Source organism: Peteryoungia wuzhouensis, from assembly GCF_003205195.1.
In the GTDB taxonomy this organism is placed as follows: domain Bacteria; phylum Pseudomonadota; class Alphaproteobacteria; order Rhizobiales; family Rhizobiaceae; genus Allorhizobium; species Allorhizobium wuzhouense.
This window is the reverse complement of record NZ_QJRY01000008.1, coordinates 1-112,278: the sequence shown is the minus strand read 5'-3', so window position 1 is coordinate 112,278 and position 112,278 is coordinate 1. Positions and strand designations below refer to the sequence as shown.

Below are 112,278 nucleotides of genomic sequence, written 5' to 3'. Positions count from 1 at the left end.
GCCGTGCAGCGCGAATGGGGCGATGACGACAAGGGCCTCGTCAAGCTCCTGTCCTACAATCCGAAGTCCAAGGAATGGGGCGCTGTCCACTATCCGCTGGAAAAGGCTGGTGAAGGCTGGGTCGGTCTCTCCGAAATCACCGCCCATGACGGCAAGCTCTACATCGTCGAGCGCGACAATCAGGTTGGCGACAATGCCAAGCTGAAGAAGCTCTATTCGGTCGATATCGCTGATCTGAAGCCCGCCAAGATTGGCGAAGCGCTGCCTGTCGTCACCAAGCAGGAAGTCCACGACTTCCTGCCCGACCTGAAGGCTGCGACCAATGGCTATGTCGTCGACAAGCTCGAAGGTTTTGCCTTCGACGCTAGCGGCAAGGCTTTCGCCGTCACCGACAACGACGGCGTCGATGACTCCTCGGGCGAAACCTTGTTCTGGGAAGTAAACCTGCAGGGCACCAACTGATCGTCAGTTCATAGCTTTCAACGAAAGAGGCCGGGTGATCGCTCACCCGGCCTCTTTTCGTTTGAGACTGTTTCTCCGTGCCGCTTACCAGCGGTGATGCACATGCGGCGCGATCAGCCGGTCATAGGTGTCCTTGGCAGCTGCCATCACATCGGCCGAGATCGCGGGAAGATCGGAGGCGGCGGCATTCGCCTTGGCCTGCTCGCCATTGCGGGCGCCGGGGATCACCACGGTGACTGCCTCATGCATCAGGATCCAGCGCAGCGCAAACTGCGCCATGGAAGCGCCCGCCGGCACCAGCTTGCGGATCTCCTCGACGGCAGCAAGCCCCGTCTCGAACGGCACGCCCGCGAATGTCTCACCGACGTCGAAAGCCTCGCCATTGCGGTTGAAGTTGCGGTGGTCTTCGGCGGCAAACTGCGTGGCAGCCGTGATCTTGCCGGAGAGCAGGCCGCTTGCCAGCGGCACGCGCGCGATGACGGCGACGTTACGGCGCTTGGCTTCCTGGAAGAACAGGCCGGCCGCGCGCTGGCGGAACATGTTGAAGATGATCTGGACCGAGACGACACCCGGATATTCGATCGCCTTCAGCGCTTCCTCGACCTTTTCCACCGACACACCGTAATGCTTGATCTTGCCGGCCTTGCGGATCTCTTCCAGCCCTTCGAACATCTCCGGACGGTAGTAGACCTCCGTCGGCGGGCAGTGCAGCTGGACGAGGTCGAGCGTCTCGACGCCTAGGTTCTGCTGCGACCGGTCGATGAAGGCCTCGATATTCGCCTTGGTATAACCATCCGCCACATGCGGATTGAGCCGGCGGCCGGCCTTCGAAGCGACCATCGGACGTTTGCCACCGCGTGCCTTCAAGACCTCCGCGATGATCTTCTCCGAGCGTCCATCGCCGTAAACGTCCGCCGTGTCGATGAACGTCATGCCCGCGTCCAGCGCGGCATTCAGCGCCGCCCGGCCGTCGGCTTCGGACACCTCGCCCCAGGAACCGCCGATCTGCCAGGCACCAAAGCCGATATCGCTGACGGTGAAGTCCGTGCGGCCGAAGGAATGCTGTCTCATGTAATGGTCTCTCCCATGTTGTCGCTGTGAGCTAGCAAGTGGGGCAGGGGGTGGCAAGCTTCAGCAGCGGCTTTGTGATCCGATCGGCGGTGCCGCGCGAAGTGGAGAGGAGAAACCGGACGAAGCCTCGATGCCGAAGATGATCCGCAAGGGTGACCTGCCCACCAAGACCTGCCCCGTCTGCAATCGGCCCTTTGCCTGGCGCCGGAAGTGGGAACGGGATTGGGATCGGGTGGTCTATTGCTCCGACCGCTGCCGTCGGAGTGGAAAACCTTCGACGAATGCCGCCTCCTGACCACGGTGCTTGCCCTTGAGGCCGGCGCCGAACCGCAGAGACGAACGGAACCATGCATGACAAATCATGACGAACCGGCCAATGGCCGCCTCGCGCTCTACGCCCTGCCAGCTTTGCCACTGGCGGCCATCGCGCTGCCTTTCTATATCGTCGTGCCAACCTTCTACGCGGACAACTTTGGCATTTCGCTTGCCGCAATCGGCGCGCTGCTGCTGGCGATCCGGATGATTGATGCTGTGACCGACCCGATCTTCGGCTGGCTCTCCGACCGGGTGCGCTCGCGCTTCGGAAGGCGCCGGTTCTTCTTCGCGATCTCGACGCCACTGACCGCACTCTCCGCCTTCATGCTGTTCTGGCCGCCCGCCGACGCTGGCATCGTCTATCTCGGCCTCTGGGGCGTGGCTCTCTCGATCGGCGCCACCTGGTCGCTGCTTCCTTACACGGCCTGGGGGGCGGAACTCGCGACCGGTTACCAGGCGCGGGTGCGGCTTTCCGGCTGGCGTGAAAGCGCGACGTTGGTCGGCTCTCTGCTCGCAATCACGCTGCCCTTCCTTGGCGGCCTCGACAGCGCCACCGGATTCCATGGCCTCGCCTGGCTGGCGGTTTTCATCGCGATTGCGCTGCCGCTGGCGGCCGCCATCTCCGTCACCACGGTGCCGGAACCCACTGACCTGTCGACGCGCCGGCTGTCGCTGAAGGAAGGTGCCATGCACCTGCGTCGCAACGGCCCTTTTTTACGCCTCGCTTCGGCCTTCCTGCTGAACAGCTTTGCCAATGCGGTGCCGGCCTCGCTCTTCATCTATTTCGTTGGCCAGCGATTGGGTGCGCCAGAACTGCAAGGCCCTTTGCTATTTACCTATTTTCTGTGCGCCATCGCCGGGGTGCCTCTGTCTGTTGCCATTGCCAGGCGGCTCGGCAAACATCGCGCCTGGTGCCTGGCCATGCTCGCCGCCTGTGCCATTTTCTCGGTCGCCGGTTTCCTGGGGGAGGGGGACGTGATCCCCTTTGCGGTGGTCTGTGTCACCACCGGCCTGCTGCTCGGCTTCGATCTCACTCTGCCGCCGGCGATCCAGGCGGATGTCATCGACAACGATACCTTCGCGTCGGGTGAGCAGCGCTCCGGTCTCTATTTTGCCGCCTGGAGCTTCATCACCAAATTTTCCGTGGCGCTTTCGGCCGGCGTGGTCTTCCCGCTGCTGGGTCTTGCCGGCTTTATCGGAGATCAAGCGGCAACGCAGACGCCGACAGCGCTCTCGACCCTCGGCGCCCTCTACGCGTTCCTGCCCATCCTGCCCAAACTCGCGGCCATTGCGATCATGTGGAACTTCTCTCTCGATGAAGCCGCACACACACAGTTGCGCAAGAGCATGAGAGCGTCAGCGGACAAGCCTTAATTCATCACCAGATTTCCTTCCAACGCGGTCCGGGTGGCTGTTTGTCATCGGGACGTCGCGTATTTCGGCAAATGTGACGGCGTTGGGTCGTAGGTCGATTCTCTGCTGGAAGGGTCACGGATGCGCATTGTGATGATCGGTTCGGGATATGTTGGACTTGTATCCGGTGCCTGTTTGGCGGCACTGGGTCACGACGTCGTCTGTGTCGACAAGAGCCGCGACAAGATTGAAGCCCTGCAGGCCGGCAATGTTCCGATCTATGAACCAGGCCTGGAAATGATCATCGCTGACAACTGCGCCGCCGGTCGCCTGCGCTTTTCGGGCGATCTGGTGAGGCCCGTGGCCGCAGCCGATGCCGTCTTCATCGCCGTGGGGACACCGTCCCGACTGGTCGACGGTCACGCCGACCTCAGCCATGTCTATGCCGCCGCGCGCGAGATTGCGGCCGCTGCCACCGGTTTCACCGTTGTCGTGACCAAGTCGACCGTTCCTGTCGGCACGGGAGACGAGCTGGAGCGCATTTTCAGGGAAGAATTCCCGCAAAAGGACATTGCCGTCGTCTCCAATCCGGAATTCCTCCGGGAAGGGGCGGCCATTTCCGATTTCAGACGTCCGGATCGCATTGTGGTGGGATCGGACGACGAGCGGTCCACCGACGTCATGCGCAACGTCTACGAGGCGTTGAACCTCAAGGAGACGCCGCTTTATTTCTGCGAGCGCCGGACCGCTGAGCTGATCAAATATGCCTCCAACGCCTTTCTTGCGATGAAGATCACCTTCATCAACGAGATGGCCGACCTCTGCGAAGAGCTCGGCGCCGACGTGCAGAAGGTTGCCAAGGGCATGGGAATGGACCGCCGCATTGGCGACAAGTTCCTGCAGGCCGGTCCCGGATTCGGGGGATCCTGTTTCCCCAAGGATACGCTCGCCCTGGTCAAGACCGCGCAGGATTACGATCGGCCGCTGAAGCTGATCGAAACCACGGTCGCGATCAACGAAAACCGCAAACGCGCCATGGGGCGACGGGTCATTGCTGCCTGTGACGGCAGCGTGCGCGGCAAGCGCATCGGCGTTCTCGGCCTGACCTTCAAGCCCAACACGGACGACATGCGGGAGGCTCCCTCGATCGCCATTGTCCGCACCCTGCTTGACGGCGGTGCGGACGTGCATGTCTACGATCCCGCCGGCATGGAGGCTGCAAGAGCGGTCCTGGGCGCTGTCAAGTATCGGCGCAATGCCTACGAAGTCGCAGAAGGGGCCGAGGCGATTGTGCTTGTGACTGAATGGGACCAGTTCAAGTCGCTTGATCTCGCCCGCCTGAAGCAGGTGATGAAGTCTCCTATCGTCATAGATCTGCGCAATGTCTTTGACGAAGATGAGATGACCCGCCACGGCTTCTCGCTCGTGCCGATGGGGAAGCGTCCGCGCTCTGCCGATCCGGCCCGCACGCTGTTTCATGCGGTCCCGCCGGAACTTGCGTGGAATCCTCTCCTGTGGAGCGACGATGCGCCGACGGGCCACCTGGCCTGAGGCTTTCGGCTGAACGCGGACAGTCTTCCATCGTGACGCTTGACTTTCGCTGCCGTTCATCGCTGTGCTTTCTCCCTATTGAGACGGTGCATGGATTGACGGATGGGAATGAACGAGGCGGACTTAGCAGACACCGAGAACGCCAGGGGCGATGGGCCGCGCACACGCGGTTCCGGCACGGAAAGCGTCTATCAGGCGCTGCGCCACGAGATCCTGTCGATGGAACGTGCGCCCGGCAGCCCGCTCGATGAAACCCGGCTCTCCGAACGATTCGGCATGTCGCGCACGCCGATCCGTGAGGCCCTGCTGCGCCTGACCGCGGACGGCCTCGTGACCACGCTGCCCAATCGCAACACCATCGTCGCCACCATCGATTTTTCCAGCCTGCCGACCTATTTCGAAGCGCTCTGCCTGATGTACCGCGTCACCACGCGCGGCGCTGCCTTAAGGCAGGGCGACGCCTGGATGCAGGTGATCAGCGAGCGTCAGCGGGAATTCGCCGCCGCCGTCGAGGTCCAGGACGCCTTTGCCATGATCGAGGCGAACCGCGAATTCCACGTCGCCATCGCCGAGCGGGCAGGCAACTCCTACTACACGACCTTCTTCGCCCGCCTGCTGGACGAAGGGCGGCGTATCCTCAGGCTTTACTACTCGACCTTCGATGACCGTCTTCCCAAACGGTATGTCGAGGAGCACGAGGCGATGATCGCGGCCATCCGTGCCGGCGACGCCGAGGAGGCCGATCGGCTGGCAATCGCCCATGGCGAACAGATTGTCCGGCAGATCCAGGACTATGTTGCCCGCGATTTCGCCAAGGCAACCGCCATCACCGGTCTCTGACCGGTCCGCCATCCATAACCATCTGCCGGCCCCATGGTCGGAGTATCGAATGCATTTCTAAGGACACATCATGACGACCCAAACCCGCCCGCCGCTGATCTCCGATGCCGAACGTCTGCAGCGCCTTTCCGCGCTCCGCCAGGCGATGGCCGAGGCCCGTGTCGAGGCCGTGCTTCTCGGCTCCACCGAGAGCCTGCGGTATTTCACCGGTCTTGTCTGGCACCAGAGCGAGCGCTTGGTCGGCGCCGTCGTCTTGCCGGAAAGGCTTGTCTATATCGTCCCGGGCTTCGAGCAGAGCCGCGTCGAGACGCTGCCGCGCCTGGAAGGCGAGATTGCCGTCTGGCAGGAGGACGAGGATAGTGCAGCCCTGGTCGCATCGCTTCTCCCGCATGGCGGAAAGCTTGCCCTCGACGATGCGCTGCCGCTCTTCGTCTATCACGCGCTGGCCCGCGCGCTTGGATCGGAGCGGTTGGTGGACGGCACGCGCATGCTGCGCGACATCAGGCTGTGCAAGTCACCTTCCGAAATTGCCCTGATTCAGTATGCCATGGGTCTGACGCTTGAGGTCCACCGGCGCGCCCATGCCTTCATCCGTCCGGGCGTTGCCGCATCGGAGGTCGTGCGTTTCATCGATGCCGAGCACAAGGCGCTGGGTGCTGCCGGCGGGTCGAGCTTCTGCATCGTCTCCTTCGGTATCGCGACGTCGCTCCCGCATGGCGCGGACGGCGAGCAGCACTATACGCCCGGTGACGTGATCCTCGTCGACACCGGCTGCCGCATCGACGGCTACCATTCCGACCTCACCCGCACCTATGTGCTCGATGACCCGACCCCCGACTTCGCCCGCCACTGGGCGATCGAGCGGCAGGCCCAGCAGGCTGTCTTCGATGCAGCGGCCCTCGGCGCCACCTGCGGCAGTCTCGACGATGCCGCCCGTGCCGAAATCGCCCGCCACGGACTTGGGCCGGATTATCATTTGCCGGGCCTGCCGCACCGCGCCGGTCATGGCCTTGGCCTCGAGATCCACGAGGAGCCCTACATCGTGCGCGCCAACCAGACCCGGCTCAAGCCCGGCATGTGCTTCTCCAACGAGCCGATGATCGTTTTCCCCGATCGCTACGGCATCCGCCTGGAGGATCACATCCACATGACGCAGGAGGGGCCTCAGTGGTTTACCCAGCCGGCGAGCGGACCGGCGGAACCGTTTGCCTGATCCAGTCTTGCCTGTCGAAGCGGCGGGCGTTCTCGTCCGGCAGACGATACTGAAACGCGCCCCTTGCGCCTTGTCGACAATTTGTATATTGAGAATGCACCCACTCAAGAGGAGCTTCCCATGACCACCGGCTGGCACGGCGTTTTCCCCGCCGCAACGACTCAATTCCATGAAGACCTGTCCGTCGATATCGACGCGACGCAGCGCGTGCTCGATGCCCTCGTCAACGACGGCGTCAACGGCCTGATCGTCATGGGTACCTGCGGCGAGAACAACTCGCTCGACCCGGAAGAAAAGCGCACCATCCTGAAGGCAGCCGTCGAAGTCGTGAACGGCCGCGTGCCGGTCGTGACAGGCGTTTCGGAATTCGACACCCGCCGCGCCGCAGCTTACGCCCGTGATGCGGAAAAGATCGGCGCCGATGGCCTGATGGTCCTGCCGGCGATGGTCTATGTGCCCAAGCCCCAGGAACTCGTCGCCCACTTCAAGACGGTGGCCGAAGCAACCGGTCTGCCGATCATGCTCTACAACAACCCGCCGGCCTACCGCGTCAACATCGGTTCGGAAGTGCTCGAAGCCCTTGATGGCGTGAAGAACATCAAGGCCGTCAAGGAAAGTGCGCCGGATCCGCGCCGTTTCACCGATCTTCTCAACGCCTTTGGTGATCGCTACGACATCTTCGCCGGCTTGGACGACGTCGCCCTCGAAGGCCTGATGCTCGGCGCAAAGGGCTGGGTCTCTGGTCTCACCAGCGCCTTCCCGGCCGAATCCGTGGCGCTCGTCGCCGCTGCCGACCGTGGCGACTGGATGGAAGCCCGCCGCATCTACCGCTGGTTCATGCCGCTTCTGCATCTCGATGCCGAACACGACCTCGTGCAGTCGATCAAGCTGTCCGAGCAGATCATGGGCCGCGGTTCCGAGCGCGTGCGCATGCCGCGTTTGCCGCTTGAAGGCGCCCGCCGTGCCGAAGTCACGGCCATGGTCGAAAAGGCCGCAGCGACCCGTCCGATCGGCGGCAAGTAAGCTCTGCGACAAAGTCTGAAATTTGGCCCGCGTCCTCTCGGTCGCGGGCTTTTTTCGTCTTCCGAACCAAGGGGAGGGGGCGGGCAAGGGGCGCGCATTGAGCCGCAGCCTGCGTCTCTGCGACTTTTATAGGGGCAACCCGAATCGGCCGCTTGCATTTCCGTTGAATGTTAACGGAAGCCTTGCCATTGCAGGACCAATGTTCCCCATTCTTCTATCGTTCCTTCGAAGGCACATTCATGACGACTAAAAACACCTGGCGGGCGCGGCTGCGCTACGAGTTCGACAAGAGCATGGCGGGCGGTGCGATCGCCCTGATCGGCTGGCTGGCCCTGATTTCCCTGGTGGTGATCAGCCTGGCCGGCGCTTTCCTCGCGGTGACCGGCATTGCGCCTGAAGGCGGCGAGCCGGTGAGCTTCATCGAAGGCACCTGGGAATCGCTGATGCGGACCTTCGATGCCGGCACGATGGGCGGCGACCAGGGCTGGGGCTTCCGCCTCGTTGCCCTCGTGGTCACGCTTGCCGGTATCTTCGTCTTCTCCGCCTTGATCGGTGTCATCAGCTCGGGCCTCGAAAACAAGCTCGACGAATTGCGCAAAGGCCGCTCACGCGTGCTCGAAAGCGACCACACCATCATCCTCAACTGGTCGTCGTCGATCTTCGACGTCATCTCGGAACTTGTCATCGCCAATCAGAGCCGCAGGCGTCCGCGGATCGTCATCATGGCGAACAAGGACAAGGTGGAGATGGAAGACGAGATCGCCACCAAGGTGGGGGATCTCAAGAACACCAAGATCATCTGCCGCAGCGGCGATCCGACCGATCTCTACGATCTCTCCATCGTCAACCCGCACACCTCCCGCTCGATCATCGTTCTGTCGCCCGAAGACGAGGATCCCGACTCGCAGGTGATCAAGTCGGTGCTGGCGCTGGTCAACGATCCCGGCCGCCGGCCGGAGCCCTACATGATTGCGGCGGAAATCCGCGAAGCGCAGAACACCGAAGTCGCCCGCATCGTCGGCGGCAAGGAAATGCAGCTCGTGCTCGCCGACGACCTGATCTCGCGAATCGTCGTCCACACCAGCCGTCAGTCGGGCCTTTCGGCCGTTTATACCGAACTGCTCGATTTCGACGGCTGCGAGATCTACACGCTTGCCCAGCCGCAGCTCGAGGGCAAGCCCTTCGGCACGGCCGTTATGTCCTATGAAAACAGCACGCTCATCGGTGTCTGTGACGTGGAGGGCCACATCCACCTCAATCCGTCGCCGAATCGCCTCATCGGCCCCGGCGAGCGCCTGGTGATCATTGCGGAGGATGACGCCTCGATCCAGGTATGGTCCGGCGCCCCGCAGATCGCGCAGAGCGCGGTGCGCCCGCCGATCCGCCGCGAAATCCAGCCCGAGCGCACGCTGATCCTCGGCTGGAACCGTCGTGGTCCCGTCATCGCCACCGAGCTTGGCCGATACGTCGCCCCCGGTTCCGTGCTGACGATCGCGGCCAGTACGCCGGAATTCGAAGCCGATATCGCCGGCCTGGCGCTGCCCAATGGCAATATGACGGTCCAGCATCACGTCATCGACACCAGCAGCAAGGCGGCACTCGAAGCGCTGGACATCCCCTCCTACGACCACGTGCTGGTGCTGGGCTACAGTGACCACATGGCCATGCAATCGGCCGACACGCGCACCCTGATCACCCTGCTGCACCTGCGCAAGATCGCCGAGAGCGCCGGCCTCCACATCAACGTTGTGAGCGAGATGACCGATGTGCGCAACCGCGAGCTCGCCGAGGTCACGCGGGCCGACGATTTCGTCGTCAGCAACAAGCTGGTCAGCTTGATGCTGGCCCAGGCTTCCGAAAACGAGTTCATGGCGGCGATCTTCGATGAATTGCTCGATGTCGAGGGCTCGGAGATCTACATGCGTCCGATGAGCGATTACGTCGATATCGGCCAGCCGGTGAACTTCTTCACGGTCGCCCTCGCAGCGCTCCGCCGCGGCGAAATCGCCATCGGCCACCGCCGCCAGCGGGCAGGGGATGCAGATGAGCGCAATCTCGGAGGTGTGACCGTCAACCCGAGCCGCTCGGAGCTGATCGCCTATACGCCTGAGGACATGGTGATTGTGCTGGCGCAGGATTGAGGGGAGGCAGACCTCCTCCATGCCCTTGCAAAACGCGTGTCGATTGGTTGTGATGCAACCAGTCGACGAGGCGCTGGATTGTCCGGCCCTCCTTGAGGGGAGGCGGATATGGCATCCAAAGATAAAACCGACCGGCTGGCCGTCCTGATCGATGCCGAGAATACGTCCAGCAAGATTGCGGGCAGTCTCTTTGCGGAGATTGCCCGCCTTGGTGAGGCGAGCGTGCGCCGAATCTATGGGGACTTCTCCGCCCCTGGCCTCAAGGGCTGGACCGACACGCTCACCCGATACGCGATTGTCCCACAACAGCAATTTGCCTATACGGCCGGGAAAAATGCGTCCGACATCACGCTTGTGATCGACGCCATGGACCTTCTGCAGAGCAACCGATTCGACGGTTTCTGCCTCGTTTCCTCCGATAGCGACTTCACCAGGCTTGCTTCGCGGATTCGCGAGCAAGGTGCCGATGTCTACGGATTCGGGGAACAGAAGACGCCCGAGAGTTTCCGTCAGGCCTGCAGCCGGTTCATCTATACCGAACTTCTTCCTTCCGAGCCCTCTGCCGATGTCAGCCCAAAGCCGGTTCTCCCGGGAAGTCCTCCCAGCGCGGCCATTCCCATCATAAAGCGGGTTCTGGCTGACATAGACGGCGATGACGGCTGGGTAGCACTGTCTACCCTAGGCGCGCAGCTATCCAATCTGAAATCGGACTTCGATTCCCGCACCTACGGTTCGTCCAAACTGAGCGATCTGGTGAAAAAGACCGGCGCATTCGAGGTGGAGGCGGTAGAGGGCAAAGGCATCCGCGTCAGAACACGAAAACTCAAGCCGAAAAACAAAACTGACAGCTGAGGGAGAAAAATGGTGGGCGATGAGAGACTCGAAATCTCCAATGGATCGCGCTACCTGCTGAATTTATTGATGTTTTTTGCGCCGTTGCAAAAGTTTGTGTACCAGTGGCGTGGCCGTCGGTCAAGCGGTCGAACTTGGACGCCCTCAGCTTCCGAAAACGCTTTCCTCTGAGTTGAAGTTGGTCACAATTAACTCGGATGAGTCGAGGGGCATTTGGATGGCGCGTGACAGTGAGAAGCCTGTAGTTTTTGAGTACCTGTTTAATCGTAGGTATGACTGGGATACTGGAACGTTTACGCCACAGACTGTCACAAACAGTGAAATCCAAGACGCGATCATCGATCTTCAGCAGGACCAAGGCATCACACTGTCTACCGGAAATCCTGCAAACTTTCTGAAGGATTTTCTTCGAAGCCCCAACCGAAATGCTCAATGGCCAGCGGCGATAGCTGAAGTGGGCTACACGGCACGTCAATCTTATAGTGAGGGGCGTGTTTTCGATTTTGTACCCTATCCCTCGGGCCAGGTGCTCCCATTCCCAGACGATTTCACTCTGCCAGACGAGCCGGTGGTTCACAAAGTTGAAACCGTCTCACTGCCTTCTGTCGCGCGAGTGATGGGACGGGCGGACGAAGCGTGGCTCATACAGGTCTGCGTTCAGCAGCGAGTTCTGCAAACTCATTTTGCCTTGTACTCACCGCTGGATGTGGTCGACTTCTACCACCTTCAAAACTCGCTGAAAGGGGCACCCGAGATAGACGCACTTTTTCTCATGACCTTTCGTGCAGGAGAGGTGCTTCACAAAGCGCTGGTGACATTTGAAGCCAAGCGGGACGAACCTATCTTACCCGATCAGATAAGATCTCAGGTCGCTGCCATGGCGAAGAGGAGCCAGAAAGAAGCTGGGCTGCGGGATATCGACTTCATTGTACCAGTTGCAGCGAAGACCGTTCTTATCGACGCATCGAAGGTAATTGCGATTTTCGAGATGGAGGGGATCGCTACCCTAGACGCTGTGAAGGCTGGTCGCGAGAAGCTGGAGCACGAACTACCTCTGCAGATAATAAACGCCGTTGCCTACAGGCTAGAGCCACCGGTCGCGGGGATCTCAGGACCCTTGAATGGTAGACACAAGAAGCGCTGACCAACGCCGCCGCATCATGCAGTCGGTGAAACAGAAGGATACGGGGCCAGAGATCGCGGTTCGCAAAAAGCTGCACTCGCTCGGGTATCGCTTCCGGCTGCACGGGCGCACATTGCCGGGGCGGCCAGATCTGGTCTTTCCGTCGCGTAAGAAGGTCATCTTCGTGCATGGGTGCTTCTGGCATGGCCACGAATGCAGCAAGGGCGCACTGCCAAAGTCACGACTGGAATACTGGAAACCGAAGATCGAGGCCAACAAAACTAGAGACGAACGGAACGTAAACGAGTTAAAGAAGGCGGGCTGGGAGTCGCTGGTGCTTTGGCAATGCGAAGTCGCCCGACTCGATGAGGCCATCGACAGCATAGAACGGTTCTTAGGCCCTCCGGGCCGCCAAGGGAGTGCAGATTGAAATGACGAGACCGGTCGGTATCGATTTGTTTGCAGGAGCGGGCGGGCTGAGCTTGGGCTTCGAGCAAGCTGGTTTCGACGTGCTGGCAGCCGTGGAAATCGATCCGGTCCACTGCGCGGTTCACAAATTCAATTTCCCTGATTGTGCCGTCCTTCCTCGAAGCGTTTCCGCTCTGAGCGGTGCAGACATCCGGCGGGCTGCCGGTCTTCCTGCGGATGCCCAGGTCGATGTTGTGTTCGGCGGTCCTCCTTGCCAGGGTTTCTCGATGATCGGACAACGGTCCCTCGACGACCCGCGAAACCGTCTGGTCTATGACTTCGTCCGATTGGTCACCGAACTCGACGCAAAGTACTTCGTATTTGAGAATGTGAAGGGCCTGACGGTCGGACGGCAGAAGAAGTTCCTAGAGGAGATCGTCGAGGCGTTTCACGATGCCGGTTACGAGGTTCGTCTTCCGTGGAAGGTCTTCAATGCGAGTGAATTCGGTGTGCCGCAGCTCCGCGAGCGCCTGATCCTCATGGGTTGCAAGAAGGGGCTGAAGCTTCCGAGCTTCCCAGAGCCGACGACTAGAGGTGCGAAGGCTCGGACGTCGGATCTTCCTCCCGGCCCCACTGTGTCTGACGCTATTGGCGATCTTCCCGATGCTGATCTTTTCGCGGCGCTTGCCGACACTGACAAGGTTCCCGGCGTCAAGTTTGGATCGCCGAGCCTCTACGCTGCCGAGATGCGCGGCCTGACCAACGATGCGTGGCACTATGGTTATCGCAGAGAATGGGACCCCTCAGTCCTGACCTCATCGTGGCGCACCGACCACACGGAAATCTCTAAGCGGCGTTTCGCTGAGACTCCCTCAGGACAGAATGAGCCGATCAGCAGGTTCTACAAGCTCGATGCTCAGGGCGTGTCTAACACCCTTCGTGCGGGCACTGATGGCGCTCGCGGCGCGTTCACCAGTCCACGTCCAATTCACTACAAGCATCCTCGCTGCGTGACCGTCCGCGAGATGGCACGGTTGCACGGCTTCCCGGATTGGTTCCGCTTGCACTCCACCAAGTGGCATGGTGCTAGGCAGATCGGAAACTCTGTGCCGCCGCCGCTGGCAAGAGCTGTTGCGTCGCGGATCATAGCTGCACTTGGTATTGAGCCGACCAGACCGACAGAAGTCGTGAAGCTTGGGGACGAGGCGCTTCTCTACACCACGGTCAGCGAGGCTGCGAACCTGCTAGGTGTCGCTGCTCCGAAGACCAAGCGGGACAGAAACAGCAACATCAAAAAGCGGAAGCAGCACGAGACCGAAGCTGCACGTCTTGCTGCGCTTGGAGCGTCCACGGATGCCTAGTCCCTCCCGTGGGAATGTCTATCAAGACATCATCCAGCGGATCTTTAAAGACCGCCATGCTCGCGGCGTCGATAGCTTCGAGTTTGAGCGTTCGGACCTCGAAAGCACTGCTGCGGTCCTCGGGGTCGCTCTGCCGAAGAACCTTGGCGACGTAATCTACTCGCTTCGGTATCGAACGGGGTTTCCCCAGGCAATCTTGGACACGCAGCCCAAGGGCATGGAGTGGATTATCGAGGGGGCTGGAAGGGCGAGATATCGCTTCGTCTTGGTTCCTTTGAACCGGATCGTGCCTCGAACCGATCTCGTCACCATCGGTGTCCCTGACGGTACGCCTGAAATGATCCGCGCCTACGCCCTCGATGACGAACAGGCTCTGTTGGCAATTGTGCGATACAACAGACTGATCGACATTTTCTTGGGGCTCACCACGTACTCTCTCCAGAACCATCTTCGGACCACGGTGAAGGGTGTCGGGCAGATCGAGATCGATGAACTGTACGTCGGAATGGACCGTTACGGCTGCCACTATGCAATACCTGTGCAAGCCAAGGGCGGAACCGACCAGATCTCGGTGGTGCAGACAAAACAGGATCTGGCATGGTGCGCTCAGGCCTTCCCAGACATGAGAGCACGGGCGATCTCGGCGCAGTTCGTGGGAAGCGAGAAGGTCGCCTTGTTCGAACTTACGGTGGAAGATAATGCCGTGAAGGTCGTTGAGGAGCGGCATTACAAGCTCGTTCCCGCTGCCGACTTGGACCCCGCAGCCATCCGCAATTATCGCTAAGCTGTCATCCGTGCGCGATCTCGCGAGGGCGGGGCTGGGCGACCAAAAGACATTATCTCCCCCAGAAAGACTAAGCCGCTGTCTTTCCTTCCTTCAGCGCTCTGAAGACACTGGAACGACTCACTCCCAGCTCCTCAATGATTGCTTCGACGGTCTTGCCCTGAGAGCGCATCTCGCGAACTTTGTCAGCTTTGTTGCGAGCGGTCGGGGCTCTGCCACGATATTTGCCGTCTGCCTTGGCTTTGGCGATCCCTTCTCGCTGACGTTCCAGCATCAGTTCACGTTCGAACTCCGCGATAGACCCCAGCATGTTCAGCATCAGCTTGCCAGTTGGGGTCGATGTGTCGAGGTTCAGAGCCAAGATCTTCAACTCCACGCCCTTTGATCTCAGCTTGCCCATGATCTCCATCAGGTTGGCCATGGACCGTGCCAGACGGTCGAGCTTGGTGACGACCAGCGTGTCTCCTTCGCGGACATAGTCTAAGACGCGCTCCAGTTCCGGGCGCTTTGTATCCACCGACGATACCTGTTCCTGAAAGATCTTGGTGCATCCCGCCGCAGTCAGATCGCGGACTTGGCTTTCCAGTCCTGCAATCTGTTCGAGCGTAGAGGTGCGGGCGTAGCCGACGAGTGTCGAAGTCATTTGTCTCAGCTCCATGAGTGTCAATGAAGTTATTGATGTTGTGAGACTTTTAGTGTCAAAAGTAAATGCCCACTCTTGTGAGACTGTTTCTGCCATGGGTGGCGAGGTGCCACACAACCTAGGCCTTGTGGGACTGTGGCCTTGTGCCGTGAAAGAGGGGGCACTAAGTTGGCTGTCGCAGTTAGAGGACGGCGATGCGCGAACTACACCAACTCGTACCATCTGTTGATGAGTTCCTTATTCTGGAGCCCGAAGAACTGGCGCGGCCTGTTCTGAAGGCACTTCTGCTACGCTCATCCAATCAGCCGCACTTCAACAAAGGTAACTTAGTTGGAGAGCTCTGTACCCGCGAGCCTGGGGGCTACCCGTTGACGCATCAGGATGATGTTCAGTTGGCATTCATGGAAGCTTGGGTCTTTCTTCAGTCGACCGGGCTTGTGGTGCCCGTTCCTGGCACTAACGGCCAGAATGGTTGGGAGCGGCTTTCCAGGCGTGGGCTGCGCGTGGCGCAGGATCCCGACGTGAACGAATTTCGCGCTCAGCTACAATTTCCCCGACACCTGATACATCCTCGTATCGTAGACGCCGTCTGGCCACTGTTCCTGCGCGGACAGTATTCAGCAGCAGTGTTTCAGTCCATGCGCGAGGTCGAGATTTTCACAAGAGAGGCTGGTGGCTTTCCTGCAGAAGAGCATGGCTTGAGGCTTATGCGGGCGGCATTTCACAAAGATAACGGCCCACTACGGGACCAGTCACTTCCAGATCAAGAGCGTGAGGCGTTGGCAAATCTCGTTAGCGGTGCAATGGGCGTCTATAAGAACCCACATTCACATCGACACGTTGAGATGACCGACCCTGTGGAAGCCATTGAGATGATCATTTTGGCTAGCCACATCCTACGCATTATCGACGCCCGCAAGGGCGGATAAGCAGCGTTCTGGCCATGCCTTCGCTTGGTCCTCGAACTCAGCCTAAGCGCCCTCGGCCAGTAAGGTAACGAGTGGTGCAGGACCCGGGGATATCGCTCGTCTCTGATTAGAGACATCCCCTCGAACATATAGCACCTACCAAACATTCGGGACTTCCCTTCGCTGGCCCTGAAACGACGCTTTAGGTTCCTCGCGATGCGCGCACGTGTGTCTTTGAGGGTCAGCGCGAGGTTCAGGTCGCAGCCAAGGCCACCGGCGAGGCGGGTAAGAAGGTCTGCAAGAGGCACCCCAGCCTCGACTTTCGCTACAATCGCGGTCCCATCATAGCGACGGCACAGCTTACATTTGTCAGAAAAGATATAGACCTTACTGCCCTTCAGTTCTTTGGAGACTAACGCGCCCCGATATCGCGACATGGTCGGCCCTTTGAGGCCACCGCATATGCTCTGGTTTAAGTCGAGTGGTTGCCGCCACTGCTCGATGTGGCGCAAAGCGGTGCTTAGGGGAAGGATACAGAGCCGCGTCAAAGTTTTTGCGCGATGCTGTCTCACTTGTTGCTAACCATCTACTTGCGGTGGCTGAAGCTTTGCGCAGAACGCATATTGTGAGATGTCTTGTCGCTACCAGCTATCGTCCAGCCACACTCAACAAAGCAGTCCGACCCAGTAAGGAATAAAGATGCTCACTGTAAAATCTGTTCCGCTTCCATCTGCGATCTACTCGCGGCAAGGCTTGCAGAAAATGATGGTGACGCTTGCACAAATTGTTCGCGAGCATGGAGAAATTGAACTCGCACAATTGTCTAAGGCCCCCGATCAAACGGATGAGCAGTTCGCTAACTTCAAAAACGAGATGCGCACCAGGGTCTTCAAGATCGCTGCAATTGCGACTTACGATGACGGCACTTCAATACAGGGTGACGACCCCGCTCTGTTGGACCGCGCTGACGAAACGCCGCTTCTGTCCACCTTCTATGTCTCCAATATTCAGCCCTTCAAGCAAAACTTGAATACAGAGCCTGATGAAAGGTTCGAGTTATTTCTGGACTTCCGTTTTCCGCCACTTTTCGACCCGGACAGGCTGGTCTCTAGCCCTACGGAGAATTACTCGCGTCTGACAATCAATGGGTTCAGAGGAAGCTGGGAAGCAGGAATAGAAAAAGCTGTGCGAAGCCAGATACTGCGTATCCGCCCCGTCCGTACATTCATACACGGGCCATTTATCTACGATCTATTTTTGATGCTTCTGGGCTTTCCCTTTGCCTTCTACTGCTGCTGGCTTCTGAGCAGCGAAATCAAGCGGCTCACAACGGATATGCACTTCATCGTGGCTGCTGGTGCATATACTTACGTTGCGCTAGGAGCAGTGTGGGTCTACCGGTTTTTGTTCAGCTACACAAAATGGGCCTTCCCGTTAGTTGAGTTAAAGGAACAGGGCACACGACCGGCGCTCCACCGGAAGGTATGGTGGGGACTGGTGGCTCTCATCTCGGGTAAACTTTTCTGGGATCTGGTCGATCCGCTTCTGTCTCTCCGGCCCCTTCTTGGGCTTTCATGACGTAAATCCTGCCTCCACACCCAACCCTTGTGTACGCCCTCGGGCAGCCCACTAAGCCCAGGCAGCCCCGGTTTGATAGAGGTCTCCGGTCGCAGCTCTCGGTCGATTGAGGCGGTGTGGCTTGCTCCCCCGAGAGCGCCATGGTCTGATCTATCTGAGGTCGAAGACATTGGACGACAGGATGAAGTGGCAGGACTTAACTGACGAGCAGCTCTTTGAGACTGGTGGTGAACAACCCGGATCGCAACGCTCGTATGAACGTGAATTGGAAATTCGCCGGAGAGCCTACCTGTTGGAAAAGAGAGTAGCAGAAGCTCAGATCGAGGCAGCCAATTCTCAGCAGCTTGCAGCGACTGCCACCGTTCGAACTGCAAGCTGGACGATGTACTCTGCTCTGGCTGTTGCCGTCTCAGTGGTCGTTGCGGTGATCGGCCTTCTATTGTGACCCCCACCGGGGGGACTGGCGCATCTATTCATCTGATCTTGGGGTCTCAGATTTTTGCAACAAACATTCTGACCCTCTAGACGCCGACTCCAGGGCCTCGCTAAGTTTTCTCTGCAATGCAGATTAGGGAGTACCGCATGGAGAATAACAGGAAGGTCGATTTCGATAAGGGACCGTTTGGGTTGCCGATTGCAGGACTCACTGCAATCATGACTCTGGGCTCGCTCCCGGTCTCATGGCTCTTGGAAGCGATGAATATCATTCGCCCAGGCTTCGATGGAGACACGAACTGGGGGCCAACCTACTTGATGGGGACTGCGGGGATCTTGATCGAGTGGGGCTATCTTCGCTGGAAGCAGAAGAAGAGGCTCGACAGCGAGGAGTGAACAAAGAATGCCCTCGTGGTCTCCAGCGATGATGACGAAGACCAATGGGCCGACTTTTCGGGCGATTGTCACGCCTCACTCTCTGGTCGGAATGTTCGATGGTCGTAAGACCAGAGAACCCAGAGATTGGACGTGACGATGGACTGAGGAGGGAATGAACATGGATGGTCGATCCTCATTGCCCTCCTCGAAGCCCACCTTCTGCAGCGCTATAGTTCTCGTTTGCTATCTATAACTATGGGTATGGACGAGAAAATGGGACACTCATCCCGCCCTCTGCTCGATCGCCTTCACCAGCCGTGAGACTGTCTGCTTCGGCCACCCCGTCTGCCTCACGACAGAAGCTTGGGTCTGGCCAGCAGCCAGAAGTTCACGGATGACCTGTGTCTTCGTCTCCACCTTCCTGGGCCTCGGACCCTTGGTCTTCATCTGCTCCGTCAGGGCAGCGCGGGCAGCAGCCTGTCCTTCCGGCGTGATGAGGACGCATTGGTTCTTCCTGCCTCCGTGGTCGAAGGTGATGGGGATGACAAGACCATCTTCCACCCCCTCACGGGTCACCTGAGGAACGCGCTCATACCGGGGCTTGGTCACCTCCGGTGCGCAGATCATCGGGACTTCCTTCGTCGTCAGGACACGGACCACGGCTCCGATCTTCTCCAGGGCATCGGTCACCTTCTGGGACGACAGACCGAGTTGGTCGGAGAGTTTCGAGATGGTCAGGCATCCTGTGACGATCTCCCCCGTGAGGGGGTTGATAATCTCACCGCGCTTGCGTCTGGCTGCGTAGGGGAAGCCACGACCATCATCGCTGGGGACGAAGGTCAAAGGCTTCCCTCCACGGGCAATCGCGGCTTCTCTCTGGGCAGCGATCCACGCTGCGAAGTCAGCCACGGAGCGACCTCTTGGCCGCGCCCTCGGAGCGAGTCAGGTTGGCTTTGCGAAGGTCGAGGCGATCACCGCTGCGATACTGGACGACCTGTCCTCTTCCTGCCCTCATGATATGTCGAGCAACAGGGACGGTATTTCCAAAGCGCGGGTGGCGCACGGAGACGTAGTTCCGCCCGTTGCCGTTGCCGCTCAGGAACCAGTTCAGCGACAGGCCTTCGGCCACGAGGCGGTCGAAATCATCCCGGTCGATGGTGACCGAGGAACCGCAGTTGAGGGTGACGAAGACCTTCAGGCCGTCTTTGGAGAAGCGGATGGGACGTTTGGTTTCGATTGGGTTATGCATGTGAAGGTCTCATGATTGGTTGCGTTGCAGAGCGTCCTGCGCTCTCAGAACCCGCCCCTCCCGTCCGCTGCCGGGGCCTGTGAAGGGGACACACGCGCACACGCCAGCGACCACCACGGACCTTCACGAACACGGAAGGCGCGGGCGGTGCAGCGATGGACAGGGACTGGAGGGGGACGAGAAGGGCGGGTCGTGAGAGAGCAGCTTGGGGGCGCTGCCGGTCACTGACGGGCTGTCATGGGGATGTCTCCTCAGTTTTGAGGCAACATAAAAAGCTCCCTCGGCAGCCCCCATGCGCCAGCAAACTGGAGCGATGAGGGCCGACCGAGGGCTAGGCTGTCAGGAACATGGCATGAAGAGCCCATCTCCCGGATGTCGGGGACGGATGGCCGGAGTGGCTGCGCTTCTTTCACCATAGGTGGTGGGTAACCGATGGAGACCAGGACGGCGACGAGTGACGCCCCGGCTGCGGATTATTCCTTATGGCAGGGGGAATTCCGTTCGTGCCGGTGAAGCCCATGGCGGTGAAAGCATCGCGGGTCATCTCGAAGTAGTGATCGGTTTGGCCGTTCTGTCGGTTATCGTAGGGGGGGCTGCTGAAAATCCAGCACACCCATAACATCTCAATGCGCTCAAAATTGAGTGCAATGGATGGCTCGTCCAGCTACATCCAGCGGTCCACGATGCGGGCGCGGAGGGCGACCGAGTAACCGGAGACAAGGATCATGGTCTCGCGCTTGGGGAGATTGAAGCAGGGACGCTGCTCTCCTTTGGCGTCGATGTAGACCGAACCAAATTTGGATTGGTCGGCATTCAGATCCTCAAGCATGGAGCGGATGTCTCTCATGACATGGGTGTGAAGCTTACCGGTCAGCTCTGCGATCTCGCGGCTGGACATGGTGAGGACGGAGGGGGGTGGAGAGTACGGTGAGGTTGGGGCTGCTGCCGTCAGGCCAGCGTTGCGGCACTCAACCATTTTGTTGACTCCCTCCGCCGAGCTTGGCTGTGGCCAATCACCCCTGCGCAAAAACACGCAAGCCCCGCCAGATGGACCAGCAGGGCTCCTCTATCACATCTCAGACCGCTGCCGTCTCTGCGGCCCTTCTGGTCTTCCTGACGAAATCCCAGCGCCTCAACTTGCCGTCTGGGTTTTCGAACCAGTGGCGACGGTCAAAGGCGAACTCGAAACTGTTGGTCTCCAAGGCGAAGTCGAGGAAGCCTAGGATTTCGATTTTAAGTTTGAAGCGTCTGATGCTGAATGCGATTTCCATGTCAGTCCGTAGTCATGCTGTTGCGAAGGGTCACGTTCCGGCCAGAACGTGCATGGAATAACGCAGCCAAGAGTCATGCGTCAAGTCAGAAAAGAATTCAAAATCATATGGATAGTTGACAAGGTGGATGGATCGGAGGCGGTGGAAATTGAGATGGAATGCGGTTGGCAACCCGTGTGGTTTTTGGATGCGATCCATCCGATATCGCGGCTTCATGTGATCGAAGAGGCCAAGGACTGTGAAGTGGGTCACTCGATAGGTCCCTGACCTGAGGTCAAAAAGGGAATTGCTTATGGCAAGGGTCCTTGGTGCGTGGCCTCCAAAGATGTTTGGAGCTACAGCTCAAGAAGGTGGTAGAGCAAAATGTTTTTGGGGTGACGAGGTGGATCAGAAGAGCATTGAGGCCGTTGGCTTCATGAAGGTCGGGGAATTCATGTGGCACTGGATCAGGCTAGAGGAAGCCGTGAACACTGCACTCTGCTGCACGTCCTAGGAGTGTCCGAGCAGCACAAGAGCCTATTGAAACACTTCATAAGCTTCAGCTCTGCTCTAGGCATCATCGAGACCGCGATACCAGTCGCATTCCAAGCAGAACCCCTTCGCAAGACCATGGCAGAGACGGTTCACGAGGTTCGGAAGATGTACTCTCACCGCAACACCGTGGCGCACTCACTGTTCGGCCCTATCGAGGGGAAGAAGGGCGTCGCATTTTGGGACTACAAGGCGAAGAAGGAAGTCAAACTGGTGGAGTCCTTCTGGTCGTTTGAAGACTTCGACGAAAAGATGCGAGAAATGGAGTCACTCGAGACGCGCGTAAAAAACTTGGGTCGGATGATAGGGGACCAATCGAAGTTCATCGAACAATTCCTTGCAGAGAAGGGGCATCGCCCCGGACCGCTGGCCGAGTTTTTTATTCCATGGCCTGACGGCTCGGGTCAGAAATAGCTCCCGATCATCAGATTGAATTGCTTATGGCAGGGGTAATTTTGCTATGAGCGACGGCACATCGATTGAGTTTGGTTCTTCACGCCTCCAAGTCGATCCTTGGCACCTTCGCCATCTCCTTCGCCAGCCCTTGGAGCAGCACTTGGCTGCGGCCATAGCCTTCGTCTGACGCGCCTGTGGTGCGCCCCGTCATATAGAGACGAGCTTTGTCAATAACGCCTCCAGCTACACACAGATCTTCGAAGAGGTGACGCCATCCGTGGTTAGGTGCCAGCTCGGCACGTTTGATGCCAACTTCACCCCGCAGCCATTCTGAGATATTCGGCTGGGACCGAGGCGGGAACATGCGCTTTCCGGCTGGGCAGGATTTGACGAAGTCGATCAGTCCTTCGTCGATGAGGGCAGGGTGGACGGGCACCTTCCGGATGCTGTTCCTGTTTTTCAGGGACTTTCCGCCCTTGGTCGTCAATTGGAAGAACCAGTCGTCACCGACTTGGAAGAAGTCATCGCGCCGAAGCTGAGCAACTTCATTGATACGCGCACCTGAGTAGGCGCACATCCACGGAAGCCAGCGGAGCTCCGGCTTATTTTCCTTCCTCGCTGCGAGAAGAGTGGCGCGGGCTTCGTCCAGGGTGAAGGTCCGGTCCTCACTCGCCACCGGGGCGGCTTCAGGCGCTTGTACGTGCTGTAGGGGATGAAAATCTGGAAACAGCCCGCCCAAGGTCTGCTTCCTGACCCATTCGACCATCGTCTTTAGGTTTTGAATGCGCTGTTTGACAGTATTGTTCGACAGCTTGCCATCCGCCAACATCGCCCGTTTCCATCGGTCGGCTTCTTGTGCCGTCACGGTGCTGATCAGGTCACTGCCACGAAAGGCAACGAACTCCGCAGCAGTAAGCCGGAACTTCCTGACCGTTGCTTCCCTGAGCGGCGCTGCATCCTTACCAGCGGCCTTGTTCGACACCTGAGTATTGATGACACTCTCAAACGTCAGTCCGTCGGTGGATCGCTCACTGGCGGCGCTGCTTGTCTTAGGGTTCACGATGTCCAAAGGTGGGTACTTCGCCGCCCCGGTGTCTGGTGAGTAGTCCCCCTCAGCTCGCCTGAGGGTCACCATGGCTGCATCGTCGAGACTATCCACAACGAGTTCGAGGAGACGTGATCGCTGTTCGGGATACAGTTGGACGCACTGGTGAGCGAGGAAAGCGTCGACCATCGGCCCGAAGCGCTTAGTGAGCCCTGCAGCCTTTCGCGACTCACCACCGATAGCGAGAGGGTTAACCTTCCCGACCCTCGCTGCTGCGTTCATGTCCAACACACTCATCCACTTTGCAGGGCTTCCCGGCTCGTCTTCGAAGGCAGCAACGAAGACGTTTCTGAGGGCACCGGCGAGGGCGACCAACTGCTTGTGAGTGAGTCGCTCCACGGGCTTTCGCTGCATCGCCCAATAGCGTTGGAGGAAGTCGTACGTCTCGGAGAAACGGACCTTGGCCGTGGCTGCTTTCGCGGTCTCCAGTGAGACCTTCACGAACTCGCCTATGCGGACCTCACGGGGGCGACCATCGACAGGGACGGTCACGGTCACGCCTTTGAGGCGATCCTTCAGATCGGAGGGGACGCGAACTCGGAGATAGTAGTTGGGGCCAATCCTGATCGGAGTAGGCATCGACAGACCCATGTGTACCACCCTTGTGTACCAAGACAGGGGGAGCATACGTCAATAAATTCAGATTGTTCAGGCATCTCAACGGGATGAGATGGTGGGCGATGAGAGACTCGAACTCCCGACATCCTCGGTGTAAACGAGGCGCTCTACCAACTGAGCTAATCGCCCGTGCGCTGATCGGATCATGTCCGCCGCGTCGGTGGCCGTGATCTATGCGGATCGCGGAAATTCCGCAAGAGTTTTTCTCGGAAATTTTTCTTTTTTTGTGTTCGAGCGTTGAACGAGGTGTGGAAAACGTTTGTGAATCCCGCAAATGCGCCTGCGGCCTGGTGTCGCGAGAAGAGGGGTGTCGGATGGGGCGAGCAAGGGGCTGAGGATTAATTTCGGCCGGTCATGGTTTTGTCTTGAAACCTGCTTGACACCTCCAGATGAACCCCGTAGAGAGCCGCTCAACGACAGGGCAAGCCCAGTCGCCGGGGTTCACTTGGTCCCCTTTTTGGAAATGCGCGGGTGTAGCTNTTGGTCCCCTTTTTGGAAATGCGCGGGTGTAGCTCAGTTGGTTAGAGTGCCGGCCTGTCACGCCGGAGGTCGCGGGTTCGAGCCCCGTCACTCGCGCCATTCCAGGAATATCAGGTTTGGACCGTATCTTGCGGTCTTCGTGGGTCATCCCACGGCAATGCGCGGGTGTAGCTCAGTCGGTTAGAGTGCCGGCCTGTCACGCCGGAGGTCGCGGGTTCGAGCCCCGTCACTCGCGCCATTTCTTTCTCCGAGTAAGACGATATATGTGTCTTTGTGCGCTGCGATGCGGTTTGCACAAGACAGGGTTTTTACCCGCTGGTAAGGTGCCCTTCGGTATCGAGTGAAAAGCCTTCCGTTGGACTTGCGCTGGCTGTCCGCCTGCGCTAACCACGGCTCGTTGCAACTCTCTTTCGGCTTGTCGGCTTCGCGCTAAATGCTTTCATGGCATTCGAGACAAGCAGGGTGATATGATGACTGAACTGCTCAGTTCCTACCTTCCGATCGCCATCTTTATCGGTATTTCCCTCGTCATCGGCATCGCGCTTCTCGTGGCGCCCTTTGCCGTGGCCTACAAGGCGCCCGATTCGGAAAAGCTCTCGGCCTATGAGTGCGGCTTCAACGCGTTCGACGATGCACGCATGAAGTTCGACATCCGCTTCTATCTGGTGTCGATCCTCTTCATCATCTTCGATCTCGAAGTCGCCTTCCTGTTTCCCTGGGCCGTGTCCTTCAGTGCGGTTGGCTGGTTCGGTTTCTGGTCGATGATGGTTTTCCTTGGTGTTCTCACCATCGGCTTTATCTATGAATGGAAGAAGGGGGCGCTCGAATGGGAGTGATCCAGTCCGATACGACGATGATCGCGCCGCAGGCGAAGGGCATCATCGATCCCAATACCGGCAAGCCCATCGGCGCCGACGACCGCTTCTTCGGTGAGATCAACAATGAGCTCGCCGACAAGGGCTTTCTGGTCACCTCGACCGACGAGCTGATCAACTGGGCCCGCACCGGTTCGCTGATGTGGATGACCTTTGGTCTGGCATGCTGCGCCGTCGAGATGATGCAGCTGTCGATGCCGCGTTACGACGCCGAGCGCTTCGGCTTTGCGCCGCGCGCGAGCCCGCGCCAGTCCGACGTGATGATCGTCGCCGGCACGCTGACCAACAAGATGGCACCGGCACTCCGCAAGGTCTATGACCAGATGCCGGAGCCGCGTTACGTCATCTCGATGGGCTCCTGTGCGAATGGCGGCGGCTACTACCATTATTCCTATTCCGTCGTGCGTGGCTGTGACCGCGTCGTGCCGGTCGATATCTACGTGCCGGGCTGTCCCCCCACGGCAGAAGCTCTGCTTTACGGCGTGATGCTCCTGCAGAAGAAGATCCGGCGCACGGGTACGATCGAGCGGTAAGGCGAAGGGACGAAAAACAATGAGTGAAGCCCTGAACGAGCTCGCTTCCTACCTCGCAGAGGTTCGCGGTGCGCTGATTGCGTCGAGCGAAATCCGCTTCGGCGAGCTGACGCTGACGGCGAAGTCGGAAAACCTGATTTCGCTCCTGACCTTCCTGCGCGACGACGTCCAGTGCGGCTTCGTCAATCTGATCGACATCTGCGGCGCCGACTATCCGACGCGGGAAGATCGCTTTGACGTGGTCTATCACCTGCTGTCGCCCCGCCAGAACCTGCGCATCCGCATCAAGGTCGCAACGGGCGAGTTCAAGCCGGTTCCTTCGGCCTGCTCGGTTTATCCGGGCGCGGACTGGTTCGAGCGCGAAACCTGGGACATGTACGGCATCCTGTTTACCGATCACCCGGACCTGCGCCGCATCCTCACCGACTACGGTTTCGAGGGTCATCCGCTGCGCAAGGACTTCCCCACGACCGGTTTCGTCGAAGTTCGTTATGACGATAGTGCCAAGCGCGTCGTCTACGAGCCGGTCGAGCTCAAGCAGGAATTCCGCAATTTCGACTTCCTCTCGCCTTGGGAAGGCACGGACTACGTGCTGCCCGGCGATGAAAAAGCGAAATAGGATTTAGGCAATAGGCAGTAGCCAATAGACGAGAAGGAGCACGCAGACGACGATCAACTCCTACCAAGATCTGAAGGTGTGGCAACGCGCGATGGATCTTGCGGTGGAGAGCTATGAGGTTACCACGGACTTTCCGCGAGAAGAGGTGTATGGCCTCGTCTCGCAGATTAGGCGGGCAGCTGGTTCTGTTCCCGCCAATATCGCAGAAGGTCACGGTAGGAATGCGACGGGCTCATATGTCCAGCATTTGAAGATTGCTCAGGGTTCTCTGAAAGAGTTGGAAACGCATTTTATTCTGAGTTCCCGCCTTGGACTGGTATCGAAAGACAGAATTAAAGCTGTCATGTCCATGAGCGAAGAAGTTGGAAAAATGCTGAGATCGCTGATCCGCAGCTTGCAGGAAGAACGCAATGGTCGAACCACGTAATAAAGCCCTACTGCCTACTGCCTATTGGCTACTGGCCCAAGGCGCGGAGCGCATTGATGACTGAACACAACGTCCGCAACTTCAACATCAACTTCGGCCCGCAGCATCCGGCGGCGCACGGCGTTCTGCGCCTTGTTCTGGAACTTGACGGTGAAATCGTCGAGCGCGTCGATCCGCATATCGGCCTCCTGCATCGCGGCACCGAGAAGCTGATCGAGACCAAGACCTATCTGCAGGCGCTGCCCTATTTCGATCGTCTCGACTATGTCGCGCCGATGAACCAGGAACATGCCTATTCGCTGGCCGTCGAAAAGCTCCTCGACATCCAGATCCCGATCCGTGGTCAGTTGATCCGCGTTCTCTACTCGGAAATCGGCCGTATTCTCTCGCATCTCTTGAACGTCACCACGCAGGCCATGGACGTCGGTGCGCTGACGCCGCCGCTCTGGGGCTTTGAAGAGCGCGAGAAGCTGATGGTCTTCTATGAGCGCGCCTGCGGGGCGCGCATGCATGCCGCCTATGTTCGTCCCGGTGGTGTTCATCAGGATCTGCCGCACCAGCTGGTCGAGGATATCGGCAAGTGGTGCGACCAGTTCCCGGAAAAGCTCGATGATATCGACGCACTTCTGACCGGCAACCGCATCTTCAAGCAGCGTAACGTCGATATTGGCGTCGTCAGCCTGGATGATTGCTGGGCCTGGGGTTTCTCGGGCGTGATGGTCCGCGGTTCGGGCGCTGCCTGGGACCTGCGCAAGTCGCAGCCCTACGAATGTTACGCCGATCTCGACTTCGACATCATGGTCGGCAAGAACGGCGACTGCTACGACCGTTACCTGATCCGCATGTTCGAAATGCGGGAGTCGGTGAAGATCATGAAGCAGTGCGTCAACCGCTTGCTCGGCGATGCCAAGACCGGTCCTGTTTCGTCGCTGGACGGCAAGGTCGTTCCGCCGAAGCGTGGCGAGATGAAGCGTTCTATGGAAGGCCTCATCCACCACTTCAAGCTCTACACCGAAGGCTATCACGTGCCTGCCGGTGAGGTTTATGCCGCTGTCGAAGCCCCGAAGGGCGAGTTCGGCGTCTACCTCGTCTCCGATGGCACCAACAAGCCGTATCGCTGCAAGATCCGCGCTCCGGGTTATGCCCATCTCCAGGCCATGGACTTCATCTGCCGCGGCCATCAGCTTGCAGACGTGTCGGCAATCCTCGGTTCGCTCGACATCGTGTTCGGGGAAGTTGACCGCTGATGCTGAGAGCTTTCGCCGCCATCGTCCTCTGTCTCGCCGCTGCCACATCCGTGGTGGCGCAGGAGAGCGACGCCGTGGCGACGAAGGCAACCGTATCGATGGCCAATCTCATCGAGCAGGGGTATGAGATCAAGAGTTCGTCCTGGACCGGGGCGAAACTCTTCGTATTCCTGCAGAAAGACAATTCGGCCTATGCCTGCGAATTCGCCAATGTGACGAATACGCGGTGTGGTTCCATAAACTGAGACAAGGCGTGAGGAAGTATGTCCGTTCGTCGACTAGCCGAAGAGCAATTCCAGCCCGCAGCATTCTCCTTCAATGCGGAGAATGCCACCTGGGCTGAGGCCACCATCCGCAAATATCCGGCGGGCCGCCAGCAATCGGCGGTCATTCCGCTGTTGATGCGGGCGCAGGAGCAGGAAGGCTGGGTCACCAAGGCGGCGATCGAATATGTCGGCCAGATGCTCGACATGCCTTTCATCCGCGTCCTCGAAGTCGCGACCTTCTACACCCAGTTCCAGCTGAAGCCGATCGGCACGCGCGCCCATATCCAGGTCTGCGGCACGACGCCCTGCATGCTGCGCGGTGCGGAAGACCTGATCCACGTCTGCAAGTCGAAGATCCATCCGGAGCCCTTCGAGCGCAATGCGGAAGGCACGCTCTCCTGGGAAGAGGTCGAGTGTCAGGGCGCCTGCGTCAACGCGCCGATGGTCATGATCTTCAAGGACGCCTATGAAGACCTGACGCCGACCCAGCTCGAGCACATCATCGATCGTTTTGCCGCAGGGCGTGGTTCCGACATCAAGCCGGGCCCGCAGGTCGATCGCATTTATTCGGCCCCGGTCGGTGGCCCGACGACGCTCACCGACGACATTCAGCCGATCCGTTTCAACGATGCGCCGGCACCGGCCAAGGCCGAAGAGACCTCCGTTCCGCCGGCGAATGCTGCAAAGCCCGTCACGGATGCGCCGGAAACCGACAAGTCGCTGAAGACGCCGGCGACCGCGAAGAAGGCCGCAGCCGAAAACGTCAAGCAGAAGGGCGACAACGCCGATACCGCACGTCCGGTGGAAAAGGCAGCCGCTCAGGCGCCGGCCCCGGTCATGGACGAGAAGAACCGCCCCGCCGGCATCGAGCGTCCGGAAACGCCCGACGATTTGAAGATGATCTCCGGCGTTGGTCCGAAGATCGAAGCGACGTTGAACGGTCTTGGCATCTACAAGTTCGAGCAGGTCGCCAAGTGGAAGAAGGCGGAGCGCGAGTGGGTCGACACCTACCTCAAGTTCTCCGGCCGCATCGAGCGGGACGACTGGGTCAAGCAGGCCAAGGCGCTCGCCAAGGGCGGCGAAGCGGAATACATCAAGGTCTTCGGCAAGAAGCCGCGCTGAGAGGTTAGGTTATGTTGAGAGATCAAGATCGCATCTTCACCAATATTTACGGCCTCAAGGACAAGTCCCTGAAGGGCGCGATGTCGCGCGGCCATTGGGATGGCACCAAGCAGATCCTCGAAAAGGGTCGTGACTGGATCATCAACGAGATGAAGGCCTCCGGTCTTCGTGGTCGCGGCGGTGCAGGCTTCCCGACCGGTCTCAAGTGGTCCTTCATGCCGAAGGAATCGGATGGCCGTCCGCACTACCTCGTCGTCAATGCCGATGAGTCCGAGCCCGGCACCTGCAAGGACCGCGAGATCATGCGTCATGATCCGCACACCCTGATCGAAGGCTGCGTCATCGCCTCCTTCGCCATGGGCGCGCATCATGCCTTCATCTATGTCCGCGGCGAATTCATGCGCGAGCGCGAAGCCCTGCAGGCCGCGATCGACGAGTGCTACGACTACGGTCTGCTCGGCAAGAACAACAAGCTCGGCTACGACATCGACATCGTCGTACATCACGGCGCCGGCGCGTATATCTGCGGCGAAGAAACCGCACTTCTGGAAAGCCTTGAAGGCAAGAAGGGCCAGCCGCGTCTGAAGCCGCCGTTCCCGGCCAATATGGGTCTCTACGGCTGCCCGACCACGGTCAACAACGTCGAATCGATTGCCGTTGCCCCGACCATCCTGCGTCGCGGTGCATCCTGGTATTCGAGCTTCGGTCGCCCGAACAATGCCGGCACCAAGCTGTTTTCGATCTCGGGTCACGTCAACAAGCCGTGCACGGTTGAAGACGCCATGTCGATCACCTTCCAGGAGCTGATTGAAAAGCACTGTGGCGGCATTCGTGGCGGCTGGGACAACCTGCTCGCCGTCATCCCGGGCGGTTCTTCGGTCCCGTGCGTACCGGGCGCCCAGATGAAGGACGCCATCATGGACTATGACGGTCTGCGCGAGCTGGGCTCCGGCCTCGGCACCGCAGCTGTGATCGTCATGGACAAGTCGACCGATATCGTGAAGGCGATCTGGCGCCTCTCGGCTTTCTACAAGCATGAGAGCTGCGGCCAGTGCACGCCGTGCCGCGAAGGCACGGGCTGGATGATGCGCGTGATGGAACGCATGGTGAAGGGCAATGCCCAGAAGCGTGAAATCGACATGCTCTTCCAGGTAACGAAGCAGGTCGAAGGCCACACGATCTGTGCGCTCGGTGATGCAGCCGCATGGCCGATCCAGGGCCTGATCAAGCATTTCCGTCCGGAAATGGAAAAGCGCATCGACCAGTACACCCGCAACGCGATCGCCCATGGGGTGGTCATGGAAGCGGCAGAGTAAGGGACAAAAGGCAATGACAAGCTCTTCGGACAAGGGCGGGAAAAAGGGGCCGGACGACGCGGCATCCGAATCTCGTGGGTCCGAAGGTCTGGAAGGCCTGATGACCAATCCGGCGGCCGCCATGGCCGCCGCCACCGCTTTCGGCTTCGGCATGGCGGCGCAGATGAGCAAGCTCTTCCTCGGCTCTATTCAAGGGGCCATGGATTTGACCGGCCAGATTGCGCGGCAGCTGGAGGAGGAACGCAAGGCGGCGGAGGCGAAGCCGGCAGCTGAGCCTGAGACCAAGGTCGAGGCGCCGGTTATGAAGGTTGAGCCAGCGCCAGTTCCGGCGAAGGTGAAGGCGGAAAAGCCGGTCGCGCCGAAGGTGAAGGCCAAGGCGGAAGCGCCGGTAAAACCGGTTGCCGCCAAGGTTGAAAAGCCGAAGCCGGCACCTAAGGCAAAGACGGTAGCGAAACCTGCGGCCGCACCGAAGGGCAAGGCGAAGCCAGCGCCGAAGGTCGAGGTCGAGGTCGCCGCGCCGGCACCGAAGCCGAAAAGGGCTGCCGGCAAGGCCGACGACCTGAAGAAGATCGACGGCATCGGGCCGAAGGTCGAACAGATGCTGAAGGGCAGGGGGATTACCCGCTTCCAGGCTCTGGCTGATATGGACGAGAAGGCGCTGTCCGCGCTGGACACGGAATTGGGTCTCGACGGCCGGGTGCTGCGGGACGACTGGGCAGGCCAGGCGCGCCGGTTGGCGGGCGGCAAGGCTCGGTCAGGCAGTTGAGTTTATTGTCCGGCCGCGCGGGGGCGATGCGTCGGACTTGAGGGATAAAACCGGCGGCTTTCATCCGGTGCGGACGAAGGCTGTCAGTCGGGGCAGAGATGCCACGGCAGGATGCGCGGAAGCGTGAGGCAGGAAGGCGAATATGGCTAAGCTGAAGATCGACGGCAAAGAGATCGAGGTTCCGGATCATTTCACGCTGTTGCAGGCGTGTGAGGAAGCAGGGGCCGAGGTTCCGCGCTTTTGTTTCCATGAACGGCTGTCGGTCGCCGGCAATTGCCGCATGTGCCTTGTCGAGGTGAAGGGTGGCCCGCCGAAGCCGGCAGCCTCCTGCGCCATGGGCGTGCGCGACATCCGTGGCGGCCCGAACGGCGAACTGCCGGAAGTCTACACCAACACGCCGATGGTCAAGAAGGCCCGCGAAGGCGTGATGGAATTCCTGCTGATCAACCACCCGCTGGATTGCCCGATCTGCGACCAGGGCGGCGAATGCGACCTGCAAGACCAAGCCATGGCCTTCGGGATCGATAGCTCGCGCTACACCGAAAACAAGCGCGCCGTCGAAGACAAGTATATCGGCCCGCTGGTCAAGACCGTGATGAACCGCTGCATCCACTGCACGCGCTGCGTCCGCTTCACCACCGAAGTCGCCGGCATTGCCGAACTCGGCCTGATCGGCCGCGGCGAGGATGCGGAGATCACCACCTATCTCGAGCAGGCCATGACCTCCGAGCTGCAGGGCAACGTCGTCGACCTCTGCCCGGTCGGCGCGCTGACCTCCAAGCCCTTCGCCTTCACGGCCCGTCCGTGGGAACTGAACAAGACCGAATCTGTTGACGTCATGGACGCGCTGGGTTCGGCCATCCGCGTCGACACCCGTGGCCGCGAAGTCATGCGCATCATGCCGCGCGTCAACGAGCAGATCAACGAAGAGTGGATCTCCGACAAGAGCCGCTTCGTCTGGGATGGCCTGAAGACGCAGCGCCTCGACCGCCCCTACGTCAAGAAGGATGGTCGCCTGCAGCCTGCGACCTGGGCGGAAGCCTTTGCCGCGATCAAGTCGGCTGTTGCCTCGACCTCGGCCGACAAGATCGGCGCCGTCGCCGGTGACCTCGCGTCGGTTGAAGAAATCTTCGCGCTGAAGTCGCTGATCAACGCGCTGGGATCTGGCAATACCGACTGTCGCCAGGATGGGACGGCACTTGATCCGTCGCTCGGTCGCTCGACCTACCTCTTCAACACCTCCATCGAAGGCATCGAAGCCGCCGATGCGATCCTCATCGTCGGCGCCAACCCGCGTTACGAAGCGGCCGTCCTGAATGCCCGCATCCGCAAGCGCTGGCGCCGTGGAGGCCTGCCGATCGCGGTGATCGGCGAAGGCGGCGAACTGCGCTATCCCTATGAGTATCTGGGTGCAGGCACGGAGACGCTCGCCGACCTCGTTTCCGGCAAGAACAGCTTCGCCGAAACGCTGAAGGCTGCGAAGAACCCGCTTGTTATCATCGGCCAGGGTGCCCTCGCGGGCGCCGACGGCAAGGCTGTCCTCGCGAACGCCGCAAAGCTCGCCCAGGACGTCGGTGCGCTCACCGACGAATGGAATGGCTTCTCGGTTCTGCACACGGCGGCAGGTCGCGTCGGTGCGCTCGACCTCGGCTTCGTTCCGGGCGAAGGTGCCGTAAGCGCCGTCCAGATGCTATCGTCGCTCGACGTGGTCTTCTTGCTCGGCGCGGACGAACTCGACTTTACCGCGAAGACCGCCAAGTGCGTCGTCTATATCGGCAGCCACGGTGACAACGGCGCCCATCATGCCGACGTCATCCTGCCGGGCGCGACCTACACCGAGAAGTCCGGTACCTGGGTCAACACCGAAGGCCGCGTTCAGATGGGCAACCGCGCCGGTTTCGCGCCGGGCGAGGCCCGCGAAGACTGGGCGATCCTGCGTGCACTTTCCGACGTGCTCGGCAAGAAACTGCCGTTTGATTCGCTGTCGCAACTGCGTGCCAAGCTCTATGAAGCCTACCCGCATTTTGCCGACATCGATGAGGTTGCACCGGGCTCTGTGGCCGATATTGCTGCACTGGCGAAAAAACCCGGTAAGATGGGTAAGTCTCTGTTTGCGTCGCCGGTCAAAGACTTCTATTTGACGAACCCGATCGCGCGCGCTTCGGCCGTCATGGCCGAGTGCTCCGCATTGGCCCGCAACAATTTCAAGGCAGCGGCAGAGTAAGGGCAGGGGACCATGGACAATTTCGTTTCCACCTATGTGTGGCCGGCGGCCATCATGATCGGGCAGTCGCTGCTTCTGCTCGTCTGCCTGCTCGTCTTCATCGCTTACATCCTGCTGGCCGACCGCAAGATCTGGGCAGCCGTCCAGCTGCGCCGCGGTCCGAACGTCGTCGGCCCTTGGGGGCTGTTCCAGTCCTTCGCCGATCTTTTGAAGTTCGTCTTTAAGGAGCCGGTGATCCCGGCCGGCGCCAACAAGGGCGTCTTCCTGCTCGCCCCTCTGGTCGCGGTGACGCTGGCGCTCGCCACCTGGGCCGTCATTCCGGTCAGCTCCGGATGGGTGATTGCTAACATCAATGTCGGCATCCTCTTCGTCTTTGCGGTGTCCTCGCTCGAAGTCTACGGCATCATCATGGGTGGCTGGGCTTCGAACTCGAAATACCCCTTCCTGGGTGCCCTTCGTTCTGCAGCGCAGATGGTGTCCTACGAAGTCTCGATGGGCTTCATCATCGTCACCGTGCTGCTCTGCGTCGGTTCGCTGAACCTGTCCGACATCGTCATGGCGCAGACCGATGGTCTCGGCACGCGTCTCGGGCTGCCGGCCTCCTTCCTCGACTGGCACTGGCTGGCGCTCTTCCCGATGTTCGTGATCTTCTTCATCTCGGCATTGGCTGAAACCAACCGCCCGCCCTTCGATCTTCCGGAAGCGGAATCCGAACTCGTCGCCGGCTTCATGGTCGAATACGGCTCCACGCCCTACATGATGTTCATGCTCGGCGAGTATGCGGCAATCGTTCTGATGTGCTCGCTGACCACCATCCTCTTCCTTGGAGGCTGGCTGCCGCCGGTCGATATCGCGATCCTCAACTGGGTCCCAGGTATCATCTGGTTCATCCTCAAGGCGTGCTTGGTCTTCTTCATGTTCGCCATGGTGAAGGCCTTCGTTCCGCGCTACCGCTACGACCAATTGATGCGCCTTGGCTGGAAGGTCTTCCTTCCGCTGTCGCTCGCCATGGTCGTCATTACCGCATTCGTGCTGAAGCTGATGGGTTGGGCATGATCATGCCCGCCCGGATGTTTCGCTGATTAGGAGAACAAGATGGCTGCTCTCACCCAGGCTATCAATTCGCTCTTCCTGAAGGAATTCGTCGGCGCGTTTTTCCTGTCGATGCGCTATTTCTTCAAGCAGAAGGCCACGATCAACTACCCCTTCGAAAAGGGCCCGGTATCGCCGCGTTTCCGCGGCGAGCACGCACTGCGCCGCTATCCGAACGGCGAAGAGCGCTGCATTGCCTGCAAGCTCTGCGAGGCGATCTGTCCTGCCCAGGCCATCACCATCGAGGCTGGCCCGCGCCGCAACGACGGCACCCGCCGCACGGTGCGTTACGACATCGACATGGTGAAGTGTATCTATTGCGGCTTCTGCCAGGAAGCCTGCCCGGTTGACGCGATCGTCGAGGGGCCGAACTTCGAGTTCGCCACCGAGACCCGCGAAGAGCTCTATTTCGACAAGGCTCGCCTGCTCGACAATGGCGACCGCTGGGAACGCGAAATCGCGCGCAACATCGCGATGGACGCACCCTACCGCTGATCCGTCCGGGTCACGTCCTGGCGGGCATTCGGCTTCGCCAGGTCAATTGAAGTTTTGTAACGGGCATGCCGGTGGGGATACCGGCCATGCCTTATCGGGCGACGGGGCAGGGCCCACGTCCGGGGGAAGATGAAAAGGCACCACCATGGGTCTTCAGGCTCTCTTTTTCTATCTCTTCGCCTTTATCGCCGTGGCTTCGGCCTTCATGGTGATCTCGGCACGGAACCCGGTCCATTCGGTCCTGTTCCTGATTTTGACCTTTATCAACGCATCCGGCCTTCTGCTTCTCACCGGAGCTGAATTCCTGGCGATGATCCTTCTCGTCGTCTATGTCGGCGCCGTGGCGGTTCTCTTCCTCTTCGTCGTGATGATGCTCGACATCGACTTCACCGAACTGCGGGCAGGGGCGGCCAAGCATGCGCCGATCGCCGCGCTGATCGGTCTGGTGGTGGCGATTGAGCTGATCGTCGTCATCGGCGGCAGCGCGATCAGCCCCGAGGCCAAGCTGGCGATCACCCAGCCGATCCCGGCCGTGGTCGAGCGCCAGAACACCCAGGCGCTGGGTGACGTGCTCTACACGGATTATGTCTTCTTCTTCCAGATCGCGGGCCTCGTCCTGTTCGTCGCCATGATCGGCGCGATCGTGCTGACGCTGCGTCACCGCACCAACATCAAGCGCCAGGATATTTCGGCCCAGGTTGCCCGCACGCCCGAGACTGCCGTCAAGGTGGTCAAGGTCAAGTCGGGCCAGGGCATCTGAAGCGAGCACGAGGTCAAGGAACGTAAATTATGGAAATCGGTCTTTCCCACTACCTGACGGTCAGTGCACTGCTCTTCACCCTGGGCGTCTTCGGCATCTTCCTGAACCGCAAGAACGTCATCGTCATCCTGATGTCGGTGGAACTGATCCTGCTCGCGGTCAACATCAACATGATCGCCTTCTCGCACTTCCTCGGCGACCTTGTCGGCCAGGTCTTCGCTCTGTTCATCCTGACGGTGGCTGCAGCGGAAGCCGCGATCGGCCTCGCCATCCTGGTGGTCTTCTATCGTAATCGCGGCTCGATCGCCGTCGAAGACGTCAACATGATGAAGGGCTGACACGGCTATGCTCATCTACAAGGCTATTGTCTTTCTTCCTCTGATTGGCGCGTTGATCGCTGGTCTCGCCGGACGCCAGATCGGCGCCAAGGCATCGGAATACGTGACCACCGGTCTGATGATCGTCGTGGCGCTTCTCTCCTGGGTCGTGTTCTTCCAGGTGGCGCTCAGCCATGAAGCGCATGAAGTCATCAAGGTTCCGGTCCTGCGCTGGATCCAGTCCGGCGGCATCGACGTCGAATGGGCGCTGCGCGTCGATACGCTGACGGCCGTCATGCTGATCGTCGTGAACTCGGTCTCGTGCCTGGTTCACCTCTATTCGATCGGCTACATGCACCACGATCCGCATCGTCCGCGCTTCTTCGCCTATCTCTCGCTCTTCACCTTCGCCATGCTGATGCTGGTGACCTCCGACAACCTGCTGCAGATGTTCTTCGGCTGGGAAGGCGTTGGTCTGGCCTCGTATCTGCTGATCGGCTTCTGGTTCAAGAAGCCGTCTGCATCGGCCGCCGCCATGAAGGCCTTCATCGTCAACCGCGTCGGTGACTTCGGCTTCATCCTCGGCATCGGTGCTGTCTTCGTGATGTTCGGCTCGATCAACTTTGAGACGATCTTCGCCTCGGCCCAGTCCTACCTGCCGGCTGAAGGCGCAGGCTCGCCGGAAGTTGTGCTGAACCTCTTCGGCATGCAGCTCGATCGCAGCCATGCGCTGACCGGCGCCTGCCTGCTGCTCTTCATGGGCGCCATGGGTAAGTCGGCGCAGTTCCTGCTGCACACCTGGCTTCCGGACGCCATGGAAGGCCCGACCCCGGTCTCGGCCCTCATTCATGCCGCAACCATGGTCACCGCCGGCGTCTTCCTCGTCGCCCGCATGTCGCCGCTCTTCGAACTGTCGCATGATGCCCTGACGGTCGTCACCGTCGTCGGTGCGATCACCGCCTTCTTCGCCGCGACCGTCGGTCTGGTGCAGAATGACATCAAGCGCGTCATCGCGTATTCGACCTGCTCGCAGCTCGGCTACATGTTCGTGGCGCTTGGCGTCGGCGCTTATGGTGCCGCGATCTTCCACCTCTTCACACATGCCTTCTTCAAGGCGCTGCTGTTCTTGTGCGCCGGCTCGGTCATCCATGCCGTCGACGGCGAGCAAGACATGCGCCACATGGGCGGCCTGCGTCCGCACATCAAGTGGACCTTCCGCATGATGTTGCTCGGCACGCTCGCCATCACCGGCGTCGGCATCCCGTTCACCTCTTTCGGCTTTGCCGGCTTCTTCTCCAAGGACGTGATCATCGAGGCGACCTATGCATCGCACTCGGGCGTCTCGGGCTTCGCCTTCTCGATGCTGGTCATCGCCGCGCTGTTCACCAGCTTCTATTCGTGGCGCCTGATGTTCCTCACCTTCTTCGGCAAGCCGCGCGCCTCGGCCGACGTCATGCATCACGTGCATGAATCGCCGATGGTCATGCTGCTGCCGCTCTTCCTGCTCGCCATCGGCGCCGTCTTTGCCGGTGTGGTCTTCGAAGGCTTCTTCTACGGCCACGAATACATGGAGTTCTGGAAGGGCGCGCTCTTCACGCTGCCGGAAAACGAACTGCTGGAAGAATTCCACCACGTGCCGGCCTGGGTTGCGCTCAGCCCCTTCGTCGCCATGGTCGTTGGTTTCGTCACCGCCTGGTACATGTATATCAAGAACCCGTCGGCGCCGAAGAAGCTCGCCGAGAGCCAGTGGCTGCTCTACCAGTTCCTGCTGAACAAGTGGTACTTCGACGAAATGTACGACTTCCTCTTCGTCCGCTCGGCCAAGGCGCTTGGTCGCTTCCTGTGGAAGAAGGGTGACGTTGCCACCATCGACGCCTACGGCCCGAACGGGGTTGCCGCAGCCGTCGGCGGCTTGACCCAGAAGGTCGTCCGCCTGCAGTCGGGTTACCTTTATCACTATGCCTTCGCGATGCTGATCGGCATTGCGGCCCTCATTACCTGGATGATGCTCGGGAGCTCCCTCTGATGACCGATTGGCCCATTCTCTCGACGGTCACCTTCCTTCCTCTGGTCGGCGTGGCTCTGCTTCTGCTGACCCGGGGTGACACGGTGCAGGGTCGCCGCAACATCCTCAATGTCTCGCTGCTGACGACGGTCTTCACCTTCGTCGTGTCGCTCTTCGTCTGGATGAACTTCGACAATTCCAATGTCGGCTTTCAGATGGTGGAAGAGCACGCCTGGCTCGGCACCGGCATTTCCTACCGCGTCGGCGTCGACGGCATTTCGGTGCTCTTCGTCGTCCTGACCACGCTGCTCATGCCCTTCTGCATTCTCGCCAGCTGGAATTCGGTCGAGAAGCGTCTGAAGGAATACATGATCGCCTTCCTGGTCCTTGAGACCCTGATGCTCGGCGTGTTCGTCTCGCTCGACATCGTGCTCTTCTACGTCTTCTTCGAGGCGGGCCTGATCCCGATGTTCATCATCATCGGTGTCTGGGGCGGCAAGGATCGCGTCTACGCGTCCTACAAGTTCTTCCTCTACACGCTGCTCGGCTCGGTGCTGATGCTGCTCGCGATCATGGCCATGTACTGGGAAGCCGGCACGACCGACATCTCGGCTCTGCTGCAGCACGACTTCCCGCCGCAGATGCAGACTTGGCTATGGCTCGCCTTCTTCGCCTCCTTTGCGGTGAAGATGCCGATGTGGCCGGTTCATACTTGGCTTCCTGACGCGCACGTTCAGGCACCGACGGCAGGGTCTGTGATTCTGGCGGGTATCCTCCTGAAGCTCGGTGGCTACGGCTTCCTGCGCTTCTCGCTGCCGATGTTCCCGCTGGCCTCCGACTATTTCGCGCCTTTCGTCTTCTCGCTGTCCGTCATTGCCATCATCTACACCTCGCTGGTCGCGATGATGCAGGAAGACATCAAGAAGCTGATCGCCTATTCGTCGATCGCCCACATGGGTTATGTCACGATGGGTATCTTCGCCGCCAATACGCAGGGCGTGCAGGGTGCGATCTTCCAGATGATCAGCCACGGCTTCGTCTCCGGTGCGCTCTTCCTCTGCGTCGGCGTGATCTATGACCGCCTCCATACCCGTGACATCGCGGCCTATGGCGGTCTAGTCAACAACATGCCGAAATATGCGCTCGCCTTCATGGTCTTCACCATGGCCAATGTCGGCCTGCCGGGCACCTCTGGCTTCATCGGCGAATTCCTCACCCTGATCGGCGTCTTCCGCGCCAATACCTGGGTGGCTCTCTTCGCTGCGACCGGCGTCATCCTCTCGGCGGCCTATGCGCTGTGGCTCTATCGCCGCGTTGTCTTCGGCGCGCTGGAGAAGGAGAGCCTGAAGAGCCTGCTCGATCTTTCCGCCCGCGAAAAGCTCGTGCTCTACCCGCTTATTGCCCTCACCATCTTCTTCGGTGTCTACCCGGCGCCGATCCTCGACGCGACTGCGGCTTCCGTCGATCACCTGGTGAACAACTATTCCGCAGCCTTGCAAGCAGCCCAGTCTCTGGCGCTGACTGCGAACTGACGACAGGATCCTTTGGACATGACCGTTGAAACTCTCATTGCAAGCCTGCATCTGGTCACGCCGGAATTGATCCTGGCCGTGGGTGCCATGGTGCTGCTCATGATCGGTGTGTTTTCCGGCGATCGGTCGACCAACGTCGTCACGGGGCTGGCTGTTGCACTCCTCGTCTTCTCGGGTGCCTGGTTGATCGTCTCGGATCCCTCGGGCCAGGCCTTCAACGGCGCCTATATCGCCGATGGCTATTCCCGCTTCATGAAGATCCTCGCGCTGATTGGTTCGATCACCGCGATGATCATGGCGGTTGGCCACGCCCGCTACGACCACCTCGACAAGTTCGAGTTCCCGGTCCTGCTGGTTCTGGCAACCCTTGGCGTCATGCTGATGATCTCGGCCAACAACCTGATCACGCTCTACATGGCGCTGGAACTGCAGTCGCTGGCCCTCTATGTCGTCGCCGCCATCAATCGCGACAGCCTGCGCTCGACCGAAGCTGGCCTCAAGTACTTCGTTCTCGGCGCGCTCTCTTCGGGCATGCTGCTCTACGGTATGTCGCTGGTCTACGGCTTCACCGGCAACACAGGCTTCGAGCAGATCGCCGCTGTCCTGTCGCAGGGCGAGCCGGGTCTTGGCCTGATCTTCGGCCTCGTCTTCGTGCTGGCTGGCCTGGCCTTCAAGATTTCTGCGGTCCCGTTCCACATGTGGACGCCGGACGTCTACGAAGGCGCGCCGACCCCGGTTACCGCTTTCCTGGCGGCTGCGCCGAAGATCGGCGCCATGGCCATCCTGGTCCGTATCGTCATTGATGCGTTCCTGCCGATCTTCGCCGAATGGCAGCAGATCGTCGTGTTCATCTCGATTGCCTCGATGGTGCTCGGTTCGGTCGCGGCCATCGGTCAGAAGAACATCAAGCGACTGATGGCCTATTCCTCCATCGGTCACATGGGTTACGCGCTGGTTGGTCTTGCAGCCGGCAACGACACCGGCGTCGCCGGCGTGCTGCTCTACATGATGATCTATCTGGTCATGACGCTTGGCACCTTCGCTTGCATCATGGCGATGCGCCGCAAGGAAGGTGGCAACGTCGAGAGCATCGACGACCTTGCTGGCCTCTCGACCACGCGTCCCTTCATGGCCTTCGTCCTGACCGCGCTGATGTTCTCGCTTGCCGGCATTCCGCCGCTGGCCGGCTTCTTCGCCAAGTACTTCGTCTTTGTCGCAGCCATCGAAGCCAAGCTCTATGCGCTCGCCATCATCGGCGTCGTCGCCTCGGTCATCGGTGCCTACTACTATCTCCGCATCGTCAAGGTGATGTGGTTCGACGAAGCCAAGGGTGAATTCGACCGCACGGCCATCGAACTGCGCCTCGTCTTCGGTCTCTCGGGCCTGTTTGTCGTCGGCTACGTCCTGTTCGGTGGACCGCTCGGCACCGCTGCAGAAGCGGCTGCAAAGACGCTGTTTAATTGAGCGGCGTCGGCAAGGCCCGCCGGATGTCGATCGACGATTTCCGGCATGTCGCATTGGACGAGGTATCGTCCACCAATACGGAAGCACTCGCCCGCGCTCGCGCGGGCGATTCCGGTTTTCTCTGGGTAACGGCAGAGCGCCAGACCGGCGGCAGAGGCCGTCGCGGCCGCCAATGGGTGTCCGAGCGGGGCAATCTTTATTCCTCGCTACTGCTGGTGGATTTTGCTCCCGCAGAGGAATTGGGCTCGCTGCCGCTCGCGGTGGCGCTGGCGGTCCATCAGACTATCATCTCCGTGATGCCGCTCGGTGGCGCAACCGTCGATATCAAATGGCCGAACGATGTGCTCATTGATCGCCGCAAGACGTCGGGCATTCTGCTTGAGGCCGAACGACTGCCCGATGGCCGAATGGCTCTCGTTATCGGCATCGGTATCAACATCCTGGCGCGGCCTGATCTCGCGCAATACCCGGTGACCTCGCTCGCAGATCAGGGCGTATCGATTTCGCCCGATGAACTTTTTGCCCGGCTCTTCGTCAACATGGCGGATGCACTGTCGGTCTGGGATGAGGGCAGGGGCATCGGCGAAATCGTTGCGCGCTGGCGCCAGGTTGCCTGCGGCATCGGCGAGAAAATCACGGTGAACCTGCCGGATCGGTCGATTTCAGGTATCTTTTCTGGAATTGATGATAAGGGACTTTTATTGCTCGACAGCGCGGCTGGAACTCTGTCCATCGCCGCCGGTGACGTGTTTTTCGGGTAAGACTGGATCGGAAAGAAAGAATGGCCAAGAACGACGAACTGGTTTTCCTCCCGCTGGGCGGTGTAGGGGAAATCGGGATGAACCTCGCATTGTACGGTTATGGTCCGCCGTCCAATCGCCAATGGATCATGGTCGATTGTGGCGTGACTTTTGCCGGCCCGGATCTGCCGGGCGTAGACCTCGTCCTTCCCGACCTGCGCTTCCTGAAGTCGCAGAAGAAGAACCTCAAGGGCATCATCATCACCCATGCCCACGAGGACCATTATGGTGCGCTGAACGATCTTTGGCCGGGCCTCAACGTGCCCGTCTATGCCTCGGGCTTTACCGCCGGCATGCTGGAAGCCAAGCGCGATTATGAAGGCTCGCGCGCCGAAATTCCGATCACGCCTTTCAAGCAGGGCGACCGGATCAATGTCGGGCCTTTCGAAATCGAGGCAATCGGCGTCAACCACTCGATCCCCGAGCCGATGTCATTGGTCATCCGCACACCGCTCGGCAATGTCGTCCATACCGGTGACTGGAAGATCGACCACAATCCGTCGCTTGGCCCGATGACCGATGAAGCCCGTTTCCGGGCCGTCGGCGACGAAGGCGTTCTGGCACTTCTCTGCGACAGCACCAATGCCATGCGTGACGGCGTATCGCCCTCGGAAGAGGCCGTCTCCGAAGGCCTGCGCAAGATCATCGAGGCGGCCGAGGGCCGTGTCGCGATCACCACCTTTTCCTCCAATGTCGGCCGTATCCGCTCGATTGCCCAGGCGGCAGAAGCCGCCGGCCGCGAAGTGCTGCTTCTTGGCAGCTCGCTGAAGCGTGTCACGGCAGTGGCCGAGGATATCGGCATCATGCAGGGCCTTCGTCCCTTCATCGCCGAAGACGAATACGGTTTCATTCCGCGCGACAAGGTCGTCGTGATCCTGACCGGCAGCCAGGGCGAGCCGCGCGCGGCTCTCGCCAAGCTCTCGCGGGACGAAATGCGCAATGTCGCACTGACGTCGGGCGATACGGTCGTCTTTTCCTCGCGCGCCATTCCCGGCAATGAAAAGGCAATCCAGGACATCAAGAATGGACTGGTCGAACAGGGCGTGCATATTGTGACCGACGCGGAAGCGCTGGTGCACGTCTCAGGCCATCCGCGCCGCAATGAACTTTTGAAGATGTACGAGTGGACCCGTCCGGAAATTCTGGTTCCCGTGCATGGCGAAGCCGCCCATCTTGTCGCCCAGGCCGAGCTTGGGCTGCAGGCCGGCATCAAGACGGTGCCGCGCGTGCGCAATGGCGACATTTTGCGACTGGCGCCGGGCCCTGCCGAAGTCATCGATCAGGCGCCGTTCGGCCGCGTCTACAAGGATGGCCGTCTGCTCGGCGACATGGAAGAGATGGGCATCGGTGATCGCAAGAAGCTGTCCTATGTCGGCCATGTTGCAGTGAACGTCGTGCTCGACAGCCGTTTCGACTTCCTCGGCGACCCCGATGTCGTGCCGATCGGCCTGCCCGAATATGATTTCGAGGGCGAGGCCATGGAAGACACGCTCTACGACGCCGTCCTGGGTGCCGTCGAAAGCATTCCGCGCAGCCGTCGCAAGGATCTGGGCACAGTGCGCGAGGCCATCCGGCGTGCGGTTCGTTCCACCGCCAACGAGGTCTGGGGCAAGAAGCCTGTCGTCACCGTGTTCCTGACCAAAGTCTGACAGACGGCAACGGGTGCTTCGCATAATCTGGCGCCACGTTTGTCCTGAAGACTTGTCGGAGGTTGCTCATGCTGGGCCGCGTCAATCACATCGCCATCGCCGTCCCCGATCTCGCCGCAGCTACGGCGAGCTATCGGGATACGCTGGGTGCCCATGTCTCCCAGGCCCAGGCGTTGCCGGAGCATGGCGTGACGGTGGTATTTGTCGAGCTTGAGAATACCAAGGTCGAACTGCTGGAGCCGCTCGGTGCCGAGTCTCCCATCGCCGCTTTCCTGGACAAGAACCCTTCCGGCGGCATGCATCACATCTGCTATGAGGTTGAGGATATCCTCGCTGCCCGCGACCAGTTGTCGGCAACGGGCGCCCGTGTTCTCGGCTCTGGCGAGCCGAAGATCGGCGCGCATGGCAAGCCGGTTCTCTTTCTGCACCCGAAGGATTTCTTCGGCACGCTGATCGAACTCGAACAGGTCTGATCAACCCGGACCCTGCAGTTTTCCCCGCATGCGACGCTTTGACCTTTGTCTGGTATGGTCTGTGCGCTTATAGGAAGTCCGTGCCGCCGGTCATGACATCGCGCGGCCTGAACGTGGAGCAAGTACCATGGCATTCCTTTCGGGCCTGGCCGTCTATTTCGTCATCTGGTGGCTGACTTTGTTTGCCATCCTGCCGATCGGCATGCGCACGCAGGAAGAGGACCAGTCCGTGGTGCCGGGCACCGTTGCAAGCGCTCCGAGCCGCTTCCGCGGCGGCCGCGTTATGCTGCTGACCACGCTTGTATCCGGCGCCATTTATGGCGCCTGGTATGTGGCGGAGACTTACTTCGGATGGGGTTTCAAGGATCTGCCGGTTTTTGTGCCGGGCCTTGTCCAGCAATAAGCCAAACACGTCGAAGGGTAGCTAGGAAGAGTGTGTCGGCTCGCCGGTCCTCAGACTGAAGGCGAATGCCTGTCGGAAGGGCAAAAAAAAACAAGGTCAAAAGACCTTGTTCCAAGTATCGCGTGATCCTTCACCAATTAAGGGGCTGCGACAAAGCGCGCCTAAGATCTGATCCTCCCAAGACTTGACCGCGAGAATGGCAAAGATTTGAACTCCTTGCCTCTTTTGTGGGCTGAACCTAGCCCAAACTATGGACGTTGTCACCCCCAAATCTTGCAGAATTGTAACAGTAAACGGAAAAATTTTGGGCGTGCAAATCTGTCGCATCTCCGTCATGAATTGCCAGTCTGCGCTGTGCTTGCGGGTCGTTGAGGGTGCGCACGCCGCCTGCCTGTGGGCGATTGGACTGTCTCCGGCTTGCGGGTTTTCTTCTGGAGTCCAACCGGCTATGAACGCATCCTGATATCCGTCTTCAATCGCTGATTCCGCGCGGCCGCGCGGCATCGTCAACTGTCTGGAATTCGTTATGCGTCTGTCGCGCTACTTCATGCCGATCCTCAAGGAAAACCCCAAGGAAGCGGAGATCGTGTCCCACCGCCTGATGTTGCGGACGGGCATGATCCGCCAGCAGAGCCAGGGCATCTATTCCTGGCTGCCGCTCGGCAAGCGCGTGCTCGACAAGGTGAACGCGATCATCCGCGAAGAGCAGAACCGCGCCGGCGCCATCGAGCTCTCCATGCCGACCCTCCAGTCGGCCGAGCTCTGGCAGGAAAGCGGTCGCTACGAGGACTACGGCAAGGAAATGCTGCGCATCAAGGACCGCCAGGACCGTCCGATGCTCTACGGCCCGACCAATGAGGAAATGATCACCGACATCTTCCGCTCGTCGGTGAAGTCCTACAAGAGCCTGCCGCTCAATCTCTACCACATCCAGCTGAAGTTCCGCGACGAGATCCGCCCGCGCTTCGGCACCATGCGCTCGCGCGAATTCCTGATGAAGGATGCCTATTCCTTCGACCTGACCCAGGCCGATGCGATCCATTCCTACAACAAGATGTTCGTCGCTTACCTGCGCACCTTCGATCGCCTTGGCCTGCGCGCGATCCCGATGCGCGCCGATACCGGCCCGATCGGCGGCAATCACAGCCACGAATTCATCATTCTCGCCGACACGGGTGAATCGGAGGTCTTCTGCCACAAGAGCTTCGTCGATTTCGACATTCCGTCTGTTGATACTGATTTCGACGATGTCGCCGGTCTGCAGAAGATCTTCGACAAGTGGACCTCGGTCTATGCGGCGACGTCGGAAATGCATGACGAAGCGGCCTTCGGCGCCATCGGCGAAAACGATCGTCTGTCGGCCCGCGGCATCGAGGTCGGCCATATCTTCTATTTCGGCACGAAATATTCCGAGCCGATGGGTGCCAAGGTCCAAGGTCCTGACGGCAAGGAGCACCTTGTCCACATGGGATCATACGGCATTGGCCCGACACGCCTTGTTCCCGCCATCATCGAAGCCTCGCATGACGACAACGGAATCATCTGGCCGGCCTCCGTCGCGCCCTTCGATGCCGTGGTGATCAACATGAAGGCCGGCGACGAGGCCTGCGACAAGGCCTGCGAAACGCTCTATGCAGCGCTGCAGGCTGCCGGAAAGGACGTGCTCTATGATGACACGGACGACCGGGCAGGGACCAAGTTCGCGACCGCCGATCTCATCGGCGTTCCCGTCCAGATCATCGCCGGGCCGCGCTCCGTGGCATCAGGCGAAATCGAACTCAAGGACCGCCAGACCGGCGCCCGCGAGACGATGACGATCGAGGCGGCGATCAACAAGCTGACCGCCTGACCTTGACGGCTTGACGCTGTCGGACTGACCTGAGGGCAAGGAGTGACCATGGCGAGCAAGGCTGCTGGCAACGACACGGCAGGATCCGAAAAGGGTTTGCCTGCGCGTGCCTTTTCCGGTTTCGAACGCATGGTGGCCTGGCGCTACCTGCGCGCCCGGCGAAAGGAAGCCTTCATCTCGGTGATCGCCGGTTTCTCCTTCATCGGCATCATGCTGGGCGTCGCGACGCTGATCATCGTCATGGCTGTCATGAACGGCTTCCGGACGGAGCTTGTCTCGCGCATCCTCGGCATCAACGGCCACATGATCGTCCAGCCGGTCGATCAGCCGCTGTCCGATTATGCCGAACTGGCCACGCGCTTCAGCGCTGTCGAGGGCGTCAAGATGGCGCTGCCGCTCGTTGAGGGCCAGACACTGGCCTCCGGCCGCGAAGGGGCGGGCAGCGGCGCTCTGGTCCGGGGCATTCGACCCGATGACCTCACCAAGCTCTCCGTTGTCTCCTCGAACATACGCCAAGGTGACATGGTCGGCTTTGCCGCAGGGCAGGGCGTGTTGATCGGCTCGCGCATGGCAGCACAGCTCGGCCTGTCGGCTGGCGATACGATCACGCTTGTTTCCCCGGAAGGCGATATCACGCCGCTTGGCGTCAATCCGCGGGTCAAATCCTATCCCGTCTCCGGCATCTTCGAGATCGGCATGTCGGAATATGATGCCTCGATCATCTACATGCCGCTTGAAGAGGCGCAGCTCTATTTCAACGTCGAAGGCATCGTTCAGTCGATCGAACTGTTCATCGACAACCCCGACGACGTCGACCGGCTGCGGCCGCTGATCGAACAGGCCGCTGGCCGGCAGATCTTCGTCACGGACTGGCGCCAGCGCAACCAGACCTTCTTCTCGGCCCTGCAGGTCGAGCGCAACGTCATGTTCATGATCCTGACACTGATCGTGCTCGTCGCCGCTCTCAACATCATCTCCGGCCTGATCATGCTGGTGAAGGACAAGGCGAGCGACATCGCGATCCTGCGTACCATGGGGGCGACCTCGGGCGCCATCATGCGCATCTTCTTCATGACGGGCGCTGCCATCGGCACAGCGGGCACATTTGCCGGCGTCGCGCTCGGCATCATCGTCTGTCTGAACATCGAGAGCATCCGCCAGTTCTTCTCCTGGATCTCGGGCACCGTTCTGTTCGACCCCGAACTCTATTTCCTCAGCCAGCTGCCCGCCGACATGAATGTCAGCGAGACGGTCTCTGTCGTGGTCATGGCGCTCAGCCTGTCCTTCATGGCGACCATCTTCCCGGCCTGGCGGGCCTCGCGCCTGGATCCTGTCCAGGCCCTGCGTTACGAATAAGGATGCCGATCCCGATGGCCAACGACATCGTTCTGTCTCTCACCGGCATCGACCGCCATTACGGTCAGGGCGAAACCGTGCTCTCGATCCTGAAGGGGGCTGATTTTACCCTGCGCACCGGTGAGACGGTGGCGCTGGTCGCTCCCTCGGGCACGGGCAAGTCGACACTTCTGCATGTCGCGGGTCTCCTGGAGCATCCGGATGCCGGCGAAGTGACACTGGGGGGCGTTGCCTGCCAGGAGCTGCCCGACGAACAGCGGACCGCAATGCGCCGCAACTCCGTCGGCTTCGTCTATCAGTTCCACCACCTGCTGCCGGAATTCTCAGCGCTTGAGAATGTGATGATGCCGCAGTTGATCGCCGGCCTGACCCGCAAGGAAGCGGCCGAGCGCGCCAAGCAGTTGCTCGACTATATGCGCGTCGGCCACCGTGCCGATCATCGTCCGGCCGAACTTTCCGGCGGCGAGCAGCAGCGCGTGGCGATTGCCCGCGCCGTTGCCAACGCACCGCTTGTCCTGCTCGCGGATGAGCCGACCGGCAATCTCGATCCCGAGACGGCGTCCTATGTCTTCTCCGCCCTCGAAGCGCTTGTGCGCCAGTCGGGCCTGTCGGCGATGATCGCGACCCACAATCACGAGATTGCGCGGCGCATGGATCGTTGCGTGACGCTCATCGACGGCAAGGTCGTCGAAATCCAGGCCTGATCCACTCTACATCCTTGGTTTCGTTGCGCGAGTGGGAATTTTGTTCCCGTGCGTGCCTTGGCTTTTTTAGGGTTGACAGAAGAACAAGAAGGGAACAAAATACAAACATAGAGGAAACAGGAGACAGACATGACCGAAATTATTCGTGACGTTGCTGCATTCACCTCCATGGCCGTATTCGTTGCCAGCATGACCCTCCTGATGCTCGCTCTGTGAGCGGGCATCGACGAAACCTGTAGACACCTGCCGATCGCCACAAACGTGACTGGACTTCGCAGACGCGAACATCGAAAATCTCGGTGATTCAATGTAATGCGAGGAATGGACGGTATGGGCGAGAGCACAAGCGGGATCGACGCACCTTCCGGATCGCTGACGGGACCGGGCTTCGTGCATCTTCGGGTGCATTCGGCCTATTCTCTACTCGAAGGTGCGCTCCCGCTGAAAAAAATCCTTGGCAAGGCCGTCTCCGACGACCAGCCGGCGATTGCGATTACCGACACCAATAATCTCTTTGTCGCGCTCGAATTCTCCCAGAAGGCGATCGGTGATGGCGTACAACCCATCATCGGCTGCCAGTTGTCGATCGACATGGAAGACTCGACCGGTGAGAAACGGGGCGGCAATGGCCATATGCCGGATCTGCCGGCCATCGTCGTGCTTGCCTCGGATGCTGCGGGTTATGAGCGTCTTGTCGATCTCGTCAGTCGCGCCTATCTCGGCGGCGATGCCGGCCAGCCGGTGCATGTCAAAGTCTCCTGGCTGAGGGAAAGCGGCACGGAGGGCCTGATTGCACTAACCGGTGCAGGCGGTGGGCCTGTTGATCGCCCGCTGCGCGATGGGCATGCAACGCAGGCACAAGCGCGCCTTTTGACCCTGAAGGATCTCTTCGGTGATCGCCTCTATGTCGAATTGCAGCGCCACGGCAATTACGACCGCAGCCACGAGCGCCGCATGGTGCAGCTTGCATACGACCATGACCTGCCGCTGGTGGCAACGAACGAAGCCTTCTTCCCGGCGCGCGATGACTACGATGCCCATGACGCCTTGATGGCGGTTGCCCATAACGCCATCGTGTCGAATGATGATCGCTTCCGCCTGACGCCGGACCATTACCTCAAGAGCCGTGCCGAAATGCAGGCCTTGTTTTCCGACCTGCCGGAGGCCCTGGACAATACGGTCGAAATCGCCCGGCGCTGCTCTTTCGTGCTCTCCACCCGTAAACCGATCCTGCCGCGGTTCACCGGCGGCAGCGACGATCCGGAAGAGGCGGAACGCGAGGAAGCGCTGGAGCTTCGCCGCCAGGCAATCGAGGGTCTCGACAATCGTCTCGCCGCCTTGGGCATGGCGCCGGGTTACGAGGAGAAGGACTATCGCGAACGGCTGGAATTCGAGCTCTCGGTCATCGAGCGCATGAAGTTCCCCGGTTACTTCCTCATCGTTTCGGACTTCATCAAGTGGGCCAAGCAGCATGATATTCCGGTCGGTCCGGGCCGCGGTTCGGGTGCGGGTTCGCTGGTCGCCTACGCGCTGACCATCACCGACGTCGACCCCTTGCGCTTCTCGCTGCTGTTCGAACGCTTCCTCAATCCGGAACGCGTCTCGATGCCTGACTTCGATATCGACTTCTGCCAGGAGCGCCGCGAAGAGGTCATTCGTTATGTGCAGCGGAAATACGGCCGCGAGCAGGTGGGACAGATCATCACCTTCGGATCGCTGCAGGCGCGGGCCGCTCTGCGCGACGTCGGCCGTGTGTTGGAAATGTCCTATGGGCAGGTCGACAAGATCTGCAAACTTGTGCCCAACAACCCGGCCAACCCGACGCCCCTCTCCAAGGCGATCGAGGAGGAACCCAAGCTCCAGGAGGCAGCCGCCGAAGAGCCTGTTGTCGCGCGTCTGCTCGAAATTGCCCAGAAGATCGAAGGTCTCTACCGCCACGCCTCGACGCACGCCGCCGGTATCGTCATCGGCGACCGTCCGCTGTCCAAGCTGGTGCCGATGTATCGCGATCCGCGCTCCGATATGCCGGTCACCCAGTTCAACATGAAATGGGTCGAACAGGCCGGCCTGGTCAAATTCGACTTCCTTGGACTAAAGACGCTGACGGTGCTCAAAACCGCCGTCGATTTCGTCGTCGAACAGCGCGGCCACAAGGTGGATCTGGCGGCGATCCCGCTCGATGACACGCTCACCTACGAGATGCTCTCGCGCGGCGAAACCGTCGGCGTGTTCCAGGTGGAAAGCGCCGGCATGCGCAAGGCCCTCATCGGCATGCGCCCCGACTGCATCGAGGACATCATCGCGCTCGTGGCGCTCTATCGACCGGGCCCGATGGAGAACATCCCCGTTTACAATGCCCGCAAACATGGCGAGGAGGAGCTGGCCTCCGTCCACCCCAAGATCGACTATCTGCTGAAGGAAACGCAGGGCGTTATCGTCTACCAGGAGCAGGTCATGCAGATCGCTCAGGTGCTCTCAGGCTATTCGCTCGGCGAAGCCGACCTTCTGCGCCGCGCCATGGGTAAGAAGATCAAGGCCGAGATGGACCAGCAGTCGGCCCGTTTCGTCGACGGCGCGATGAAGAATGGCGTCTCCAAGCCGCAGGCCAACAACATCTTCGAACTTCTCGCCAAGTTCGCAAACTACGGCTTCAACAAGTCGCATGCCGCCGCCTATGCCATCGTCTCCTACCAGACCGCCTATATGAAGGCGCATTACCCGGTCGAGTTCCTGGCGGCCTCCATGACGCTCGATATGGCCAACACCGAAAAGCTGGTCGACTTCCGCCAGGATGCCGGCCGTCTTGGCATCGAAGTGGTGCCGCCCTCGGTGCAGACTTCCTACCGCCATTTCCAGACCGGCCCGAACCGCATCTATTACGCGCTGGCGGCCATCAAGGGCGTCGGCGAAAACGCCGTTGAACACATCGTCCAGGTGCGCGGCGATACGCCGTTCGCAAGCCTCGAGGATTTCTGCTTGCGCATCGACCCCAAGCAGATCAACCGCCGCGTCTTCGAAAGCCTGATCGCCGCCGGCGCCTTCGACTGCTTCGGCCGTGACCGTGCCGAACTGATCGGCAGCCTCGACCGCATCATGGGTTATGCCCAGCGCGCCCAGGAAAATGCCGTGAGCGGCCAGTCCGACATGTTCGGTTCAGGCGGCGCCAGCGGACCGGAGCAGATCGCCTTTGCGCCCTATACGCCCTGGCTCTCCTCGGAAAAGCTGATGCGCGAGTTCCAGGTGCTCGGATTTTATCTCTCGGCCCACCCGCTGGATGCCTATCGCAGCCTGCTCGACAAGCTGCGCGTCCAGAACTTTGCCGATTTTTCGGTCGCGGTAAAACAGGGGGCGACAGCTGGGCGTCTGGCCGGAACCGTGATCTCGAAGCAGGAGCGGAAAACGCGCACCGGCAACAAGATGGGCATCGTCACCTTCTCGGATGCCTCCGGCCAGTATGAAGCGGTGCTCTTCTCAGAAGGGCTTAACCAGTATCGCGACCTGCTCGAATCCGGCAAATCGCTGGTCATCACGGTCGCCGCCGAAGAGCGTCCGGAAGGTGTCGGCCTGCGCATCCAGACGGCACAGTCGCTGGAGGAGCAGTCGATCCGCATGCAGAAAGCGATGCGCGTCTATGTCCGCGATTCCGGCCCCTTGCGCGCGGTCGCTGCCCACCTCAATGCCCGCGGCGATGGCTTGGTGTCCTTTATCGTCATCAAGGACGAAGGCAAGCGCGAGATCGAGGTCGAACTCACCGAGCGCTTCCGCATCTCGCCGGAAATCGCCGCTGCCATGCGCTCGACGCCGGGCGTGCTGGATGTCGAACTGGTGTGAGGGCGCTCACCCCTTCTTGCGCGTCACGGTAATGAAATCGGTCCCGTCGCCGGTCTCCGGGCCGATCCCGCTGTCGGAGATCGTGATGGATGAGCCTTCGCTCAGCATGGTCTCGATCTTCGCTCTGACATCGCCTGGGATGTCGAGCCGGGCGAGAGCGTCTTCTGCCGTCACGCGGTTGACGTCATCGGCAGGCTCGGTAATGCCCAGGCGCTTCAGCGTTGGGGCGGGCAGATGGTTCTCGATACTGACGCTGCGCCATTCCACCTTGCCCTTGAAACGGTCGACGTGGCTCGCTTCGATGAAATGCGTGCCCAGGCCCTTTTCGGGCGCGCGGATGCCGATCGCCGCCTCGTAGATCGGCTTGAACTTCTGCCGGACCATGATCTGTCCGTCGAGCGGTTTGCCGCGGCCGGCCGATGTCGTGAGCGCCGCGATGAAGCGGGGCGAGAGAATTTCGCCGTCCTTTTCGATCGACTTCCAGCGCTTGTAGCCGCGGATCGCGGCCAGCGTCTGGCTGCCGAGCACGCCGTCCGTGGCCCCTGCGTCGAAGCCAAGTTCGGTCAACATTTCCTGTACGTCGCGCACCTGTTCGCGCTGGCTGCGCCGGGTGATGAGAATACGGAGCGGCGGCTCGTCGTCGAGCACCAGCTGGGCGGCGGCGCCGGCCCTGGGCAAGACCTCGTTCATCGCGACTTCGACGGGTTTGAGCGACGCCTCGATCTTGGTCGGGCGCAATTCGGCATCCGACAGCAATCCGCCTTCAGGGACGGGTTGACGCGGAACGAAGAGGTTGGCGGCAAAGATCGGCTGCGGTGTCACCGGCTCGTCGGTAATGATCACATGGGCGCCGCGTTCGGTCATCGAAAACAGTGTCTTGGCAAAGCCGTTTGGCAGTCGCACGCAGCCATGCGAGGCCGGATAATTGGGAACCTTGCCCTCGTGCAACGCAATGCCCGACCAGGTCAGCCGCTGCATGAAGGGCATCGGCGCGTTCGAATAGATGTTGGATTCGTGATATTTGCGCTTCTCGAGGATCGAGAAGATGCCGGAGGGCGTCGTATGGCCGGGTTTGCCGGTCGACACCTTCGATGTCATCAGAAGCTCGTCGCCATCATAGACGGTCAGCGTCTGCATCGCCTTGGAGACGTAGATCTGCAAGGGGCCACGATCGGCGGCAAGAACGGAGTTGGTAAGGGCGCTGCTGGCCATGAGGCCAAGGCTGAAGGCGAGGGCGAAACGCTTGAACATGATACGACCGGGAATACGCAAAACAGGATGGCGCGATAGTATCCGGCGAAGTTTAAGAAAAGTTTCGCAATCGCTGGACGACGTGCCCGGTACACGGATGTTTGATCGGCTGTCCCCAGGCTTTTTCCGTCAGCCGCCGGCCGATTGTGCCCGCCGTCGTCCCTGCAATTGCGGCGAGGCGACGGCCAGCAGGAGTGCCGCAATCGGCAGCGCGAAGGCATGGCCCAGATGCTTGAAGCCCAGCGCACCGACCAATCCGCCGAAGAAGAACATCGAGACGATCGGAAGCAGGATCGAGAGCTTTCGCCCATCGACGGGGATGGGCGGATGCGACAGCAGGCGGGCGATCCCGAGATAGGCGAACTTGCCGAGCTCGATCCCGATATCGGTCACCATGCCGGTCAGATGCGTGGTGCGGATGCGGGCACCGGAAATCTTGGTGATCGTCGCATTTTGCAGTCCCATCACGAAGCACAGGAGCACGGCAGTGGCCGGCGCGACGGCGGCGTCATGGAGCGTGCCGAGACCGGCAAAGGCGATCAGCAGGCCGGATTCGAGTGCCAGCGGATAGGCATATTGCTGACGCCTGGCATGCCGCCGCGCCCAGTTGATCAGGATTGCCGAGCAGGCGGCGCCGGACAGGAAGGAAAAGAGCAGTGCCAGCCCCGCGCCAACCAGTCCGAACAAGCCGAGCGCCAGATCGTCGGCGATGGAGGAGACGACACCGGTCATGTGCGAGGTGTAGCGCCCGACAGCCAGGAAGCCGCCGGCATTCATGGCCCCCGCGATGAAGGCGAGAATGATGCCGAGCAGAAGGTCATTACCACGCCGGCGGCGGTATGAGGCCGCGATCCGCAAATGGCGCCATCGCCGATCTGCTCGGTGAGGGCGCAAAGCCGGCTGAGGCCTCGGTTCGTGGGCGTGGGGTAGGGCCATGTCAGACTCAAGACCGCTTTCCGGGAAAGGTGTAACCGGTCTGTACCGTACCCTTGCCGAACTTGTCGCGCAATTTGTCCATCGCCGCTTCCGCCGCCGCCCGCCGCGTGGCCTGCGCGTCGACCAGATCCGGCGGATCGGCCGTCGCCGCATCTTTCAGATCGCTGACCCCGATCCCGATCAGGCGAAAACGCGTTCCGTCGGCCTCCTTCTCCAGAAGCGCCATGCCCGTGCGAAAGATCCGGTCCGCCAATTGCGTCGGATCGTCCAGCCGCCGGTTGCGGGTCCGCGACTTGAAGTCGGCGGTTTTCAGCTTCAGCACGACGGTCTGGCCGGCGATCCCATGCCGCTTCAGCCGCCAGGCAACCTTTTCCGAGAGTTCTCGTAGATGTACGATCAGGTCTTCCGGCTTGCTGATATCGTCGAAGAACGTCGTCTCTGCCGAGACGCTCTTGGCCGGATCGTTGGGATGCACGCTGCGGTCGTCGATGCCGCGTGCCAGCCGCGCCAGCCGCTGTCCCATGACGCCGTAGCGTCGCATGAGGGCCGCTTCCTCCATCACCTGCAACTGTCCGATCGTGCGGATGCCGTCGGCCTGCAGAGTGGCGGCCAGCGCCTTGCCCACGCCCCAGATCAGCGTCACCGGCTTGTCGGCGAGAAACGAGATCGCCTCCGAAGCCCCGATCACAGAAAAGCCGCGTGGCTTCTGCAGGTCGGAAGCAACCTTGGCGAGGAACTTGCAGTAGGACAGGCCAACCGAGATCGTGATCCCGATTTCCTGTTCCACCCGACGGGCAAAGCGCGCCAGCACCCGCGCCGGCGGATCGTGATGCAAAAGCTCCGTGCCACGCAGTTCGAGAAAGGCCTCATCGATCGAGATCGGCTGCACCAGCGGCGTCAACTCCTCCATCAGCGCCCGCACCTCGCGCCCAACGCGCACATATTTCTCCATGTCCGGCTTGATCACGACAGCCTGCGGACAGGCCTCCAGCGCCTTGAACATCGGCATGGCCGAACGCACCCCATGGATGCGCGCCACATAACAGGCGGTCGAGACAACGCCACGTTTGCCGCCGCCGATGATCACGGGCTTATCGACGAGTTCGGGATTGTCGCGTTTCTCCACCGCCGCGTAGAAGGCATCGCAATCGACATGCGCGAGTGTCAGGTCATAGAGTTCCGGATGATAGACCAGCCGGGGACTGCCGCAGGCGCGACAGCGCCGCAGTCCATCGGGCTGCCCTTTCAGGCAGTCACGGCAGAAGCCGGGGTGAAGATGGTCGGTCGTTGACATCGCGGGAACAAAGGTTGAACATGCCAACCCTATGCCGCGCCCCGACGCATGACAAGAGCCACGCTCGGCGCAGTCAGCCTGTCCCCACGTCCTTTGTCGAAACGTCCACTCAATTGCGGAAATGCGTCTCGATCAGACCCCGTGCCTCGGCCCAGTCTTGTGCCCGCAGCACATGCGGCTCCGGATCCGGCGCAAAGCGGAAAATCGCGACATCCGGTGGCAGATAGACCAGCGCACAGTCCGGCACATGTTCGCCGACCGAGCGCAGATTGCCGACCATATCGTCGACAAAGGCAAGGGGCAGGGCGCGTTTACCATGCAGCGCCGCAACGATCGGTCCCTTCGGCTCCTCGCTTGATATCATCGGGTAGGAGAGCGTCAGCCGGTCGAGCAGCCGGCGCCGCACTTCCGCGTGTCGCGGCGGCATGGCGGTGAGAAAGACGAGATCGGCCTCTTCGGCCAGCGCATGCAGGCTGTCCACGGCTTCGGCGAAAGGCGTCTGCCAGCGATCCTGCTCGATGAAGAAGTCGTGGATCAAAGCATTGACCGCCACATCATTCAGCGCCGTCTCTGCGGCGTCGACGATATTGCCGGTCAGCTTGAACGAGCGCGGCAGCAGGCTGTAGCCGCGCTCCAGCAGGAAGGCTTCGAAAGGCGTGGCGAACTGGAGCACCACGTCGTCGACGTCGCAGACGATGAGCGGCGGTCGGCAAGCTTGATGTGTTCGAGATCGGTGAGCATCAGAACTCGCCCGAATCGAGCCCGGGTCGCACATAGTGGTGATAGGCAGCAACGACCACCTCGGGTTTGGTGTCCGTTGCCTGGCAGAATTCCATGAGGGTCGGCTCGTGCTGCATCAGGAATTCCAGCATGCCGGCGAGAAAGCCGGGGTCGTTGACAGCATCCCGCATCTGCCCCGGCTGCACGCCGGACAGGGCGAGGAACCGCGAGAGCATGTCCGGCTCGTTGGCCAGCCAGCCAAGGACAGCGACTGCTGTGTCTTCGGCGCTCGCAGGTATATCTCTGTTTTTCATAAAGTCTTTTCCTGTTTCCCTGGCAAATTACCGATTTCGAAACCAAATAGCACTAGCATGTAGGGTGACGGAAGATGCGAACTCGCGCCTGGGTCTGGCAACGGAACCCTGAAGATGCGGGACAAAGGACCGGGTGGATGCCGAAAAAGGTAATGATTGTCGAAGACAATGAGCTGAACATGAAGCTCTTCCGCGATCTTATCGAGGCCTCCGGCTATGAGACGGTGCAGACCCGCAATGGCATGGAGGCGATGGATCTGGCGCGCCGCCACAAGCCCGATCTGATTCTCATGGACATCCAGCTGCCGGAGGTCTCCGGACTTGAAGTGACCAAGTGGCTGAAGGACGATCCCGATCTGCACGTGATCCCGGTGATTGCGGTAACCGCCTTCGCCATGAAGGGTGACGAGGAGCGTATCCGCCAGGGCGGATGCGAAGCCTATGTCTCCAAGCCGATTTCGGTTCCCAAATTCATCGAGACCATCAAGACCTATCTCGGGGATGCGTGAGGAGCCGATGTCATGACAGCGCGTATTCTGGTCGTTGACGATATTCCTGCCAATGTGAAGCTGCTCGAAGCGCGGCTGATGGCGGAGTATTTCGACGTCCTGACCGCGAGCAATGGCTTCGACGCTCTCGATATCTGCGACCGCACCCAGGTCGATGTGATCCTGCTCGACATCATGATGCCGGAAATGGATGGCTTCGAGGTTTGCGAGCGGTTGAAGTCCAATCCGCGTACAGCCCATATTCCTGTCGTCATGGTCACTGCCCTCGACCAGCCATCCGACCGCGTGCGTGGTCTGAAAGCCGGTGCCGACGATTTTCTGACCAAGCCGGTCAATGATCTGCAACTGATTTCCCGCGTCAAGAGCCTCGTGCGCCTGAAGACGCTGAGCGATGAATTGCGCATCCGTCACGACGGCACGCGCCACGCTGGTATCGACGATGCCCTTCGCCTGACGGACGGCCGTCTGGAAGAGCAGGCCCAGGTGCTTCTCGTCGACAGCCGCGGCGCGTCTCAGGAGCGTATCGTCAAGACGCTGAAGCCGATTGCTGAAGTGAGCGCCCTGTCGGATCCCCAGGCCGCCGTTTTTGAAGCTGCCGAAAACGGTTACGATCTGGTGATCGTCAACAGCAACCTCGCGGACTACGATCCCCTGCGCTTCTGCTCGCAGCTTCGCTCGCTGGAGCGCACGCGCTTCATCCCGATCCTGCTGATCACAGAGCAGGGCGACGAGCAGATGATCATCCGTGCCCTCGACCTCGGCGTGAACGATTACATCGTGCGCCCGCTCGATCCGAACGAACTCGTGGCGCGTGCGCTGACCCAGGTTCGCCGCAAGCGCTACAATGACCGCCTGCGCAACAGTGTGCGCCAGACGATCGAACTGGCCGTGACCGATGGCCTCACGGGCCTCCACAATCGTCGCTACCTCGACACCCAGTTGCGCACGCTCTTTGCCCGCGCGAAGGTGCGCGGTCGCCCGCTCACCATCTGCATCACGGATATCGACCGCTTCAAACTGGTGAATGACCAGTTCGGCCACGATGCCGGTGACGAGGTTCTGAAAGAGTTCTCGGGCCGGATTCGGTCCACCGTGCGGGGCGCCGATCTCGCATGCCGCTACGGCGGTGAAGAGTTTGTGCTCGTCATGCCGGATACGACAGCGGATGTTGCAGCCAATGTCGCAGAGCGTCTGCGGTTGATGATCGAGGCCCGTCCTTTCCAGCTCCGATCGGGCGAGGTGCCCTTGATGCTGACGGCGTCCATGGGGATCGCGACACTGGGGCCGGGTATCGACACGCCGGAGCAATTGCTGAAGCAGGCTGACCGAGCGCTCTACGAAGCGAAGAATTCCGGACGAAATCGAGTTGTTGCGGCCGCCGCCTGAACAACCATTCACAGCTTTTTGCGCTGCCGTGAAAAAGGGCGATTGTGACGCCGTTGCACTGTTTTTCAGCGGTTACAGTTGTATCGTTTTCATTTCACCAATATTTCCGGCGCAATGAACGCCATTGCTTGACCAGACTGCATGCATTCTTTTGCATATCATAAAGACTTACCTTTATATTAGATATTTCTTTTGCGATCTGATCTGCGATCAATCCTTCGGACTTTACCCGTGCTTGCCGCTAAGCTTGTTGTTGAGACAGTGGACTATACAATTGCTCCGGGAATAAACGTTCGGGCGCGATCAACAAGTGCGGCCACTCAAGTCTTTCTGTCCCGAATTTAACCATATCAAGAGCATGCAACGTGCGGCAGTTAATAAACTGTTGATTTTTTTCTCTACTTAAGAGAGTTTGACCTCATCGAAAAAGACCTCTCCGAGAGGTTTTGGATACCCCATGATGTCAGGTCCGCCGCATCTCCTGGGTCGTGGGGTCGGTCGGTTGGTGTGCAACGTCAAAGCGGTTCCTCGTGCCGTGTTTGCATGCTGACCGACCCCCTTTCTAAAAGAACACCGGTTCCCCAACGGGAGCCGGTGTTTTTGTTTGTTCCCTGCCGGGAAGGGCGCGTCGGGCATCAACACATGCCAAAGAAAAAGGCGCGTCACAGAGTGACACGCCTTTTTGTGGAACCAGTCCGATCAAGAGATTACTTGATCTTGGTTTCCTTGAACTCGACATGCTTCTTAGCAACCGGGTCGTACTTGGTCTTCGTCATCTTGTCCGTCATCGTACGGCTGTTCTTCGTGGTCACGTAGAAGAAACCCGTGTCGGCCGTCGACAGAAGCTTGATCTTGATGGTTGTAGCCTTGGCCATGGTCGTCCTGCCTCTAATAAACGAAGCCGTGGACGACCGAACGAGGTCCACGGCAAATCTGGCGCGAAACTACAAATCGCGCCCGAAAAGTCAAGTGCGTTTCCGGGTAAAAAGCAGGCGACCCAAGGAAAGCACGACATAGAGGGCGAAGAAGCCCGCGATTGCCCAGGCAAAACCGTCGTTTCCTGTGAGATCGATGGCGGCGCCAATCGCCTGTGGGCCGGCAACCGTGCCGACCGCGTAGCAGAAGATGAAGGCCGCATTGGCGGCCGCCAAGTCTGCCCCGGTGAGTCGCGAGCCGAGATGGCTGAGCCCGATCGTATAAAGACCGGATACGCAGCCGCCCCAGAACAGCAGCACGACCGCCATCAGCTGCCAGTGGTCGGACAGGAGAGGCAGCGCCATCGAGCCACACAGCCCGATGAAGGCGAGAACCGAGAGCAGCAGCCGGCGGTCCTTCATGCGGTCGGAGAGCAGCCCCAGCGGGATCTGGAACACCATGTTGCCGATGCCCATGACGGTGAGCAGCAGGGCGGCCTGCGTCTCGGTAAAGCCCGTACGGGTGGCATAGATCGGAAAGAGCGACAGCCCGCCCGCTTCGACAGCGCCGAAGACGAAGACGGCAACGGTCGCGGTCGGAACGAGGAAGATGTAGCGGAAGAAATGCATCTCCGGCTTCTCGTTCAGCAGCGGACTTTCGAAACGGGCGATATAGATGGGAATGGCGGCCGCAAGGATGGCCGCAGCACCGACTGCGAACGGCAGCAGCCCGTCACTGCCGATGGCGGAGAAGATCAGCGGCCCGGAGGCGAAGCCGACCGCGAGCATGGTGGCATAGATGCCCATGACCAGGCCACGCTTGCGCGATGGCGCTGCGGCATTGATCCAGAATTCCGACAGGATGAAGAGGGTGGTCGTCGCGCCATGAAAGACGATGCGCAGCGGAAACCACATCCAGAACTGCGTCGCATAATAGAAGCCGACGGCACTGATGGCAGAGAGAAGCACGGCCCAGAGCATGGTGGGAACCACGCCGAGCTTGTGGGCAATCTTGGTTGTCACCGGCGCTGCCGCCATCGCGGCTATGCCGGCCATGGCGGAGTTGAGGCCGATCAGGGTGGACGAGATGCCACGCTTCTCGAGGATGATGCTGAGCAGCGGAAGGCCGAGCCCAATGGCGATGCCGACGGCCGAGATGGCGGAGATAGCCGCGACCAGTGATGGCCAGTGGATCTCTTCCCGGTCGCCGTTCAGGCAGTCCTTCGGCTCAGCCATCATGCACCATCCCAAAATGACCACGCGCCGGGGCCGGGAAGGGCCACAGCAAACAAATATTCGGCATCTTGAATGGCATGGAAATGTACGAGCTCCCGACCGTGTTATGTGGGCGCGGCATGTTCACACCGGAATTCGCCTGGCTGTCAACCTGTCCAACGGAGTTCACCGCGAATCACGAGTAACAGGAAGAGTGATAGTTAAGCGTAAAGGGGCACGCCCGCGTGACGGTGACTGTCATCGCCGGGACGCCACTCAGTGATCTTCGACTTCGTCCTTTGCGCCGCCGAAGCCATGCATGCGAAGCGCCCATTGCAGGCCCACCACACCGCCCTTGATCGGCTGCAGGCTGAGCAGCGATGCCACGACGCCGATCGGTGCCCAGATGGCGAAATGCACCCAGCCGGGCAGCACGAAGACGAGGTCGGTGGCCATGAACCCCCCGACGAGCACGTGGCCGAGCACGAGAATCACGAGATAGGCGGGCAGGTCGTCGGCGCGGTGGTGATGATATTCCTCGCCGCAGGCTGCACATGTGTCGACGACCTTGAGATAGCGGCCGAACAGTCTGCCCTCGCCACAGTTCGGGCAGCGGCACAGCAGGCCGCGCTTGATCGAACGCCCCAGCGGACGCTCAACCTCGCTTGCACCACCGAATTGCGCTGTCAGATTCGTCTGGTTAGCCGTCATCATCTCTCTCCGGGGCGTAACTGCATCACCGTCTCGAACGCGGCGGCCTTGTGCCGGGCTGTTTCCTGCCCCGCCCGCCGGCCTTGTGGAAGGAGCGCGCGCCTGCCGGCATCTTGCGCCCTTCGCTCAGCATTTCGAAGCGCAGCGCACCGGCAAGCGGCACGGCTTCGACAAGCCGCACCTCGACGGTGTCGCCGAGCTGATAACCCAGTCCAGACTTCTCGCCCGTCAAGGCCTGGTGGGCTTCGTCGTAGATATAGTAGTCCCGTCCCAGAGTTGAAACCGGGATAAAGCCATCTGCGCCAAATTGCGGCAGGCTGATGAAAAGCCCCGACTTGGTGACACCGCCGATCTGGCCTTCAAAATCCTCGCCGATGCGGCCCGCCAGATGGTGTGCGACCAGACGGTTGACGGTGTCGCGCTCGGCCGCCATTGCCCGACGTTCGAAGGTCGAGATTTCGGCGGCGATATCCTCGAGGCTTGCCTCTTCCTCCTGCGTGATCCCGCCTTCGCCGAGCCCCAGCGCCGCGACGAGCGCGCGATGCACGATCAGGTCGGCATAACGCCGGATCGGCGAGGTGAAATGCGCGTATTTCATCAGGTTCAGGCCGAAATGGCCGATATTGTCTGGGCTGTAGATCGCCTGGCTCTGGCTGCGCAGCACCATCTCGTTGACGATGATCTGGTGCGGCGTGTCCTGCGCCTTCGCCAGAATACCGTTGAACGAGTTGGAGCGCAGATTGCCGCCCTTGACCAGCGAGAAGCCGATCGTCGCCAGGAACTCGCGCAAGACTTCCTGCTTCGAGAGCGTCGGCGCATCATGGATGCGGTAAACGAGCTTCTGGCGCTTGGCCTCCAGCGTTTCTGCGGCGGCCACATTCGCCTGGATCATCATCTCTTCGATCAGCTTATGCGCGTCGAGACGTTCCGGCACATGCACCCGGTCGACGGTGCCGTCGGGCTTCAGGATGATCTTGCGCTCCGGCATGTCGAGTTCGAGCGGCTGGCGGCGATCGCGCCCGCGCTTCAGGGTAGCATAGGCTGCCCATAGCGGCTTCAGGATCGGCTCGAGCAGCGGCCCTGCCTTCTCATCTGCCTGGCCGTCGATCGCCGCCTGTGCCTGCTGGTAAGACAGCTTGGCCGCACTCTTCATCATGATGCGATGGAAAGTGTGCCGGACTTTGCGACCTTCGGCCGAAAACACCATGCGCACGGCGAGCGCCGGCCGGTCCACACCTTCACGCAGCGAGCAGAGATCGTTGGAGATCCGCTCCGGCAGCATCGGCACGACACGGTCGGGGAAATAGACCGAATTACCGCGTTTCAACGCCTCGCGATCGAGCGCCGATTTCGGCCGGATGTAATAAGAGACGTCGGCGATGGCGACGGTCACGACCACGCCGCCCGGATTGTCTTCCGAGGTGTCGGGTTCGGCATAGACGGCGTCGTCATGGTCCTTGGCGTCATGCGGATCGATGGTGATCAGGGGCACATGACGCCAGTCCTCGCGGTGGGACATGCTGGCCGGTTTCGCCGCCTCCGCCTCGTCGATGACAGACTGCGGGAAGATATAGGGAATTCCATGCGCATGAATGGCGATCATCGAGATCGCCTTTTCCGAGGCAACCGAGCCGACGATATTCAGCACCCGTGCGCGGGTGAGCCCCAGACGCGTCGCGCGCGACACCTCGACTTCGACGAGATCGCCATCCTTGGCCTCGCCGATATCGGCCGCATCGATCTGCATCTCCTCGCCCCGGCGCTCGATCGGCATCAGGCGTGCGCCTTCGCCCATCATCCTGACGACACCGAGCACGGCGCCACGCTGACGGTCGATGACCTTGATGACGCGTGCGGTATAGGCCGGGCCTGCACGGTCCTTGTTGGCGAAGATCTTGGCGAGCACCCGGTCGCCGATGCCGCCAACGGCAGTCTTGCCCTTGGCGCGATCGGAACTCGACTGGCGGATCAGCACGGCCGGTGCCGCTCCGGCGTCCTCAGGCCATTCGGCGGGCCGACCGATCAGCTCGCCGTCCTTGTCGCGCGTCGTGATGTCGAGAACGGTCACCGGGGGCAGGGCGCCCGGCCGCGCCAGCGACTTGCGGGTCTTGTTAACAAGACCGTCATTCTCCAGATCGCGCAGCGCCTGCTTTAGCTCCACCCGTGTATCGCCCTTCAACCCAAAGGCCTTGGCGATCTCGCGCTTGGAGGCGCGGTCGGGATTGTCGGTGATGAACTGCAGCAGCACCTCGCGCGAAGGCACCTCGCCATGGATGATGGCGTTGGTGTTGTCTGCCTTCGCCTTGGCCGCGCCTTCCGCACGCCGGCTCTTGCGATTGCCGGAGCCGGGGATCTCGGAGGGGTCGCGGAATTTTCTGCTCAAGTCGCACTCTTCTTCGTTGTTGTCTTTGCCTTCGCAGGCGCCTTTGCTGTGGCCTTGGCAGCCGTCTTGGCCTTCGGCTTGGCCGCAGCCTTCTTCGGCTTTGCATCCGTCGCATCGCCGGCCTTCGCCTTGGCAGTCTTGGCCGGGGCCTTCTTCGCCTTGACCTTGCCGCCATCCTTGGCTGCACGCTCGGCGATCAGCACCAGAGCTTCCTCGACGCTGACCGACTGCGGATCCTTGCCCTTCGGCAGGGTGGCATTCACCTTGCCCCAGTTGACATAGGGACCAAAACGACCGTCGCGGACCGTCATCGCGCCACCGTCAGGATGCTCGCCGAGTTCCTTCAGCGCAACCGCTGCGGTTCGGCCACGCCCGCCCGGATTGGCTTTCTTCTCAGCCAGCACGGTCACGGCACGGTTGATTCCGATCGACAGCACATCCTCAATGCCTTCAAGATTGGCATAGGTGCCGTCATGCAGCACGAAGGGTCCGTAGCGGCCGAGACCGGCCGAAATCATCTTGCCGGTTTCCGGATGCGGGCCGACATCGCGTGGCAGCGACAGAAGCGACAGTGCCTTCTCGAAATCGATATCACCGGGCGCCCAGCCCTTCGGCAGCGAGGAACGCTTCGCTTCCTTGCCGTCGCCGCGCTGCACGTAAGGCCCGAACCGGCCCGAACGCAGCGTGATTTCCTCTTCCGTCACCGGATCCTTGCCGAGCGCCTTCGGCTCGTTGCCGCCGGCATCGGCCTCGGCATTGCCGTCATTGGTCAGCTGGCGGGTGTAATTGCATTCCGGATAATTCGAACAGCCGACGAATGCGCCGTATTTGCCGAGCTTCAGCGACAGATTGCCCGTGCCGCAGACCTGGCAGATGCGCGGGTCGGATCCGTCTTCGCGCTTCGGGAACACCAGCGGTGCAAGCGCTTCGTTCAGCGCATCAAGCACATTGGTGACGCGCAGCTCCTTGGTGTCTTCAATCTGCGAGAAGAAGTCGTTCCAGAAGTCGCGCAACACGTCCTTCCAGTTGAGTTCACCGGCCGAGATCTTGTCGAGCTTCTCCTCGAGATCGGCGGTGAAATCGTATTCGACATACTTCGTGAAGAAGTTTTCGAGGAAGGCCGTGACCAGTCGCCCCTTGGAATGGGGAACGAGCTTGCGCTTGTCCATGATGACATATTCGCGGTCGCTCAAGGTCTTCAGCGTCGCGGCATAGGTGGACGGACGGCCGATGCCGAGCTCTTCCATCTTCTTGATCAGCGAGGCTTCCGAATAGCGCGGCGGCGGCTCGGTGAAATGCTGACTGGAATTGATCTTGCTCTTGGCGAGCGCCTCGCGCGCATTGATCTCCGGCAGGCGGCCATCCTCGTCGTCACCGTCCTCCGCCGGTTCGCCATCTTCTTTCTGGTCGGTATAGGCGGCGATAAAGCCGTCGAAACGGATGACGGAGCCGACGGCGCGCAGGCCCGCCTTGTCGCCCTTGTTGTCGGCGAGGATTTCGACCGTGGTACGTTCGATTTCGGCCGACGCCATCTGGCTGGCAATGCCGCGCTTCCAGATCAGGTCGTAGAGACGCAGTTGGTCGGCATCGAGGAAACGACGCACCTTGTCCGGCGAGCGGTTGAAGTCGGTGGGGCGGATCGCTTCGTGCGCTTCCTGGGCGTTCTTCGCCTTGGTCGAATAGATGCGCGCCTTTTCCGGCACGTAGCGCGGACCAAACTGGTCGGCAACGGCGGAGCGGGCAGCTTCGATGGCTTCGGGTGCCATCTGCACACCGTCGGTACGCATATAGGTAATGAGACCAACGGTCTCGCCGCCGATGTCGATGCCTTCATAGAGCTTCTGCGCCACCTGCATGGTACGCGAGGCCGAGAAGCCGAGCTTCGAGGACGCAGCCTGCTGCAGCGTGGACGTCGTAAACGGAGGACCCGGATTGCGCTTGACCGGCTTGGCCTCGACGCTGTCAACGGCGAAGGCAGCACCTTCGAGAAGTTCCTTGATGCTGCCAGCCTGCTCGCCATTGGTCACCGAGTTGCGCTGCATGCGCTTGCCCTGGTGCGAGACGAGCTTTGCCACGAACTCGTCGCCCCGCGGCGTCTTCAAAAGCGCCGAGATGTTCCAGTATTCTTCGGCAACGAAGCGTTCGATCTCGGTTTCGCGGTCGCAGACGAGGCGGAGCGCCACCGATTGCACGCGGCCAGCCGAGCGGGCGCCGGGCAGCTTGCGCCAGAGAACCGGCGACAGATTGAACCCGACGAGATAGTCGAGCGCACGGCGCGCGAGATAGGCGTCGACCAGCGGCGTGTCGATATCGCGCGGATTGGCCATGGCATCGAGCACGGCCTTCTTGGTGATGGCGTTGAAGACGACGCGCTTGACCGGCTTGTCGCCGATGACACGCTTCTTCTTCAAAAGATCGAGTACGTGCCAGGAAATCGCTTCACCCTCGCGATCCGGGTCGGTCGCGAGAAACAGGCCGTCGGAGGATTTCACCGCATCCGCGATGTCCTTCATCCGCTTCTGCGAGGCGGGATCCACCTCCCAGAGCATCTCGAAATCCTGGTCGGGAAGCACAGAACCGTCCTTGGCCGGAAGATCGCGCACATGGCCGAACGAGGCGAGCACCTTGTATCCGGAACCCAGATACTTGTTGATCGTCTTGGCCTTGGCCGGGGACTCTACGACTACGACATTCATGCTTCACTGCACCTTCATCAGCACTCACAACCGGTGGCACCGTACCACCGCCTTGGAAAACCGACGTTTCGACATGGAGGGCGAAACGGCTGCGGTCAAGAGGTATGACCCATTTTCCGAAATTGCAACGCGCCACAACCAAAAGGAGATATTGCCTAGATTGCAATCTATAATAAATGATGTATCGTATTTTACGAAGAAACTGTGAGGCCGGGAAACGCGGTCTTCCGCAGCGACGGGCATTGAAGATGGCACGAGAAAACGGCGAGACGAACGGTCGCGGTAACCGCACGATGGAGAACATCGCCTACATCCGCCAGATGCTGGGGGAGTTGCGCGCAGTTGCGGAAAACGAGGGTGCGGACATGCTCTGCTACCTGATCGAAATGGCCTATGTCGAAGCCGGCGACGTGCATTCCGGCCGACGCGCGCTCACCTTATCCCATGGAGAGCGACACAAATCCCCCCGCATGCCGTTCTAACCGGCCGGCAAGATCCAGTTCCAGCAGAACGAGATAGACGGTCGATGCGGCAAAGCCGGTATGGCGAATGATGTCATCGATCTCCACCGGCGTCGGCCCTAGGGCCTGAACGATGGTCAGCCGTTCGTCATCGTTGGGCGGCGGCGCCAGCATGCGTGTCTGCCCGTCTTCGCCCGGTTCCTCAGCTTCCGGCTGGCTGAACAGGTCGACCTCGGAAATCGGTGCCAAGGCCTGCAGCACGTCGAGCGCCCGTGTCGTCACCGTCGCCCCATCCTTCAGCAACCCGTTGGTGCCCTCGCAGCGCGGATCGAGCGGCGATCCGGGGACGGCAAAGACCAACCGGCCGAACTCGCCGGCCAGCCGCGCGGTGATCAGCGAGCCGGAGCGTGCCGCAGCTTCAATGACAACCACGCCAAGCGCGATGCCGGCGATCAGCCGGTTGCGGCGGGGAAAATCCCGTGCCCGCGGCTCCCAGCCGAACGGCATTTCGGAAACCGCGAGGCCACGCCCGTCGCAGATGGCGCGCAGCAGGTCGATATTCTCGGGCGGATAAGGCTGATCGAGTCCGCCAGCCATGGCAGCAATCGTGCCGGTCTCAAGGCTTGCACGATGGGCGGCGGCATCAATGCCGCGCGCAAGCCCGGAGACAATGCCATAGCCGGCATTGCCGATTTCACGTGCCATCATGGCGGCAAACTTGGCGCCGCTGATCGAGGCATTGCGTGAGCCGACAATACCGACGGCGGGCAGGCTGGCGGCAGCAAGATCACCCTTGGCAGCAAGAAGGGGAGGGGCGCCGTCGATCTGGCGCAGGGCCGGCGGATAATCCGGCTCGCCGACGCCGATGAACTGGGCTCCGAAGCGCCGGGCGATATCGATCTCGCGCTCGGCATCCTCGACGGTGGCGATGCGGATCGCGCGGGCGGATCCACCCCGCCGTGACAGTTCCGGCAGGGCGGCGAGGGCGGCTTCTGCCGTGCCGAAATGGTTGATCAGATCCCGGAAGGTGGCAGGGCCGACATTGTCGCTGCGGATCAGCCGCAGCCAGGCGATCCTTTGTCGGTCCGTCAGCGCAATTCCTTTTCGTCCTGCGCCGACTGAACCCATGGCTCTCCTCTAGCCCTTCTGGCCGATCTTGCCCTCGGTACCTGCGATCAGACGCTCGATATTCGCCTTGTGGCGCCAATACGTGATGACAGTCATGATGGCGGTGACGAGGGCAGCCTCTTCAACCCCGAGTATCCACAATACAACCGGAATGACAAGTGTGGCGACGAGTGCCGACAACGAAGAGTAGCGTGTGATGAAGGCGACCGAGAGCCAGGCGACCGCAAAGACCAGCACCATCCACGGCGCGACACCGAGCAGCGTACCGATATAGGTCGCAACGCCCTTGCCGCCCTTGAAGCCGAGCCAGATGGGGAAGAGGTGGCCGATGAAGGCGGCGAAACCGGCAAAGAGCCCGGCATTGTGCCCGAAGACCGCATGCGCAATGAGCGCGGCGGCCGTGGCCTTGAGAGCATCGAGAAGCAGTGTGGCGGCCGCCAGCTTCTTGTTGCCGGTGCGCAGCACATTGGTCGCACCGATATTGCCCGAGCCGATCGAGCGCAGGTCGCCAAGGCCGGCCATCTTGGTCAGCACAAGACCGAAGGGGATGGAGCCCAGCAGGTAGCCAAAGGCCAGAACGATGGCGAGATTGCCCCAGCCGAGGGCGGAAAAGTCGATCATGGTATCCCCCTGTCCTTGTTTCCTAGAGCGTATGCACGCACTGGCCGGCGACATAGGTCGCAACGGCCCGGCCCGAGAAACGCGCGTCTTCGAACGGCGTGTTCTTCGAGCGGGCGAGCAGGCTGTCGCGCGAGACGAGCCACGGCTCGTCCAGATCGATGAGCGCAATGTCTCCCGGCGCACCCGGCTTCAGCGTACCGCCGGGCAGGCCGAAAATGTGCGCAGGCCGCGTCGACATGGCATCGATCAGCCGCATCAGGGAGACGTGGCCGGCATGATGCAGCCGAAGCGCTGCCGACAGCATGGTCTCGAGCCCGATCGCGCCATCGGCCGCCTCACCGAAGGGCAGGCGCTTGGTGTCGACATCCTGCGGATCATGCGAGGAGACGATGATGTCGATCTGCCCCTTGGCCAAAGCCTCGACCATGGCCATCCGGTCGTCTTCGGAGCGCAGCGGCGGATAGAGCTTGAAGAAGGTCCGGTATTCGCCGATGTCGTTTTCGTTGAGGCTTAAGTGATTGATCGAGATGCCACAGGTCACCTTGGCGCCGCGCTTGCGGGCAACCTCGATCGCTTCGACTGATTCCGGCACGGAGATCTGCGATGCATGATACTTGGCGCGGGTGAGGCCGGCGATGCGCAGATCCCGCTCCAGCGGAATGATCTCGGTTTCGCGCGGGATGCCGCCGAGCCCGAGCCAGCTGGCGAGCAGCCCCTCGTTCATCACGCCATTGGCCGCGAGATATTTTTCCCGGGTTTCGAGCGCGATCACGGCGTCGAATTCGCGCGCATAGGTCATCGCGCGCCGCAGCACCTGTGTGTCGTTCAGTCCGTACCGACCATTGGTGAAGGCAACGGCACCGGCAAGCTGCAAAAGCCCCATCTCGGTCATTTCACCGCTGGTCATGCCCTTGGTCAGCGCCGCTGCCGGATAGACATGGACGCTGGCCGTATCGCGGGCGGTCTTCTTGACGAATTCGACCAGTGCGATGTCGTCGATAACGGGATCGGTTTCCGGCATCATGATGAAGGAGGTGATGCCCCCGGCCGCTGCCGCACGGCTGGCCGATGCGATCGTCTCGCGATGCTCGGACCCCGGCTCTCCGACAAAGACGCGGGCATCGACGAGGCCCGGCACGGCGACGAGACCTTGTGCATCGCGGATCTCGGCACCCTCGGGCGCGCCCTGATTCTGCGCATCGGCTCCGGCCGCCAGGATCAACCCGTCGCGGCCAACGATGATGGCGCCAACCTCGTCGAGGTTGCGCGACGGGTCGACGATGCGGGCATTCTTGAGGACAAGCGGTTTCATCATGCGCCAAATCCTTCCGAACGCGGCCCCTGGTTCTGCGAGACAAGCAGCGTTTCCATCACAGCCATGCGCACGGCAACGCCCATCTCAACCTGGCTCTCGATCACGCTCTGCGGACCATCGGCCACTTCAGACGCGATCTCGACGCCCCGGTTCATCGGGCCGGGATGCATCACGAGTGCATCCTCCTTCGCAGCCTTCAGCTTTTCGGCGTCGAGCCCGTAGAAGTGGAAGTATTCACGCACCGAAGGCACGAAGGAGCCGGACATGCGCTCGCGCTGCAGGCGCAACATCATGACGACGTCGGCGCCCTTCAGCCCTTCCTTCATGTCATGAAAGACCTCGCAGCCCATGTCGGCAATGCCGGCGGGCAGGAGGGTAGCCGGGGCGACGACCCGCACACGGGCGCCCATGGCATTGAGCAGCAGGATGTTGGAGCGCGCGACACGCGAATGCAGCACGTCGCCGCAGATGGCGACGATGATGCGGGACAGCTTGCCCCGTGCGCGGCGGATCGTCAGCGCATCGAGCAGCGCCTGGGTCGGATGTTCATGCTGACCATCGCCGGCATTGACCACCGAGCACGCGACTTTTTGCGCGAGGAGAGCTGCAGCACCCGCCGAGGAGTGGCGAACCACCAGCACATCCGGCCGCATGGCATTCAGCGTCATCGCCGTATCGATCAGCGTTTCGCCCTTCTTCACCGACGAATTGCCGACCGACATGTTCATCACGTCGGCGCCAAGGCGTTTGCCCGCAAGCTCGAACGAGGATTGCGTCCGCGTCGAGGCTTCGAAGAACAGGTTGATCTGGGTGAGACCGCGCAGCGTGGAAGTTTTCTTCTCCCGCTGGCGGCTGATTTTGACGGCTTCGTCCGCCTTGTCGAGCAGGAACGTGATGTCCTGTTCGGTAAGGCCCTTGATGCCGATGAGATGGCGATGGGGAAAGAAGACCATGGAGACGTCCTCCTGAGATGTCACGCGGTCTATAATGATTGCCATGCAGGGGAGCAAGCATATGCTATGTGGATTGCGGCGCGGTCCCCATGTAATAGGAGCCGACTGCGGCTATGCAGGGGCCCGGATGCAGCCGCATGCGTTGGACCGGCGTGCTCTATGGAAATTCGAGGCGAACCGCTCAAAGACAAGCGGGCGCTGATTACGAGATCGGCTTTTGTTGAATGAACCGGACTGAAGAAAAACTCGCCGCCCTGAACCAGCCCAAGCCTTGGTCCGGCATCAATGCCTATCGCGCCGATCCACTTCTCGTCGATCTCTCCTCCTCCCTGTCGCGCCCGCTGCGCGAGGAATACGACGTCATCGGCAAATATGTGACCTCGCCGGAAGCCCAGGAACTGGCCCGCATGGCCAATGCCAGCCCACCGCAACTGCGCACCCATGGCGTGCGCGGCGAACGGTTGGACGTCGTCGAGTTCCATCCGGCCTGGCATGCGCTGATGCGCCGCTCCATGGCGTCGGGCCTGCATTCCTCCGTCTGGGAGGATCAGTCCGAGGCAAGAGGCCATGAACACAAGGCGCGCGCTATAAGGTTCTTCCTGACAGCCCAGCTGGAATCAGGGCATCTCTGCCCGCTCACCATGACCAGCGCCTCGGTCGCCGCTTTGGTTGCCTCGCCGGCCGTCCAGAAGGAATGGACCCCAAAGATCCTGTCGCGCAAATACGACAGCGGCAACAAGCCTCCGATGCAGAAGACCGCCGTCACCATCGGCATGGGCATGACGGAAAAGCAGGGCGGCACCGATGTGCGCGCCAACACCACGACCGGCGAGCGGGTGGGCGAGGGCATCTACCGCCTCTCCGGCCACAAGTGGTTCATGTCCGCTCCGATGAGCGACGCCTTCGTCATGCTCGCCCAGACCAAGGACGGCATGGGCTGTTTCCTCGTGCCCCGCCTGCTGGAAGACGGCTCCGCCAATGGTCTCGAGTTCCAGCGTCTGAAGGACAAGGTCGGCAACCGCTCGAATGCCTCGTCCGAGGTCGAATTCTCCGAGACCTTCGGCTTCCTGCTCGGCTCGCCCGGAGATGGCGTTCGCACCATTCTCGACATGGTGACGCTGACGCGCCTCGACTGTGCGCTGTCTTCGGCCGCCATGATGCGCGCCTCGATGGCAGAAGCCGTCCACCACGTGCGTGGCCGTGCCGTCTTCGGCAAGAACCTGATCGACCAGCCGCTGATGACCCGCGTGCTGGCCGACATGGCACTCGACGTGGCTGCCGCGACCGCACTTGCCTTCCGCCTGGCCGACAGTTTCGACAAGGCGCGCGAAAACCCTGTCGATGCCGCTTACGCCCGCGTCATGACGCCGGTTGCGAAATACTGGATATGCAAGATCGCGCCTGGCTTGATCTACGAGGCGATGGAATGCATCGGCGGCAGCGGCTATGTCGAGGAGCGCCCGATTGCCCGTCACTACCGTGAAGCCCCGGTCAATGCGATCTGGGAAGGCTCCGGCAATGTCATGGCGCTCGATGTGCTCAGAGTGCTGAGCCGTGGCAAGGACCTGTTCGAAACCCTGTTTGCCGGTCTGGAGCGTGATCTCGGGCCGTCGGGCAAGAAGACGGTCGAAGTCCTGCGCGCAGCGACCGCTCTCGCCGACCGCGACGAAGGGGCAGGGCGCCTCTTGATCGAGCAACTGGCGCTCGCCGCCGGTGCCGCCGAACTCTATCGCTTGGGCGCCGGCAAGATCGCCGATGCCTTCCTCGAATCGCGGCTCGCCGGCGGCTGGCGCCATACCTATGGCGTGCTCGATGCCCGCTTCGATTCGCGTTACGTGCTCGACCTGCTTTATCCGCCGGCGAGCTGAGCGACGACGTAAAGCACGACCGGAATGGTGAAGAAGGCGGCGACCGTCTGCACGGTGGCCGCTGCCGCATAGAGCTCGGCATCGCCACCCATCTGCCGGGCCAGCACATAACCGTTCATCGCTGTCGGTACGGCGGCTCCAAGCGCGATCATCACCACCGTCTGGCCGGTCAAACCGGCGGCAAGCGCTATGGACACAGACACCACCGGAAAGAGCAGCAGCTTCAGCGCAACCGACAACAGCACCGCGCCGCTCGGCCTCAGCGCATCTGCGATCCTGAGGCCGGCGCCGACATTGACCAATCCGAGCGGCAGGGACGCGGCGGCGAGCAATCCGATCGTCGTCAGAACCGGGTCGTAAACGGGAATGCCTGCGAGGTTCAGGACAACGCCCAACCCCGAACCGAGGATGATCGGGTTGGTCAGGATTCTCCATGCAAACACCTTGAAGCTGCGGCTCTGGCCGGAGAACCAGACCATGACGCCGACATTGATCAGGTTCAGCGGAATGATGATCGCCGCCATGATGACCGCAATGACGGCGAGCCCCTCATGGCCGGCGAGCTTCTCGCCGATCGCAAGCGCCATGAAGCCGTTCCACCGCGTCGCCGTCTGGAAGACCGACGTGTAGGACGCAGCCGGCATGCCGGCTTTGCGCAGCACCGGCCAGAGCGCCAAGGAAACGCCGGTCATGATCCCGACGGCAATCAGCGAAACAAGGCTGACACGCCCACCGTCGAGGGCGGCGAAATCGATCTTCACCATGGTGTGAAAGAGAAGTGCAGGAAACAGCACGTAGTAGCCGAATTGCTCGAGCCCGCTCCAGAAACTTTCCTGGATGACAGGCGCACGGCGCAAGCCAACCCCGATCACGACGAGCAGGAAGATCGGCAGGATGCTTTCGAAGATGATCAGCATGGGAGGTCCGGCGGGAGGAGGCGAGGGATCGATCGTTAACGGCCAAGCCTCGGTCAGGCAACGAGAAACCGGCCTTCACCGTGCTGTCGCCGTAAATGCTTGATCTGGCTTATCCCCAGCCGTCGTTAACCTTAACAAAGGGTTTACGTTGCGCCCGGCGCGCGAACAGGACAACTTTTCCCTGGGACAGGTGTTGAAAGGCGTAAGCAGTGCGAGTCGTGGCTCCGGCAAGGCCGGTGATAACCATCATGATGATGGTCTTCTTTGCGGGGCTGGCGCTCGATATCGCCGTGCCGGCCCTCGTGTTGACCACGATGGCTGGACTGAGATGGCTGGTGGACCACTGGCCGGTAGCGAATGATTCGCTGCTGATGCGAAAGGCAGAGACGGCATGAAGACATTTCTGCTCTTGTGGGCCACGCCCATTGCGCTTCTCGGCGCCTGGTACAGCCTGTCCTATTACGACATGAGCTTCGGCATCTTCATGCTCACCCGCCAGGCCCATGATCTGGTGTTCCAGATCTATGGCAATGTGCTCGGCCTTCCGCCCGAAACCATTCCGCCGCTCGTCATGCGCGCGGTGGTCGTCGATAGCCTGGTTCTTTTCGCTTTCATGGCCTTCCGCCGCCGCAAGGCGATCAAGGCCTGGTGGCGCGCGCGTCAGGCGTCATCGGACGTGGCGGAAACCCGCGCCAGCCCGGAAAGCCTGTCCAGCGCGCCCTGAAGGATGAAGCTGGCCGCAGCCGAATCGATGCGCTCGCTGCGTTTTGCCCGCGACACATCCATTTCCAGAAGTGCCCGTTCGGCGGCAACGGTCGACAGCCTCTCGTCCCAGAAGACGAAGGGAATATCGGTCTTGTCGGCCATGGCCCGGACGAAAGCCCGCGTCGCCTGGACGCGCGGCCCGGACGAGCCATCCATGTTGACCGGAAGCCCGATCACGAAGGCAACGATCCGCTCCTTGGTGGCAAAGGCCAGAAGCAGCTCGGCATCCTGCGTGAACTTGATCCGTTTCAGCACCGGGCGAGGGGTCGAGAAGCGGCGCCCGAGATCCGATACGGAAAGCCCGATCGTCTTCGTGCCCAAATCGAGGCCGGCAATCGCCTGGTTCGGCTGAAGCCGTTCGGCCAGTTCCTCGACGGTCAGTGTCGCCACGTCTCTTACCCCTCCAATGCCTCAGCGCTTGCGAACGAACTCGGTGCGCAGCACCAGTCCCTTGATCGCGTCGTGCCGGCAGTCGATTTCTTCCGGATTGTCGGTGAGGCGGATCGAACGGATCACGGTGCCCTGTTTCAGGGTTTGCCCTGCGCCCTTGACCTTCAGGTCCTTCACCAGCACGACGGAATCACCGTCTGCCAGAACGTTGCCGGACGCGTCGCGGGCTTCGGGCTTTGCGCTCTTTGCTGCAGCCTCGGCTGCAGACAGCCACTCGCCAGTGGCCTCATCATATACATAATCATCGTCGGCCATGGTCGGTCCTTCCTGAACTGCAGCAATACGGCTGCCATCATGGTCGCATAGACCACAGGTGTCCTGTGTGCAACTGACGCAGTTTTCCAGCAGTTGCCGGGCTTGGCATTTGCCATATATTGCCCCGCAACACAGCAAACCGGAGAGATACCATGAAGATCACCTGGCTCGGCCATTCCGCCTTCCGCCTCGACAGCGCCACCGCTTCGATCCTGATCGATCCTTTCCTCTCGTATAACCCGAGCTTTGCCGGTCTCGACCTGAAGGACCAGACCAAGGGTGTGACCCATATTCTGCTCACCCATGGCCATGGCGACCATGTCGGCGATACGGTTCAGCTTGCCAAGGAGACCGGCGCGACCGTTCTTGCCAATGCCGATCTCGCTGCCTGGCTGGGCTCCAAGGGCGTCGACAAGATCGAAATGGGCAATACCGGTGGCACCATCGGTTTCGAAGGCTTCTCCGTCACCTTCACCAACGCGCTGCATTCCTCGGCCCAGATCACCGAAGACGGCGTCTCCCACGCGCTCGGCAATGCCAATGGCCTGATGCTGCATTTCGACGATGAAGCCTCGCTCCTGCACATGGGCGACACCGACATCTTTTCCGACATGCAGCTGATCAAGGAACTGCACCAGCCGGATATTGGCCTGGTGCCGATCGGCGACCGGTTCACGATGGGGGGAGCCGTGGCCGCGCTCGCCTGCCAGCGCTATTTCGACTTCAAGACGGCGATCCCGTGCCACTACGGCACCTTCCCGATCATCGACCAGACGCCGGAGAAATTCGTCGCCGGTCTCGACGGCACACGCACCCGCGTACTCACCCCGCGACCGGGGTCTGCGGTCGAGGTCTGACGAAACCCCGTTGCTTCAGCGCTTGACGGCCATTATAGCGAAGAAAACAGTCCATCCGGAGAATGCCCATGTCTGTCGATCTCGCCACCGTCAAGCGCGTTGCCCGTCTTGCCCGTCTCGCCGTCAGCGAGGAACAGGCCGAGCGCATGACCGGTGAACTGAACGGCATCCTCGGCTTCGTCGAGCAGCTCGACGAGGTCGACGTCACTGGCGTCGAGCCGATGACCTCGGTGACGCCCATGGCGATGAAGAAGCGCGCCGACGTCGTGACCGATGGCAACAAGGCTGATGCCATCGTCGCCAATGCACCGGCGACCGACCGCAATTTCTTCCAGGTGCCGAAGGTCGTCGAGTAAGATCCGGCCGCCGATCTCCTGCCGAGCCTCCCGAATTTCCCGCCCCTAGGGGCGCAGACAGTCTAAAGTGAACCTGCCATGAGCGAACTGACCAGCCTCACCATCGCCGAAGCCCGCGCGAAACTCGCCGCCAAGGAGATCAAGGCCGTCGAACTGACGGATGCCTATCTCTCCGCGATCGAGGCCACCAATGGTGCGCTGAACGCCTATGTTGCCGTCACCCCTGACATTGCCCGCGACATGGCCAAGGCTTCGGATTCCCGCATCGCGGAAGGCAAGGCCGGCGTGCTCGAAGGCATCCCGCTCGGCGTCAAGGACCTCTTCGCCACAAAGGGCGTGCACACCCAGGCCTGTAGCCACATCCTCGATGGCTTCAAGCCGGAATATGAATCGACCGTCACCACGAATCTGTGGAATGCCGGTGCCGTCATGCTCGGCAAGCTCAACATGGACGAATTCGCCATGGGCTCGTCGAACGAGAGCTCGTACTATGGCCCGGCCGTCAACCCGTGGAAGGCCACGGGCTCTGACGAGAAGCTGGTTCCCGGCGGCTCCTCCGGCGGTTCGGCCGCAGCCGTTGCCGCCCATCTCTGCGCAGGCGCCACCGCCACCGACACTGGCGGCTCGATCCGCCAGCCGGCCGCCTTCACCGGCACCGTCGGCATCAAGCCCACCTATGGCCGCTGCTCGCGCTGGGGCATCGTGGCGTTTGCCTCGTCGCTTGATCAGGCCGGCCCGATCGCTCGCGACGTGCGTGATGCGGCGATTCTTCTGAAATCCATGGCCAGCACCGACGCGAAGGACACGACCTCCGTCGATCTGCCGGTGCCGGATTACGAAAAGGCCATCGGCGGCTCCGTGAAGGGCATGAAGATCGGTATCCCCCGGGAATACCGCGTCGACGGCATGTCGGAGGAAATCCTGGCGCTCTGGCAACAGGGCATCGCATGGCTGAAGGAGGCCGGTGCCGAGATCGTCGACATTTCCCTGCCGCACACCAAATACGCGCTTCCGGCTTATTACATCGTCGCGCCCGCCGAAGCCTCGTCGAACCTCGCCCGCTATGACGGCGTCCGCTACGGCCTACGGGTCGACGGCAAGGACATTGCCGACATGTATGAAAAGACCCGTGCCGAAGGTTTCGGCAAGGAAGTCCAGCGCCGCATCATGATCGGCACCTATGTGCTCTCGGCCGGTTACTACGACGCCTACTACCTGAAGGCCCAGAAGGTCCGCACCCTGATCAAGCGCGACTTCGAACTCGCGTTTGAGGCCGGCGTCGATGCGATCCTTGCCCCGATCACCCCGACGTCTGCTTTCGCGATCGGCGACAAGGAACTGGCCGCCGATCCGGTCAAGATGTACCTGCAGGACGTCTTTACGATCACGCTGAACATGGCGGGGCTTCCCGGCATCTCGGTGCCTGCCGGCATCGACAGCAAGGGCCTGCCGCTCGGCCTGCAGATCATCGGCAAGCCCTTCGAGGAGGAAACCCTCTTCAAGACGGCCCATGTCATCGAGCAGGCCGCCGGCACGTTCACGCCGGCCAAGTGGTGGTAAGCGACTTTATCATTCGTGACATGAGCGCGGCCGATGCTGACAGCGTCGGCCGTGTCGGTTTTGAGGCCTGGGCGTCCAATCCAGTGCTGAATGCCTACGGCGCGGACATGGTGGTCCGCATCCGCTCGAGCTTCCACGGCTTCGCCAGGGACCACTTCAATCTGATCACGGTTGGCGAACTGGGCGGCGAGATCGCCGGCTGGACGGCTCGGGAGGGGGAGCGCGACTATATCTCGGATCTCTGGGTAAGCCCAGCCCATCAGGGGCTCGGCATCGGCTCGGCGCTTCTGTCGGCGACGCTGAGGACCATGCGCGCGGAAGGCCTGAAACGGGCGCGGATCGATACACACGCCGCCAACGAAGGTGCCATCCGGCTCTATCAGGAGCTCGGCTTTGCCGTGGTCTGGCACGGCATGCAGCATTCTCCGGCCATGGGCATGATGGTTGAGAAGGTGAAAATGCAGCAGGAGCTGTGAGGCGCGCAGTGCGTCCTTGCCAAGAGTTCAATCCCCGGATGGCGGATACAGTTTGCGCTGGTGAAGGATGGTCACGATGTCGAGTTCTGCGGTCGAGACCACCCGATAGATCACAGTATATGGGAGACCATGGACCGCAAACTCGCGGGTGCCATTAACAGCTCCGGGCCGCCCCAGAAGCGGAAACTGGCCCAGCGTTTCAGTGACCTGCCGCAACCGTGACAGGATCCGCCCGGCGGCGGATGGATCCTGGTCGGCGATATAGGTGTGAATGGCAGTGAGGTCGGCGGTCGCTTGGGGGGAGAACTTAACGTTCAAAGCCAAAGCGCTCCCAGACATCAGCAGCCGGGATCATCGCATCACGATCCTCGCACTGCTTGAGCGCCTTGGTGACTTTCTCGATCTTCCAGGCTTCATACTCTGCCGGCGACGAATCCGCAGACGGCGGCGCAAAGTCGATCTCGTCGGAAGGTTTTGATCTCGGTCCAACCATGACGATAGAATAACCCATAGTCGCGTCGACGCCAACAGCGTGATTGGGTAGCCAGCACCGCCGTGGGCGGTACTGGCTTCAGCCTACCGGTTATCCAGCTCCGCCCTGACGAGCCGCAAGCCCCGTTCGGTGATCCGGTAGGGCTTGCCCTCCCTCGAGCTGATCGCCCTCAGACGTTTCAGCCTGCGGAAAAGCTCGATGTCGAAGCCGGGATAGAGCCAGCCGTCGCGGGAAAAGCACAGGGCTTTCTCGATCTTGCGGCGATCGTCGCGGTGGATTTCGATCCAACCACCCTGGGCCATGAGGTGAAGAATACGCTGATCGTTGCGTGAAATGTCCATGAGATGATGTCCGGAGAAACGCGCCTGGAGGCGCGCATGAAAGCGGATCCGGCGCCGCTGGGCGTCGGGGCTTCGTTTTCTGGCCCTGGCCGCATGATCCGTGAGGGATCGCGGGGCAGGGCCTTTACCGGGTCTCGGACGAACCGAACATCAAAACTCCTATGGACCTTTCTCACCTATCAGATCGCGGCAGAACCGTCCATATCGCGGGGCGAGCTCCTCTGGCCACGAATCGCTGCAGGTGTTTTACTGCCGGCAACGACGAGGTGTGAATGATCACAATCCGCAAGGCGCGACAGGAGGAAGCCGAAATCCTGGCCGAGATCGGGGTGCGTGCCTGGCAAAAGGCGATGATCCCGGTCGGCGAGACGCTGGACATGGTCGGCAATGCCCGCAATGCCTTCCTGCGGTTTACCCGCGAAGGCTGGATCACCATCACCGTGATCGAGAAGTCCGGACAGCCTGTTGGCTGGGCGGCCCGCGAAGATCTGGATGAGGCCATCACCGACTTCTGGATCGACCCTGAACGTGAAGGGCATGGGTTCGGCGCCGAATTGCTCGCCGCCGTCGAAAGCGAAATCGTCGACAAGGGGTTTTCCAAGGCGAGTCTTCAGACGCACGCCATGAACAGCCAGGCCCTGCGCTTCTTCGAAAAGCACGGCTATTCGGTGAACTGGCTGACGGTGACCTATAATCCCAAGCTCGACCGGGACGTTCAGTCCGTCGGACTGTCGAAGCAGCTCGCCCAGCAGGAAACCCCTGGCTACGGTCAGGAGTTCTGACGGCGTTTGTCCACGCCAGCATCACCGCTTTGCGTCAGTCTCACAGCATCCGCAGAATCTGGAAAGCGCAGAAGGCGCCAGCGATGACAAGCTGCAGCGCCGCCATGGCCGGCAGCAGAAACGGGAATGGCGCCTTCCGGGTCTTGTGCCGCATCCAGCGCTGGCAGGCGAACGCACCCATGCCGCCGCCGGCGACAGCCAGCAATATCAGCGTGTCCTCGCGCACGCGCCAGGCGCCTTCGCGCGCCGCCAGTTTGTCATAGGCGTAGACGCAGAACACGACGACATTCCAGAGCGTAAAGATCGCAAACAGGGTGAGAAGGGTTCCAAATGGCATGCCCGGCAGAATAGCCCGCTTTGCTTAAGCCTTCACACTGCCCTTCTTGCCGGCTGTTACCCCCTCGGGCCGCCCTCAAGCCTTGCACCAAGGGCGCAATTGCTCTACCTCACGACACGAAACGTCCACGCATGACACGAGCATCCGATGACCCTGGTAGACACGCGCACGCCCGATCCGAAACGCTTCATTCCCGGCGCCACCGGCGATTGGGAAGTCATCATCGGCATGGAAGTCCATGCCCAGGTGCTGTCGAAGTCCAAGCTGTTTTCCGGCGCCTCGACCGTCTTCGGCAATGCGCCCAATTCCAACGTCTCGCTCGTTGATGCCGCCATGCCCGGCATGCTGCCGGTCATCAACGAGGAATGCGTGGCCCAGGCCGTGCGCACCGGTCTTGGCCTGAAAGCCCAGATCAACAAGCGCTCGATCTTCGACCGCAAGAACTACTTCTATCCCGACCTGCCGCAGGGCTATCAGATCTCGCAGTTCAAGGACCCGATCGTCGGCGAAGGCAAGATCGTCATCTCGCTCGGGCCGGATCGTCAGGGCAATTTCGAGGACATCGAGATCGGCATCGAGCGCCTGCATCTGGAACAGGATGCCGGCAAGTCGATGCACGACCAGCATCCGACCATGTCCTATGTGGATCTCAACCGTTCGGGCGTCGCCTTGATGGAAATCGTGTCGAAGCCTGACATGCGCTCGTCTGACGAAGCCAAGGCCTACATGACCAAGCTGCGCTCGATCGTGCGTTACCTCGGCACCTGCGATGGCAACATGGACGAGGGCTCGATGCGCGCCGACGTCAACGTCTCCGTGCGCAAGCCCGGCGGCGAATTCGGCACGCGCTGCGAAATCAAGAACGTCAACTCGATCCGCTTCATCGGCCAGGCCATCGAATACGAAGCCCGTCGCCAGATCGCGATCATCGAGGATGGTGGCGTCATCGACCAGGAAACGCGCCTTTTCGATCCGGGCAAGGGCGAGACACGCTCCATGCGCTCGAAGGAAGATGCGCATGACTATCGCTACTTCCCCGATCCGGACCTGCTGCCGCTTGAGTTCGATGATGCTTTTATCGAGCAGATGAAGAAGGACCTGCCGGAACTGCCCGACGACAAGAAGGCCCGCTTCGTCGCCGAACTCGGCCTCTCCGTCTACGACGCCTCCGTGCTCGTCTCTGAAAAGGCAATCGCCGATTATTTCGAGGCCGTGGCCGAAGGCCGCGACGGCAAGACGGCTGCCAACTGGGTCATCAACGACCTCCTGGGTGCCTTGAACAAAGCCGGCAAAGGCATTGAAGAGACTCCGGTTTCGCCCGCCCAGCTCGGCGGCATCATCGATCTGATCAAGGCCGAAACCATCTCCGGCAAGATCGCCAAGGACCTCTTCGAGATCATCTGGAACGAGGGTGGCGATCCGGCTGAAATTGTCGAAAGCCGCGGCATGAAACAGGTGACCGACACCGGCGCCATCGAGCGTGCCGTCGACGAGATCATCGCCGCCAACCCCGACCAGGTCGCCAAGGTGCTGGCCAAGCCCACGCTGGCCGGCTGGTTCGTCGGCCAGGTCATGAAGTCGACGGGCGGCAAGGCCAACCCGCAGGCCGTCCAGGCGCTGGTCAAGGCCAAGCTCGGCATCGTCGAGGAGTAAGGGCTTGTTCTTCGTCCGCACGGCCACCGATCGGGATGTCGAACCGCTCCGCACCCTGCTGACGCAGAGTTTTCACGCGACCTATGACCGGTTCTACGGATCGGCCAAGGTCGGCGAACTCATCGCCGCCTGGCACAGCGCAGCCGAGATCAAGCGGCGCATCCATGTTAAGGGCGGCGAATATCTCGTCGCCGACGACGGCAAGAGGATCGGCGGCATGGCCTTTGCCGCCATGTCGGAAAAGCTGACCAAGACCGCTGTCCTGCACCAGCTCTATGTCCACCCCGACCACCAGCGCCAAGGCATCGGCCGCGATCTCTTCGCCGAGATCGAGACCTGCTTTCCCGATGCCGAGATCCTGCGCCTTGAAGTCGAGCCACAGAATGCCGGTGCCATCGCCTTTTACGAAGCCCATGATTTCGTCGAGGTCGACCGCACCAAGAACTGCGGCGGTCCCGACAGCGGCATCGAAGCCCTCGTCATGGAAAAGCCGCTCCGCTGAGCGGCTTTTTTTCTGATACGCTGCAGTCGGCTCAGTTGAATGGCGGTTCGGTCACCTTGCCGTCCTCGTCGATCAGCTGCACCGCTGAGCATTCGACAAGGCCGTTCTCGGCCGCCGTGCTGCAGGCGAGATCGGCGGCCTTGATGGCGAGTTCTTTCGTCTGCCAGCCGCAGGAGAACTGGTGCCAGTGCGGTCCGCCATCGGCCATCATGAAGATGTCGACGCTCCAGTTGCCGGGATAGCAGGTGGCGTTGACCAGGCAATCCTCCTCGGTGCCGCCGCCATCGATGCACTGCTTCATGGCACAGTCGATGGCGCTCGCCGTGTCCTTGGCGGCGCATTGCCCCGAACTCATCTCCGGTGCCTGCACATAGGCGATTGCCTTGCGGCCGTCTTCCTGGGCGTGAGCTGCCATTGTCGAGCAGGTTATGAACAGAAGTGTGAGAAGCCTGAATCTGGCTGTCATGAAGAAGTCTCCCGGAATGTGTATCGGACGCAGACTAACTCAGAGGCAGGTAAGGCATGCAAGTCCAATCCCTTCAGATACGCGCTGCAACCGAAAATGATCTGGAAGCGATCGTTTCCCTGTTTGCCGATGATCCACTTGGCGGCCACGGCGACACGACCGATCCGGAAGCGCTGCCTGATTACCGCGCGGCCTTTGCCCGTATAGCGGCCTCGGCCAATGAAACCCTCTATGTGGCGGAGCTGGACGGCGAGGTCGTCGGCACGTTTCAGACCTTGATCACCACGACACTGACCGGTCGCGGCGCCTCGAACATGATCGTCGAGGCCGTCCAGACCCGCGCCGACGTCAGGGGCAGGGGTGTCGGTGCGGCCATGATCGCACATGCGATCGACAAGGCCCGCAAGGGCGACATGCGCCTTGTCCAGCTGACGTCGAATGCTGTCCGCCGCGATGCCCACCGCTTCTACGAGCGCCTCGGCTTCGCGCCGTCCCATATCGGCTTCAAGTTGAAGCTGAAATGAGAGGGGTGCGACGGGGAATCACTGGACAAGCCGAAGGTGAGGCGGCATAAGCGAACGGAATGGACAAGGCCTTTCGCATGGCCTGCGGCAAAGCCCAAGGATACGACATGAAGCAGTTTCTGTTGCAGATCTTCACCTGGTGGAACGGTCAGACCATGGGCACCCGATTCTTCACCTGGCGTCACGGCAAGCGTGTCGGCGAAGACGAATTCGGCAATGTCTATTACGAAGGCCCGATGACGAGCTGGGGTCAACCGAAGCGCTGGGTGATCTACAACGGTTATGCCGAAGCCTCGAAGATTTCCGCAGGCTGGCACGGCTGGATGCATTACCGCACCGACACGCCGCCGTCGAAGGAAGACTACAAGGCGCGCGACTGGGAAAAGGCGCACCGCCCGAACCCGACGGGCACGGCAGCCGCCTACCGCCCGCAGGGCTCGATTGCCGCTGCCGGCGAGCGTCCGCGCGTCACCGGCGACTACGATGCCTGGACGCCGGGCAACTGATACCCGATTTGGCCATAATCCGGCATTAGGGCCTCTATCGTGAGGCCCTTCTTGTATCTGGCCTCCGGCCGATGGGGCCAAGTTGATCCACGAAAGCGAGCGGGACGATGAAGTTGAGTGCATGGGCATGGGCCATTCCGGTTGTCGGGCTTGCCGCTGCGGCTTCGCTTGGACTTGCCGGCAAGGCCGATGCCGCCCGCCTCGAAAATCCCGTCGCCGAATTCGCCGGCATCGACAAGATCACCGGCCGCATCACCACTTTCGACGTCTATGTCAACGAGACCGTGCAGTTCGGCGCCCTCCAGGTGACGCCGAAGGTCTGCTACTCGCGCGACGAGACCGAAGCCCAGAAGATCGACGCCTTCATCGAGGTTGATGAAATCACCCTCGACCGCAAGATCAGGCGCATCTTTTCCGGCTGGATGTTCGCGGATAGCCCGGCACTGAATGCTGTCGAGCACCCGATCTATGACGTGTGGCTGACTGGCTGCAAGGTGAAGTCCGATGTGCCGGCTCCGCCCGGCGTGGAGGCGGCCGCGAAACTGGCCCCCGAACCGGCGAAGCCCGACGCGACACCGGCCGCCGCGACGACCACAGCGCCGCCAGCTGATCCGAACGCCGCCCCCGCCGTCGACCCCAACACAGTACCGGCCACCGATCCCAACGCGGCACCTCAGGCCGGCACAGCGCCACCCGGTACCGTCCCGCCGCTCGACGCACCGCAGCAGGTGCCCAACGAGACATTCGGCGGCAGCCTGCCGCCGCCGACGGACTATCCCGTCGATGGCGACCCGGCGCTGCAGGGCCAGCCGCAGCCGGTTGCGCCCCCGCCGACCCCGCCAGGTGGCGTCGGCCTCTACTGACACCGTCCTCCGCTCGACGAGAGATGGTTTCCCTTCGATGCGCCGAGGTGTGCTGAGGGGAACTTGTGTCCTGAGGGCGCTTATCGATTGACATCCCCGGCAATTGGGAACATTGAGAGAACAAATAGGAGTTCTCCCATGTCGCTCGCCGAAAAATTTATCGTGCTGCCCTTCAAGAAGAACCGCGGCAATGTCGTGCCCGGCGAGATGCGGCAGGCCTCGAGTGCTGCAGCCGCCGAAAAGATCGCCACCGCCATGTCCGCCCGCCATCTCGGCGTCGCGGCCTATTCCATCCAGGTCGACGAGGAGAGCGGCGACATGACCAGCCCGAGGCTGATCATTGCCTTCGGCGAGACGGCCGATCTGATGGCGAGTTGATGAAAGCTAAATTTCATAGACCTGAAATGACGTTTCTTATTGCCGCTTCTCGTATTTCGTAGCAAAGATCGGGGCGTAAATACCCCTTATCATACGGACCCTTATCTGAGATGACTGTCTCTGCCACGCAGTCCAGCGGGACCTCATCGGCCCCTGTCGAAAGCATGAACAGCGAGCTGGCGGCGGCTGATCCGCAGCTGGTGGGAAATGACGCCTTGCTCGCCGCAGTTTTGGGCGGTTGCGGCGATTGCATCAAGGTGCTTGACCTCGAGGGCCGGCTGCAGTTCATGAGCGAAGGCGGCAAGCGCGTGATGGAAGTGGACGATTTCGCGCCGCTCAAGGGCTGCCCCTGGCCGGATTTCTGGGAAGGCCAGGGCAATGTCGCCGCCCGGCAGGCGGTCGAAGCCGCGGTTGCCGGAAAGCCGACGCGCTTCTTCGGTGAGGCCAGCACGGTCAAGGGCAACAACAGGTTCTGGGACGTCCAGGTTTTCCCGATCATCAAGCCGGATGGCACCCCGTCCCATATCCTGTCGATCTCCAAGGATATTTCGGAGACGGTCGAGGCCCGGCAGCGTCTGGAGCTCCTGAATGGCGAGCTGCAGCATCGCATCAAGAACACGCTTGCCATGGTCACGGCCATCGCTCGCCAGACGCTGAAAGGCGATGACATCGCCGACAGGCGCGAAGCCTTTACCGGCCGTTTGCAGGCGCTTGCCAATGCCAATGACCTGATCACGTCGAAGACCCTGCAGGATGCGCCGATCCGCGCCGTGATCGAAAACGCGCTGCGCCCGCATCTGCAGAGCGAGGAGCGTTTCTCGCTTTCCGGCGACGATCTCGATCTGCCGGCCAAACACGCCGTGTCGATGGCGCTCGCGATGCACGAGCTTGCCACCAACGCGACGAAATATGGCGCGCTCGCGAGCACTGGTGGCAGGGTCGATATCCGCTGGCACGTCGATCGCGAGGCTGAGAATGCGGAAGAGGCGTTTGAGTTCGTCTGGCAGGAAAGCGGCGGTCCGCCCGTCGAAGCGCCGACGATGGAAGGCTTCGGCTCCAAGCTGATTTCGCGCGTGCTCGCGGCCGATTTCGGCGGCCATGTCAGCGTCGACTTTCATCCGACCGGCCTCGTCTGCACTATGAAAGCGCCGCTGCCGCAGCAGGTGGGATGATTGCGGTCGCCTTGGATCCGCTCTGTCCGCAGACCCTGACCCCGGACCTGGGCGACAATATAGGCATCGGGCGGGAGAACGACGGTAGGCGAGACATCAGCGCCGGTCGCATGCCTCACGCCATTCCCCTTGACGCCTGACCCACACAGGCGTGCAATGCCTCCCAGTTTTGAACTCTGGGAGGAGAAACCATGGAAATGCCGAAAAACACCATTTGCCTCTGGTACGACCGCGACGCCGAGAACGCCGCGCGCTTTTACGCGCAAACCTTCCCCGATAGCGAGGTCAAAGCCGTCCACCGTGCACCCTCGGATTATCCCTCCGGCAAGGCGGGCGATGTCCTGACCGTCGATTTCACCGTTGCCGGCATTCCCTGCATGGGCCTCAACGGTGGCCCCGCCTTCAAGCATTCGGAGGCCTTTTCCTTCCAGATCGCAACTGACGACCAGGAGGAGACCGACCGCTATTGGAACGCCATCGTCGCCAACGGCGGGCAGGAAAGTGCCTGCGGCTGGTGCAAGGACAGATGGGGTATCAACTGGCAAATCACGCCGCGCACGCTGACCGAGGCGATGGCGGCCGGGGGAGAGGAGGCAAAGCGCGCGTTTGAAGCGATGATGACGATGCGGAAGATTGATGTGGCAGCGATTGAGGCGGCGCGGTGGGGCTGAGGGGATCGCGCACGTGGTGGGCGACTTCGGCCAATCAGCATGCCTGATCGCAAGACGAGAATAATTCGCGCCTTTCGAATTTTTCTTGTGCCGTAAGACGCCTCTCCGCGTTGTATGGCGGTGCGAAGCGGCGATCGTGAAGACGGGACGAGAAGCAGCAGTTGCGCTGGCCGATTTGGGCGACCCGGTATCTGGAGTATTTGATGGCGCTTCCCACGATTTTCTCGCCTTCCGAGAACTGTTGGCGGACCGAAAGAGCGGACGATTTCTCGATTCTCATCGATGCCAATGACTATTTTTCCTCGATCCGCGCCTCGATGATGGCGGCCAAACGGTCGATCTTCTTTGTCGGTTGGGATTTCGATGCATCGATCACGCTTGGCCATCCCAAGGTCGATGATGGAGCCCCGCGCGGGGTCGGCGACTTTCTCCTGTGGCTCGCGCGTCGCACACCGGGCCTGGAAATCAGGATCCTGCTGTGGAGTCCGGCGCCGCTCGCCAGTTGGGCGCGGCTTTCGAACCTGCCTTATCTGCTGCGATGGAAGTGGAACCGACAGATTTCCGTTCGCCTGGACGGCAAACATCCCTTCGGCAGCTCACATCATCAGAAGATGCTCGTGATCGATGATGCCGTCGCCTATTGCGGCGGCATCGACGTGACGCTCGATCGCTGGGACACGCGGCAGCATCTGGACGACGACCCCGACAGGCGGCGCCCCAATGGCACACCCTATGGCCCCTGGCATGACATATCCAGCCGGTTCACGGGCCCTGCGGCGCGTGCGCTCGGCGAGCTTTGCCGCAATCGCTGGACACGGGCAGGGGGCGAGGAGGTGCCGCTAGTTGCTGCGGTCCCACCCTTGCTGGACACCACGCCCAGCTTTTCCTTCGGGACGGTTGATCTCGCCATCGCGCGCACCAGTCCGGCCTATCAGGAAGAGAACCTGGTCACGGAGATCGAGCAGCTCTACATCGACATGATCAATGCCGCTCGCCACACGGTCTATGCGGAAAGTCAGTACTTCGCGTCACGTGTGGTGGCGCAAGCGATCGCGCGCCGGCTGGCAGAGCCCGATGGTCCGGAATTTGTTCTGATCAACCCGACCGCTTCGGACAATTGGCTGGGCCAGATCGCCATGGACACGGCGCGCGCCCGTCTCGTCGAGGCGCTCCGCCGGCACGACATCCATGGGCGTTTCAGAGTGTATCACCCGGTCACGGCGAGCGGCCAGCCAATCTACGTGCATGCCAAGCTGATGATCATCGACGAGACCTGTCTCCGGGTCGGATCGTCGAACATGAACAACCGATCCATGCGCTTCGACCGGGAATGTGATGTGGCCCTGGAGGCGGGCGGTTCGGAGCAAGTTTCGCTCCGGATCGCAGCCTTCAGAAACGACCTCTTGGCGGAGCATCTGGACACGACGCCAAAAGCTGTCGAAGAGGCGATCCGAGAGCGCGGCTCGCTGCTTGCCGCAATCGAGATGGTGCGTGCCAAGAACGCCGAATCGGGCCGTGCGACCCTCAAACCCTATGAAACACCCGATATATCGGACATCGAAAAATGGCTTGCCGACAACGAGATCCTCGATCCCGAAGGGGCCGACGCGGTTTTCGAGCCGATCGAGAAGAGGGGGCTGTTTCGGGGGAGGCTGAAGCGGCCGCGGAGGCGTAAGGCCATCCGGTAGGCATCTTGCAGGATAGGTGGACGGCAAGCGGCTGCGGAAGGTCGCACGGACAAATTGGGAATCTACCGGCAGATCGTGCCGCGCGCGCAGACGGAGGCGCTGGCGCAACCGACGCCGGATAGATCTCGAAGGCACGGCAGAAAGAGGCACTGGCTGCGATGATCGTCAGATCCTCTTAGACGAAAATCAGCGGTTCGTTGGAAGACACGAAGACGGGCAACGCGCGATATTCACCAATCTCCTTGACACCCGGTTCGGCTATTTGCAACCATTCGTTAAAATGGGGGACAAAATGCGCCGTATAGTATTGACCGCCTTAATTTCTGCTGCAGCCTTTCCGTCATTCGCAGATCTCGCATCGGACTTTGCCGCGTGTAAAGCCGAGGCAGACTCTCTTAAAAGGCTGACCTGTTTTGACGCAATCTCAAGTGTGGGAGTTACATCGGCCGCCATGTCCGGTGGTTCAAATGCCAAACTCAATTCTTCTCCGATCGAGCTGACAAAAGCGACGCTACGCGTACAAGAGAAAGATTTTCAACGTCAGGTTTTCAATCGTCGCGTTGAGTTGCACCCCACGTTTAAGAACGGCACCAAAAAAACGCTTGTTGCAGTGGAGCATACGCTTCAAATTCAAGACGCCTTTGGTGCGCTCGTAGTAAACATTACTTCACAACTCGACATCAAAATTGGGCCCGGAAAGACTGCGGAAAGTGATAGTTTCTATCTTTGGGAAGACAATCCGTTTATTTCCGACGAACCTTTTGACAAGCTACAAGGGCCGGTTTCGACTGGCGTCGCTAAGGCAACGCTGCGGGTGACGAAAGCAGTGTTTTCCGACGGAAGCGTAGAAAGTTATTGAGATCCGGTGATATGGGCGAGACTTAACGCCAAAGTTCTTTGGCGTACGGTTGAAAAGATCCAGATAGAGTGAACAGCCGTCAGCAGCCTGATAAATCGACCTCGTGAGTTAGAGAGTGTGTAAGCGGTAGGGAACAGACAGTGAAATGCCGAACACGTGACTTCGGCCCCCACCCCCATCAAAACCCAACCGTATCCCCCTCCATCGCCTTTTCCAGCAACACCCCATACGCCGCCTTCGGAATATCTACCGCCCCGAATGTCTTCAGATGCTCCGTGGTAAACTGCGTGTCGAGCAGCGTAAACCCGCGCTCCTTCAAGCGCTCGACGAGATACACGAGACAGATCTTCGACGCATTGGTCCGCCTGGAAAACATGCTCTCGCCAAAAAACGCCGAGCCCAGCGATACCCCATAGAGACCACCGACGAGCTCCTCGCCCTCGAAGGCCTCGACGCTGTGCGCATGGCCGAGGCGGTGCAGCGCGCCGTAGAGCTCGCGGATGGTCTGGTTGATCCAGGTGCTCGGCCGGTCGGGCGCCGCTTCTGCGCATTTGTCGACCACGGCGTCGAAGGCGGTGTCGAAGCGGATGTCGAAGGGGCGTTTGCGGATGGCCTTGGCAAGGCTCGCGGAGACGTGGAATTCGTCGAGGGGGATGATGCCCCGGATCTCCGGCTCGACCCAGAACAGCTCCGGGTCGTCGGCTGAATCCGACATCGGGAAAAGCCCGATGGAATAGGCGCGCAGCAGGAGCTCCGGTGTAATCCCCTGGTCCCTGCCGCGTCGCCCAGCCATGTGTGTATCAGGCCGAGGTTTCGGCCAGATAGTGTTCCAACCAGTGGATGTCGTAGTCGCCGTTGGCGATGTCCTGGTTGGCCACGAGATCCTGGAACAGCGGCAGCGTCGTCTTGATGCCGTCGACGACGAATTCGTCGAGCACGCGGCGCAGGCGCATCATGCATTCGACGCGGGTGCGTCCATGCACGATCAGCTTGCCGATCAGGCTGTCATAATAAGGCGGGATCTTGTAGCCGGCATAGACGCCACTGTCGACGCGAACGCCGAGACCACCCGGGGCATGGAAATGCGTGATCGTGCCGGGCGACGGCACGAAGGTGCGCGGATCCTCGGCATTGATGCGGCATTCGATGGCGTGTCCCGAGAAGACGATCTGGTCCTGCGTGACCGAGAGGCCGGCGCCGGAGGCGACACGGATCTGCTCATGCACGAGGTCGATGCCGGTGATGGCTTCGGTGATCGGATGCTCGACCTGCAGGCGGGTGTTCATCTCGATGAAGAAGAACTCGCCGTTTTCGTAGAGGAATTCGATCGTGCCGGCGCCCCGGTACTTCATCTTCTTCATCGCGTCAGCGCAGATCTGGCCGATCTTCATGCGCTGCTCGACATTGAGGGCAGGGGAATTGGCTTCTTCCCAGACCTTCTGGTGGCGGCGCTGCAAAGAGCAGTCGCGTTCACCCAGATGGATGGCATTGCCGGCGCCATCGCCGACCACCTGCACCTCGATATGGCGCGGCTTGCCCAAGTATTTTTCCATGTAGACGGCGTCGTTGCCGAAAGCGGCGAGCGCTTCCGAACGGGCGGTCGACACGGCTTCTTCGAGCTCAGCCTCGTTCTTCGCCACCTTCATGCCACGGCCACCGCCACCGGCAGTCGCCTTGATCAGAACCGGGAAGCCGATCTCGCGGGCGATCTTCAGGGCATTCTCCGGCAGCACTTCGCCGTCAGAACCCGGAACAACGGGGATGCCGAGTTCGACTGCGGTCTTCTTCGCCGTGATCTTGTCGCCCATCAGGCGGATATGTTCCGCCGTCGGTCCGATGAAGGTGATGCCATGGGCGTCGAGGATATCGGCGAACTTGGCATTTTCAGACAGGAAGCCGTAACCCGGATGCACGGCGTCGGCGCCGGTGATCTCGCAGGCAGCGACGATCTGGTGGATGTTGAGATAGCTGTCGCGCGACGGCGGCGGGCCGATGCACACGCTTTCGTCGGCGAGCCGCACATGCATGGCGTCGGCATCGGCAGTCGAATGGACGGCGACGGTCGCAATGCCGAGTTCCTTGCAGGCGCGCAGGACGCGGAGCGCAATTTCGCCTCGGTTGGCGATGAGGATCTTCGAGATGGCTGTCATCCGGCTTACTCGATGATCACGAGGGGCTCGCCGTATTCGACCGGGCTTGCGTCGTTGACGATGATTTCAACGACCTTGCCGGACTTGGGCGAGGGGATCTGGTTCATGGTCTTCATGGCTTCGATGATCAGGATGGTCTGACCTTCCTTGACCGTGGCGCCGACTTCGACAAAGGCGCGGGCACCCGGGGCCGGCGACAGGTAGACGGTGCCGACCATCGGTGCGGTCACGGCCTTGGAGAGGTCGCGGCCGGCAGGGGCAGCCGGCGCTGCGGCGGCAGCGGGCGCTGCGGCGGCGGCCGGGGCGGCAGGAGCCTGGTAGGCATAGCCCTGCATCTGCTGCGGCATCATGACAGGGGTGCCGTTGCGCGAAACGCGGATGCGCAGATCGTCCTGCTCCACTTCGATCTCGGTCAGGTCCGTGTCGTTGAGGATATTTGCGAGATCGCGGATCAGCGCCTGGTCGATTCCCGTCTTCTTGTCAGCCATGGATGGATGTCCTGTATTCTTGTTATTGCGTGAGGGTCTTGAGCGCCTGCAGCGCCAGAATGTAGCTATGGGGGCCGAAACCGCAGATGACGCCCTTTGCGGCGGGCGCTATCATCGATTTGTGGCGGAATTCCTCGCGTGCATGCACGTTGGAAATATGCACCTCGATCACCGGCAGCGGCGAGATCGCGCGGATGGCGTCATGCAGGGCGACCGAAGTGTGGGTATAGGCGCCGGCATTGAAGGCCACGCCTGCGGCTTTTTCGCCGGCTTCATGCAGCCAGTCGACGAGCATGCCCTCGTGGTTCGACTGGCGGAAATCGACGGTCAGGCCCAGGTCTGCGCCTGCTTTTTGGCAATCGGCCTCGATATCGGCGAGCGTCTTGCCGCCATAAATCCCCGGTTCCCGCTTGCCCAGCATGTTGAGATTGGGGCCGTTCAGCACGAAAATGGTTTTGCTCATCTACGCTTCCGTCGACTTTCAACCGCCTCCTATAGACCGTGAGGCCCTGTAGGGAAAGCCCTTAGGCCGGATCGAGCCTGCCCATCCCCGGAAATCGGGGATAAGGTTAAGTCGACGGGCGGTGGAAGGGGTCTGGAATCAGCAGGTCGCCTTGCCGCAGGAGCGGACATTCCCGACCTTGTCCTCGATCGCGGCAGAGCCCACGGCGCCCGGCACCATCTCGTTGCCGATCACATAGGACGGCGTACCGGTGATGCCGAGGCTGGTGGCCAGCGCATAGGTTTCCTGCACGGACTGCTCGTTCGGGCTCTCTGCCATCTTCGCCCGGATCGCCTCTTCGGTCATGCCGAGGCCGGCCGCAATTGCAATCGCGCTCGCCTCGTCCGCCCGTTCGCCCGATGTCATCATGGCGCGGAAGAAGTCGCCGTATTTCTCAGGTGCCAGCTTGCGCACCGCATCCGACACCTTGTGGGCGGCGAGCGAGTCCGGCCCCAGGATCGGGAATTCCTTCAGCACGTAGCGGATGTTCTTGTCCTTCTCGAGCACCGCCTCCATGTCGGGATGGGCGCGCCGGCAATAGCCGCAATTGTAGTCGAAGAACTCGACGACGGTGACGTCACCCTTGGGATTGCCGATGGCAAGGTCGTGGCTGGATTGGAAAATCGTGTCCTTGTTGGTCGTGACGGCAGCCGCCGATTTTTCGAGCCGGGCGGCATCCTGCTTCTGCTGCAGCGCGTCCTGCACCTCCAGCATGATCTCCGGGTTCTCCATCAGGTATTCCCGGATGAAGTCGCCCATTTCCTTCTTCTGCGCATCATCGAGAGCTGAGGCGGGAAGCGGCATCAGGGCCGGCAGGAGAGCCACGGCGGTCGCGGCGATCATCTTGAAATTCAGGCCCATGTCGTTCTCGTCCTCGTTTCTGCACGTTGCGTATCGGCCGGCGTTCCCGGCGCGGCTCGCATGCCTAGCCTAACGATAAGCCTTGGCAAGGGAAATCGCATTTTTGGCCAGATGTGTCCCAAGCCTCCATTGTGATGCCGCGCGCTTTGCGGCAAATGTCTGGCAGTCCGCATTCAGGAGCCGATTTCTTGATCTCGATTTCAAAACGCAGTGCCGTCGAGCCCTTTCACGCCATGGACATCCTGGCCGAGGCCACCCGCCGCAAGGCCGAAGGCCGCCCGGTCATCTCCATGGCCGTCGGCCAGCCCGGCCATCCGGCACCGCAGGCAGCGCTCTCCGCAGCCCGCACGGCACTCGAAGGCGGTCGCATCGGCTATACCGACGCGCTCGGTATGACGGCGCTCAGACAGGCACTGGCGGAAGAATATCGACGCCGCCACGGCGTTGCCGTCGACTGGAGCCGCATCGTGGTCACCACTGGCTCCTCCGCCGGCTTCAATCTCGCTTTCCTCTCGCTCTTCGATGTCGGTGATGCCGTGGCGATCGCGAGACCCGGTTATCCCGCCTATCGCAGCATCCTGGCCGCGCTCGGCCTCAAGGTGATCGAAGTCGCCGTCGGCGCCGACACTGGCTACACGCTGACGCCTGAGAGCCTGGAGCGTGCGCAGACGGAAGCCGGTATACGCCTCAAGGGCGTGCTGCTGGCAAGCCCGGCGAACCCGACCGGCACCGTCACGACGCGCGCCCAGCTCACTGACGTCTACAACTACTGTCAGGGGCAGGGGATCACGCTGATCTCGGACGAGATCTATCACGGCCTGACCTATGGCGCGGAAGAGACGACGGCGCTGGAGATCGGCGGCGAGGCCGTCATCATCAACTCCTTCTCGAAATACTACTGCATGACCGGCTGGCGCATCGGCTGGATGGTGCTGCCGGACGAGCTCGTCCGCCCGGTCGAATGCGTCGCCCAGAGCCTCTACATCTCGGCGCCAGAGCTCTCGCAGATCGCAGCCCTTGCGGCGCTCGGCGCGACCGAAGAACTTGACGGCTACAAGGCCGCCTGCCGCGCCAACCGCGATTTCCTCGCCAAGCGCTTGCCCGAACTCGGATTGCCACTGCTCTCGCCGATGGACGGCGCCTTCTACGCCTATGTGGATGCAAGCCGCTTCACCAATGACAGCATGGCCTTCGCCAAACGCATCCTCGCCGAGACCGATGTCGCCGTCACCCCCGGCCGCGACTTCGATCCGCTCGAGGGTCATCTGGCGCTGCGTCTCTCCTATGCGGGCACGATGCAGGAGATGGTCGAGGCGACGAACCGGCTGGAAAAATGGCTGGCCTAATCATTTCGGCAATTCGCGAAATGGATTCTTCGTCAATCGCTTGGCGGCGTTTCCCGACTCAATCTCGCAAGGTCTTGAATCATCCTGTGAAGGCGCCGAGGACTGAAAGGCAGAGCATGTAATGACCGTGGCATCTTCTTCTCCCCTGAACACCGCTCCCGAAATCCTCACCGCCCGCACCCGGATGCGCGCCCACCGGATCGAGGATTTCGACGCCATGGTGGACATGTGGCGCGACGACATCGTCACACGCTACATCCTCGGACGACCGTCGACGGCAAGCGAAACCTGGAGCCGGCTGTTGCGCTACATCGGCCATTGGCAGGCGCTCGGTTTCGGCTACTGGGCCATCGAGGACCGCGACACCGGCCGTTTCATCGGGGAGGTTGGCTTTGCCGACTACAAGCGAGAGATCGAGCCGTCGCTTGGTGATCTGCCGGAAGCCGGCTGGGTGCTGGCGCCGGCGGTTCATGGCAAGGGGATCGCCACCGAAGTGATGACGGCGGCCCTAGACTGGGCCGATCGAAACTTCTCCGATCCGCAGACCGTCTGCATCTTCGATCCCGAGCACCAGGGTTCGATGCGGGTGGCGGCAAAACTCGGCTATCGGCCGAGCCATCTTGCCACCTTCATGGACAAGCCCACCCAGGTCATGACGCGGCTGCGTCCGGGCGGCTGACATCTGATCCTGATAGGCGAGGGTATAGGACGCCCCGGCCGACAATTCTCCTGTGCTGAAATGCAAAAGGCCCTGCGCGAGCAGGGCCTTTGACGTTTTAGGATCGTTGAGGTGGGTCTCAGAAGAAACCGCGCTTCTGCCACCATCCGCCCTTCTTGGGCTTGGAGGCATCGGCCGTCTCTTCGGCCGACTTGGCCGAGGTGACCACCGGTTCCGAGACGGTTACGGTCGATTCGCGATTGGCGCGAACCGGCTTGTCTTCTGCAGCGACTGCTTCGTCCTTCACCGCTTCGGCAGCCGGTTCAGCTGCCGCAACCTCCACAGGCGCGGCGACCGGTGCAGGCTGCGCGGCCGGGGCGGCTTCTTCAACAACCACGGCTTCGACCGGCTCGACAACGGCCTTGGCTTTGCGGGTCCGGCGCGGCTTCGGTGCGTCTGCAACGACAGCCGCCTCTTCCTCGACCGCAGCCATGACCGGCGTCACTTCGACCACGCGTTCGTGAGCGGCCTCTTCGGCGGTTTCGTCATCGCCGTTCGCGTCGTTGTCGTCGCCTTCCTCGCCATTGCCCTCGATCGAGCCTTCTTCGCCCGGACGGTTGCGACGACCACCGCGTTTGCCGCGACGGCGACGCTTGCGCTTCTGGCCATCCTCACCAATCGTGTCGCCGTCGGCATCGACGCGCGCCTCGCCATTGGTTTCGGCGATATCGTCTTCGCCCTCGTCACCATCCTCGTCATCGGCATCACTGCCATTGTCGCCGGATGCATGACCGTCGCCATTGCCGTTCTGGCCGTTCTTGCCACGGCGGCGACGACGACGCTTGCGCTTGCGATTGCCCTGTTCGTCGCTGGAGGCAGCGGCAGCAGACGGCGCGCGCGCGGCAGGTTCCGAAGCGACGATGACTTCGTCCTCTTCATCCTCGTCCTCGGGCTCCGGAACGTAATCGTCCTCTTCTTCGATCTCGGGCAGCAGCGACAGCAGGCTTTCGATCTTCACCGGGTTCTCGACGGCTTCACCGCGCTCGATGGTGAAGTGCTGCGAGCCACCATGCTGGGCCGGCATGCCGCCGTCGATGACGATCGAGACGCCAAAGCGGCCTTCGTAGTCGACGATGGTGTCGCGCTTCTGGTTCAAGAGGTAGAGCGCCGTCTCCGGCGTGGTGTGCACGATGATGTCGTGCGTGGTGCTCTTCAGCAGGAATTCCTCAATGCCGCGCAGGACATGCAGGGCAACGGACGACTGCGAGCGGATGAGGCCTGTACCGGCGCAATGCGGGCAGACCTGCGTCGTCGATTCCAGCACCGAGGCGCGGATGCGCTGACGCGACATTTCGAGCAGGCCGAAATGCGAGATGCGGCCGACCTGAATGCGGGCGCGGTCGTTCTTCAGGCAATCCTTCAGCTTCTTCTCGACGGCGCGGTTGTTGCGCTTCTCTTCCATGTCGATGAAGTCGATCACGATCAGGCCGGCAAGGTCGCGCAGACGCAGCTGACGAGCCACTTCTTCAGCGGCCTCCAGGTTTGTCTGGAGGGCTGTGTCCTCGATCGAATATTCGCGCGTCGAGCGACCGGAGTTGACGTCGATCGAAACAAGCGCTTCCGTCTGGTTGATGATGATGTAACCACCGGACTTCAGCGTCACCTGCGGCTGCAGCATCTTGTCGAGCTGGGCTTCGATGCCCGAGCGCGCAAAGATCGGATGCAGGTCGCGATAGGGCTGAACCACCTTGGCATGGCTCGGCATCAGCATCTTCATGAAGTCTTTCGCTTCACGATAGCCTTCTTCGCCCGAGACGATGATCTCGGAAATGTCCTTGTTGTAGAGGTCGCGGATCGAGCGCTTGATCAGCGAACCTTCTTCATAGACGAGGCACGGCGCCGTCGAGGCGAGCGTCAGCGTGCGGACGTTCTCCCACAGGCGCATCAGATATTCGAAGTCGCGCTTGATCTCGACCTTGGTGCGGTTCGCACCGGCGGTGCGCAGGATCACGCCCATGCCCTGCGGCACTTCCAGCCCGCGGGCGATTTCCTTCAGGCGCTTGCGGTCGGTCGGCTGGGTGATCTTGCGGGAAATGCCGCCGCCACGTGCCGTGTTCGGCATCAGAACCGAGTAACGGCCGGCAAGCGACAGATAGGTGGTGAGAGCAGCACCCTTGTTGCCGCGCTCTTCCTTGGCGACCTGCACCAGCAGGATCTGCCGGCGCTTGATCACTTCCTGGATGCGATACTGCTTGCGCGGCTTGCGCTGGACGCGGTCCGGAACCTCTTCCATGGCGTCTTCGGCGCCAACGGATTCGATTTCTTCCTTTTCCTCGATGTGGCCATCGTCATCATCGTCGTCGTCGTCATTGCGACCACGGCGACCGCCGGCATCTTCGGAAATTTCGTCCATGTCGACCATGGCAGCGATCGTGCCACCGGATGCATCGTCGTCAGAGGCCTCCTCGGAGGCAGCTTCTTCGGCAGCAACCTTCTTGGCGCGCGGCTTGCGAACCCGCTTCGGCTTGGCCTTCGGCGCAACCTCTTCTTCGGAGACAGCGACCACTTCGGCTTCGGCTTCGACAGCTTCGGCAAGGGCCTCCGGCTCTGCAGCCGTCTCGTTTTCTTCGGAAGCGGCAGCAGCCTGGGCAACGATGCCGATGTCGGGCTGGTCCTGCTGGGCGGGATCGTTGAAGACTTCGTCGCCTTCGACGTCATTTTCCTTGCGGTGCTCTTCGGCTTCGGCACGAAGCAGCGCCTGACGGTCGGCGAGGGGGATCTGGTAGTAGTCGGGATGGATTTCGGCGAAAGCCAGGAAGCCGTGGCGGTTGCCGCCGTAATCGACGAAGGCTGCCTGCAGCGAGGGCTCGACCCTCGTTACCTTCGCAAGGTAGATATTGCCTCGAATTTGCTTCTTATGTTGGGACTCGAAGTCGAATTCTTCAATACGGTTACCGCGAACAACGACAACGCGCGTCTCTTCCTCGTGAGACGCGTCGATCAGCATTTTGTCTGCCATTTAAGCTGTGCTCCTCGGCGCCCTCGGTCGGTGGTCCACCCGCGCGCTGTACAAAGAAGCGGCTGGAACCTAGCGGACTGTGCGCCGGATATAGATGTGGACGCACGGAGGACCGGGTTTGCAACATCCGGACGGTCCTCGGGAAATCTTCAGATCCCGGTCCGTTCGTGGTCATGTGAACCTGTTGCAAAGACATCAAAAACCGTACGTCAACGACAATGATATGGACCCCTCGGGATCCGATGAATGCTCGGTGAAGAGCGTTGGTGGAGAGCCACCGTTGATGGGCCGGCCATGCCGGCATGTTGAACCAGTTTCAGGCAAAAGTGCCGAGACGGCAGATGAGTATTCCGGCTAAACAGGCGCCAAATCCAAAGGTCTGAGGTTGGCAGCCGTGGCGGAAACTCTATCCCGTTTGCACTTTTATCCCTCTCTTGCCTTGTATGTTTTCTCCGTCACAATAGCAAGAGCAAACGGATTTATGCCATAATGGCAGTCGATTAGAGCGATTGCTTCAATCGCAGTGATTCAGTCGCAAAACAGGTCACAGTCCGTGTTTTTTCGTCATGATTTGGTCATCGGGGCGACGCAAGCGGCATGCAATCGAACGAAACGACGCAAGGGGCGCAGCTGTGATCTTGGTCACAGCCGATTGTTCCGCGCCATGGGGACGGCATTTGAACAGCGGATTTAAGCACGAAGTCGGTGGAAGGGCCGCTGTGATTGGCCGAATCGTCGTGGCGGCCGTCTGGCTGGTTTTCGGCGTGCTGGCAGGGCAGGGGGCCGCGCTTGCATCCTCTCCCGATGCGCCGAGCGACAAACTGCTCGCCTATGCCGCCCGCATTGCCGGCGACGATGCCCGCACCCGCATCGTCATCGATTTCGACCAGAAGCCCGACTTTGAGGTGCGTTACATCGCGAGTCCCGACCGCATCGTGGTCGACCTGCCGGCAACGGCCTTCGGTTTCGCCGCCGACACGCTGGCGCCGACGGGCCTGTTCAGCGATATCCGGTTCGGCTCGATGGACGACGCCTCGGCCCGCCTCGTTCTGACCGCCGCCCGTCCGGCGCGCCTGGTGACGGCGGAAGCGGTCGAAAACGAAGACGGCAAGGGGTTTCGCCTCGTTCTTGATGCCGAACTTGTTCCACAGCAGGATTTCGCCGCCCTTGTGGCTGCCCAGGCCTGGACCCCGGCTGCCGCCCCGCCGCCGATCGATCCGGCGGCTGCGCCGGTCGATCCGGCCGCATCCGAATTCGTCATCGCGATCGATGCTGGCCATGGCGGCATCGATGCGGGCGCAACCGGCGCCACCAGCAAGACGGCCGAAAAGGATATCACGCTCGCCTTTGCCAAGGTGCTGCATGACAAGCTCGCCAAGCAGCCGGGCATCCGCGCCGTGCTCACCCGCGACACCGACCGTTTCCTGTCGCTGTCGGAGCGGGTCGTCGTTGCCCGCCAGAAGGGCGCGCAGCTGCTGATTTCCCTGCATGCCGATACGCTTCGCCAGGGCGACATCCGTGGTGCCACCGTCTACACGATCTCCGACAAGGCCTCCGACCATATGGCGGCCCAGCTGGCTGAGCGCGAGAATTTCTCCGACACCCTGGGGGGCGTGGAACTGCCGGCCGAGACCGCGGAGGTCAACGACATCCTGCTCGATCTCACGCGCCGCGAGACGCAAGCCTTCTCGATTTCGCTCGCCCAGGCCGTTGTCGGTTCCTTCGAGGGCCAGATATCGCTGATCAACAATCCGCATCGCCACGCCGGCTTCCGCGTGCTCCAGGCCCCGGACATGCCGTCCATCCTGCTGGAGCTCGGTTTCCTGTCGAACAAGGACGACGAGGCGTTGTTGCTCGATCCGGCCTGGCGCGAGAAGGTGGCCGACCTGCTGGTCGAGGCCGTGAGGCGCTACAGGGCGCCGTTGGTCGCCAATGGCGGATAGGTCACACTGACGTGTAAGCTGTTGACCTGCGAGGCAGAAGCGCGGCGCGGCCCTATTTTCCTCACAATGTGCCCGTTACTCGAACCCTCGTATCGCATGGTCTTCCGCGTCTCGAATCGCTTTGACCGTGGGAGTGCCTCGCATGTCTTGCCATCCATCGCATGACGTGCAAAACGCCACGGGGTGTGCGAAGCTTTTCGCGGCGCGCTGACCCTGAAGCCATAGCCGGTAGCGGAACATGATCAGACTGATTGGATATCTCTTCGGATTGGCGTCCGTGCTGGCGCTCGGCGTGGCCGTCGTGGTGGCCGTCTATCTGAACGGGATGACCAAGGACCTGCCGAACTACGAGGTTCTGGCCAGCTACGCGCCACCGGTCACCACCCGCATCCATGCCGGCAACGGCGCGCTGATGGCCGAATATGCCCGCGAGCGCCGTCTCTTTCTGCCGATCCAGGCCATTCCGGATCGCGTCAAGGCGGCCTTCCTCTCGGCGGAAGACAAGAATTTCTATAACCATCCCGGCGTCGACATCTACGGTCTCGGTCGCGCGATCCTGGTCAACCTGCAGAACTTCGGCTCCGGCCGTCGCCCCGTCGGCGCCTCGACGATTACCCAGCAGGTGGCGAAGAACTTCCTGCTCAGCGCCGACCAGACGATGGACCGCAAGATTAAGGAAGCGATTCTCTCCTTCCGCATCGAGCAGACCTATTCCAAGGACAAGATCCTCGAACTCTATCTGAATGAGATCTTTTTCGGCATGAATGCCTATGGCATCGCCGGCGCTGCCCTTACCTATTTCGACAAGTCTGTCACTGAACTGACGGTCGCCGAGACCGCCTATCTCGCGGCTCTCCCCAAGGGGCCGAACAACTACCATCCCTTCCGCCGCGAAGCGGCCGCCATCGAGCGCCGCAACTGGGTCATCGATCGCATGGTCGAAAACGGCTTCGTCACGCAGGAAGAAGGCAGTGCCGCCAAGCAGCAGCCGCTCGGCGTCAAGATCCGCCGCACCGGCTCCTATCTTTTCGCATCCGACTACTTCTCCGAGGAAGTCCGCCGCCAGATCATCGAGAAGTATGGCGACAAGGCTCTTTACGAAGGTGGCCTGTCGGTCCGCACCTCGCTTGATCCCGACATGCAGATCGCAGCCCGCAAGGCATTGCAGTCGACGCTCCTGACCTATGACCAGCGTCGTGGCTTCCGTGGCCCGATCAAGCAGATCCCGACAACGCCCGATTGGGGCGCGCCCTTGGCCGACATCCCCGCACTCGCTGATGTACCGGAATGGAAGGTTGCCGTGGTGCTCGACGTCTCGGCCGACGGTGTTGACATTGGCCTTCAGCCAGCGAAGGAGGGCGGCGGCAAGGTCGCCGCCGAGCGCCTGCGCGGTCGCATCGAGCCCGACAACATGGAATGGGCCTATCGCTCGGCCAGTGGCGATCGCAAATCGGCAAAGTCGCCGCAGGGCGTTCTGGCGCCGGGTGACGTCATCTATGTCGAGCCTCTTGAGCCGAAGGGCAATTCCTATCGCCTGCGCCAGTTGCCCAAGGTTCAGGGTGGTCTCGTCGCCATGGATCCGCATACCGGCCGCGTTCTCGCCATTTCCGGCGGCTTCTCCTATTCGCAGTCGGAGTTCAACCGCGCCACCCAGGCCATGCGCCAGCCCGGTTCCTCCTTCAAGCCCTTCGTCTACGCGGCAGCCCTCGATACCGGCTACACGCCGGCATCCGTCATCATGGACGCGCCGATCGAATTCGTCTCCGGCGGCCAGGTCTGGCGTCCACAGAACTACGGTGGCGGTTCGGCCGGCCCGCAGACGCTGCGCATGGGCATTGAAAAGTCGCGTAACCTGATGACGGTGCGGCTCGCCAACGACATGGGCATGAACCTGGTCGCCGAATATGCCGAGCGCTTCGGCGTCTATGACAAGATGAACCCGGTGCTCGCCATGTCGCTGGGCTCCGGTGAAACCACCGTGCTGCGCATGGTCTCGGCCTATGCCGTGTTTGCCAATGGCGGCAAGCAGATCAAGCCGACGCTGATCGACCGTATCCAGGACCGCCACGGCAAGACCATCTTCCGCCACGAGGACCGCATCTGCGAGGGCTGCAATGCCGAACAGTTCAGCGGCCAGGAAGAGCCCACTGTCGTCGACAATCGTCAGCAGGTCCTCGATCCGATGACCGCCTACCAGATCACGTCGATGATGGAAGGTGTCATCAAACGGGGTACGGCGGCCGGCAAGATCAAGCTCGACCGTCCGGTTGCCGGCAAGACAGGAACCTCGAACGACGAGAAGGACGCCTGGTTCGTCGGCTACACGCCCGACCTCGTCGCCGGCGTCTATATCGGCTTCGACAATCCGGCACCGCTCGGCCGCGGTTCCACCGGCGGCGCTTTGGCCGCACCGGTCTTCAACGACTTCATGCAGATGGCCACCCGCAACACGCCGCCCGGAAAGTTCTTTGTGCCCGAGGGCATGAGCTTCGTCCCGGTCAATCGCACCACCGGCATGTTCGCACTGGAAGGTGAACCCGACACCATCATCGAAGCCTTCAAGCCGGGCACCGGCCCTGCCGACTCTCTCTCGATCATCGGCATGGACGGCTATGCACCGCCGGAGGAAATCCTCAAGGCTTCGCCGCAGGCGAACCAGGCCGTGACCTCGGGTGCCGGCGGCCTGTTCTGACCTGACCCTTTCACCTCCCGTTCCGCCGGCCCTTTACATCAGGGGCCGGCGCAACTATTCGAGGGGCCAGTTTTTTACCCTGTCTCTCATCGAGGCGCATTTTTATCGAGGTTGAGAACCAGACTTATGCGGAATGAAATCGAGAACGTAGTCGACGAAATCAAGCAGGCCATAACCCTGCTGAGGAGGCATCTTTGACTGGGACCAGGCGATAAGACGACTGGACTGGTTGAACAACAAGGCCGAAGACCCGAACCTCTGGAACGATGCCCAGGAAGCCCAGAAGCTGATGCGCGAGCGCCAGCAGCTGGATGACAGCATTGCCGGCGTGAAGCGTCTCGAACAGGCGATGAAGGACAACATCGAACTGATCGAGATGGGCGAGGAAGAGGGCGACGAAAGCGTCGTCAAGGACGCCGAGGACCAGCTGAAAGCCTTGAAGACCGAAGCGGCCCGCCGTCAGGTCGAGGCCATGCTGTCCGGCGAAGCCGACGGCAACGACACCTACATCGAAGTGCATTCCGGCGCCGGCGGCACGGAAAGCCAGGATTGGGCGAACATGCTGTTGCGCATGTATACCCGCTGGGCCGAACGCTCCGGCTTCAAGGTGGAAGTGCTGGAAGTGCATGACGGTGAAGAAGCCGGCATCAAGTCCGCGACCATTCTGGTCAAGGGTCACAATGCCTATGGCTGGATGAAGACGGAATCGGGCGTGCATCGTCTCGTCCGCATCTCGCCCTATGATTCGAACGCCCGTCGCCACACCTCCTTCTCGTCGATCTGGGTCTACCCGGTCGTCGATGACTCGATCAACATCGAGATCAACGAAAGCGATTGCCGCATCGACACCTATCGCTCGTCGGGTGCGGGTGGTCAGCACGTCAACACGACCGACTCGGCCGTGCGCATCACGCATATCCCGACCGGCATCGTGGTCGCCTGCCAGCAGGAGCGGTCGCAGCACAAGAACAAGGCCAAGGCCTGGGAAATGCTGCGCGCCCGCATGTACGAGGCGGAACTGATGAAGCGGGAAGCCGCTGCCAATGCCGAAGCCGCCTCCAAGACGGATATCGGCTGGGGCCACCAGATCCGTTCCTACGTTCTGCAGCCCTACCAGCTGGTCAAGGACCTGCGTACCGGTGTTGAAAGCACCGATCCGGACAGCGTCCTGAACGGTGAGCTGAACCCGTTCATGGAAGCAGCCCTTGCCCACCGCATCAGCGGCAAGGCGTCGGAAGTGTCGGATATCGACTGAGAGATCGAGGTCAATCGAAGTTTAGACGGCGGGGCAATGCCCCGCCGTTTCTGTTTTGTGACGCAAGCGAACCGCCAGGCTCGCTGAGGCCCGTCCAGCGGCGGACGGGGTCATGCTGTCGCCGGATTTCTGGGTCTATGTCTGTCCTGGGTGCGTCTGACATCAGAATCGGAAGGAGGCGTCCATGCGGATCACGTTTCGGCTTCTGGCGCACGACGACCTGCGTGAGCTGCGCTCCTGGTTTCAGGATGAGGAGTTGTCGCGGCGGCTGTCTTTCCCGACGGACGAATGGTTCGCCTATGTGACGAACGAGGCGGCGGTCCGGTGTTGGCTTGCGTTGGAGGCCGGCGAGATCGTTGCCCTGCTTCAGGTTGATGGCGACGACGCCGCGCGAGGCTATCTCGACCTTGCTGTTCGACCTCAACTGAGACAGCAAGGATATGGAGCAGCCGTTCTGGCTTCCTTCCTCTCAGGGCCTGGAACCAGTTACGCGCTGCTGGAAGGCAGAATTGCACCCGATAATCTGGCAAGCCTTGCCTGCTGCCGAGGATGTGGTTTCGAGATATCGCCCGAGCCGGATGCCGACGGCTTCCTTCGCGCTCTCTATCGTTCGCCTTAGAAATCCTGGATCAGTTGCTCGCCCGCTCGACCCTGATGTCGCCGAGTTCGTCGATCAGCACGGTCCATTCCTCGACCGGGTCGCGCGCGGGATCGGTGCGCAGATAGACGGTTGCCATGAAGCCGGGCGTGCCCGAGACACCGCTGGTGCTTTCCGGCTGGATGCCGGTGACATAGGGCTTGATCGCGGAAAACTCTTCCAGCTCGACGCTCTCGACCAGTCGAGGGCCGCTCTCTTCCGCCGCGATCATCTGCAGATAGACCCGTGCCGTGCGGTCCGGCTGCCGGATTGCCACCAGTTTGTAATAGCCACGGCCATTCGCGGAGGCCGTTGCCGCAGCGCCGGTCGTTGTACCCGGAGCACCGTCGACGCCGCCTTCCCAGTAGCCGCCGCTGACGACGAAGGTGGCCGTGACGGGCAACTGGTCGATATCCTCGGCCCGCGCCAGCGGGGTCGCGGCAAGCAAGACAAACAGGCTGGCGGCAACAATCTTCATCGAACCCTCAATCGGAAAACTGTTCGGCGAGGATCCGGTCGGACCACGACCGGTCGGGATCCGACAGGATATGTGCCGTTGTATCCTCGGATTGCCGGATCTCCACTCTCAGAACCGATTTCACCTCGGAATGATCCGCGACCGCATTGACCGGCCGCTTTTCCGGCTCCAGCACTTCCAGCACCACGGTTACCTTGTCGGGCAGCAAGGCCCCGCGCCAGCGGCGTGGCCGGAAGGCGCTGACCGGCGTCAGTGCCAGAAGCGGCGCCTCGAGCGGCAGGATCGGCCCATGAGCGGACAGGTTATACGCGGTCGACCCCACCGGCGTCGCGACCATCAATCCGTCGCAGATCAGCTCTTCCAGCCGCACCTGGCCGTCGATCAACACCCTGATCTTCGCCGCCTGATAGGATTGCCTGAGCAACGAAACCTCGTTGATCGCAAGCGCAAACGACGTCGAACCATCGGCATTCTCGGTTCTCATCTGCAGCGGATGAAAATCGTTCTCGACCGCCTCGGCGATCCGCTCCGGCAGCCCCTCGATGGCAAAGTCGTTCATCAGGAAACCGACCGAGCCGCGATTCATCCCGTAGATCAGCTTGCCGCTGTTCATCGTGTCATGCAGCGTCTGCAGCATGAAGCCGTCGCCGCCGAGCGCGACGATCACGTCGGCCTCGTGCGGATCGGTGTCGCCATAGGTGCGAATCAGCTCCTGGCGGGAAGCTTGCGCTTCTTCCGTGTTGGAAGCGATGAAGGACAGCGACCGGAACGTACGCGACATGGCAGGCCCTTATGGATCAGGCGCCTGTGGTACATGACAAACGCCTGTAACCACAAGCCATTTGCAGGCGCAAACAGTTCACCCCTTCGCCTGCAGGCGATCAGGAGCTTGTGATCGCCGTTCACCATAGACGCTAACCGTGAGCCGATTTTTTGCTTTACGGCAAACCCGTTTCCGCCTAAAGACGCCTCACTGCCCTTGTAGCTCAGTTGGTAGAGCACCTGATTTGTAATCAGGGGGTCGCGGGTTCGAACCCTGCCGGGGGCACCATTTCTCTTTATATGTAATAACTTTTGCCATTGTCCTCCCGGGGCATTCTTTGGCATGGTCGGCGCGGAGCCGATGGAGACCCGATGCGCAAGACGTTTATTGCCGGCCTGGCCTTGGCCGCCGTTGCCGTTCTGATCCTGCCCGGGCAAAGTCGGGCAGCCGCTATCAAATACACCTGTGATGGTGGCGACGTCCTGACGGTCGCCTTCAGCGAATCGAGCGCGGAGCTCACCTTGCCGGACGGCGTGAAGGTGTCTCTGCCGCAGCAGCAGGCCGCGAGCGGTTTCTGGTATTCGAACGGCGGCTATGAATTGCGCGGGAAGGGCGAGGAACTGCAGTTTGCCATCGGCCGCATGGCGCCGGTCACCTGCCGCAATGCCGGCGAGGTGACCGGTCAATTCGACCGGGCGACGCGGGCAGAGGTCGAGCTTGCCGAAAAGGACACCGGTTTTGACCAAAAGGGCAAGCTGACCTGCCTGCGCTATCCGAATTTCGCGCTGAAGCAGCTCGATCTCGGGGAGAAGGGTGCGGCCGGCCTTTATATCGCCTCGTCGGAAGGCCCGTGCCAGCTCAATCCGACGCTTGATCGCAAGATTAACGACGACATTGCCGGTTATCTCTGGGGCGCCGTTGGCCCTTACGCCTTCTTCCGCGGTGCCGATGGCTGGAATGGCGGCATGCCTTTCGTGGTCTACGACGCCCGCTCGGGTGCCCGCCTGACGGAGGATGTCGTGGCCGGCGAATTCTCGGCGCTGACGCTGGTGGGCGATGAGCTCACGCTGCGTTATCGTCGCACCTTTGGCGCCGAATGCTCGCTGCTCGCCGACCCGGAAGGCTGCGGCAAGAAGATCCGCCAGGCCCTCGGCCTCGCGCCGGATCGGGCCATGCCCGATTGCCAGGCCGCCTACAAGCCGGCGATCGACGCCGATCCGAATGCCGCCAAGGATATCCAGGCCTGGCCGAGCGTCGTCGACTATCCTGTGGAGCGCAAGCTGTCCGAGACGGGCACGTCTTTCGTGGCCGTCGAGGGTGAACTGACCTGCCGGCCGGCGATGTAACCCTGCATCCCAGGGTTTCGAAGTTCATGCCGATAACCATCGGCAGTAGACAAATGTCAAAAACGCGCGCCTACTCCCCCTGTGCAACCGCACCGGGGGACAATGCCATGCTCTTTGGTCTGACGCCGTTTACCCTTTTTCATGTCGTCTTGAGCCTGGTCGGCATCGGCGCCGGCTTTGTCGCCCTCCGGGGCTGGCTGGAGAGCAGCCTGAGGTCGGGCTGGACCGCCGTCTTTCTCGTGACGACCATCGCCACCACGCTGACCGGCTTTCTTTTTCCCTTTGCCGGTTTCACGCCGGCAATCGGCGTCGGGCTGATCTCTGCCATTCTGCTGGCCTTGGCCGTCTTTGCACTCTACCGCCGCCACCTGCTGGCGCGTTGACGTCCGATCTTCATCGTGACGGCGATCGCGGCCCTCTATCTCAACAGCTTCGTCCTGATCGCCCAGGCCTTTCTCAAGGTTCCCGCGCTCCACGCGCTGGCGCCGACCGGGACCGAGCCAGCCTTTGCCGTGGCGCAGGGACTATTTCTCCTCGCCTTCCTCGCACTCGGTTATCGGGCGACAACCCGCTTTCGTCCTCTCGAGGCCTGATGTGATCTCCCGGCTTGAACGCGGTGTCAGCCCTCGGCATCGAGCCTTGCCGCCTCCTGGATGTCGCGCAGCAGATCGGGCAGCGCGCTCTGCACCCGGTTCCAGCTCGGCATGAACGGCGTCGCGTTCGGATTGTCGAGATAGACCTGGCCCGCCTCGATCAGGTTGGCGGCAAAGAGTTCGACCGCCTGCTCCTCGCGGTGCCGGTCTGTGGTCAGGCCGTTCATCCGTGCGTCGTGATAATAGGTCTCCACGAGGTCGAGCGCGGTCCGGTAATAGGTCGCCTTCAGCGTCCGGAAGGCGTCCTGGCTGAACACCACGCCGTCGGTCGCGAGCTTCCGGTAGAGCGCCTTGGTGATGTCAACAGACATGCGCGACAGCCCCTTGGCGGCATCTTCCGGCGAAAGCGGCTGGTGCTTGTGGTCATAGGCGTCGGCGATGTCCACCTGGCAGATCGTCTGTGTCGACTGGTTGCGCCACAGTTCCGACAGGACACCGATTTCCAGCCCCCAGTCGGAGGGAATGCGTATGTCGGGCAGGATCTGTGTCTGCATGGCGAATTCGCCGGCCAGCGGATAACGGAATGCCTTCAGATAATCGATATAGGGATGGTGTCCGATGACCTTTTCGAGACTGAGCAGCAGCGGCGTGACCAGCAGGCGCGTCACGCGCCCATTCAGCGCGCGGTCTGCAATCCGCGGGTAATAGCCCTTGGAAAAGACATAGGGAAAACGCGGATTGGCGACGGGGTAGACCAGCCGCGCCAGCATGTCGCGCGAATAGGTGACGATATCGCAGTCGTGCAGCGCAACGACACCCGCCTGACGGGCGGCGAGCACATATCCCATGCAGAACCAGACATTGCGGCCTTTGCCCGGCTGGTCGGGAGAGAGGTCTTCCGCAGCGAGTTTCGCATCGACCGCCCGCATCCGCGGCCCGTCATGCCAGAGGATGGTGTGTTTCTGCGGCAGCCGGGAAAAATACTGTTTCGCATGGCGGAACTGGGATTCGTCCGCCTGATCGAGCCCGATGACGATTTCCGAGAGATAGGGAGCTTCGGCTAGTTCCGAGACGATATGCTCGAGGGCAGGGGCTTCGAGCTCGGAATAGAGCGATGGCAGGATGAGGGTGATCGGCCGTGAGGAGGAAAAGACCGTCAGCTCCTTTTCCATCCTTTCCAGCGAGCGCTCCCTGAGATTGTGCAGGGTGGCAACCACGCCATTCTGGTGAAAATCCGCCATGTCCAAATCCTTTCGTGATGAAGCCGGTTGCGGCCGGCTCAGAGAAACCCCGTGGCAACGAGTTGATGGATCATGATGTTCCAGCCCTCAGGGCCGGTATGCTGAGAGCGCAGGATAAAACCCTGCCGTTCCCGTTGCGTGACAGGCAGCGGCGCATGCGCGCGATTGGCGATGATGATGCCGCAATCGGCCGCTTCCAGCATGGCGAGATCGTTCGGCGCATCCCCGAGCGCCACGGTCCGGACCGGTTCGCTGGTCTCTTGCCGATAATGCGCAATGACTTGCCCCATGCGTTCCGCCTTGGAGGTCTTCGGCATCAGCGTGAAGAAGCGTCCGCCCTGGACTGCGGTATAACCTTGCGCATCGAGCAGTCCGATGAAGGCCTCCCTCTGCGCCTCGGTGCCAGTAAAGCGCCCCGGCTCGGAAAAGTGCCGCTGGCGTGCGCGTTCGGCTGCGGGGAGCGGCAGTCCCGTCTCCTGGGAAACCCGCGCCACGTCCCAGTCGCCAAAGCCTTCGAAGCAGGCGCCAAGCTCCTTAGGTAATTCCCTAAGAAATGATCGCAGGTGACTGTAAGGACTCGACGAATGCAGATCGGTGGATCCGCTGCCTGCGCCCAGACCGACAACGCCAGCGCCGTTCTCAAGGATCATCGGATGGGATATCCCGATCGCGTCTGCAATCGGCCGCATCTCGGCTTCCGTCTTGCTGCTCGCCAGAATGAGCGGAATGCCGCGTGCCTTCAGCAGGTCCAGTGCCAGCCTTGCCGCCTCGAAGGAATAGCTGTCGTGGTCGAGCAGCGTTCCGTCGAGGTCGGAAAAGACGAGCTTCATCAGCCCTTGGCCGCCAGATGCTGCCGCGAGGCATAGAGGGCGACGGCGGCGGCGTTCGACACGTTGAGCGACTTGATCGCGCCCGGCATGTCGAGGCGGGCGAGCGCCGACACGGTTTCCCGTGTCTTCTGCCTCAGACCCTTGCCTTCTGACCCGAGCACCAGTGCAATGCGATCGCCGGAAAGCGTGCCTTCCATCGGCGCCGGCCCTTCCGAATCGAGTCCAACAGAGAAGAAGCCGAGCTTGTGCAGCTCATTCAGCGCATCGGCGAGATTGGTCACCTGGATATAGGGAATGAGTTCGAGCGCACCCGATGCCGATTTCGCCAGCACGCCTGATTCCGTCGGGCTGTGGCGCTGTGTCGTGATGACGGCGCCCGCATCGAAGGCAACCGCCGAACGCATGATCGCGCCGACATTGTGCGGATCGGTCACCTGATCGAGCACTAGGATCAGCGGGCTGTCCTTGAGCGCCTCCAGCCGGCGCACGGGCAGGGGCCGCGTTTCCAGCATCACGCCCTGGTGGATCGCTTCCGGCCCGAGGATCTTGTCGAGATCCTGCGGTGTGACCGTCTCGAACGGAATTCCGAGGTTTTCCACAGATGAGATTTCGAGCCTGACGAGCGCATTCTGCGTCGCCGAAAGCTTGATCAGCTGGCGCTCGGGATTGTCGAGCGCGGCACGCACGGTGTGCAGTCCATAGAGCAGCACCTGTTCCGGCGCGAGCTTCGGCGGCGTCCAGTCGGCATTGCTCTTGCGCGGCTTCTGCGGGCCGGGCGTGGGGATCTCGCCACGCTCACGCTTGGCATCGCGCACCTGTCGGCGCAGCGTCGCATAATGGGTGTCACGGGCGGTTTTGTCTGTTTTGGGATCTTTGGCCATGCGCTCTTATAACGACGCCCAGGGGGCGGGCATAGACCCGGGCGCAAATTCCCGCACATGTCGGGCCTATGAAACTTTTCGGAATTTTTCGTCAAACTTCGTGTTGACATGAGCCGGTTGGGCCGTCATATACCCGCCGCAGATCAGGGGCGACGCGCTCTGGTCGAGACTGAAAAGCTTGGTCGCCAGATCCGGACGAAAGAATGGAGAGATGCCCGAGTGGTTAAAGGGGACGGACTGTAAATCCGTTGGCTCAGCCTACGTTGGTTCAAATCCAACTCTCTCCACCATTCGTCCTCGGATCTGAATATGCGGGTATAGCTCAATGGTAGAGCAGCAGCCTTCCAAGCTGAATACACGGGTTCGATTCCCGTTACCCGCTCCAGATCACTTTCTCATGTAACAGTCTGATCTTTCTGGCTTTTTATCTTCGGTCTCGTGCATGGCATGCCGCTTTCCGTAAGGTCAGCCGAGAGCCTTCGACCACCTCCGGTTCCGGCCCAGAGCGGCCCCGCATTTAAGGCTTGCGCATTGCGAGTGAAAGCCTTAAACGGCGGGACCAAACCGGTTCGCCGGGGTAACCCCGTTTCGTTCACAGGAAGCATTCAAATGGCAAAGAGTAAGTTTGAGCGCACAAAGCCGCACGTCAACATTGGGACGATCGGCCACGTCGACCACGGCAAGACGTCTCTGACGGCAGCGATCACCAAGTACTTCGGTGAGTTCAAGGCCTATGACCAGATCGACGCTGCTCCGGAAGAAAAGGCGCGCGGCATCACCATCTCGACGGCCCACGTCGAGTATGAGACGGCAAACCGCCACTACGCGCACGTCG

At 61.0% G+C, this 112,278-nt stretch carries 110 protein-coding genes, 6 tRNA genes and 3 pseudogenes (1 of these 119 only partly in view); 78 read left to right on the top strand and 41 right to left on the bottom strand.

All coding sequences use genetic code 11. From position 1 onward, the window contains the following. On the top strand, positions 1-462 hold the final stretch of the coding sequence (locus DMY87_RS19970; RefSeq protein WP_110793388.1) for an esterase-like activity of phytase family protein. The gene continues 1,737 nt to the left of window position 1, outside the view; only the last 462 of its 2,199 coding nucleotides appear in the window; the start codon falls outside the window, past its left edge; the stop codon is at positions 460-462. A gap of 84 nt (positions 463-546) precedes the next feature. Here DMY87_RS19970 and DMY87_RS19965 read toward each other — a convergent pair whose 3' ends face one another. Then, entirely contained in the window at positions 547-1,533 is a 987-nt protein-coding gene (locus DMY87_RS19965; RefSeq protein WP_110793387.1) for an aldo/keto reductase, read from the bottom strand. 130 nt (positions 1,534-1,663) lie between these two features. On the opposite strand from DMY87_RS19965, the gene DMY87_RS19960 reads away from it, so the two are divergent. The 12 genes from DMY87_RS19960 (at position 1,664) to DMY87_RS19905 (ending at position 14,497) form a co-directional block, all read left to right on the top strand. Beyond that, positions 1,664-1,828 (top strand): DUF2256 domain-containing protein, encoded by a 165-nt coding sequence (locus DMY87_RS19960; protein WP_110793386.1) that lies wholly within the window; start codon positions 1,664-1,666, stop codon positions 1,826-1,828. A gap of 56 nt (positions 1,829-1,884) precedes the next feature. Then, complete coding sequence (locus DMY87_RS19955; RefSeq protein ID WP_110793385.1) at positions 1,885-3,222, top strand: MFS transporter; 1,338 nt, start codon at positions 1,885-1,887, stop codon at positions 3,220-3,222. A gap of 120 nt (positions 3,223-3,342) precedes the next feature. Continuing rightward, on the top strand, positions 3,343-4,752 hold the full coding sequence (locus tag DMY87_RS19950; RefSeq protein ID WP_110793384.1) for a UDP-glucose dehydrogenase family protein: 1,410 nt from the start codon (positions 3,343-3,345) through the stop codon (positions 4,750-4,752). Positions 4,753-4,854: 102 nt separating this feature from the next. Then, entirely contained in the window at positions 4,855-5,592 is a 738-nt protein-coding gene (locus DMY87_RS19945) for a GntR family transcriptional regulator (RefSeq protein ID WP_110793383.1), read from the top strand. A 70-nt stretch (positions 5,593-5,662) separates the two neighbouring features. Next, the gene (locus DMY87_RS19940) at positions 5,663-6,805 is read left to right on the top strand and encodes a M24 family metallopeptidase (protein WP_110793382.1); all 1,143 of its coding nucleotides are present in this window, start codon (positions 5,663-5,665) and stop codon (positions 6,803-6,805) included. Between the two features lie 120 nt (positions 6,806-6,925). Next, positions 6,926-7,828: a dihydrodipicolinate synthase family protein gene (locus tag DMY87_RS19935; RefSeq protein WP_110793381.1), complete on the top strand. Its 903-nt coding sequence runs from the start codon at positions 6,926-6,928 to the stop codon at positions 7,826-7,828. A 239-nt stretch (positions 7,829-8,067) separates the two neighbouring features. Further along, the gene (locus DMY87_RS19930) at positions 8,068-9,969 is read left to right on the top strand and encodes a CASTOR/POLLUX-related putative ion channel (RefSeq protein WP_110793581.1); all 1,902 of its coding nucleotides are present in this window, start codon (positions 8,068-8,070) and stop codon (positions 9,967-9,969) included. Between the two features lie 108 nt (positions 9,970-10,077). After that, positions 10,078-10,821 carry an NYN domain-containing protein gene (locus tag DMY87_RS19925; protein ID WP_110793380.1) on the top strand — a complete coding sequence of 248 codons (744 nt, stop codon included), beginning with the start codon at positions 10,078-10,080 and terminating at the stop codon, positions 10,819-10,821. Positions 10,822-11,038: 217 nt separating this feature from the next. Beyond that, entirely contained in the window at positions 11,039-11,965 is a 927-nt protein-coding gene (locus DMY87_RS19920) for a hypothetical protein (protein ID WP_110793379.1), read from the top strand. Continuing rightward, a complete protein-coding gene (locus DMY87_RS19915) occupies positions 11,943-12,374 on the top strand; it encodes a very short patch repair endonuclease (RefSeq protein WP_110793378.1) in 432 nt (143 codons plus the stop codon). The genes DMY87_RS19920 and DMY87_RS19915 overlap by 23 nt, the downstream gene beginning before the upstream one ends. A 1-nt stretch (position 12,375) precedes the next feature. Then, the gene (locus DMY87_RS19910; protein WP_110793377.1) at positions 12,376-13,713 is read left to right on the top strand and encodes a DNA cytosine methyltransferase; all 1,338 of its coding nucleotides are present in this window, start codon (positions 12,376-12,378) and stop codon (positions 13,711-13,713) included. Further along, entirely contained in the window at positions 13,706-14,497 is a 792-nt protein-coding gene (locus DMY87_RS19905; RefSeq protein WP_110793376.1) for an endonuclease, read from the top strand. The genes DMY87_RS19910 and DMY87_RS19905 overlap by 8 nt, the downstream gene beginning before the upstream one ends. A 70-nt stretch (positions 14,498-14,567) precedes the next feature. Here DMY87_RS19905 and DMY87_RS19900 read toward each other — a convergent pair whose 3' ends face one another. Then, on the bottom strand, positions 14,568-15,140 hold the full coding sequence (locus DMY87_RS19900) for a recombinase family protein (protein ID WP_110793375.1): 573 nt from the start codon (positions 15,138-15,140) through the stop codon (positions 14,568-14,570). A gap of 194 nt (positions 15,141-15,334) precedes the next feature. Here DMY87_RS19900 and DMY87_RS19895 point away from each other — a divergent pair, with 194 nt between their 5' ends. From DMY87_RS19895 to DMY87_RS19880, 4 genes are all read left to right on the top strand, one after another. Further along, positions 15,335-16,069 (top strand): TIGR02391 family protein, encoded by a 735-nt coding sequence (locus tag DMY87_RS19895; RefSeq protein ID WP_110793374.1) that lies wholly within the window; start codon positions 15,335-15,337, stop codon positions 16,067-16,069. A 678-nt stretch (positions 16,070-16,747) separates the two neighbouring features. Beyond that, positions 16,748-17,626: a hypothetical protein gene (locus DMY87_RS19890; RefSeq protein WP_110793373.1), complete on the top strand. Its 879-nt coding sequence runs from the start codon at positions 16,748-16,750 to the stop codon at positions 17,624-17,626. A 181-nt stretch (positions 17,627-17,807) separates the two neighbouring features. Then, positions 17,808-18,071: a hypothetical protein gene (locus DMY87_RS19885; protein ID WP_110793580.1), complete on the top strand. Its 264-nt coding sequence runs from the start codon at positions 17,808-17,810 to the stop codon at positions 18,069-18,071. A 137-nt stretch (positions 18,072-18,208) separates the two neighbouring features. Continuing rightward, positions 18,209-18,457, top strand: a complete 249-nt coding sequence (locus DMY87_RS19880) for a hypothetical protein (protein WP_110793372.1) — start codon at positions 18,209-18,211, stop codon at positions 18,455-18,457. A gap of 264 nt (positions 18,458-18,721) precedes the next feature. Here the strand turns inward: DMY87_RS19880 and DMY87_RS19875 are convergent, their stop codons facing one another. The 4 genes and pseudogenes from DMY87_RS19875 to DMY87_RS19860 all read right to left on the bottom strand — a co-directional run bounded on the left by DMY87_RS19875 (position 18,722) and on the right by DMY87_RS19860 (position 20,959). Beyond that, positions 18,722-19,348 (bottom strand): hypothetical protein, encoded by a 627-nt coding sequence (locus tag DMY87_RS19875; RefSeq protein ID WP_110793371.1) that lies wholly within the window; start codon positions 19,346-19,348, stop codon positions 18,722-18,724. Then, positions 19,341-19,688, bottom strand: coding sequence for a hypothetical protein (locus DMY87_RS19870; RefSeq protein WP_110793370.1), 348 nt, complete (start codon positions 19,686-19,688; stop codon positions 19,341-19,343). Before DMY87_RS19870 ends, DMY87_RS19875 begins: the two co-directional genes overlap by 8 nt. A gap of 670 nt (positions 19,689-20,358) precedes the next feature. Continuing rightward, positions 20,359-20,586 (bottom strand): annotated as a pseudogene (locus tag DMY87_RS19865) (Rha family transcriptional regulator); the annotation flags it as partial. Between the two features lie 178 nt (positions 20,587-20,764). Continuing rightward, positions 20,765-20,959, bottom strand: coding sequence for a hypothetical protein (locus DMY87_RS19860; RefSeq protein WP_110793368.1), 195 nt, complete (start codon positions 20,957-20,959; stop codon positions 20,765-20,767). 435 nt (positions 20,960-21,394) lie between these two features. On the opposite strand from DMY87_RS19860, the gene DMY87_RS19845 reads away from it, so the two are divergent. Beyond that, entirely contained in the window at positions 21,395-21,904 is a 510-nt protein-coding gene (locus DMY87_RS19845; protein ID WP_133253046.1) for a hypothetical protein, read from the top strand. Positions 21,905-21,983: 79 nt separating this feature from the next. Here DMY87_RS19845 and DMY87_RS19840 read toward each other — a convergent pair whose 3' ends face one another. Both DMY87_RS19840 and DMY87_RS19835 read right to left on the bottom strand, forming a co-directional pair. Continuing rightward, entirely contained in the window at positions 21,984-23,582 is a 1,599-nt protein-coding gene (locus tag DMY87_RS19840) for a site-specific integrase (protein ID WP_133253045.1), read from the bottom strand. An 80-nt stretch (positions 23,583-23,662) separates the two neighbouring features. Next, positions 23,663-23,738 (bottom strand) — tRNA-Val (locus DMY87_RS19835). Between the two features lie 373 nt (positions 23,739-24,111). Here DMY87_RS19835 and DMY87_RS19830 point away from each other — a divergent pair. The 27 genes from DMY87_RS19830 to dnaE all read left to right on the top strand — a co-directional run bounded on the left by DMY87_RS19830 (position 24,112) and on the right by dnaE (position 52,214). Continuing rightward, a tRNA-Asp gene (locus DMY87_RS19830) sits at positions 24,112-24,188 on the top strand. 62 nt (positions 24,189-24,250) lie between these two features. Further along, a tRNA-Asp gene (locus tag DMY87_RS19825) sits at positions 24,251-24,327 on the top strand. Positions 24,328-24,559: 232 nt separating this feature from the next. Continuing rightward, positions 24,560-24,925, top strand: coding sequence for an NADH-quinone oxidoreductase subunit A (locus DMY87_RS19820; protein ID WP_062277786.1), 366 nt, complete (start codon positions 24,560-24,562; stop codon positions 24,923-24,925). Further along, positions 24,916-25,497 (top strand): NuoB/complex I 20 kDa subunit family protein, encoded by a 582-nt coding sequence (locus DMY87_RS19815; protein ID WP_054150616.1) that lies wholly within the window; start codon positions 24,916-24,918, stop codon positions 25,495-25,497. Before DMY87_RS19820 ends, DMY87_RS19815 begins: the two co-directional genes overlap by 10 nt. A gap of 19 nt (positions 25,498-25,516) precedes the next feature. After that, on the top strand, positions 25,517-26,116 hold the full coding sequence (locus tag DMY87_RS19810; protein ID WP_110793363.1) for an NADH-quinone oxidoreductase subunit C: 600 nt from the start codon (positions 25,517-25,519) through the stop codon (positions 26,114-26,116). A gap of 52 nt (positions 26,117-26,168) precedes the next feature. After that, positions 26,169-26,543 (top strand): four helix bundle protein, encoded by a 375-nt coding sequence (locus tag DMY87_RS19805; protein WP_280953048.1) that lies wholly within the window; start codon positions 26,169-26,171, stop codon positions 26,541-26,543. A gap of 56 nt (positions 26,544-26,599) precedes the next feature. Beyond that, positions 26,600-27,790: an NADH-quinone oxidoreductase subunit D gene (locus DMY87_RS19800; RefSeq protein WP_110793361.1), complete on the top strand. Its 1,191-nt coding sequence runs from the start codon at positions 26,600-26,602 to the stop codon at positions 27,788-27,790. Beyond that, positions 27,790-28,035, top strand: coding sequence for a hypothetical protein (locus DMY87_RS19795; protein WP_110793360.1), 246 nt, complete (start codon positions 27,790-27,792; stop codon positions 28,033-28,035). The genes DMY87_RS19800 and DMY87_RS19795 overlap by 1 nt, the downstream gene beginning before the upstream one ends. 18 nt (positions 28,036-28,053) lie before the next feature. Continuing rightward, complete coding sequence (locus tag DMY87_RS19790) at positions 28,054-29,178, top strand: NADH-quinone oxidoreductase subunit E (protein ID WP_110793359.1); 1,125 nt, start codon at positions 28,054-28,056, stop codon at positions 29,176-29,178. An 11-nt stretch (positions 29,179-29,189) separates the two neighbouring features. Next, complete coding sequence (nuoF, locus tag DMY87_RS19785) at positions 29,190-30,494, top strand: NADH-quinone oxidoreductase subunit NuoF (protein WP_110793358.1); 1,305 nt, start codon at positions 29,190-29,192, stop codon at positions 30,492-30,494. Positions 30,495-30,594: 100 nt separating this feature from the next. After that, positions 30,595-31,260 (top strand): 5' DNA nuclease, encoded by a 666-nt coding sequence (locus tag DMY87_RS24270; RefSeq protein ID WP_165826365.1) that lies wholly within the window; start codon positions 30,595-30,597, stop codon positions 31,258-31,260. Positions 31,261-31,402: 142 nt separating this feature from the next. After that, entirely contained in the window at positions 31,403-33,484 is a 2,082-nt protein-coding gene (gene nuoG / locus DMY87_RS19775; RefSeq protein WP_110793357.1) for an NADH-quinone oxidoreductase subunit NuoG, read from the top strand. Between the two features lie 12 nt (positions 33,485-33,496). Next, the gene (nuoH, locus tag DMY87_RS19770; protein WP_110793356.1) at positions 33,497-34,540 is read left to right on the top strand and encodes an NADH-quinone oxidoreductase subunit NuoH; all 1,044 of its coding nucleotides are present in this window, start codon (positions 33,497-33,499) and stop codon (positions 34,538-34,540) included. A gap of 39 nt (positions 34,541-34,579) precedes the next feature. After that, positions 34,580-35,071, top strand: coding sequence for an NADH-quinone oxidoreductase subunit NuoI (gene nuoI, locus DMY87_RS19765; RefSeq protein ID WP_110793355.1), 492 nt, complete (start codon positions 34,580-34,582; stop codon positions 35,069-35,071). Between the two features lie 145 nt (positions 35,072-35,216). Continuing rightward, on the top strand, positions 35,217-35,831 hold the full coding sequence (locus tag DMY87_RS19760; RefSeq protein WP_110793354.1) for an NADH-quinone oxidoreductase subunit J: 615 nt from the start codon (positions 35,217-35,219) through the stop codon (positions 35,829-35,831). 29 nt (positions 35,832-35,860) lie between these two features. After that, positions 35,861-36,169: an NADH-quinone oxidoreductase subunit NuoK gene (gene nuoK, locus DMY87_RS19755; protein ID WP_062274594.1), complete on the top strand. Its 309-nt coding sequence runs from the start codon at positions 35,861-35,863 to the stop codon at positions 36,167-36,169. A 7-nt stretch (positions 36,170-36,176) separates the two neighbouring features. Continuing rightward, positions 36,177-38,174 carry an NADH-quinone oxidoreductase subunit L gene (nuoL, locus tag DMY87_RS19750; RefSeq protein WP_110793353.1) on the top strand — a complete coding sequence of 666 codons (1,998 nt, stop codon included), beginning with the start codon at positions 36,177-36,179 and terminating at the stop codon, positions 38,172-38,174. Continuing rightward, positions 38,174-39,685, top strand: a complete 1,512-nt coding sequence (locus DMY87_RS19745) for an NADH-quinone oxidoreductase subunit M (protein WP_110793352.1) — start codon at positions 38,174-38,176, stop codon at positions 39,683-39,685. The genes nuoL and DMY87_RS19745 overlap by 1 nt, the downstream gene beginning before the upstream one ends. An 18-nt stretch (positions 39,686-39,703) precedes the next feature. Further along, the gene (gene nuoN, locus DMY87_RS19740) at positions 39,704-41,149 is read left to right on the top strand and encodes an NADH-quinone oxidoreductase subunit NuoN (RefSeq protein WP_110793351.1); all 1,446 of its coding nucleotides are present in this window, start codon (positions 39,704-39,706) and stop codon (positions 41,147-41,149) included. Between the two features lie 23 nt (positions 41,150-41,172). After that, positions 41,173-41,910: a biotin--[acetyl-CoA-carboxylase] ligase gene (locus DMY87_RS19735; RefSeq protein ID WP_110793578.1), complete on the top strand. Its 738-nt coding sequence runs from the start codon at positions 41,173-41,175 to the stop codon at positions 41,908-41,910. Positions 41,911-41,930: 20 nt separating this feature from the next. Continuing rightward, entirely contained in the window at positions 41,931-43,598 is a 1,668-nt protein-coding gene (locus tag DMY87_RS19730; RefSeq protein ID WP_110793350.1) for a ribonuclease J, read from the top strand. 68 nt (positions 43,599-43,666) lie between these two features. Then, positions 43,667-44,071 (top strand): methylmalonyl-CoA epimerase, encoded by a 405-nt coding sequence (gene mce, locus DMY87_RS19725; protein ID WP_110793349.1) that lies wholly within the window; start codon positions 43,667-43,669, stop codon positions 44,069-44,071. 127 nt (positions 44,072-44,198) lie between these two features. After that, on the top strand, positions 44,199-44,474 hold the full coding sequence (locus tag DMY87_RS19720; protein WP_110793348.1) for a DUF1467 family protein: 276 nt from the start codon (positions 44,199-44,201) through the stop codon (positions 44,472-44,474). A 526-nt stretch (positions 44,475-45,000) separates the two neighbouring features. Then, a complete protein-coding gene (proS, locus tag DMY87_RS19715) occupies positions 45,001-46,323 on the top strand; it encodes a proline--tRNA ligase (protein ID WP_110793347.1) in 1,323 nt (440 codons plus the stop codon). 48 nt (positions 46,324-46,371) lie between these two features. Then, positions 46,372-47,679: a lipoprotein-releasing ABC transporter permease subunit gene (locus tag DMY87_RS19710; protein WP_110793346.1), complete on the top strand. Its 1,308-nt coding sequence runs from the start codon at positions 46,372-46,374 to the stop codon at positions 47,677-47,679. A gap of 14 nt (positions 47,680-47,693) precedes the next feature. Then, positions 47,694-48,383: an ABC transporter ATP-binding protein gene (locus DMY87_RS19705; protein ID WP_110793577.1), complete on the top strand. Its 690-nt coding sequence runs from the start codon at positions 47,694-47,696 to the stop codon at positions 48,381-48,383. 330 nt (positions 48,384-48,713) lie between these two features. Beyond that, positions 48,714-52,214: a DNA polymerase III subunit alpha gene (gene dnaE, locus DMY87_RS19700; RefSeq protein WP_110793345.1), complete on the top strand. Its 3,501-nt coding sequence runs from the start codon at positions 48,714-48,716 to the stop codon at positions 52,212-52,214. Between the two features lie 6 nt (positions 52,215-52,220). Here the strand turns inward: dnaE and DMY87_RS19695 are convergent, their stop codons facing one another. The 5 genes from DMY87_RS19695 to DMY87_RS19675 all read right to left on the bottom strand — a co-directional run bounded on the left by DMY87_RS19695 (position 52,221) and on the right by DMY87_RS19675 (position 56,729). Next, positions 52,221-53,465: a L,D-transpeptidase family protein gene (locus DMY87_RS19695; RefSeq protein ID WP_110793576.1), complete on the bottom strand. Its 1,245-nt coding sequence runs from the start codon at positions 53,463-53,465 to the stop codon at positions 52,221-52,223. A 129-nt stretch (positions 53,466-53,594) separates the two neighbouring features. Next, a complete protein-coding gene (locus tag DMY87_RS19690) occupies positions 53,595-54,323 on the bottom strand; it encodes a YoaK family protein (protein WP_245408987.1) in 729 nt (242 codons plus the stop codon). An 85-nt stretch (positions 54,324-54,408) separates the two neighbouring features. Further along, positions 54,409-55,695: a DNA polymerase IV gene (locus DMY87_RS19685; RefSeq protein ID WP_110793343.1), complete on the bottom strand. Its 1,287-nt coding sequence runs from the start codon at positions 55,693-55,695 to the stop codon at positions 54,409-54,411. A 109-nt stretch (positions 55,696-55,804) separates the two neighbouring features. Next, positions 55,805-56,368, bottom strand: coding sequence for a hypothetical protein (locus DMY87_RS19680; RefSeq protein ID WP_245408986.1), 564 nt, complete (start codon positions 56,366-56,368; stop codon positions 55,805-55,807). A gap of 67 nt (positions 56,369-56,435) precedes the next feature. After that, complete coding sequence (locus tag DMY87_RS19675; protein ID WP_110793342.1) at positions 56,436-56,729, bottom strand: DUF3572 domain-containing protein; 294 nt, start codon at positions 56,727-56,729, stop codon at positions 56,436-56,438. Positions 56,730-56,866: 137 nt separating this feature from the next. On the opposite strand from DMY87_RS19675, the gene DMY87_RS19670 reads away from it, so the two are divergent. Continuing rightward, entirely contained in the window at positions 56,867-57,238 is a 372-nt protein-coding gene (locus DMY87_RS19670; protein ID WP_062274548.1) for a response regulator, read from the top strand. A 12-nt stretch (positions 57,239-57,250) separates the two neighbouring features. Beyond that, a complete protein-coding gene (locus DMY87_RS19665; RefSeq protein WP_110793341.1) occupies positions 57,251-58,624 on the top strand; it encodes a PleD family two-component system response regulator in 1,374 nt (457 codons plus the stop codon). Positions 58,625-59,331: 707 nt separating this feature from the next. Here DMY87_RS19665 and rpmG read toward each other — a convergent pair. From rpmG to topA, 5 genes are all read right to left on the bottom strand, one after another. Beyond that, a complete protein-coding gene (gene rpmG, locus DMY87_RS19660; RefSeq protein ID WP_003547442.1) occupies positions 59,332-59,499 on the bottom strand; it encodes a 50S ribosomal protein L33 in 168 nt (55 codons plus the stop codon). Between the two features lie 90 nt (positions 59,500-59,589). Continuing rightward, complete coding sequence (locus tag DMY87_RS19655; RefSeq protein WP_110793574.1) at positions 59,590-60,774, bottom strand: MFS transporter; 1,185 nt, start codon at positions 60,772-60,774, stop codon at positions 59,590-59,592. A 255-nt stretch (positions 60,775-61,029) separates the two neighbouring features. Continuing rightward, complete coding sequence (locus tag DMY87_RS19650; RefSeq protein ID WP_110793573.1) at positions 61,030-61,464, bottom strand: DUF983 domain-containing protein; 435 nt, start codon at positions 61,462-61,464, stop codon at positions 61,030-61,032. A 25-nt stretch (positions 61,465-61,489) separates the two neighbouring features. After that, positions 61,490-63,742: a ribonuclease R gene (gene rnr / locus DMY87_RS19645; protein WP_245408996.1), complete on the bottom strand. Its 2,253-nt coding sequence runs from the start codon at positions 63,740-63,742 to the stop codon at positions 61,490-61,492. A gap of 101 nt (positions 63,743-63,843) precedes the next feature. After that, positions 63,844-66,543: a type I DNA topoisomerase gene (topA, locus tag DMY87_RS19640; RefSeq protein WP_110793340.1), complete on the bottom strand. Its 2,700-nt coding sequence runs from the start codon at positions 66,541-66,543 to the stop codon at positions 63,844-63,846. Positions 66,544-66,791: 248 nt separating this feature from the next. Between topA and DMY87_RS19630 the strand changes: the two genes are divergently transcribed. Then, entirely contained in the window at positions 66,792-67,025 is a 234-nt protein-coding gene (locus tag DMY87_RS19630; protein WP_110793338.1) for a hypothetical protein, read from the top strand. Here the strand turns inward: DMY87_RS19630 and dprA are convergent. From dprA to DMY87_RS19610, 4 genes are read right to left on the bottom strand one after another with little or no spacing between them, the layout of a single operon-like run. Then, positions 66,981-68,132 carry a DNA-processing protein DprA gene (gene dprA / locus DMY87_RS19625; protein ID WP_110793337.1) on the bottom strand — a complete coding sequence of 384 codons (1,152 nt, stop codon included), beginning with the start codon at positions 68,130-68,132 and terminating at the stop codon, positions 66,981-66,983. The genes DMY87_RS19630 and dprA overlap by 45 nt on opposite strands. A 9-nt stretch (positions 68,133-68,141) precedes the next feature. Further along, positions 68,142-68,753: a glycerol-3-phosphate 1-O-acyltransferase PlsY gene (plsY, locus tag DMY87_RS19620; RefSeq protein ID WP_110793336.1), complete on the bottom strand. Its 612-nt coding sequence runs from the start codon at positions 68,751-68,753 to the stop codon at positions 68,142-68,144. Positions 68,754-68,775: 22 nt separating this feature from the next. Further along, complete coding sequence (locus DMY87_RS19615; protein ID WP_110793335.1) at positions 68,776-70,068, bottom strand: dihydroorotase; 1,293 nt, start codon at positions 70,066-70,068, stop codon at positions 68,776-68,778. After that, a complete protein-coding gene (locus DMY87_RS19610) occupies positions 70,065-71,021 on the bottom strand; it encodes an aspartate carbamoyltransferase catalytic subunit (RefSeq protein WP_110793334.1) in 957 nt (318 codons plus the stop codon). Before DMY87_RS19610 ends, DMY87_RS19615 begins: the two co-directional genes overlap by 4 nt. Positions 71,022-71,245: 224 nt before the next feature. On the opposite strand from DMY87_RS19610, the gene DMY87_RS19605 reads away from it, so the two are divergent. After that, the gene (locus DMY87_RS19605; protein WP_110793333.1) at positions 71,246-72,889 is read left to right on the top strand and encodes an acyl-CoA dehydrogenase family protein; all 1,644 of its coding nucleotides are present in this window, start codon (positions 71,246-71,248) and stop codon (positions 72,887-72,889) included. On the opposite strand, the gene DMY87_RS19600 is transcribed toward DMY87_RS19605, so the two are convergent. Beyond that, positions 72,871-73,806: an AEC family transporter gene (locus DMY87_RS19600; protein ID WP_110793332.1), complete on the bottom strand. Its 936-nt coding sequence runs from the start codon at positions 73,804-73,806 to the stop codon at positions 72,871-72,873. The genes DMY87_RS19605 and DMY87_RS19600 overlap by 19 nt on opposite strands. Positions 73,807-74,054: 248 nt before the next feature. Here DMY87_RS19600 and DMY87_RS24265 point away from each other — a divergent pair, with 248 nt between their 5' ends. Together DMY87_RS24265 and DMY87_RS19595 are read left to right on the top strand one after the other, a co-directional pair. After that, positions 74,055-74,201: a hypothetical protein gene (locus tag DMY87_RS24265; RefSeq protein ID WP_165826363.1), complete on the top strand. Its 147-nt coding sequence runs from the start codon at positions 74,055-74,057 to the stop codon at positions 74,199-74,201. Further along, positions 74,198-74,530, top strand: a complete 333-nt coding sequence (locus DMY87_RS19595; RefSeq protein WP_110793331.1) for a DUF6105 family protein — start codon at positions 74,198-74,200, stop codon at positions 74,528-74,530. The genes DMY87_RS24265 and DMY87_RS19595 overlap by 4 nt, the downstream gene beginning before the upstream one ends. Here the strand turns inward: DMY87_RS19595 and ruvX are convergent. Together ruvX and DMY87_RS19585 are read right to left on the bottom strand one after the other, a co-directional pair. Then, entirely contained in the window at positions 74,467-74,961 is a 495-nt protein-coding gene (gene ruvX, locus DMY87_RS19590; protein WP_110793330.1) for a Holliday junction resolvase RuvX, read from the bottom strand. The genes DMY87_RS19595 and ruvX overlap by 64 nt on opposite strands. Before the next feature lie 21 nt (positions 74,962-74,982). Then, entirely contained in the window at positions 74,983-75,276 is a 294-nt protein-coding gene (locus DMY87_RS19585; RefSeq protein WP_110793329.1) for an alkylphosphonate utilization protein, read from the bottom strand. Between the two features lie 152 nt (positions 75,277-75,428). Here DMY87_RS19585 and DMY87_RS19580 point away from each other — a divergent pair, with 152 nt between their 5' ends. The 4 genes from DMY87_RS19580 (at position 75,429) to DMY87_RS19565 (ending at position 78,525) form a co-directional block, all read left to right on the top strand. After that, positions 75,429-76,133: a metal-dependent hydrolase gene (locus tag DMY87_RS19580; RefSeq protein WP_110793328.1), complete on the top strand. Its 705-nt coding sequence runs from the start codon at positions 75,429-75,431 to the stop codon at positions 76,131-76,133. 68 nt (positions 76,134-76,201) lie between these two features. Beyond that, the gene (gene gatC / locus DMY87_RS19575) at positions 76,202-76,489 is read left to right on the top strand and encodes an Asp-tRNA(Asn)/Glu-tRNA(Gln) amidotransferase subunit GatC (RefSeq protein ID WP_062274501.1); all 288 of its coding nucleotides are present in this window, start codon (positions 76,202-76,204) and stop codon (positions 76,487-76,489) included. 78 nt (positions 76,490-76,567) lie between these two features. Beyond that, entirely contained in the window at positions 76,568-78,049 is a 1,482-nt protein-coding gene (gatA, locus tag DMY87_RS19570; RefSeq protein WP_110793327.1) for an Asp-tRNA(Asn)/Glu-tRNA(Gln) amidotransferase subunit GatA, read from the top strand. Between the two features lie 20 nt (positions 78,050-78,069). Further along, positions 78,070-78,525, top strand: a complete 456-nt coding sequence (locus tag DMY87_RS19565; protein ID WP_110793326.1) for a GNAT family N-acetyltransferase — start codon at positions 78,070-78,072, stop codon at positions 78,523-78,525. A gap of 27 nt (positions 78,526-78,552) precedes the next feature. Here DMY87_RS19565 and DMY87_RS19560 read toward each other — a convergent pair whose 3' ends face one another. The 3 genes from DMY87_RS19560 to DMY87_RS19550 form a co-directional block, all read right to left on the bottom strand. Then, positions 78,553-78,849 (bottom strand): type II toxin-antitoxin system RelE/ParE family toxin, encoded by a 297-nt coding sequence (locus DMY87_RS19560; RefSeq protein ID WP_245408985.1) that lies wholly within the window; start codon positions 78,847-78,849, stop codon positions 78,553-78,555. Next, positions 78,833-79,036 (bottom strand): hypothetical protein, encoded by a 204-nt coding sequence (locus DMY87_RS19555; RefSeq protein ID WP_110793324.1) that lies wholly within the window; start codon positions 79,034-79,036, stop codon positions 78,833-78,835. Before DMY87_RS19555 ends, DMY87_RS19560 begins: the two co-directional genes overlap by 17 nt. A 65-nt stretch (positions 79,037-79,101) precedes the next feature. Further along, positions 79,102-79,359 (bottom strand): YjhX family toxin, encoded by a 258-nt coding sequence (locus tag DMY87_RS19550; protein WP_110793323.1) that lies wholly within the window; start codon positions 79,357-79,359, stop codon positions 79,102-79,104. A 272-nt stretch (positions 79,360-79,631) separates the two neighbouring features. On the opposite strand from DMY87_RS19550, the gene DMY87_RS19545 reads away from it, so the two are divergent. Next, entirely contained in the window at positions 79,632-80,141 is a 510-nt protein-coding gene (locus DMY87_RS19545; protein WP_110793322.1) for a GNAT family N-acetyltransferase, read from the top strand. Between the two features lie 40 nt (positions 80,142-80,181). On the opposite strand, the gene DMY87_RS19540 is transcribed toward DMY87_RS19545, so the two are convergent. After that, a complete protein-coding gene (locus DMY87_RS19540) occupies positions 80,182-80,478 on the bottom strand; it encodes a DUF1294 domain-containing protein (protein ID WP_110793321.1) in 297 nt (98 codons plus the stop codon). A 147-nt stretch (positions 80,479-80,625) separates the two neighbouring features. Here DMY87_RS19540 and gatB point away from each other — a divergent pair, with 147 nt between their 5' ends. Both gatB and DMY87_RS19530 read left to right on the top strand, forming a co-directional pair. Next, positions 80,626-82,131 carry an Asp-tRNA(Asn)/Glu-tRNA(Gln) amidotransferase subunit GatB gene (gatB, locus tag DMY87_RS19535; RefSeq protein WP_110793320.1) on the top strand — a complete coding sequence of 502 codons (1,506 nt, stop codon included), beginning with the start codon at positions 80,626-80,628 and terminating at the stop codon, positions 82,129-82,131. Positions 82,132-82,135: 4 nt separating this feature from the next. Further along, on the top strand, positions 82,136-82,633 hold the full coding sequence (locus DMY87_RS19530; protein ID WP_110793319.1) for a GNAT family N-acetyltransferase: 498 nt from the start codon (positions 82,136-82,138) through the stop codon (positions 82,631-82,633). A 31-nt stretch (positions 82,634-82,664) separates the two neighbouring features. Here DMY87_RS19530 and DMY87_RS19525 read toward each other — a convergent pair whose 3' ends face one another. Next, a complete protein-coding gene (locus DMY87_RS19525; RefSeq protein WP_110793318.1) occupies positions 82,665-83,099 on the bottom strand; it encodes a hypothetical protein in 435 nt (144 codons plus the stop codon). 56 nt (positions 83,100-83,155) lie between these two features. Here DMY87_RS19525 and DMY87_RS19520 point away from each other — a divergent pair, with 56 nt between their 5' ends. The 8 genes and pseudogenes from DMY87_RS19520 (at position 83,156) to DMY87_RS19480 (ending at position 89,760) form a co-directional block, all read left to right on the top strand. Beyond that, on the top strand, positions 83,156-83,623 hold the full coding sequence (locus DMY87_RS19520; protein WP_110793317.1) for a GNAT family N-acetyltransferase: 468 nt from the start codon (positions 83,156-83,158) through the stop codon (positions 83,621-83,623). Positions 83,624-83,730: 107 nt separating this feature from the next. Next, a complete protein-coding gene (locus DMY87_RS19515; protein ID WP_110793571.1) occupies positions 83,731-84,129 on the top strand; it encodes an NADH:ubiquinone oxidoreductase subunit NDUFA12 in 399 nt (132 codons plus the stop codon). 107 nt (positions 84,130-84,236) lie between these two features. After that, positions 84,237-84,671 (top strand): annotated as a pseudogene (locus tag DMY87_RS24440) (DUF2155 domain-containing protein); the annotation flags it as partial. A gap of 459 nt (positions 84,672-85,130) precedes the next feature. After that, positions 85,131-85,370: a hypothetical protein gene (locus DMY87_RS19505; RefSeq protein ID WP_110793315.1), complete on the top strand. Its 240-nt coding sequence runs from the start codon at positions 85,131-85,133 to the stop codon at positions 85,368-85,370. Positions 85,371-85,480: 110 nt separating this feature from the next. Further along, entirely contained in the window at positions 85,481-86,542 is a 1,062-nt protein-coding gene (locus DMY87_RS19500; protein WP_110793314.1) for a sensor histidine kinase, read from the top strand. 197 nt (positions 86,543-86,739) lie between these two features. Further along, positions 86,740-87,213 carry a VOC family protein gene (locus tag DMY87_RS19495; RefSeq protein WP_110793570.1) on the top strand — a complete coding sequence of 158 codons (474 nt, stop codon included), beginning with the start codon at positions 86,740-86,742 and terminating at the stop codon, positions 87,211-87,213. A 203-nt stretch (positions 87,214-87,416) separates the two neighbouring features. Next, positions 87,417-88,901 carry a phospholipase D-like domain-containing protein gene (locus tag DMY87_RS19490; RefSeq protein ID WP_110793313.1) on the top strand — a complete coding sequence of 495 codons (1,485 nt, stop codon included), beginning with the start codon at positions 87,417-87,419 and terminating at the stop codon, positions 88,899-88,901. Between the two features lie 292 nt (positions 88,902-89,193). Then, positions 89,194-89,760: a hypothetical protein gene (locus DMY87_RS19480; RefSeq protein WP_133253044.1), complete on the top strand. Its 567-nt coding sequence runs from the start codon at positions 89,194-89,196 to the stop codon at positions 89,758-89,760. Positions 89,761-89,938: 178 nt separating this feature from the next. Here DMY87_RS19480 and aat read toward each other — a convergent pair whose 3' ends face one another. From aat to DMY87_RS19455, 5 genes are all read right to left on the bottom strand, one after another. Further along, positions 89,939-90,553 (bottom strand): leucyl/phenylalanyl-tRNA--protein transferase, encoded by a 615-nt coding sequence (gene aat, locus DMY87_RS19475; protein WP_110793311.1) that lies wholly within the window; start codon positions 90,551-90,553, stop codon positions 89,939-89,941. 7 nt (positions 90,554-90,560) lie between these two features. Continuing rightward, complete coding sequence (gene accC / locus DMY87_RS19470) at positions 90,561-91,910, bottom strand: acetyl-CoA carboxylase biotin carboxylase subunit (protein ID WP_110793310.1); 1,350 nt, start codon at positions 91,908-91,910, stop codon at positions 90,561-90,563. A 5-nt stretch (positions 91,911-91,915) separates the two neighbouring features. Continuing rightward, complete coding sequence (gene accB / locus DMY87_RS19465; RefSeq protein WP_110793309.1) at positions 91,916-92,398, bottom strand: acetyl-CoA carboxylase biotin carboxyl carrier protein; 483 nt, start codon at positions 92,396-92,398, stop codon at positions 91,916-91,918. Positions 92,399-92,420: 22 nt separating this feature from the next. Then, complete coding sequence (aroQ, locus tag DMY87_RS19460) at positions 92,421-92,861, bottom strand: type II 3-dehydroquinate dehydratase (RefSeq protein WP_110793308.1); 441 nt, start codon at positions 92,859-92,861, stop codon at positions 92,421-92,423. A 138-nt stretch (positions 92,862-92,999) separates the two neighbouring features. Beyond that, positions 93,000-93,761, bottom strand: a complete 762-nt coding sequence (locus DMY87_RS19455; RefSeq protein ID WP_110793307.1) for a DsbA family protein — start codon at positions 93,759-93,761, stop codon at positions 93,000-93,002. Between the two features lie 188 nt (positions 93,762-93,949). On the opposite strand from DMY87_RS19455, the gene DMY87_RS19450 reads away from it, so the two are divergent. Beyond that, positions 93,950-95,107 carry a pyridoxal phosphate-dependent aminotransferase gene (locus DMY87_RS19450; protein ID WP_110793306.1) on the top strand — a complete coding sequence of 386 codons (1,158 nt, stop codon included), beginning with the start codon at positions 93,950-93,952 and terminating at the stop codon, positions 95,105-95,107. A 121-nt stretch (positions 95,108-95,228) separates the two neighbouring features. Beyond that, positions 95,229-95,786, top strand: a complete 558-nt coding sequence (locus DMY87_RS19445) for a GNAT family N-acetyltransferase (RefSeq protein WP_110793305.1) — start codon at positions 95,229-95,231, stop codon at positions 95,784-95,786. Positions 95,787-95,904: 118 nt separating this feature from the next. On the opposite strand, the gene DMY87_RS19440 is transcribed toward DMY87_RS19445, so the two are convergent. Continuing rightward, positions 95,905-98,784 carry an Rne/Rng family ribonuclease gene (locus DMY87_RS19440; protein WP_110793304.1) on the bottom strand — a complete coding sequence of 960 codons (2,880 nt, stop codon included), beginning with the start codon at positions 98,782-98,784 and terminating at the stop codon, positions 95,905-95,907. A gap of 677 nt (positions 98,785-99,461) precedes the next feature. On the opposite strand from DMY87_RS19440, the gene DMY87_RS19435 reads away from it, so the two are divergent. The 4 genes from DMY87_RS19435 to DMY87_RS19420 all read left to right on the top strand — a co-directional run bounded on the left by DMY87_RS19435 (position 99,462) and on the right by DMY87_RS19420 (position 105,293). After that, positions 99,462-100,727, top strand: coding sequence for an N-acetylmuramoyl-L-alanine amidase (locus DMY87_RS19435; RefSeq protein ID WP_425353515.1), 1,266 nt, complete (start codon positions 99,462-99,464; stop codon positions 100,725-100,727). Between the two features lie 238 nt (positions 100,728-100,965). Next, positions 100,966-103,419, top strand: a complete 2,454-nt coding sequence (locus DMY87_RS19430; protein ID WP_110793302.1) for a penicillin-binding protein 1A — start codon at positions 100,966-100,968, stop codon at positions 103,417-103,419. A 126-nt stretch (positions 103,420-103,545) separates the two neighbouring features. Next, positions 103,546-104,674, top strand: a protein-coding gene (gene prfB, locus DMY87_RS19425; protein ID WP_165826359.1) for a peptide chain release factor 2 whose coding sequence is annotated in 2 segments (ribosomal slippage) — positions 103,546-103,614 and positions 103,616-104,674 — 1,128 coding nt in all. Because the reading frame shifts where the segments join, the coding sequence is not laid out codon by codon here. 184 nt (positions 104,675-104,858) lie between these two features. Beyond that, on the top strand, positions 104,859-105,293 hold the full coding sequence (locus tag DMY87_RS19420; protein WP_110793300.1) for a GNAT family N-acetyltransferase: 435 nt from the start codon (positions 104,859-104,861) through the stop codon (positions 105,291-105,293). 10 nt (positions 105,294-105,303) lie between these two features. On the opposite strand, the gene DMY87_RS19415 is transcribed toward DMY87_RS19420, so the two are convergent. Both DMY87_RS19415 and DMY87_RS19410 read right to left on the bottom strand, forming a co-directional pair. Continuing rightward, on the bottom strand, positions 105,304-105,789 hold the full coding sequence (locus DMY87_RS19415; protein ID WP_110793299.1) for a hypothetical protein: 486 nt from the start codon (positions 105,787-105,789) through the stop codon (positions 105,304-105,306). Positions 105,790-105,796: 7 nt separating this feature from the next. Next, a complete protein-coding gene (locus DMY87_RS19410; RefSeq protein ID WP_110793298.1) occupies positions 105,797-106,570 on the bottom strand; it encodes an NAD kinase in 774 nt (257 codons plus the stop codon). A gap of 194 nt (positions 106,571-106,764) precedes the next feature. On the opposite strand from DMY87_RS19410, the gene DMY87_RS19405 reads away from it, so the two are divergent. The 3 genes and pseudogenes from DMY87_RS19405 (at position 106,765) to DMY87_RS19395 (ending at position 108,491) form a co-directional block, all read left to right on the top strand. Then, a tRNA-Thr gene (locus DMY87_RS19405) sits at positions 106,765-106,840 on the top strand. A gap of 83 nt (positions 106,841-106,923) precedes the next feature. After that, positions 106,924-107,898 carry an MliC family protein gene (locus DMY87_RS19400; protein WP_110793297.1) on the top strand — a complete coding sequence of 325 codons (975 nt, stop codon included), beginning with the start codon at positions 106,924-106,926 and terminating at the stop codon, positions 107,896-107,898. 107 nt (positions 107,899-108,005) lie between these two features. Further along, positions 108,006-108,491, top strand: a pseudogene (locus DMY87_RS19395) (hypothetical protein). A gap of 26 nt (positions 108,492-108,517) precedes the next feature. Here the strand turns inward: DMY87_RS19395 and DMY87_RS19390 are convergent. The 3 genes from DMY87_RS19390 to rlmB are packed head-to-tail and all read right to left on the bottom strand — an operon-like array spanning position 108,518 to position 111,443. Further along, positions 108,518-109,732, bottom strand: a complete 1,215-nt coding sequence (locus DMY87_RS19390; protein ID WP_110793296.1) for a glycosyltransferase family protein — start codon at positions 109,730-109,732, stop codon at positions 108,518-108,520. 38 nt (positions 109,733-109,770) lie between these two features. Continuing rightward, a complete protein-coding gene (locus tag DMY87_RS19385) occupies positions 109,771-110,562 on the bottom strand; it encodes an HAD-IIB family hydrolase (RefSeq protein WP_110793295.1) in 792 nt (263 codons plus the stop codon). Continuing rightward, a complete protein-coding gene (gene rlmB / locus DMY87_RS19380) occupies positions 110,562-111,443 on the bottom strand; it encodes a 23S rRNA (guanosine(2251)-2'-O)-methyltransferase RlmB (protein WP_110793294.1) in 882 nt (293 codons plus the stop codon). The genes DMY87_RS19385 and rlmB overlap by 1 nt, the downstream gene beginning before the upstream one ends. Positions 111,444-111,648: 205 nt before the next feature. On the opposite strand from rlmB, the gene DMY87_RS19375 reads away from it, so the two are divergent. The 3 genes from DMY87_RS19375 to DMY87_RS19365 all read left to right on the top strand — a co-directional run. Then, a tRNA-Tyr gene (locus tag DMY87_RS19375) sits at positions 111,649-111,733 on the top strand. A gap of 21 nt (positions 111,734-111,754) precedes the next feature. Continuing rightward, positions 111,755-111,828: transfer RNA gene (locus tag DMY87_RS19370), tRNA-Gly, on the top strand. Between the two features lie 224 nt (positions 111,829-112,052). Then, positions 112,053-112,278 (top strand): GTP-binding protein (locus DMY87_RS19365; RefSeq protein WP_245408984.1); only part of this gene is annotated, 226 nt, incomplete at its 3' end.

What these genes read in the sequence shown, in the direction of transcription:
- DMY87_RS19965 (WP_110793387.1), bottom strand. Translation starts at nt 1,533, where the DNA reads ATGAGACAGCATTCCTTCGGCCGCACGGACTTCACCGTCAGCGATATC.
- DMY87_RS19960 (WP_110793386.1), top strand. Translation starts at nt 1,664, where the DNA reads ATGCCGAAGATGATCCGCAAGGGTGACCTGCCCACCAAGACCTGCCCC.
- DMY87_RS19955 (WP_110793385.1), top strand. Translation starts at nt 1,885, where the DNA reads ATGACAAATCATGACGAACCGGCCAATGGCCGCCTCGCGCTCTACGCC.
- DMY87_RS19950 (WP_110793384.1), top strand. Translation starts at nt 3,343, where the DNA reads ATGCGCATTGTGATGATCGGTTCGGGATATGTTGGACTTGTATCCGGT.
- DMY87_RS19945 (WP_110793383.1), top strand. Translation starts at nt 4,855, where the DNA reads ATGGGAATGAACGAGGCGGACTTAGCAGACACCGAGAACGCCAGGGGC.
- DMY87_RS19940 (WP_110793382.1), top strand. Translation starts at nt 5,663, where the DNA reads ATGACGACCCAAACCCGCCCGCCGCTGATCTCCGATGCCGAACGTCTG.
- DMY87_RS19935 (WP_110793381.1), top strand. Translation starts at nt 6,926, where the DNA reads ATGACCACCGGCTGGCACGGCGTTTTCCCCGCCGCAACGACTCAATTC.
- DMY87_RS19930 (WP_110793581.1), top strand. Translation starts at nt 8,068, where the DNA reads ATGACGACTAAAAACACCTGGCGGGCGCGGCTGCGCTACGAGTTCGAC.
- DMY87_RS19925 (WP_110793380.1), top strand. Translation starts at nt 10,078, where the DNA reads ATGGCATCCAAAGATAAAACCGACCGGCTGGCCGTCCTGATCGATGCC.
- DMY87_RS19920 (WP_110793379.1), top strand. Translation starts at nt 11,039, where the DNA reads ATGGCGCGTGACAGTGAGAAGCCTGTAGTTTTTGAGTACCTGTTTAAT.
- DMY87_RS19915 (WP_110793378.1), top strand. Translation starts at nt 11,943, where the DNA reads ATGGTAGACACAAGAAGCGCTGACCAACGCCGCCGCATCATGCAGTCG.
- DMY87_RS19910 (WP_110793377.1), top strand. Translation starts at nt 12,376, where the DNA reads ATGACGAGACCGGTCGGTATCGATTTGTTTGCAGGAGCGGGCGGGCTG.
- DMY87_RS19905 (WP_110793376.1), top strand. Translation starts at nt 13,706, where the DNA reads ATGCCTAGTCCCTCCCGTGGGAATGTCTATCAAGACATCATCCAGCGG.
- DMY87_RS19900 (WP_110793375.1), bottom strand. Translation starts at nt 15,140, where the DNA reads ATGACTTCGACACTCGTCGGCTACGCCCGCACCTCTACGCTCGAACAG.
- DMY87_RS19895 (WP_110793374.1), top strand. Translation starts at nt 15,335, where the DNA reads ATGCGCGAACTACACCAACTCGTACCATCTGTTGATGAGTTCCTTATT.
- DMY87_RS19890 (WP_110793373.1), top strand. Translation starts at nt 16,748, where the DNA reads ATGCTCACTGTAAAATCTGTTCCGCTTCCATCTGCGATCTACTCGCGG.
- DMY87_RS19885 (WP_110793580.1), top strand. Translation starts at nt 17,808, where the DNA reads ATGAAGTGGCAGGACTTAACTGACGAGCAGCTCTTTGAGACTGGTGGT.
- DMY87_RS19880 (WP_110793372.1), top strand. Translation starts at nt 18,209, where the DNA reads ATGGAGAATAACAGGAAGGTCGATTTCGATAAGGGACCGTTTGGGTTG.
- DMY87_RS19870 (WP_110793370.1), bottom strand. Translation starts at nt 19,688, where the DNA reads ATGCATAACCCAATCGAAACCAAACGTCCCATCCGCTTCTCCAAAGAC.
- DMY87_RS19860 (WP_110793368.1), bottom strand. Translation starts at nt 20,959, where the DNA reads ATGGAAATCGCATTCAGCATCAGACGCTTCAAACTTAAAATCGAAATC.
- DMY87_RS19840 (WP_133253045.1), bottom strand. Translation starts at nt 23,582, where the DNA reads ATGGGTCTGTCGATGCCTACTCCGATCAGGATTGGCCCCAACTACTAT.
- DMY87_RS19820 (WP_062277786.1), top strand. Translation starts at nt 24,560, where the DNA reads ATGACTGAACTGCTCAGTTCCTACCTTCCGATCGCCATCTTTATCGGT.
- DMY87_RS19815 (WP_054150616.1), top strand. Translation starts at nt 24,916, where the DNA reads ATGGGAGTGATCCAGTCCGATACGACGATGATCGCGCCGCAGGCGAAG.
- DMY87_RS19810 (WP_110793363.1), top strand. Translation starts at nt 25,517, where the DNA reads ATGAGTGAAGCCCTGAACGAGCTCGCTTCCTACCTCGCAGAGGTTCGC.
- DMY87_RS19800 (WP_110793361.1), top strand. Translation starts at nt 26,600, where the DNA reads ATGACTGAACACAACGTCCGCAACTTCAACATCAACTTCGGCCCGCAG.
- DMY87_RS19795 (WP_110793360.1), top strand. Translation starts at nt 27,790, where the DNA reads ATGCTGAGAGCTTTCGCCGCCATCGTCCTCTGTCTCGCCGCTGCCACA.
- DMY87_RS19790 (WP_110793359.1), top strand. Translation starts at nt 28,054, where the DNA reads ATGTCCGTTCGTCGACTAGCCGAAGAGCAATTCCAGCCCGCAGCATTC.
- nuoF (WP_110793358.1), top strand. Translation starts at nt 29,190, where the DNA reads ATGTTGAGAGATCAAGATCGCATCTTCACCAATATTTACGGCCTCAAG.
- DMY87_RS24270 (WP_165826365.1), top strand. Translation starts at nt 30,595, where the DNA reads ATGACCAATCCGGCGGCCGCCATGGCCGCCGCCACCGCTTTCGGCTTC.
- nuoG (WP_110793357.1), top strand. Translation starts at nt 31,403, where the DNA reads ATGGCTAAGCTGAAGATCGACGGCAAAGAGATCGAGGTTCCGGATCAT.
- nuoH (WP_110793356.1), top strand. Translation starts at nt 33,497, where the DNA reads ATGGACAATTTCGTTTCCACCTATGTGTGGCCGGCGGCCATCATGATC.
- nuoI (WP_110793355.1), top strand. Translation starts at nt 34,580, where the DNA reads ATGGCTGCTCTCACCCAGGCTATCAATTCGCTCTTCCTGAAGGAATTC.
- DMY87_RS19760 (WP_110793354.1), top strand. Translation starts at nt 35,217, where the DNA reads ATGGGTCTTCAGGCTCTCTTTTTCTATCTCTTCGCCTTTATCGCCGTG.
- nuoK (WP_062274594.1), top strand. Translation starts at nt 35,861, where the DNA reads ATGGAAATCGGTCTTTCCCACTACCTGACGGTCAGTGCACTGCTCTTC.
- nuoL (WP_110793353.1), top strand. Translation starts at nt 36,177, where the DNA reads ATGCTCATCTACAAGGCTATTGTCTTTCTTCCTCTGATTGGCGCGTTG.
- DMY87_RS19745 (WP_110793352.1), top strand. Translation starts at nt 38,174, where the DNA reads ATGACCGATTGGCCCATTCTCTCGACGGTCACCTTCCTTCCTCTGGTC.
- nuoN (WP_110793351.1), top strand. Translation starts at nt 39,704, where the DNA reads ATGACCGTTGAAACTCTCATTGCAAGCCTGCATCTGGTCACGCCGGAA.
- DMY87_RS19735 (WP_110793578.1), top strand. Translation starts at nt 41,173, where the DNA reads ATGTCGATCGACGATTTCCGGCATGTCGCATTGGACGAGGTATCGTCC.
- DMY87_RS19730 (WP_110793350.1), top strand. Translation starts at nt 41,931, where the DNA reads ATGGCCAAGAACGACGAACTGGTTTTCCTCCCGCTGGGCGGTGTAGGG.
- mce (WP_110793349.1), top strand. Translation starts at nt 43,667, where the DNA reads ATGCTGGGCCGCGTCAATCACATCGCCATCGCCGTCCCCGATCTCGCC.
- DMY87_RS19720 (WP_110793348.1), top strand. Translation starts at nt 44,199, where the DNA reads ATGGCATTCCTTTCGGGCCTGGCCGTCTATTTCGTCATCTGGTGGCTG.
- proS (WP_110793347.1), top strand. Translation starts at nt 45,001, where the DNA reads ATGCGTCTGTCGCGCTACTTCATGCCGATCCTCAAGGAAAACCCCAAG.
- DMY87_RS19710 (WP_110793346.1), top strand. Translation starts at nt 46,372, where the DNA reads ATGGCGAGCAAGGCTGCTGGCAACGACACGGCAGGATCCGAAAAGGGT.
- DMY87_RS19705 (WP_110793577.1), top strand. Translation starts at nt 47,694, where the DNA reads ATGGCCAACGACATCGTTCTGTCTCTCACCGGCATCGACCGCCATTAC.
- dnaE (WP_110793345.1), top strand. Translation starts at nt 48,714, where the DNA reads ATGGGCGAGAGCACAAGCGGGATCGACGCACCTTCCGGATCGCTGACG.
- DMY87_RS19695 (WP_110793576.1), bottom strand. Translation starts at nt 53,465, where the DNA reads ATGTTCAAGCGTTTCGCCCTCGCCTTCAGCCTTGGCCTCATGGCCAGC.
- DMY87_RS19685 (WP_110793343.1), bottom strand. Translation starts at nt 55,695, where the DNA reads ATGTCAACGACCGACCATCTTCACCCCGGCTTCTGCCGTGACTGCCTG.
- DMY87_RS19675 (WP_110793342.1), bottom strand. Translation starts at nt 56,729, where the DNA reads ATGAAAAACAGAGATATACCTGCGAGCGCCGAAGACACAGCAGTCGCT.
- DMY87_RS19670 (WP_062274548.1), top strand. Translation starts at nt 56,867, where the DNA reads ATGCCGAAAAAGGTAATGATTGTCGAAGACAATGAGCTGAACATGAAG.
- DMY87_RS19665 (WP_110793341.1), top strand. Translation starts at nt 57,251, where the DNA reads ATGACAGCGCGTATTCTGGTCGTTGACGATATTCCTGCCAATGTGAAG.
- rpmG (WP_003547442.1), bottom strand. Translation starts at nt 59,499, where the DNA reads ATGGCCAAGGCTACAACCATCAAGATCAAGCTTCTGTCGACGGCCGAC.
- DMY87_RS19655 (WP_110793574.1), bottom strand. Translation starts at nt 60,774, where the DNA reads ATGGCTGAGCCGAAGGACTGCCTGAACGGCGACCGGGAAGAGATCCAC.
- DMY87_RS19650 (WP_110793573.1), bottom strand. Translation starts at nt 61,464, where the DNA reads ATGACGGCTAACCAGACGAATCTGACAGCGCAATTCGGTGGTGCAAGC.
- topA (WP_110793340.1), bottom strand. Translation starts at nt 66,543, where the DNA reads ATGAATGTCGTAGTCGTAGAGTCCCCGGCCAAGGCCAAGACGATCAAC.
- DMY87_RS19630 (WP_110793338.1), top strand. Translation starts at nt 66,792, where the DNA reads ATGGCACGAGAAAACGGCGAGACGAACGGTCGCGGTAACCGCACGATG.
- dprA (WP_110793337.1), bottom strand. Translation starts at nt 68,132, where the DNA reads ATGGGTTCAGTCGGCGCAGGACGAAAAGGAATTGCGCTGACGGACCGA.
- plsY (WP_110793336.1), bottom strand. Translation starts at nt 68,753, where the DNA reads ATGATCGACTTTTCCGCCCTCGGCTGGGGCAATCTCGCCATCGTTCTG.
- DMY87_RS19615 (WP_110793335.1), bottom strand. Translation starts at nt 70,068, where the DNA reads ATGATGAAACCGCTTGTCCTCAAGAATGCCCGCATCGTCGACCCGTCG.
- DMY87_RS19610 (WP_110793334.1), bottom strand. Translation starts at nt 71,021, where the DNA reads ATGGTCTTCTTTCCCCATCGCCATCTCATCGGCATCAAGGGCCTTACC.
- DMY87_RS19605 (WP_110793333.1), top strand. Translation starts at nt 71,246, where the DNA reads ATGAACCGGACTGAAGAAAAACTCGCCGCCCTGAACCAGCCCAAGCCT.
- DMY87_RS19600 (WP_110793332.1), bottom strand. Translation starts at nt 73,806, where the DNA reads ATGCTGATCATCTTCGAAAGCATCCTGCCGATCTTCCTGCTCGTCGTG.
- DMY87_RS24265 (WP_165826363.1), top strand. Translation starts at nt 74,055, where the DNA reads ATGATGATGGTCTTCTTTGCGGGGCTGGCGCTCGATATCGCCGTGCCG.
- DMY87_RS19595 (WP_110793331.1), top strand. Translation starts at nt 74,198, where the DNA reads ATGAAGACATTTCTGCTCTTGTGGGCCACGCCCATTGCGCTTCTCGGC.
- DMY87_RS19585 (WP_110793329.1), bottom strand. Translation starts at nt 75,276, where the DNA reads ATGGCCGACGATGATTATGTATATGATGAGGCCACTGGCGAGTGGCTG.
- DMY87_RS19580 (WP_110793328.1), top strand. Translation starts at nt 75,429, where the DNA reads ATGAAGATCACCTGGCTCGGCCATTCCGCCTTCCGCCTCGACAGCGCC.
- gatC (WP_062274501.1), top strand. Translation starts at nt 76,202, where the DNA reads ATGTCTGTCGATCTCGCCACCGTCAAGCGCGTTGCCCGTCTTGCCCGT.
- gatA (WP_110793327.1), top strand. Translation starts at nt 76,568, where the DNA reads ATGAGCGAACTGACCAGCCTCACCATCGCCGAAGCCCGCGCGAAACTC.
- DMY87_RS19565 (WP_110793326.1), top strand. Translation starts at nt 78,070, where the DNA reads ATGAGCGCGGCCGATGCTGACAGCGTCGGCCGTGTCGGTTTTGAGGCC.
- DMY87_RS19555 (WP_110793324.1), bottom strand. Translation starts at nt 79,036, where the DNA reads ATGGGTTATTCTATCGTCATGGTTGGACCGAGATCAAAACCTTCCGAC.
- DMY87_RS19550 (WP_110793323.1), bottom strand. Translation starts at nt 79,359, where the DNA reads ATGGACATTTCACGCAACGATCAGCGTATTCTTCACCTCATGGCCCAG.
- DMY87_RS19545 (WP_110793322.1), top strand. Translation starts at nt 79,632, where the DNA reads ATGATCACAATCCGCAAGGCGCGACAGGAGGAAGCCGAAATCCTGGCC.
- DMY87_RS19540 (WP_110793321.1), bottom strand. Translation starts at nt 80,478, where the DNA reads ATGCCATTTGGAACCCTTCTCACCCTGTTTGCGATCTTTACGCTCTGG.
- gatB (WP_110793320.1), top strand. Translation starts at nt 80,626, where the DNA reads ATGACCCTGGTAGACACGCGCACGCCCGATCCGAAACGCTTCATTCCC.
- DMY87_RS19525 (WP_110793318.1), bottom strand. Translation starts at nt 83,099, where the DNA reads ATGACAGCCAGATTCAGGCTTCTCACACTTCTGTTCATAACCTGCTCG.
- DMY87_RS19520 (WP_110793317.1), top strand. Translation starts at nt 83,156, where the DNA reads ATGCAAGTCCAATCCCTTCAGATACGCGCTGCAACCGAAAATGATCTG.
- DMY87_RS19515 (WP_110793571.1), top strand. Translation starts at nt 83,731, where the DNA reads ATGAAGCAGTTTCTGTTGCAGATCTTCACCTGGTGGAACGGTCAGACC.
- DMY87_RS19505 (WP_110793315.1), top strand. Translation starts at nt 85,131, where the DNA reads ATGTCGCTCGCCGAAAAATTTATCGTGCTGCCCTTCAAGAAGAACCGC.
- DMY87_RS19500 (WP_110793314.1), top strand. Translation starts at nt 85,481, where the DNA reads ATGACTGTCTCTGCCACGCAGTCCAGCGGGACCTCATCGGCCCCTGTC.
- DMY87_RS19495 (WP_110793570.1), top strand. Translation starts at nt 86,740, where the DNA reads ATGCCGAAAAACACCATTTGCCTCTGGTACGACCGCGACGCCGAGAAC.
- DMY87_RS19490 (WP_110793313.1), top strand. Translation starts at nt 87,417, where the DNA reads ATGGCGCTTCCCACGATTTTCTCGCCTTCCGAGAACTGTTGGCGGACC.
- DMY87_RS19480 (WP_133253044.1), top strand. Translation starts at nt 89,194, where the DNA reads ATGCGCCGTATAGTATTGACCGCCTTAATTTCTGCTGCAGCCTTTCCG.
- aat (WP_110793311.1), bottom strand. Translation starts at nt 90,553, where the DNA reads ATGGCTGGGCGACGCGGCAGGGACCAGGGGATTACACCGGAGCTCCTG.
- accC (WP_110793310.1), bottom strand. Translation starts at nt 91,910, where the DNA reads ATGACAGCCATCTCGAAGATCCTCATCGCCAACCGAGGCGAAATTGCG.
- accB (WP_110793309.1), bottom strand. Translation starts at nt 92,398, where the DNA reads ATGGCTGACAAGAAGACGGGAATCGACCAGGCGCTGATCCGCGATCTC.
- aroQ (WP_110793308.1), bottom strand. Translation starts at nt 92,861, where the DNA reads ATGAGCAAAACCATTTTCGTGCTGAACGGCCCCAATCTCAACATGCTG.
- DMY87_RS19455 (WP_110793307.1), bottom strand. Translation starts at nt 93,761, where the DNA reads ATGGGCCTGAATTTCAAGATGATCGCCGCGACCGCCGTGGCTCTCCTG.
- DMY87_RS19445 (WP_110793305.1), top strand. Translation starts at nt 95,229, where the DNA reads ATGACCGTGGCATCTTCTTCTCCCCTGAACACCGCTCCCGAAATCCTC.
- DMY87_RS19440 (WP_110793304.1), bottom strand. Translation starts at nt 98,784, where the DNA reads ATGGCAGACAAAATGCTGATCGACGCGTCTCACGAGGAAGAGACGCGC.
- DMY87_RS19430 (WP_110793302.1), top strand. Translation starts at nt 100,966, where the DNA reads ATGATCAGACTGATTGGATATCTCTTCGGATTGGCGTCCGTGCTGGCG.
- DMY87_RS19420 (WP_110793300.1), top strand. Translation starts at nt 104,859, where the DNA reads ATGCGGATCACGTTTCGGCTTCTGGCGCACGACGACCTGCGTGAGCTG.
- DMY87_RS19415 (WP_110793299.1), bottom strand. Translation starts at nt 105,789, where the DNA reads ATGAAGATTGTTGCCGCCAGCCTGTTTGTCTTGCTTGCCGCGACCCCG.
- DMY87_RS19410 (WP_110793298.1), bottom strand. Translation starts at nt 106,570, where the DNA reads ATGTCGCGTACGTTCCGGTCGCTGTCCTTCATCGCTTCCAACACGGAA.
- DMY87_RS19400 (WP_110793297.1), top strand. Translation starts at nt 106,924, where the DNA reads ATGCGCAAGACGTTTATTGCCGGCCTGGCCTTGGCCGCCGTTGCCGTT.
- DMY87_RS19390 (WP_110793296.1), bottom strand. Translation starts at nt 109,732, where the DNA reads ATGGCGGATTTTCACCAGAATGGCGTGGTTGCCACCCTGCACAATCTC.
- DMY87_RS19385 (WP_110793295.1), bottom strand. Translation starts at nt 110,562, where the DNA reads ATGAAGCTCGTCTTTTCCGACCTCGACGGAACGCTGCTCGACCACGAC.
- rlmB (WP_110793294.1), bottom strand. Translation starts at nt 111,443, where the DNA reads ATGGCCAAAGATCCCAAAACAGACAAAACCGCCCGTGACACCCATTAT.